104 protein-coding genes (2 of these 104 running past the window's edge) are annotated in these 115,343 nt (G+C 57.8%); 30 read left to right on the forward strand and 74 right to left on the reverse strand.

Annotated elements, in window-relative coordinates; genetic code table 11:
- Together AK821_RS20920 and AK821_RS20925 are read right to left on the reverse strand one after the other, a co-directional pair.
- On the reverse strand, nt 1-449 hold the start of the coding sequence (locus AK821_RS20920; RefSeq protein ID WP_064391401.1) for a putative 2-dehydropantoate 2-reductase. 523 nt of this gene lie to the left of the window's left edge; the window shows 449 of its 972 coding nt (coding positions 1-449); it begins with the start codon at nt 447-449; the stop codon falls past the left edge of the window.
- The gene (locus tag AK821_RS20925; RefSeq protein WP_064391402.1) at nt 446-832 is read right to left on the reverse strand and encodes a thioredoxin family protein; all 387 of its coding nucleotides are present in this window, start codon (nt 830-832) and stop codon (nt 446-448) included. The genes AK821_RS20920 and AK821_RS20925 overlap by 4 nt, the downstream gene beginning before the upstream one ends.
- On the opposite strand from AK821_RS20925, the gene AK821_RS20930 reads away from it, so the two are divergent.
- Nucleotides 831-1,274 carry a PilZ domain-containing protein gene (locus AK821_RS20930; protein ID WP_007908584.1) on the forward strand — a complete coding sequence of 148 codons (444 nt, stop codon included), beginning with the start codon at nt 831-833 and terminating at the stop codon, nt 1,272-1,274. The two genes, AK821_RS20925 and AK821_RS20930, sit on opposite strands and share 2 nt — an antisense overlap.
- A 130-nt stretch (nt 1,275-1,404) precedes the next feature.
- On the forward strand, nt 1,405-2,481 hold the full coding sequence (locus AK821_RS20935) for a 3-deoxy-7-phosphoheptulonate synthase (RefSeq protein WP_003226802.1): 1,077 nt from the start codon (nt 1,405-1,407) through the stop codon (nt 2,479-2,481).
- Between the two features lie 63 nt (nt 2,482-2,544).
- Here AK821_RS20935 and AK821_RS20940 read toward each other — a convergent pair whose 3' ends face one another.
- Nucleotides 2,545-2,826 (reverse strand): GNAT family N-acetyltransferase, encoded by a 282-nt coding sequence (locus AK821_RS20940; protein ID WP_003226804.1) that lies wholly within the window; start codon nt 2,824-2,826, stop codon nt 2,545-2,547.
- Between the two features lie 640 nt (nt 2,827-3,466).
- Between AK821_RS20940 and oprI the strand changes: the two genes are divergently transcribed.
- Nucleotides 3,467-3,718, forward strand: coding sequence for an outer membrane lipoprotei OprI (oprI, locus tag AK821_RS20945; protein WP_003199355.1), 252 nt, complete (start codon nt 3,467-3,469; stop codon nt 3,716-3,718).
- A 127-nt stretch (nt 3,719-3,845) separates the two neighbouring features.
- On the opposite strand, the gene AK821_RS20950 is transcribed toward oprI, so the two are convergent.
- From AK821_RS20950 to AK821_RS20960, 3 genes are all read right to left on the reverse strand, one after another.
- Nucleotides 3,846-4,817 (reverse strand): L,D-transpeptidase family protein, encoded by a 972-nt coding sequence (locus AK821_RS20950; protein ID WP_064391403.1) that lies wholly within the window; start codon nt 4,815-4,817, stop codon nt 3,846-3,848.
- Nucleotides 4,818-4,998: 181 nt separating this feature from the next.
- Complete coding sequence (locus AK821_RS20955) at nt 4,999-5,292, reverse strand: hypothetical protein (protein ID WP_007908575.1); 294 nt, start codon at nt 5,290-5,292, stop codon at nt 4,999-5,001.
- A gap of 57 nt (nt 5,293-5,349) precedes the next feature.
- Nucleotides 5,350-5,955, reverse strand: a complete 606-nt coding sequence (locus tag AK821_RS20960; protein ID WP_064391404.1) for an arylesterase — start codon at nt 5,953-5,955, stop codon at nt 5,350-5,352.
- 10 nt (nt 5,956-5,965) lie between these two features.
- On the opposite strand from AK821_RS20960, the gene AK821_RS20965 reads away from it, so the two are divergent.
- From AK821_RS20965 to greB, 3 genes are read left to right on the forward strand one after another with little or no spacing between them, the layout of a single operon-like run.
- Entirely contained in the window at nt 5,966-6,649 is a 684-nt protein-coding gene (locus AK821_RS20965) for an ABC transporter ATP-binding protein (protein ID WP_007908572.1), read from the forward strand.
- Complete coding sequence (locus AK821_RS20970; RefSeq protein WP_064391405.1) at nt 6,649-9,153, forward strand: ABC transporter permease; 2,505 nt, start codon at nt 6,649-6,651, stop codon at nt 9,151-9,153. The genes AK821_RS20965 and AK821_RS20970 overlap by 1 nt, the downstream gene beginning before the upstream one ends.
- A gap of 34 nt (nt 9,154-9,187) precedes the next feature.
- The gene (greB, locus tag AK821_RS20975; protein ID WP_003226818.1) at nt 9,188-9,685 is read left to right on the forward strand and encodes a transcription elongation factor GreB; all 498 of its coding nucleotides are present in this window, start codon (nt 9,188-9,190) and stop codon (nt 9,683-9,685) included.
- Between the two features lie 6 nt (nt 9,686-9,691).
- On the opposite strand, the gene AK821_RS20980 is transcribed toward greB, so the two are convergent.
- From AK821_RS20980 to AK821_RS20990, 3 genes are all read right to left on the reverse strand, one after another.
- On the reverse strand, nt 9,692-10,000 hold the full coding sequence (locus AK821_RS20980) for a hypothetical protein (RefSeq protein WP_064391406.1): 309 nt from the start codon (nt 9,998-10,000) through the stop codon (nt 9,692-9,694).
- Nucleotides 10,001-10,248: 248 nt separating this feature from the next.
- A complete protein-coding gene (locus AK821_RS20985; RefSeq protein WP_064391407.1) occupies nt 10,249-10,683 on the reverse strand; it encodes a DoxX family protein in 435 nt (144 codons plus the stop codon).
- A 111-nt stretch (nt 10,684-10,794) separates the two neighbouring features.
- Nucleotides 10,795-12,216, reverse strand: coding sequence for a transglycosylase SLT domain-containing protein (locus AK821_RS20990; RefSeq protein WP_064391408.1), 1,422 nt, complete (start codon nt 12,214-12,216; stop codon nt 10,795-10,797).
- A gap of 236 nt (nt 12,217-12,452) precedes the next feature.
- On the opposite strand from AK821_RS20990, the gene AK821_RS20995 reads away from it, so the two are divergent.
- The 3 genes from AK821_RS20995 to AK821_RS21005 all read left to right on the forward strand — a co-directional run bounded on the left by AK821_RS20995 (nt 12,453) and on the right by AK821_RS21005 (nt 15,469).
- A complete protein-coding gene (locus tag AK821_RS20995; protein WP_064391409.1) occupies nt 12,453-13,259 on the forward strand; it encodes a TatD family hydrolase in 807 nt (268 codons plus the stop codon).
- Between the two features lie 175 nt (nt 13,260-13,434).
- On the forward strand, nt 13,435-14,916 hold the full coding sequence (locus AK821_RS21000) for a methyl-accepting chemotaxis protein (protein WP_064391410.1): 1,482 nt from the start codon (nt 13,435-13,437) through the stop codon (nt 14,914-14,916).
- A gap of 187 nt (nt 14,917-15,103) precedes the next feature.
- Entirely contained in the window at nt 15,104-15,469 is a 366-nt protein-coding gene (locus tag AK821_RS21005; protein WP_064391411.1) for an Mpo1-like protein, read from the forward strand.
- A gap of 1 nt (nt 15,470) precedes the next feature.
- Here the strand turns inward: AK821_RS21005 and AK821_RS21010 are convergent, their stop codons facing one another.
- The 3 genes from AK821_RS21010 to AK821_RS21020 all read right to left on the reverse strand — a co-directional run bounded on the left by AK821_RS21010 (nt 15,471) and on the right by AK821_RS21020 (nt 17,617).
- Nucleotides 15,471-16,265, reverse strand: a complete 795-nt coding sequence (locus tag AK821_RS21010; protein WP_064391412.1) for an acyl-CoA thioesterase — start codon at nt 16,263-16,265, stop codon at nt 15,471-15,473.
- A gap of 226 nt (nt 16,266-16,491) precedes the next feature.
- Nucleotides 16,492-17,259, reverse strand: coding sequence for a CHAD domain-containing protein (locus tag AK821_RS21015; RefSeq protein WP_064391413.1), 768 nt, complete (start codon nt 17,257-17,259; stop codon nt 16,492-16,494).
- A 79-nt stretch (nt 17,260-17,338) separates the two neighbouring features.
- A complete protein-coding gene (locus AK821_RS21020; RefSeq protein WP_007908543.1) occupies nt 17,339-17,617 on the reverse strand; it encodes a hypothetical protein in 279 nt (92 codons plus the stop codon).
- A gap of 217 nt (nt 17,618-17,834) precedes the next feature.
- Between AK821_RS21020 and AK821_RS21025 the strand changes: the two genes are divergently transcribed.
- Entirely contained in the window at nt 17,835-18,875 is a 1,041-nt protein-coding gene (locus AK821_RS21025; RefSeq protein ID WP_064391414.1) for a patatin-like phospholipase family protein, read from the forward strand.
- A gap of 83 nt (nt 18,876-18,958) precedes the next feature.
- Here AK821_RS21025 and AK821_RS21030 read toward each other — a convergent pair whose 3' ends face one another.
- The 6 genes from AK821_RS21030 to kdpF form a co-directional block, all read right to left on the reverse strand.
- Entirely contained in the window at nt 18,959-19,654 is a 696-nt protein-coding gene (locus AK821_RS21030; RefSeq protein ID WP_064391415.1) for a response regulator, read from the reverse strand.
- Nucleotides 19,655-19,702: 48 nt separating this feature from the next.
- Nucleotides 19,703-22,354, reverse strand: coding sequence for a sensor histidine kinase (locus AK821_RS21035; protein ID WP_064391416.1), 2,652 nt, complete (start codon nt 22,352-22,354; stop codon nt 19,703-19,705).
- A 137-nt stretch (nt 22,355-22,491) separates the two neighbouring features.
- Nucleotides 22,492-23,037: a potassium-transporting ATPase subunit KdpC gene (kdpC, locus tag AK821_RS21040; protein ID WP_064391417.1), complete on the reverse strand. Its 546-nt coding sequence runs from the start codon at nt 23,035-23,037 to the stop codon at nt 22,492-22,494.
- A 457-nt stretch (nt 23,038-23,494) separates the two neighbouring features.
- On the reverse strand, nt 23,495-25,552 hold the full coding sequence (gene kdpB, locus AK821_RS21045; protein WP_064391418.1) for a potassium-transporting ATPase subunit KdpB: 2,058 nt from the start codon (nt 25,550-25,552) through the stop codon (nt 23,495-23,497).
- Between the two features lie 10 nt (nt 25,553-25,562).
- On the reverse strand, nt 25,563-27,257 hold the full coding sequence (gene kdpA, locus AK821_RS21050; protein WP_064391419.1) for a potassium-transporting ATPase subunit KdpA: 1,695 nt from the start codon (nt 27,255-27,257) through the stop codon (nt 25,563-25,565).
- 8 nt (nt 27,258-27,265) lie between these two features.
- A complete protein-coding gene (gene kdpF / locus AK821_RS21055; RefSeq protein WP_007899818.1) occupies nt 27,266-27,355 on the reverse strand; it encodes a K(+)-transporting ATPase subunit F in 90 nt (29 codons plus the stop codon).
- A 341-nt stretch (nt 27,356-27,696) separates the two neighbouring features.
- Between kdpF and eat the strand changes: the two genes are divergently transcribed.
- The 3 genes from eat (at nt 27,697) to AK821_RS21065 (ending at nt 30,147) form a co-directional block, all read left to right on the forward strand.
- Nucleotides 27,697-29,061, forward strand: a complete 1,365-nt coding sequence (gene eat, locus AK821_RS21060; RefSeq protein WP_064391420.1) for an ethanolamine permease — start codon at nt 27,697-27,699, stop codon at nt 29,059-29,061.
- A gap of 222 nt (nt 29,062-29,283) precedes the next feature.
- Entirely contained in the window at nt 29,284-29,451 is a 168-nt protein-coding gene (locus tag AK821_RS29620) for a DUF2897 family protein (protein WP_080896048.1), read from the forward strand.
- Between the two features lie 138 nt (nt 29,452-29,589).
- The gene (locus AK821_RS21065; RefSeq protein ID WP_064391421.1) at nt 29,590-30,147 is read left to right on the forward strand and encodes a TetR/AcrR family transcriptional regulator; all 558 of its coding nucleotides are present in this window, start codon (nt 29,590-29,592) and stop codon (nt 30,145-30,147) included.
- On the opposite strand, the gene fabF is transcribed toward AK821_RS21065, so the two are convergent.
- The 13 genes from fabF to AK821_RS21130 form a co-directional block, all read right to left on the reverse strand.
- A complete protein-coding gene (gene fabF / locus AK821_RS21070) occupies nt 30,144-31,418 on the reverse strand; it encodes a beta-ketoacyl-ACP synthase II (protein ID WP_064391422.1) in 1,275 nt (424 codons plus the stop codon). The genes AK821_RS21065 and fabF overlap by 4 nt on opposite strands.
- A gap of 22 nt (nt 31,419-31,440) precedes the next feature.
- Nucleotides 31,441-32,244 carry an SDR family NAD(P)-dependent oxidoreductase gene (locus tag AK821_RS21075; RefSeq protein WP_064391423.1) on the reverse strand — a complete coding sequence of 268 codons (804 nt, stop codon included), beginning with the start codon at nt 32,242-32,244 and terminating at the stop codon, nt 31,441-31,443.
- Nucleotides 32,245-32,458: 214 nt separating this feature from the next.
- Entirely contained in the window at nt 32,459-32,794 is a 336-nt protein-coding gene (locus AK821_RS21080) for a ComEA family DNA-binding protein (protein WP_064391424.1), read from the reverse strand.
- Between the two features lie 196 nt (nt 32,795-32,990).
- Nucleotides 32,991-35,117 (reverse strand): glycosyltransferase family 61 protein, encoded by a 2,127-nt coding sequence (locus AK821_RS21085; RefSeq protein ID WP_161806666.1) that lies wholly within the window; start codon nt 35,115-35,117, stop codon nt 32,991-32,993.
- Between the two features lie 11 nt (nt 35,118-35,128).
- Nucleotides 35,129-36,985, reverse strand: coding sequence for a glycosyltransferase family 4 protein (locus tag AK821_RS21090; protein ID WP_064391426.1), 1,857 nt, complete (start codon nt 36,983-36,985; stop codon nt 35,129-35,131).
- Between the two features lie 175 nt (nt 36,986-37,160).
- Nucleotides 37,161-37,904 (reverse strand): ABC transporter ATP-binding protein, encoded by a 744-nt coding sequence (locus AK821_RS21095; protein WP_064391427.1) that lies wholly within the window; start codon nt 37,902-37,904, stop codon nt 37,161-37,163.
- Nucleotides 37,905-37,915: 11 nt separating this feature from the next.
- A complete protein-coding gene (locus AK821_RS21100; RefSeq protein ID WP_064391428.1) occupies nt 37,916-38,716 on the reverse strand; it encodes an ABC transporter permease in 801 nt (266 codons plus the stop codon).
- Between the two features lie 108 nt (nt 38,717-38,824).
- On the reverse strand, nt 38,825-39,898 hold the full coding sequence (locus tag AK821_RS21105) for a glycosyltransferase (protein ID WP_064391429.1): 1,074 nt from the start codon (nt 39,896-39,898) through the stop codon (nt 38,825-38,827).
- Entirely contained in the window at nt 39,895-40,854 is a 960-nt protein-coding gene (locus AK821_RS21110) for a glycosyltransferase family 2 protein (RefSeq protein ID WP_064391430.1), read from the reverse strand. The genes AK821_RS21105 and AK821_RS21110 overlap by 4 nt, the downstream gene beginning before the upstream one ends.
- Nucleotides 40,847-41,314, reverse strand: coding sequence for a MaoC family dehydratase (locus AK821_RS21115; protein WP_064391431.1), 468 nt, complete (start codon nt 41,312-41,314; stop codon nt 40,847-40,849). Before AK821_RS21115 ends, AK821_RS21110 begins: the two co-directional genes overlap by 8 nt.
- Complete coding sequence (locus tag AK821_RS21120) at nt 41,311-41,982, reverse strand: acetyltransferase (RefSeq protein ID WP_064391432.1); 672 nt, start codon at nt 41,980-41,982, stop codon at nt 41,311-41,313. Before AK821_RS21120 ends, AK821_RS21115 begins: the two co-directional genes overlap by 4 nt.
- 25 nt (nt 41,983-42,007) lie before the next feature.
- A complete protein-coding gene (locus AK821_RS21125) occupies nt 42,008-43,090 on the reverse strand; it encodes a DegT/DnrJ/EryC1/StrS family aminotransferase (RefSeq protein WP_064391674.1) in 1,083 nt (360 codons plus the stop codon).
- A gap of 224 nt (nt 43,091-43,314) precedes the next feature.
- Nucleotides 43,315-45,309, reverse strand: a complete 1,995-nt coding sequence (locus AK821_RS21130; RefSeq protein ID WP_064391433.1) for a polysaccharide biosynthesis protein — start codon at nt 45,307-45,309, stop codon at nt 43,315-43,317.
- Nucleotides 45,310-45,566: 257 nt separating this feature from the next.
- Between AK821_RS21130 and AK821_RS21135 the strand changes: the two genes are divergently transcribed.
- Nucleotides 45,567-46,595 carry a glycosyltransferase family 2 protein gene (locus tag AK821_RS21135; RefSeq protein WP_236708331.1) on the forward strand — a complete coding sequence of 343 codons (1,029 nt, stop codon included), beginning with the start codon at nt 45,567-45,569 and terminating at the stop codon, nt 46,593-46,595.
- Between the two features lie 65 nt (nt 46,596-46,660).
- Here AK821_RS21135 and AK821_RS21140 read toward each other — a convergent pair whose 3' ends face one another.
- From AK821_RS21140 to mtnA, 17 genes are all read right to left on the reverse strand, one after another.
- Nucleotides 46,661-47,671 (reverse strand): MraY family glycosyltransferase, encoded by a 1,011-nt coding sequence (locus AK821_RS21140; protein ID WP_064391434.1) that lies wholly within the window; start codon nt 47,669-47,671, stop codon nt 46,661-46,663.
- Entirely contained in the window at nt 47,668-48,630 is a 963-nt protein-coding gene (locus tag AK821_RS21145) for a UDP-glucose 4-epimerase family protein (RefSeq protein WP_064391435.1), read from the reverse strand. The genes AK821_RS21140 and AK821_RS21145 overlap by 4 nt, the downstream gene beginning before the upstream one ends.
- Nucleotides 48,627-49,550 carry a glycosyltransferase gene (locus tag AK821_RS21150; RefSeq protein ID WP_064391436.1) on the reverse strand — a complete coding sequence of 308 codons (924 nt, stop codon included), beginning with the start codon at nt 49,548-49,550 and terminating at the stop codon, nt 48,627-48,629. Before AK821_RS21150 ends, AK821_RS21145 begins: the two co-directional genes overlap by 4 nt.
- 50 nt (nt 49,551-49,600) lie before the next feature.
- Nucleotides 49,601-50,491 (reverse strand): glucose-1-phosphate thymidylyltransferase RfbA, encoded by an 891-nt coding sequence (gene rfbA, locus AK821_RS21155; protein ID WP_064391437.1) that lies wholly within the window; start codon nt 50,489-50,491, stop codon nt 49,601-49,603.
- A complete protein-coding gene (rfbD, locus tag AK821_RS21160) occupies nt 50,488-51,381 on the reverse strand; it encodes a dTDP-4-dehydrorhamnose reductase (protein ID WP_064391438.1) in 894 nt (297 codons plus the stop codon). Before rfbD ends, rfbA begins: the two co-directional genes overlap by 4 nt.
- Nucleotides 51,378-52,454: a dTDP-glucose 4,6-dehydratase gene (gene rfbB / locus AK821_RS21165; RefSeq protein WP_177330969.1), complete on the reverse strand. Its 1,077-nt coding sequence runs from the start codon at nt 52,452-52,454 to the stop codon at nt 51,378-51,380. The genes rfbD and rfbB overlap by 4 nt, the downstream gene beginning before the upstream one ends.
- 225 nt (nt 52,455-52,679) lie before the next feature.
- Nucleotides 52,680-52,919: a lipopolysaccharide assembly protein LapA domain-containing protein gene (locus AK821_RS21170; RefSeq protein ID WP_064391440.1), complete on the reverse strand. Its 240-nt coding sequence runs from the start codon at nt 52,917-52,919 to the stop codon at nt 52,680-52,682.
- Nucleotides 52,920-52,949: 30 nt separating this feature from the next.
- Nucleotides 52,950-53,246 (reverse strand): integration host factor subunit beta, encoded by a 297-nt coding sequence (gene ihfB, locus AK821_RS21175; protein ID WP_003189779.1) that lies wholly within the window; start codon nt 53,244-53,246, stop codon nt 52,950-52,952.
- Nucleotides 53,247-53,396: 150 nt separating this feature from the next.
- Nucleotides 53,397-53,675 (reverse strand): hypothetical protein, encoded by a 279-nt coding sequence (locus tag AK821_RS21180; protein ID WP_064391441.1) that lies wholly within the window; start codon nt 53,673-53,675, stop codon nt 53,397-53,399.
- Nucleotides 53,676-53,890: 215 nt separating this feature from the next.
- Nucleotides 53,891-55,576 (reverse strand): 30S ribosomal protein S1, encoded by a 1,686-nt coding sequence (gene rpsA / locus AK821_RS21185; RefSeq protein WP_007963626.1) that lies wholly within the window; start codon nt 55,574-55,576, stop codon nt 53,891-53,893.
- 119 nt (nt 55,577-55,695) lie between these two features.
- Complete coding sequence (gene cmk, locus AK821_RS21190; protein WP_064391442.1) at nt 55,696-56,385, reverse strand: (d)CMP kinase; 690 nt, start codon at nt 56,383-56,385, stop codon at nt 55,696-55,698.
- Complete coding sequence (locus AK821_RS21195; protein WP_064391679.1) at nt 56,382-58,589, reverse strand: bifunctional prephenate dehydrogenase/3-phosphoshikimate 1-carboxyvinyltransferase; 2,208 nt, start codon at nt 58,587-58,589, stop codon at nt 56,382-56,384. The genes cmk and AK821_RS21195 overlap by 4 nt, the downstream gene beginning before the upstream one ends.
- A 28-nt stretch (nt 58,590-58,617) precedes the next feature.
- A complete protein-coding gene (gene hisC / locus AK821_RS21200; protein ID WP_064391443.1) occupies nt 58,618-59,730 on the reverse strand; it encodes a histidinol-phosphate transaminase in 1,113 nt (370 codons plus the stop codon).
- Between the two features lie 13 nt (nt 59,731-59,743).
- On the reverse strand, nt 59,744-60,838 hold the full coding sequence (gene pheA / locus AK821_RS21205; RefSeq protein ID WP_016770924.1) for a prephenate dehydratase: 1,095 nt from the start codon (nt 60,836-60,838) through the stop codon (nt 59,744-59,746).
- Nucleotides 60,838-61,923 carry a 3-phosphoserine/phosphohydroxythreonine transaminase gene (gene serC / locus AK821_RS21210; RefSeq protein ID WP_064391444.1) on the reverse strand — a complete coding sequence of 362 codons (1,086 nt, stop codon included), beginning with the start codon at nt 61,921-61,923 and terminating at the stop codon, nt 60,838-60,840. The genes pheA and serC overlap by 1 nt, the downstream gene beginning before the upstream one ends.
- 251 nt (nt 61,924-62,174) lie before the next feature.
- On the reverse strand, nt 62,175-64,949 hold the full coding sequence (gene gyrA, locus AK821_RS21215; RefSeq protein ID WP_064391445.1) for a DNA gyrase subunit A: 2,775 nt from the start codon (nt 64,947-64,949) through the stop codon (nt 62,175-62,177).
- Nucleotides 64,950-65,383: 434 nt separating this feature from the next.
- The gene (gene mtnA, locus AK821_RS21220) at nt 65,384-66,460 is read right to left on the reverse strand and encodes an S-methyl-5-thioribose-1-phosphate isomerase (RefSeq protein WP_064391446.1); all 1,077 of its coding nucleotides are present in this window, start codon (nt 66,458-66,460) and stop codon (nt 65,384-65,386) included.
- Nucleotides 66,461-66,568: 108 nt separating this feature from the next.
- Between mtnA and AK821_RS21225 the strand changes: the two genes are divergently transcribed.
- The 5 genes from AK821_RS21225 to AK821_RS21245 all read left to right on the forward strand — a co-directional run bounded on the left by AK821_RS21225 (nt 66,569) and on the right by AK821_RS21245 (nt 71,438).
- The gene (locus AK821_RS21225; protein WP_064391447.1) at nt 66,569-67,903 is read left to right on the forward strand and encodes a TRZ/ATZ family hydrolase; all 1,335 of its coding nucleotides are present in this window, start codon (nt 66,569-66,571) and stop codon (nt 67,901-67,903) included.
- A 57-nt stretch (nt 67,904-67,960) separates the two neighbouring features.
- Nucleotides 67,961-68,659 (forward strand): bifunctional 2-polyprenyl-6-hydroxyphenol methylase/3-demethylubiquinol 3-O-methyltransferase UbiG, encoded by a 699-nt coding sequence (ubiG, locus tag AK821_RS21230; RefSeq protein WP_007908399.1) that lies wholly within the window; start codon nt 67,961-67,963, stop codon nt 68,657-68,659.
- A gap of 4 nt (nt 68,660-68,663) precedes the next feature.
- Nucleotides 68,664-69,335 carry an N-acetylmuramic acid 6-phosphate phosphatase MupP gene (gene mupP, locus AK821_RS21235; protein WP_038364376.1) on the forward strand — a complete coding sequence of 224 codons (672 nt, stop codon included), beginning with the start codon at nt 68,664-68,666 and terminating at the stop codon, nt 69,333-69,335.
- Between the two features lie 74 nt (nt 69,336-69,409).
- Nucleotides 69,410-70,150 (forward strand): YciK family oxidoreductase, encoded by a 741-nt coding sequence (locus AK821_RS21240; protein ID WP_025113079.1) that lies wholly within the window; start codon nt 69,410-69,412, stop codon nt 70,148-70,150.
- 361 nt (nt 70,151-70,511) lie between these two features.
- On the forward strand, nt 70,512-71,438 hold the full coding sequence (locus tag AK821_RS21245; RefSeq protein WP_064391448.1) for a GGDEF domain-containing protein: 927 nt from the start codon (nt 70,512-70,514) through the stop codon (nt 71,436-71,438).
- A gap of 128 nt (nt 71,439-71,566) precedes the next feature.
- Here AK821_RS21245 and AK821_RS21250 read toward each other — a convergent pair whose 3' ends face one another.
- Both AK821_RS21250 and AK821_RS21255 read right to left on the reverse strand, forming a co-directional pair.
- Nucleotides 71,567-72,328 carry a TenA family transcriptional regulator gene (locus AK821_RS21250; protein WP_371920174.1) on the reverse strand — a complete coding sequence of 254 codons (762 nt, stop codon included), beginning with the start codon at nt 72,326-72,328 and terminating at the stop codon, nt 71,567-71,569.
- A gap of 79 nt (nt 72,329-72,407) precedes the next feature.
- Nucleotides 72,408-74,867 carry an EAL domain-containing protein gene (locus AK821_RS21255; RefSeq protein ID WP_064391450.1) on the reverse strand — a complete coding sequence of 820 codons (2,460 nt, stop codon included), beginning with the start codon at nt 74,865-74,867 and terminating at the stop codon, nt 72,408-72,410.
- Between the two features lie 173 nt (nt 74,868-75,040).
- Between AK821_RS21255 and AK821_RS21260 the strand changes: the two genes are divergently transcribed.
- On the forward strand, nt 75,041-79,672 hold the full coding sequence (locus AK821_RS21260) for a deaminase domain-containing protein (RefSeq protein WP_064391451.1): 4,632 nt from the start codon (nt 75,041-75,043) through the stop codon (nt 79,670-79,672).
- Here the strand turns inward: AK821_RS21260 and AK821_RS21265 are convergent, their stop codons facing one another.
- From AK821_RS21265 to AK821_RS21285, 5 genes are all read right to left on the reverse strand, one after another.
- A complete protein-coding gene (locus AK821_RS21265; RefSeq protein WP_064391452.1) occupies nt 79,673-81,490 on the reverse strand; it encodes an ABC transporter ATP-binding protein in 1,818 nt (605 codons plus the stop codon).
- Nucleotides 81,483-82,085: a DsbA family protein gene (locus AK821_RS21270; protein WP_177330972.1), complete on the reverse strand. Its 603-nt coding sequence runs from the start codon at nt 82,083-82,085 to the stop codon at nt 81,483-81,485. The genes AK821_RS21265 and AK821_RS21270 overlap by 8 nt, the downstream gene beginning before the upstream one ends.
- 35 nt (nt 82,086-82,120) lie before the next feature.
- Entirely contained in the window at nt 82,121-83,062 is a 942-nt protein-coding gene (trhO, locus tag AK821_RS21275) for an oxygen-dependent tRNA uridine(34) hydroxylase TrhO (protein WP_064391454.1), read from the reverse strand.
- Nucleotides 83,063-83,164: 102 nt separating this feature from the next.
- Complete coding sequence (locus tag AK821_RS21280; protein ID WP_064391455.1) at nt 83,165-83,464, reverse strand: BolA family protein; 300 nt, start codon at nt 83,462-83,464, stop codon at nt 83,165-83,167.
- Nucleotides 83,465-83,476: 12 nt separating this feature from the next.
- The gene (locus tag AK821_RS21285) at nt 83,477-83,992 is read right to left on the reverse strand and encodes a DUF2059 domain-containing protein (RefSeq protein WP_064391456.1); all 516 of its coding nucleotides are present in this window, start codon (nt 83,990-83,992) and stop codon (nt 83,477-83,479) included.
- A 193-nt stretch (nt 83,993-84,185) separates the two neighbouring features.
- Here AK821_RS21285 and AK821_RS21290 point away from each other — a divergent pair, with 193 nt between their 5' ends.
- A complete protein-coding gene (locus AK821_RS21290) occupies nt 84,186-85,580 on the forward strand; it encodes a class II fumarate hydratase (RefSeq protein ID WP_064391457.1) in 1,395 nt (464 codons plus the stop codon).
- A gap of 79 nt (nt 85,581-85,659) precedes the next feature.
- On the opposite strand, the gene AK821_RS21295 is transcribed toward AK821_RS21290, so the two are convergent.
- Nucleotides 85,660-86,613 (reverse strand): DMT family transporter, encoded by a 954-nt coding sequence (locus tag AK821_RS21295; protein ID WP_064391458.1) that lies wholly within the window; start codon nt 86,611-86,613, stop codon nt 85,660-85,662.
- 211 nt (nt 86,614-86,824) lie between these two features.
- Here AK821_RS21295 and AK821_RS21300 point away from each other — a divergent pair, with 211 nt between their 5' ends.
- Nucleotides 86,825-87,028: a DUF6316 family protein gene (locus AK821_RS21300; protein ID WP_064391459.1), complete on the forward strand. Its 204-nt coding sequence runs from the start codon at nt 86,825-86,827 to the stop codon at nt 87,026-87,028.
- Between the two features lie 102 nt (nt 87,029-87,130).
- Here AK821_RS21300 and AK821_RS21305 read toward each other — a convergent pair whose 3' ends face one another.
- On the reverse strand, nt 87,131-88,315 hold the full coding sequence (locus tag AK821_RS21305; protein WP_064391460.1) for a thiolase family protein: 1,185 nt from the start codon (nt 88,313-88,315) through the stop codon (nt 87,131-87,133).
- A 102-nt stretch (nt 88,316-88,417) separates the two neighbouring features.
- A complete protein-coding gene (gene pap / locus AK821_RS21310; RefSeq protein WP_064391461.1) occupies nt 88,418-89,932 on the reverse strand; it encodes a polyphosphate:AMP phosphotransferase in 1,515 nt (504 codons plus the stop codon).
- A gap of 228 nt (nt 89,933-90,160) precedes the next feature.
- Between pap and mnmC the strand changes: the two genes are divergently transcribed.
- From mnmC to AK821_RS21340, 5 genes are all read left to right on the forward strand, one after another.
- Nucleotides 90,161-92,140 carry a bifunctional tRNA (5-methylaminomethyl-2-thiouridine)(34)-methyltransferase MnmD/FAD-dependent 5-carboxymethylaminomethyl-2-thiouridine(34) oxidoreductase MnmC gene (gene mnmC, locus AK821_RS21315; protein WP_064391462.1) on the forward strand — a complete coding sequence of 660 codons (1,980 nt, stop codon included), beginning with the start codon at nt 90,161-90,163 and terminating at the stop codon, nt 92,138-92,140.
- 163 nt (nt 92,141-92,303) lie between these two features.
- Nucleotides 92,304-94,076: an N-acetylglutaminylglutamine amidotransferase gene (locus AK821_RS21320; RefSeq protein WP_064391463.1), complete on the forward strand. Its 1,773-nt coding sequence runs from the start codon at nt 92,304-92,306 to the stop codon at nt 94,074-94,076.
- 3 nt (nt 94,077-94,079) lie between these two features.
- Complete coding sequence (gene ngg, locus AK821_RS21325) at nt 94,080-95,825, forward strand: N-acetylglutaminylglutamine synthetase (protein ID WP_064391464.1); 1,746 nt, start codon at nt 94,080-94,082, stop codon at nt 95,823-95,825.
- Between the two features lie 138 nt (nt 95,826-95,963).
- Nucleotides 95,964-97,154 carry an osmoprotectant NAGGN system M42 family peptidase gene (locus AK821_RS21330; protein ID WP_008088578.1) on the forward strand — a complete coding sequence of 397 codons (1,191 nt, stop codon included), beginning with the start codon at nt 95,964-95,966 and terminating at the stop codon, nt 97,152-97,154.
- Between the two features lie 201 nt (nt 97,155-97,355).
- Nucleotides 97,356-97,583 carry a YheU family protein gene (locus AK821_RS21340; RefSeq protein ID WP_003192759.1) on the forward strand — a complete coding sequence of 76 codons (228 nt, stop codon included), beginning with the start codon at nt 97,356-97,358 and terminating at the stop codon, nt 97,581-97,583.
- Between the two features lie 6 nt (nt 97,584-97,589).
- On the opposite strand, the gene csrA is transcribed toward AK821_RS21340, so the two are convergent.
- The 3 genes from csrA to AK821_RS21355 all read right to left on the reverse strand — a co-directional run bounded on the left by csrA (nt 97,590) and on the right by AK821_RS21355 (nt 99,134).
- Nucleotides 97,590-97,775 (reverse strand): carbon storage regulator CsrA, encoded by a 186-nt coding sequence (gene csrA / locus AK821_RS21345; protein ID WP_064391466.1) that lies wholly within the window; start codon nt 97,773-97,775, stop codon nt 97,590-97,592.
- A 147-nt stretch (nt 97,776-97,922) separates the two neighbouring features.
- Nucleotides 97,923-98,255, reverse strand: coding sequence for a YnfA family protein (locus AK821_RS21350; protein WP_064391467.1), 333 nt, complete (start codon nt 98,253-98,255; stop codon nt 97,923-97,925).
- Between the two features lie 63 nt (nt 98,256-98,318).
- Nucleotides 98,319-99,134: an SDR family oxidoreductase gene (locus tag AK821_RS21355; protein WP_064391468.1), complete on the reverse strand. Its 816-nt coding sequence runs from the start codon at nt 99,132-99,134 to the stop codon at nt 98,319-98,321.
- A gap of 324 nt (nt 99,135-99,458) precedes the next feature.
- Between AK821_RS21355 and AK821_RS29625 the strand changes: the two genes are divergently transcribed.
- Nucleotides 99,459-99,617 carry a DUF3309 family protein gene (locus AK821_RS29625; protein WP_169432680.1) on the forward strand — a complete coding sequence of 53 codons (159 nt, stop codon included), beginning with the start codon at nt 99,459-99,461 and terminating at the stop codon, nt 99,615-99,617.
- Nucleotides 99,618-99,692: 75 nt separating this feature from the next.
- Here the strand turns inward: AK821_RS29625 and AK821_RS21360 are convergent, their stop codons facing one another.
- The 10 genes from AK821_RS21360 to AK821_RS21405 form a co-directional block, all read right to left on the reverse strand.
- Nucleotides 99,693-101,786 (reverse strand): LTA synthase family protein, encoded by a 2,094-nt coding sequence (locus AK821_RS21360; RefSeq protein WP_064391469.1) that lies wholly within the window; start codon nt 101,784-101,786, stop codon nt 99,693-99,695.
- 305 nt (nt 101,787-102,091) lie between these two features.
- Nucleotides 102,092-102,697, reverse strand: a complete 606-nt coding sequence (locus AK821_RS21365) for an START domain-containing protein (RefSeq protein ID WP_038364418.1) — start codon at nt 102,695-102,697, stop codon at nt 102,092-102,094.
- 41 nt (nt 102,698-102,738) lie between these two features.
- Nucleotides 102,739-102,993, reverse strand: coding sequence for a YkgJ family cysteine cluster protein (locus AK821_RS21370; RefSeq protein ID WP_064391470.1), 255 nt, complete (start codon nt 102,991-102,993; stop codon nt 102,739-102,741).
- A gap of 166 nt (nt 102,994-103,159) precedes the next feature.
- Nucleotides 103,160-103,636 carry a hypothetical protein gene (locus AK821_RS21375; protein WP_064391471.1) on the reverse strand — a complete coding sequence of 159 codons (477 nt, stop codon included), beginning with the start codon at nt 103,634-103,636 and terminating at the stop codon, nt 103,160-103,162.
- A 78-nt stretch (nt 103,637-103,714) separates the two neighbouring features.
- Entirely contained in the window at nt 103,715-105,154 is a 1,440-nt protein-coding gene (locus AK821_RS21380; protein WP_064391472.1) for an aminotransferase-like domain-containing protein, read from the reverse strand.
- Nucleotides 105,155-105,369: 215 nt separating this feature from the next.
- Nucleotides 105,370-106,182 carry an OmpA family protein gene (locus tag AK821_RS21385; RefSeq protein WP_064391473.1) on the reverse strand — a complete coding sequence of 271 codons (813 nt, stop codon included), beginning with the start codon at nt 106,180-106,182 and terminating at the stop codon, nt 105,370-105,372.
- Nucleotides 106,179-106,535, reverse strand: coding sequence for a DUF4398 domain-containing protein (locus AK821_RS21390; RefSeq protein ID WP_082355479.1), 357 nt, complete (start codon nt 106,533-106,535; stop codon nt 106,179-106,181). The genes AK821_RS21385 and AK821_RS21390 overlap by 4 nt, the downstream gene beginning before the upstream one ends.
- 9 nt (nt 106,536-106,544) lie before the next feature.
- The gene (locus AK821_RS21395) at nt 106,545-107,366 is read right to left on the reverse strand and encodes a substrate-binding periplasmic protein (protein WP_064391475.1); all 822 of its coding nucleotides are present in this window, start codon (nt 107,364-107,366) and stop codon (nt 106,545-106,547) included.
- Nucleotides 107,367-107,446: 80 nt separating this feature from the next.
- Nucleotides 107,447-108,376: an electron transfer flavoprotein subunit alpha/FixB family protein gene (locus tag AK821_RS21400; RefSeq protein WP_034155324.1), complete on the reverse strand. Its 930-nt coding sequence runs from the start codon at nt 108,374-108,376 to the stop codon at nt 107,447-107,449.
- The gene (locus AK821_RS21405) at nt 108,377-109,126 is read right to left on the reverse strand and encodes an electron transfer flavoprotein subunit beta/FixA family protein (protein WP_007908338.1); all 750 of its coding nucleotides are present in this window, start codon (nt 109,124-109,126) and stop codon (nt 108,377-108,379) included. It lies immediately after the preceding gene.
- Nucleotides 109,127-109,678: 552 nt separating this feature from the next.
- Here AK821_RS21405 and AK821_RS21410 point away from each other — a divergent pair.
- A complete protein-coding gene (locus AK821_RS21410) occupies nt 109,679-111,343 on the forward strand; it encodes an electron transfer flavoprotein-ubiquinone oxidoreductase (protein WP_064391476.1) in 1,665 nt (554 codons plus the stop codon).
- 183 nt (nt 111,344-111,526) lie between these two features.
- Here AK821_RS21410 and AK821_RS21415 read toward each other — a convergent pair whose 3' ends face one another.
- Nucleotides 111,527-112,417, reverse strand: a complete 891-nt coding sequence (locus AK821_RS21415; protein ID WP_008085522.1) for an AraC family transcriptional regulator — start codon at nt 112,415-112,417, stop codon at nt 111,527-111,529.
- Between the two features lie 191 nt (nt 112,418-112,608).
- Here AK821_RS21415 and AK821_RS21420 point away from each other — a divergent pair, with 191 nt between their 5' ends.
- Nucleotides 112,609-113,661 (forward strand): NAD(P)-dependent alcohol dehydrogenase, encoded by a 1,053-nt coding sequence (locus AK821_RS21420; protein ID WP_064391477.1) that lies wholly within the window; start codon nt 112,609-112,611, stop codon nt 113,659-113,661.
- On the opposite strand, the gene AK821_RS21425 is transcribed toward AK821_RS21420, so the two are convergent.
- Together AK821_RS21425 and AK821_RS21430 are read right to left on the reverse strand one after the other, a co-directional pair.
- On the reverse strand, nt 113,658-114,461 hold the full coding sequence (locus AK821_RS21425) for an IclR family transcriptional regulator (RefSeq protein WP_007908330.1): 804 nt from the start codon (nt 114,459-114,461) through the stop codon (nt 113,658-113,660). The genes AK821_RS21420 and AK821_RS21425 overlap by 4 nt on opposite strands.
- Before the next feature lie 61 nt (nt 114,462-114,522).
- Nucleotides 114,523-115,343, reverse strand: the 3' portion of a protein-coding gene (locus AK821_RS21430; RefSeq protein ID WP_064391478.1) for an MFS transporter. It continues 490 nt past the right edge of the window; 821 of the gene's 1,311 nt are visible here — the last part of the coding sequence; its start codon lies beyond the right edge, outside the window; its stop codon occupies nt 114,523-114,525.

Below are 115,343 nucleotides of genomic sequence, written 5' to 3' on the forward strand. Positions count from 1 at the left end.
ACTTGCCCTGGCCCTTCGCGATGCACGCAGATCAGGCACAGGCCGCCCAGCAGATGCAGGGAATCGGGAAGCAATTCACGCAAGCTGTCTTCGACGTCGAGGCCGTTTTGCAGCACCAGCACTTTCGCATCGGGTTTGGCCGCTTGAATGATAGAAGGCGCGAGACCGGCATTGCTGGTGGTTTTCGCCCCGACCAACAGCCAGTCGCACTTGGGCATATCCTCGGCCGCCGAATAGGCCTGCACCGGATTCAATGTCAGCGGGCCATGCACCGCGCTGTTCACCTGCAAACCGCGTTCAGCCACCGCCGAAAACTCGCTGCGCAACAGAAAGTGCACATCGAAACCGGCACGCGCCAGCATCACACCGTAGAAACCACCAATCGCGCCGGTGCCAATGATCCCCACTTTCGGTTTATCAAAGCCCGGTTTATTCACTGCCCCCATCATGGCAACTCCTCTGCAATTCGACCCAGTGCCTGCGCCAATGCCTCGTTGAGTGCATCGGCCGTCAGGCGTGTGTGCAATGCCCCAAAGAATTCGCCGTCGCGCACGACAAACAGCGCCGGCAAATGAAAGACCTGATAACGCTCGACCAACCCGCCGTTGTCGCCGGCATCGATCCAGCACAACTGATTGATGGCCAGATGGAGTCCCGGCAACACCTCGCGGGCATAACGGCAACTGGCGCAGCCGACACTGGTGAAAATCACCAGGGAAACGCCGCTCATCGCCAATAGCCGTTGATCGGCGTCGAAATCGGTCAGTTCGGATTCGACCACTATACTGGGGGAAACAATGTCAAATGACCGACACAGGGAGTCTGTGCTCATGGGACGTTTCATACCTCATCCGGACGAGGTGCCGGTTGAATTAACCTTGCTCAAGCCTGAGTGTATTTCCAGGCAACAGCTGCACACTATCAGCCTCGGCGGCATCGCTTGCAATTACCACCGTGCATGGCGCCATGGCACGGCGCTGCAAGTGCGTATGCCGACGCTGAATGCCGACATCTGTTATCCGGGCTATGTCGCGTGGTGCCTGCGCCGCAAAAAAGGCTATCTGGTGGGCATCGCGTTTACCGATGAGCAGACGCTGTTCAGCGCGCGAATGGGTGAGCAGGTGTGTCAGATCGAGCGCTACTGCCGCATGCACGACACCCATGATGACCTGCAAGAAATTCAGGCGGTGGCCCTGCAATGGGTCGAGCAACACGCCGACGAGTTCTCCCACGACAGCGTGCGCAAGGCTTTTGCGCAGCCAGCGCTGGACTAAAGCACCTTTTGCCCATTGTCGAGCAGGCGCTTTACGCGCTAAGGTTCCGCTCCCCGACGCGCTTAAATCTGCTGTGCTCCGCCGCGCGGGGATCGCTGGCGGCCGGCACCCGTGACCTGACGAGTAAACGATGGCTGATTTACCGATCAACGACCTAAACGTCGCCTCTAACGAGACCCTGATCACTCCCGATCAGCTCAAGCGTGATATCCCTCTGAGCGACGCTGCCCTGCGCACCGTCACCAAGGGCCGCGAAGTCATTCGCAACATTCTTGATGGCACCGACCACCGTCTGTTCGTAGTGATCGGCCCGTGCTCGATCCACGACATCAAGGCTGCCCACGAATACGCCGACCGCCTCAAGGTGCTGGCGGAGGAAGTCTCCGACACCCTGTATCTGGTCATGCGCGTGTATTTCGAGAAGCCACGGACCACCGTTGGCTGGAAAGGCCTGATCAACGATCCGTACCTGGACGACTCGTTCAAGATCCAGGACGGTCTGCACATCGGTCGTCAGTTGCTGCTGGATCTGGCCGAAAAAGGCCTGCCAACCGCCACCGAAGCCCTCGACCCGATCTCCCCGCAGTATCTGCAGGACCTGATCAGCTGGTCGGCGATCGGCGCGCGCACCACGGAATCGCAGACTCACCGTGAAATGGCTTCCGGCCTGTCCTCGGCCGTCGGCTTCAAGAACGGCACCGACGGCGGCCTGACCGTGGCGATCAACGCCTTGCAGTCAGTGTCCAGCCCACACCGCTTCCTCGGTATCAACCAGGAAGGTGGCGTGTCGATCGTCACCACCAAAGGCAACGCCTACGGTCACGTGGTGTTGCGCGGTGGTAACGGCAAGCCGAACTACGACTCGGTCAGCGTTGCCCTGTGTGAGCAGGCGCTGAACAAGGCGAAGATCAAGCCGAACATCATGGTCGATTGCAGCCACGCCAACTCCAACAAGGACCCGGCCCTGCAACCGCTGGTGATGGAGAACGTCGCCAACCAGATCCTCGAAGGCAACCAGTCGATCATCGGCCTGATGGTCGAGAGTCATCTGAACTGGGGTTGCCAGGCAATTCCGAAAGACCTCGCCGACCTGCAATACGGCGTGTCGATCACCGATGCCTGCATCGACTGGTCCGCCACCGAGAACACCCTGCGCAGCATGCACGCCAAGCTCAAGGATGTTCTGCCGAAACGCCAGCGCAGCTGATACGCGTTCTACAGGCATAAAAAAACGCCGGGCATTGCCCGGCGTTTTTTTTGTGTCTGCGGTTCAGATCTTGGCGGCGCGGCGCTGGTGACGCTCCATGTAGCGCTCGACGTAGGAGCACGACGGAATCACCGTGTAGCCCATTTCTTCGGCGTATTGCAGCGCGCTTTCGGTCAGCGCAGCAGCAATGCCACGGCCACGCAGGGCGTTGGGCACAAACGTGCGATAGATATCCAGGGTCTGTTTTCCCAGATCCATATAGGTCAGGTAGGCACGATGACCGTCCACATTGGTCTCGAACTGATGACCAGCCTGGTCATGGTGGATGGACAACGCCTCGCTCATCACTACTCCTCGCGGGTCTTGAATTCTGACCCCTACCTTACCGATGTTTTTCCGGCGAAGGAACAACTACGCCACCCCGTGCCTGATGGACACCGAGAAGAGCCACACCGATCTCGCGCAACCGAGCACCTGATAAATAGTAGGCATCATTGGCAAAAATGCTCAAGGTGCGCTCGTCATCAAGCCGGTTGACGGGGGTTGCTCCGATGGACGCAGGGGTGGCGTGGGAGAAGATCTTCCCGGGCCGCTCACCTGAACATTGCCGGATGTTGAGACTTAAGACGTGCGGCCTTTTTTAAAGTCACCTCAACATGGACAAAAGATAAGCGAAGCAGCACGCAAAATCGGAACAAAAGTATGGACGAATTCATTTAGACAGACTTTAGCCAAGACTGCAAAAACAGCACATGACAACGGGAACTTTTTCTCATTAGCTCGCTCTGCGCGGGACTTGTAGCTGGGTGTTTTTTAAACAACCAGGTTAAAAGTTGCTCGAAAAAGAATCAGCAACTACAATTTTTTTTGCTTCTTGCGCTACGTCAGTTTACTTACTACAAGTAATGGGTAGTATGTACGCCGGCTATTTCCTCAATCGTGAGGAGACAGCCACTTAATTTGAAAGTCCTTGAAGGGGAACACGATGAACAACGTTCTGAAATTCTCTGCTCTGGCTCTGGCCGCAGTTCTGGCTACCGGTTGCAGCAGCGCATCGAAAGAAACCGAAGCACGTCTGACCGCTACTGAAGACGCAGCTGCTCGCTCCCAGGCTCGTGCAGACGAAGCTTACCGTAAAGCTGATGAAGCTCTGGCTGCTGCTCAAAAAGCACAACAGACTGCTGACGAAGCTAACGAGCGTGCTCTGCGCATGCTGGACAAAGCTAGCCGCAAGTAATAATCCCTCGGGATTGTTATCGAGCCGACCCGATTTATCGGGTCGGCTTTTTTATTGCCCATCGTTTTTGTTCAGGCAATAAAAAACCCGCCGACGCTTCACGCATCGACGGGTTCCGGGGTACGACTTACTGCTGCAGGTCGATCGGTGTATTGGCAACAATCGGTGCCGAAGTATTCGGCGTGCCGATTTCCGTTGGCAGGCCATCTTCGGCCGCGACCACATCACGCACCACGTCCCAGTTCACACGCAGGTTGCTGGTGACGTCTTCACGCTTGAGCATCGCGTTGATCACCGCTGTGTGTTTGTCGACCACCGAGGGGTTGCCCTTGTCGTCGATCGGCGTGTGCGCTTCCAGATAAACCTTGCCGCCACTGCTGCCGAACTTGTAAGCATCGTTGAGGATGCGCACCGACGTACCGACCGGGACCATGCCGGCCATTTCCAGCACGTTGTTATTGAACATGCGGAAGCAGCCGTGACTGGTACGCATGCCGATACCGAATTTCTTGTTCGAACCGTGGATCAGGTAGCCTGGCGTGCCAAGGGTGAACTTGAACGGCCCCAGTGGGTTGTCAGGGCCGGCCGGCACCACGTTTGGCAGCGGATCACCGTCAGCGGCGTGTTCAGCCTTGATCGACGCAGGAGGCGTCCAGGTCGGGTTTGGCGTCTTGGCGGTGATCGAGGTATGCGCAATCGGCGAACCCCAGCCCTCACGTCCGATACCCAGCGGGAACGTGTAAACCACGTTCTTGCCCTTCGGGAAATAGTAGAGGCGGTACTCGGCGAGGTTGATGACGATGCCTTCGCGCGGGCCCGGCGGCAGAATGAAACGGGTCGGCAAGACGATTTCTGTACCCGCGCCCGGCAACCAGGCAGCGACGCCCGGGGTGGCCGCGACCATTTCCGAGTAACCCAGATCGTACTTCGTGCCCAGATCGGCAAAGGTGTCTTCGTACTTGGCTTTGATCACCTGCACCTGGCCGATGATGTCCTCACCAGGTGGTGGCAGGGGAAACTCCAATGCAGCAACGGGACCGGCCACACACAGGGCGGCAAGTGACAGGCAGCGGGTGACGGCAGGAAAGCGCGGCAACATCCGGAAAATCCTTCGCATGATCAACAAGGGTATAAGAGCGCGATTGTACACCGCGCTTTGAATATTGGGGGAGACAGCCCGATGGACCGCATCAGGCCTTGAAAAGATCGCAGCCTGCGGCAGCTCCTACAGGTGTACGCCCTTCCTTGCAGGAGCTGCCGCAGGCTGCGATCTTTTGACCTTAAAGCTCGAAACGCAGCTCAGGCCAGATCGGCGATGTGCCGCGCTTCTGCGATTCCAGAATCGCCCGGCACAGCGAGCACAGTCGCTGATCCTGAAACACCCGGCGATCCACGCTCGACCAGCGCGGTTGCGCTGGCAGCAGACTGCCGCACAGGGTGCGATCGGCCGAGCCACCGAGTTCGAGTTGCCGGGTCACCAGATGCACCCGCACTTCCTGGCAGGCGAACAGATCCAGCTGCTCGTCAGGCTCGATCAGTTGGTAGGCAAACAGGGACCAGGCAGAACGCGACATCGGGGGCTCCAAATAAGGGGGCGCCACATTAGCCGAAAGCCTGCCCTTAGAAAAGCCTCATAACAGCGGTTTTAGCGTCGGCCAGACATTTTCCAGCAACTTGCCCTGAGCCCCGGCTGCCGGGTGCAGACCATCGGCCTGCATCAAGTCCGGATGACCGCCGACGCCGTCGAGGAAAAACGGTACCAGCGGGATCTTTTTATCGTCCGCGAGTTTGCCGTAGACCTCGGCGAAAGCGTCGGTGTAGCGCTTGCCGTAATTGGGCGGCAACTGCATGCCGAGCAACAGCACCTTGGCACCGCTCTGGCGGGAGCTGTCGATCATCGAGGCAAGATTTTGTTGCAATTGAATTGGCGGCATTCCGCGCAGGCCATCGTTGCCGCCAAGTTCGAGGATCACCAGTTCCGGCTTATGCTCTGCAAGCAGCGCCGGCAGGCGCGCCTGGCCTCCGGCACTGGTGTCGCCGCTGATGGAGGCATTGACCACTTTATCGTCGAAACCCTCCTGTTTGAGCCGTTGCTCGAGCAACGACACCCACCCCAAACGGGTATCCAGTCCGAAACCGGCGCTGATACTATCGCCAACGATCAGGACAGTACCCGCCGCTGCGTTCTGGGCCATGCACATCAAGGCCAGGCCAGCACTCAAAAACCACACACGCATCGGATTCTCCATGGGCGCAAGCATTCTCACCGCGAAGAACCTCAGCAAAGTGGTTCCCAGCGCGGAAGGTGAACTGACTATCCTGCACGAACTCAGCCTGGAACTGAACAAGGGCGACAGCCTGGCCATCGTCGGCGCGTCCGGTTCCGGCAAATCCACCCTCCTCGGCTTGCTCGCCGGCCTCGACTTGCCGAGCAGTGGCGAAGTCATCCTCGCCGGCCAGGGCCTGAGCAATCTCGATGAAGACCAGCGTGCCCGCATCCGCGCCGAACACGTCGGTTTTGTCTTTCAGTCGTTCCAGTTGCTCGACAGTCTCAATGCGCTGGAAAACGTCATGCTGCCGCTGGAACTCGATGGCCGCAAAGACGCCCGTGAACGGGCGACCGAATTACTCCAGCGCGTTGGCCTCGGCCAGCGCCTGACACATTCGCCGCGCCAGCTCTCGGGTGGTGAACAGCAGCGCGTGGCGATAGCGCGCGCGTTTGCCGCCGAGCCTGACGTGCTGTTCGCTGACGAGCCGACCGGCAACCTCGACAGCCATACCGGTGAGCGCATCAGCGATTTGCTCTTCGAATTGAACAAGGAACGCGGCACCACCCTGGTGCTGGTGACCCACGACGAACGCCTGGCCCATCGCTGCCGGCGCCTGATCCGCCTTGAAGCCGGGCTGTTGGTCGCCCCTCTGGAGCCTTGATGGCACGTTTGCCGCTGTTGCGTCTGTTCAGTCTCGCCATACGCCAACTCATGCGCGATGCCCGCGCCGGTGAATTGCGCGTGTTGTTCTTCGCGTTGGTGGTGGCGGTGGCGGCGAGTACCGCCATCGGTTATTTCGGTGCTCGCCTCAACGGCGCCATGACCCTGCGCGCCACCGAGTTTCTCGGTGCCGATCTGGTGCTCGAAGGCAGTTCACCGGCGCGCGAGGAACAAATCAAGAGCGGCACCGAATTACACCTCAACCATGCGCAAGTGGTGGAGTTCTCCAGTGTTATCGCCACCGACAACGGCATTCAGCTGTCGAGCATCAAGGCCGTCGACCGCGCGTATCCTTTGCGTGGCGAACTGAAAAGTGCTCCAGCGCCCTTCGCAACCGAAGATATTGGCGGCGAACCGCAATCGGGCGAAGCCTGGGTCGAGGCGCGTCTGTTGACGGCGCTGGACCTGAAGATCGGCGACAGTATCGACGTTGGCATGAAGACGCTGAAGCTGACCCGCGTGCTGACCTACGAACCGGATCGCGCCGGCAACTTCTATAGCCTGACGCCTCGGGTCATGATCAACCTCGACGACCTCGCCGCGACCGGCGTCGTGCAACCCGGCAGCCGAGTAAGTTACCGCGAACTGTGGCGCGGCGAACCGCAGGCGCTGGAAACCTATCGGCAACTGATCAAACCGGGGCTTGCGGCCAACCAGCGGATTCAGGATGCCCGCGACGGCAACCGGCAGATTGGCGGTGCGCTGGGCAAAGCCGAGCGTTATCTGAACATGGCCAGTCTGGTCGCCGTGCTGCTGGCCGGCGTGGCCGTGGCGTTGTCAGCGAACCGTTTCGCCAGCCGGCGTTTCGATGCCAGTGCCTTGTTGCGCTGCCTCGGGTTGTCACGCCGGGAAACCATGCTGCTGTTCAGTATTCAACTGACGGTGCTCGGCCTGTTCGCCGCCCTCAGCGGCGCGTTGCTTGGCTGGCTGGCGCAATTGGGCCTGTTCGCCCTGCTGCATGATCTGCTGCCAAGTGACGTTCCTCCGGGCGGCCTGTTTCCGGCTATCGCCGGTATTGGCACCGGACTGGTGGCATTGGCCGGTTTCGCCTTGCCGCCGCTGGCTGCGCTGGGCCGCGTGCCGCCGTTGCGTGTGCTGCGCCGGGACATGTTGCCCATCCCGTCGAGTACCTGGATGGTTTACGGCGCAGCTTTGGGTGCGCTTGGCCTGATCATGTGGCGCCTGAGCCTGGATCTACTGCTGACCTTTGCCCTGCTCGGTGGTGGCGTGGTGGCTGCGTTGGTCTTGGGCGGATTGCTGTTGTTGTTGCTGCAAAGCCTGCGGCGGATGCTCGCCCGCGCTTCTCTGCCGTGGCGCCTGGGCTTGGGCCAGTTGCTACGCCATCCCTTGGCAGCGGCCGGTCAGTCGTTGGCATTCGGTTTGATTCTGCTGTCGATGGCCCTGATCGCTTTGCTGCGCGGTGAACTGCTCGACACCTGGCAAAACCAGTTGCCGAAAAATGCACCGAACTACTTCGCCCTGAACATCCTGCCGGCAGACAAACAGGCCTTTGCCGATCATCTGGTCAATGTCTCTGCGCAAGCGGCGCCGCTCTATCCGGTCGTGCCCGGGCGGCTGATCAGCATCAATGGCGATCCGGTGCAGCAAATCGTCAGCAAGGACTCGGCCGGAGACCGGGCGATTCAACGTGACCTGAGCCTGACCTGGGCGGCGGACTTGCCGGCGGGCAACAAGCTCACCGCAGGTGAATGGTGGAAGGATCAACCGACCGACGATGTTCCCGGTGTCTCGGTGGAAGGTAAGGTCGCCGAAAGCCTCAAGCTCAAACTCGGCGATCACATGGTGTTCAGCGTCGGTGGGGTCAATCGCGAAGCGAAGGTCAGCAGCCTGCGCGAGATCAACTGGGACAACTTCCAGCCGAACTTCTTCATGATCTTCCAGCCAGGCACATTGAAGGATCTGCCGGCGACGTACCTGACCAGTTTCTATCTGGCACCGGGTCATGATCAGCAGATCGTCGAGCTGTCGCGAACCTTCCCGGCCGTCACCATCCTGCAGGTCGAAGCATTGCTGGAACAACTGCGCAGCATCCTCGCTCAGGTCACCCTGGCCGTGGAATATGTTTTGTTGTTCGTGTTGGCGGCGGGAATGGCCGTGCTGTTCTCAGGCTTGCAAGCGACGCTGGATGAACGCATTCGCCAGGGTGCCTTGCTGCGTGCACTGGGCGCGGAACGACAGTTGCTGATCAAGGCAAGGCGCATCGAGTTCGGCCTGCTCGGCGCGGTCAGCGGTCTGCTCGCGGCAATCGGTTCGGAAGTGGTGAGTCTGGTGCTGTATCGCTACGCCTTCGACCTGCCGTGGCATCCCCATCCGTGGTTGCTGGTGCTGCCTTTGATTGGCGCAGTGCTGATTGGCGGTGCCGGCGTGTTCGGCACACGTCGGGCGCTGAATGCGAGCCCACTGACAGTGTTGCGCGAGGGTTGATAGACTCAACCGCTCTTAACCACAAGAAGTAGCCATGAGCCGTTATCGCCCTCCTCGCACCGCCGGCACCGCGCTGATCACCCCTGAAGGTGAAGCGCGGATGCGTGCCGAATTTCATGAGCTGTGGCATGTGCGCCGTCCGCAGGTGACGCAATCGGTCAGCGAAGCGGCGGCTCAGGGTGATCGCTCGGAAAACGCCGAATACACCTACGGCAAGAAGATGCTGCGCGAGATCGACAGTCGCGTGCGCTTTCTCACCAAACGCCTGGAAGCACTCAAGGTCGTCAGCGAAAAGCCCAGCGATCCGAACAAGGTCTACTTCGGCGCCTGGGTAACCATCGAAGACGAAGACGGCAAGCAATCGCGCTACCGCATCGTCGGCCCGGATGAACTGGATCTGAAACTGGGTCTGATCAGCATCGACTCGCCACTGGCCCGTGCCTTGATCGGCAAGGCGCTGGACGCCGAAGTTCGAGTGCAGACGCCGACTGGCGAGCAATTCGTTTACATCGTCGCTATCGACTATCCGTAAAGCGTATCAGCGACGAGTGATCAGGCCCTGCCGCGCAACGCGGACCAGTTGTTTGATCATCTCTGGCGCATCTTCGGAAGCCGGGGCCTGAATCACTGCCAGATCAAAACTGTCAGTGGCGAAACGCGCCAGCGACTCGCCGTCTTCAACGAACTGGATCAGGAACGCGGCAGGACCGCCGCTGCGACGTGGCCAGCCATCGAGATAACGCAACAGCGTCGGCTGATGTTTGCCGCCAAGAAGAATTTTCGGGTTGCGCTGGGTGATATGTGCCGTGATCGGCGCGGGACGTGCTGGAGGGCGTAGTGCATTCATCGTGTCGTGTCTCTGCCTCAAAAGTCTGCATGGCAGGTGAGAGGCAACACCGAACCAGCGCTTTAGCGGTATTTCGAAGCCCTGTTCCGGCTTCTGACGGCAACTGTTGAAGTCACCTGGCGCCCCGCAAGTAGCTGTTTAAATCGGCGCATGGGCAACATCCTAGAGAACGTGACCGATGAGTGTCAAGAATCAGCCGCAACAAAAAAGGCCCGCACAATGCGGGCCTTTTCCTTGAGCCAGAGCCTTCAACCGGCGATGGCGCGATCCACCGAAAGCTTGCCGGCGCCTTCGATCAGTACCGCGAGGCTGCCACCCAGCAGGGCCAGAGCGAACTCATAACCGTTGTTGGCCATGAACAAACCGTTGCTGATGTGTACGGTGAAGATCGCCACCAGCGACAGGAAGGTCAGGCCCAACGCCGCAGGACGCACCAGCAAGCCGATGATCAAGGCCAGGCCGGCGAAGAACTCGGTACCGCCGGCCAGCGTGGCCATCACGTAACCCGGGTGCAGGCCGATGCTGTCCATGTACTGCGCCGTGCCTGCCAGACCATAACCACCGAACAGACCGAAGAGTTTTTGCGAGCCGTGAGCTGCGAAGATCACGCCGACAGCGATGCGCAGGATGGTCAGACCGTAGCCGGCGCGGGTGAACAGGACTTTGTTGATCAGAGAGTTCATGGGGCATTCCTTGTTTTGCGAAAAGTGTTGTGTGTTGGTTGGCCGCTATATTAATCAGTAAATCTCATGTTAAAAGCGCAAATATTCCGCCATAACAATCAAATTATTAGATCATTTACGTGAGACGACTTTCTGCGCCCCGGGCTCCAACGACTCCCGCTCCCGGTCGAACGCCAAGTAGTACTTGTTCACGCTATTAACATAGCTGACCGGCCCCATTCCCACCTGCTCCATGGCGATTCGCTCGACCTGAAAGAACCACTGATTGGGATTCAGCCCCCGGCGTCGGGCCTCAGCGCGCATACCCTGCACGCGCTCGGGGCCGATGTTGTAGGCCGCCAGAGTGAAGGCCATGCGTTCGCGCTCATTGAGCTTGGGGCTGTTGAAGAATTTGCGGCGGATCATCGCCAGATATTTGGCCCCAGCCTGCACATTCGCATCGAGATTCTGAATGTTGTTCACGCCGACTCGCTGAGCGGCGGAAGGCGTGATCTGCATCAGCCCGGTCGGGCCACTGCCGCTGCGGGCATTGGGTTGCAGGCGTGATTCCTTGAACGCCAGTGCGGCCAGATTGAGCCAGTCCATGTTCTGCGCCTGGGCGTGCTTTTGCAGGGTCGGACGCAGTTTTTCCAGGCGCTGGCGATCAGCCTTGGCCAATGGATAGTGGACTTGATAGAGACGGCGGTAGATGCGCAGAAACGCTACGTCCTCGTTGGAGGGCTTCTTGTAACCACCGAGAAAGCGATCGATGCTCGCACGCAGCATCGAAGCATCACGACGTACGAACCAGTACTCCTCGCCCGGCTCACTGATCATCACTTGCCGGTCGAAACGCAACTTCGGCAAAATCTTGCCCCAGCGTTCGGCGATCGGTTGCTCGACAATCGTCAGATGAAAAATTCCGCCCTGAACCATCTCCAGCACGTCTTCGACGGCCAGTGTCGGATCAACCCATTCAATCTTGATCGGCGCCAGTTTGTGCAACGCCAGTTTCTGATTGAGCTGACTGACCGCCTCCCCCGCCGCACTGCCGGTGGGCAACGCCAGGGTTTTGCCGGAGAGTTGCTCGACCTTGGTGTAACGCCGCTCGCCTCTGATGCCGACCAGCACCAGCGGCACGTTGCTGGAGATCGGCTCGCTACTGGCGACCGCATAGCCTGGCTGCAAATCGAGCAATTCACCCGGCGCGACCAGATCACCTTCACCACGCTGCAGCGCGCCGAGCAGTTGATCCTTGGCTTTGGGAATGATCTTGAGGGTGATTTCCTGGCCATCACGGGCGTGGCCATTGAGGTATTGCTCGAAGGCGCGCAGGCGATGGTATTCGACGCCGATGGCCTGGCCCTGGACTTCACCGGAGCTGTTGCGGCTCTGGTTGACCAATACGCGCAACACTCGACTGCTGCGAATCTCGGACAAGTCACGCACTTTGGCGGCCGGCACGGCTTGCAGCGGCCCGGGCAGGCGCGCGACCGCCGTGATCGGCAGTAGCAACGAGGCACACAACAGCAGCAAAACCGAGGGACGAACCATCCACTCTCCGGAAAGAATACGGGGCAATTTCACCACTGAACGGTCGAAATCACCGACGGAAACAGAGCGCCTTGAGCGCTGGCAAAGTGCAAGAGACTGGCACAGTGATGGCATCTTTGCCAAACCGGGCTGCCTCGCGGCCTCAAGAGACAGCTATAACTCGTTGTAGTTCTTGGCTTTTCTTATGAATCTACAGCTCTGGTATGCTTTCCGGCCTTCGGCCCGAGGTAGCAACCATGCAACTCATCGATATCGGCGTCAACCTGACCAACCCAAGTTTCGCCGACAAACACCAGGCCGTGCTCGACCGCGCCTATGCCGCCGGGGTCTGCCAACTGGTGCTGACCGGCACCAGCGTCGAGGGCAGCGAGCAGGCACTGGAGCTGTGCCAGCAACTCGATGAGGGTGGCCAGCGACTGTTCGCTACCGCCGGTATTCATCCACATTCGGCCAGTGACTGGAACGCAGACAGCGCGCGACGTCTGCGCAGTTTGTTGTCGGAAACCAACGTCGTCGCCGTGGGTGAATGCGGGCTGGATTTCAACCGCGATTTCTCGCCGCGCCCGCAGCAGGAGAAAGTCCTCGAAGAACACTTGGCCATGGCCGTTGAATTGCAGTTGCCGGTGTTTCTGCACGAACGCGATGCCAGCCAGCGTTTGCTGGAAATCCTCAAAGACTTCCGCGATCAACTGCCCGCCGCTGTCGTGCACTGCTTCACCGGCGAGCAAAAAGCTTTGTTCAGCTATCTCGATCTGGACCTGCACATCGGCATTACCGGCTGGATCTGCGACGAGCGCCGTGGCACGCATCTGCATCCGCTGGTGAAAGAGATCAAACGCGGACGCTTGATGCTGGAAAGTGACGCGCCGTACTTGCTGCCACGCACCTTGCGACCGAAACCGAAGAACGGCCGCAATGAGCCGGCGTATCTGACCGAAGTACTGCGCGAAGTGGCGCTGCATCGTGGCGAAACCGAGGAAGATCTGGCGGCACACACCACCGCGTGTGCCCGTGCGTTCTACAACCTGCCGGCATTGGCGTAAGCCGCAAAAGATCGCAGCCTTCGGCAGCTCCTACAGGGCGTACGCCATCCCAATGTAGGAGCTGCCGAAGGCTGCGATCTTTTGATCTCTTGACCCACATCAAATCGAGTCCTCTGCATAGCGGCACAATAATGGCACCTTGCCAAAACTGTTTCCGCTATCAGAGAAGACCTCCATGGGTGCCTGGCTTAGCAATATCTCGCTGAAATACAAATTCTGGGCGGTCAATGCAGTCGCCTTCGTCACCACCCTGCTGCTGGTGTTGTACGCCGTGCAACTCGAACAACAGGCGCGCAGTCACGCGTCACGTGCCTCGGCACAAACCCAGGCGCAATTGCTCAAGGCCTGGCCAGCCAGCCTGGCCCTGCCCAAAGCTGATCAGGTGCTGACCTTCAAACGTGGGGAAGCGCCGCGCCTCAATGATCAACCGCTGCTGGAGATCACTGACAACAACGGCTGGATCGACATCAATCACATGCCGCTGTTTGGCGATAACCTGCTGATGGGTGCCGAAGTGTTCAGCCGCACCGATGGCCAACAGGTCGCAGTGATTGCTCATGGCCCGAGCCTGAGCCAAGTGTTCAGCGAGCGTTTCGCCAACTACGCGGTGGCGGTGTTCATCCTGATGCTGGCGATGCTCGGCGCTTCACAACTGCTGATCCGTTTCCTGCTCAGCCAGCTCAACACCTTGAAAGACGTCATGCTCCACGTCGAAAAAAGCGGCGATCTTTCAGCCCGAGTGCCGCTGGCCGGTAAAGACGAAGTCGGACAGATGGCCAATGCGTTCAACGCGATGCAGGCTGGTTACCAGCGCGTCGTGACCACCGTTGCCAACACCGCGCGGCAACTGGACATCGGCGCAGCGCGGCTGGCGTTGAGCATGAACGAAGTGCGCCATGGCATGCTCGGCCAGCAAAGCGAAACCGATCAGGCCGCCACTGCGATCAACGAAATGACCGCCACGGTTTATCACATCGCCCAGCACGCCGGCGCCACCCGTGATCTTTCGCAGACTGCCGATGGCCTCGCCGGCAGCGGTCAGCAAGTGGTCGCCCGGGTGCAGCATTCGATTGCCGGTTTGTCCAACGGCGTACAACAGACAGCCGAAATGATCCAGCGTCTGGCCGAAGACAGTCAGAAGATCAACGGCGTGGTCAGCGTGATTCACAGTATCGCCGAGCAGACCAACCTGCTGGCGTTGAACGCCGCCATCGAAGCAGCCCGCGCCGGTGAGATGGGCCGAGGTTTTGCGGTAGTGGCCGATGAGGTGCGTAACCTCGCCAAACGTGTGCAAACCTCCACCGACGAGATCACCACCATGGTGTCGGCCTTGCAGGCGGGCACTCGCGATGCGGTGGATTTCATGCAGGAGAGTTCGTACAAGGCCGACGATTGCGTGCAGCAAGCGCAAGAGGCCGGCGCGGCGCTGGCGGAAATCACGGGAGCGGTGGCGCAGATGCGTGAAAGCAATACGCAGATTGCCGTCGCGGCGGAGCAGCAAAGTCAGGTTGCCGAAGAGATGAACCGGGCGGTGGTGAGTATTCGTGATGTGACCGAGAACACCGTGCAGCAGACCGTGGATTCGGCGACGACCAGTAATGAGTTGGCGACGTTGGCTGGGGAACTGAGCAAGGCCATAGGTCAATTGAAACTTTGAAGATCAAAAGATCGCAGCCTTCGGCAGCTCCTGCAGGTGTACGCATTTCAATGTAGGAGCTGCCGAAGGCTGCGATCTTTTTTGTCCATCATTACTATGATGCCAATAGCCAACCTTGATTCGCCGCCCTCCGCGCCCGGGCCTATTCTTCAACCATGAGTTCAACATGGATCGAGGAGTAGAAAACATGGGCAAACGTCACCCCAACCTTCCCGCGTGGCAATGGCGCGCGTACCCGGGTAACCATCAACACCCGACTAATCTGGTGTTGCACCTGATTGCCGTGCCGCTGTTCATCGTCGCGTTTCTGCTGATTGTGTCCGGGGTTTTCAGCCTGAGCCTGGCCAGTGTGGCCATCGGCGTAATCGGCATCGTTGCGGCGCTGGGTTTGCAGCGTCACGGCCACCGCCTGGAGGCGCAAGCCTCCGAGCCGTTCAGTGATCGAAAAGATGCGGTGTCGCGGTTACTGGTCGAGCAGTTTCTGACTTTTCCGCGCTTCTTTCTCAGTGGCGGCTGGTGGCGTGCCTGGCGTGAGCGCCACCGTCGGCATTGAGTCAGGCGAAGATCGTGACGGTCTGGCGACTCATCGCAATCAACTCGCCTTCTGAGCTCCACAGCTTGGCGGCCACATGGCCGTAGCCGTCAGCGGCGTATTCGATGTCGGCTAGATATTGGCACCAGTCCAGTGTGCTCAAGTCACGTAGCGGCTGAACGAATTCGATGGTCCAGGTCAGCGTGCTGCCCGGTGCAGGCTTCTTCAGATACGGCAACAACGCGGGTGGCCACGCATCCACCAAGGCCAGCAGATGCGCCTCTTTGACCGGCTCTTCTTTGACATCCCCACGCAAGCGCACCCAGCCTCCCATCAAACGCGATTGATTGCCGGTGAACGGCATGCCGCCGACGCTCCAACGCATCGCCAGATGACGCATGAATTCCGGGGTCACGCCTTTGATGTAAGGCAGCTCCTGGCATTCGTCCCAGTGTTTCATTGACGGCGCCGGATACGCTTCGACGGCAACCTCCGATGGCCGCGAAGCGCCAAAACTGCCTTGGACGATGGTCACCACCTGGCCATTCTGCATCGCCCGGCCCATGACCTGGCTGACCGCTTTGCCTTCGCGCAGCACGTCCACTTCGAAACGCACCGGGACTTCGGGTTCGACAGGGCCGACAAAGGTGATCGCCAGCGAACGCACCGGGCGATCCGCCGGCACTTGCGCACGCATGGCTTCGTATTGCAGCGCCGCTACCAGGCCACCGAAACTGGCGCGACCTTGGCCCCATTCGGCAGGAATGGTCAGTTCCGGTTGACGGCGGACCGCATCGAGCAGATCGCAAAAGCGCATGGCAACCTCAGAAAACGAGAAAGGAATGCAGGGATCTTAACCAGACCTGCACCGCGCCGCAGCGTCTATTCCGGTCAAATGGGCTGACAGAAAGGCCTTCATTAAATATCAGCCACATTGGAGATCCCCTGTAGGAGTGAGCCTGCTCGCGATAGCGGCCTGACATTTGTTGAGTGTCAGGCCGCTATCGCGAGCAGGCTCACTCCTACAGGGGATTGTGGTGATTTCAGGATTTGAAACAGGCTGAACTGAGTTTTTCCAGCACACGATCAGCCTTGATTTCAGCCTGGATCATGGTCGCCTGCCAGGTTGCAACGCAGGGCTGAAGGTCTGCTTCCAGCTCGGCTTTCGCCAGCCATTGCCAGCAATCATGCCAGTCGCCCAGCGCGCCTTGCGCAGACTTCAGTCGCTTGAGTGCCGCTTGCGGCAAGCGATCCAGTTCGGGATAGGCTTCGATGCCGTAGCGCACTCGCTTGATCAACAGACGCAGACGATGACGGTCGTGAGCGGGATCATGCAACGCCTCGTCAAGTTTCTGCCATTGCTTGCCGAGGCGTTTTTCGATGCGTTTGCCCAAGCCCTTGAGCAAACCCTGACGCTGAGAGGCGCGCAGGAATCGCGGGAAAGCGTCGAGAATCATCAGCAGCGAAGCCACCTCGGCACTCGCCGCCAGCGCCGGATAAGCCTCCGCCATCTGCGCCATGCGCCGTTGCGCAGCTTGCGGCTGATCATGCTTGAGCAGATACGCCGCCAACACCTCGCGATCACGCCAGGGTGTGGTCAACTGGCCAACAGCAGACGCCGCGTCTTCGAGTTGCTCGACACCGGGCAAACCGCGCAATGGCCGCAGCAGACTGCGCAACCGCCGCACCGTAGTGCGCAGATCATGCAGCGCCTCGGGATCGGTGCGCGCGCTCAACCGCGCCTGACAAGCCAGCAAGCGCACCTCAAGGCTCAGGACATGAGCCACCAAGCGGTCAACCAACGCAGACATCTCTTGCTCCCGTTTCAAATGGCCTCGGGGATGAGTCTGGCGCTTTGCCAACCCTGCATCCTTGCTTCACGTCAGCAGCTTAGCGCCCGGCGCGGGATTCGCGAATGTAGAAGCGCGCCTTCTCGGCTTTCTTGCTGCAACCTTCAAAGCCCTCGAATTGCTGCTGGGTCTTGGCCGCGGTCAGCAGCGACAGCGCCTTGGAATAACTGACGGTGCCGGCAAAACCTTCGGCCTTGGCCAGATCCAATTCATGCCAAGCGGCGTCGAGCTGGCTGCCACAGCTGTCGCGGTAAGCGGTTTTACCGGCGCAACCGGCCAATGCCAGAGCCATCAACGGCACACAGATCCAGGCTTTCATCACTCACACCTCAAAATAGGTCAACAGTCGTGCAGGTAAGACGGTAAGGCTGCGAAAAAGTGCCTTGCCGGCGGGTGAAACCGCGCAACTGAGAAGGATAGCGCTGAAGGGTCATGCAATATCGAAAAAACGACGTCACCGGCGCACTCAACGACCATGGCGATTGAGCCCGCCCAGCGATGGGTGCATTGTGGAACCTTGTCGGGGAGGAAGCTGGATGAAAAAGCGTGTCGCATTGGTGCTGGGCTCCGGTGGCGCCCGGGGCTACGCCCATATCGGGGTCATTGAAGAGATTGAACGACGCGGTTATGACATCGCCTGCATTGCCGGATGTTCGATGGGCGCGGTGGTCGGCGGGATCTACGCCGCCGGCAAACTCGATGTATACAAGAACTGGATCGAGAGTCTCGACTATCTGGATGTGCTGCGGCTGGTCGACGTGAGTTTTCGTCTCGGCGCGATTCGTGGCGAGAAGGTCTTCGGGCAGATCCGCAAGATCGTCGGCGAGATCAACATCGAAGACTTGCGCATCCCCTACACCGCCGTCGCCGCCGACCTCACCAATCAACAGGAAATCTGGTTTCAGGAAGGTTGTCTGCATCAGGCAATGCGCGCCTCGGCAGCGATTCCAAGCCTGTTCACGCCAGTCATGCAAGGCAATCGCATGCTGGTCGACGGCGGCATTCTCAATCCATTGCCGATCGTGCCAGTGGTCTCCAGTCACTGTGATCTGATCATTGCGGTCAATCTCAATTCGACCAACCAGCGCCATTACAAATTGCCGGTGATCCAGCGCCCGCCGGCGTTCCGCTCGCGATTCGACAGCCTGATCAATTCGTTGGGGTCGAAGATGCCGTTCCGCCGCAAACAGGCTGAGCAGTTGTTGAAGCTGGAACAGGAAGCACTGCGCGCCGAGGCGGCAGATATCAACCCATGGCTCGAAGGCGCCGAGCCGGAGAGCCAGCAACCGGCCGCCGCGCCCGAACGTGAAGGTGCACCGAAATCCGCGACCGGTTCGTTCATCATCGATAACGTCGGGCCGGCGTCGCTGCTGGACTTGATCAACCAGAGTTTCGAGGTGATGCAGACCTCGCTGGCACAGTACAAGATCGCCGGGTATCCGCCGGATATCCTGATCAACGTGCCGAAGCGGGTGTGCCGGTTTTTCGAGTTTTACAAGGCACCGGAGTTGATCGCGTTGGGGCGAGAGATTGCGCGGGATACGCTGGATCGGTATGAGAGTGAGCAGCAGCAATAAAGATCAAAAGATCGCAGCCTTCGGCAGCTCCTACAGGGGAACGCATTCCAATGTAGGAGCTGCCGAAGGCTGCGATCTTTTAGCTATCCCGCAGATTCCAACAGCCGATAGCCAACCCCGGCTTCAGTGACAATAAACCGCGGCCGCGTCGGATCATCCGCCAGCTTCTGGCGCAAATGCCCCACCACAATCCGCAGATAATGGCTGTCCTCGGTGTGCGTCGGTCCCCAGATATCCTTGAGCAGTTGTTGCTGGGTAATCACCCGCCCCGGATGCCGCGCCAGTTGCGCCAGCACCGCGTATTCCTTGCGGGTCAGCGCCACTTCGACGCCGTCGAGCAGCACCCGCCGGTACGCCAGATCGACTGTCAGCGGGCCGAAATTCAGCGCCGCTTGCTGCGCCTCGCCTGCCGGGGCCTGGCGCAACAATGCCCGCACCCGCGCCAGAAACTCCTGAATCCCGAACGGCTTGGTCACGTAGTCATTGGCGCCGCCATCCAGCGCCTGGACTTTCTGCCCTTCGCTGGCGCGCACCGACAGCACCAGCACTGGCGCCGTGGCCCATTCGCGAAACTCGCGCAGCACTTGCTGGCCGTCCATGTCCGGCAGGCCGAGATCGAGCACCAGCAGGTCCGGTTTGTTCAGCGCAGCTTGCGCGAGACCTTCGGCACCGGTGCCGGCCTCAAGCACTTTGTAGCCCTGTGAGGCGAGGCTGATGCGCAGGAACTTGCGGATCTGCGGTTCGTCGTCGATGACCAGAATGGTCGCGGTCTGGCTCATGGATTCACATCAACAGAAAAGAGTGGCAAGAGAGTAGCGCAAGCGAAGTCAGGCTTCATCATCCATCCCCGGCTGGGTCTGCAAGGGCAGGTGCAAGGTGATGCAGGTGCCGCGCCCTTCGATGCCATCGGCAACGCTGATCCGCCCGCCGTGCGCGCCGACCATGCCCTGACAGATCGCGAGGCCAAGACCGGTGCCCTGGCCGCCGCGATCACCGCGCGCGGCGGTGTAGAACATGTCGAAAATCTTCGCCCGCTCGTCTTCCGGAATCCCTGGTCCTTCGTCGCTGACCGAGAAGAAAATCTCTTGGTCAGCGGCGCCGGCACGCAATTCCAGACGACCGTTGGCCGGCGAGAACCGTGCAGCGTTTTCCAGCACATTGACCAGCGCCTGTTCGATCAGCGCGGCATGTACGAACAGCAACGGCAGCTCGCCAGGCACATCGGTACTGACCTGCAACGGCGCCAGCACCGCGCGCAGCCGATTGAGCGAACTGCCGACGATGTCCGCCGGCGACACCCAGTCCCGCGCGAGCTTCAAGGCGCCATGCCCGAGGCGGGTCATGTCGAGCAGGTTCTGAATGTAGCGATCGAGGCGTTCGGCTTCATCACGAGTGCCTTCGAGCAGTTCGCGGCGATCCTCCAGCGGAATCGCTTCGCCCAGCGCCAGCAGGCTGTCGATGCTGCCGCGCATAGCGGTCAGTGGCGTGCGCAAGTCGTGGGACACCGAGGCCAGCAACGCGCTGCGCAATTGCTCGGTTTCGCCATGCAGGCGTGCGGCTTCGAGATCATCCGCCAGTTGCGCACGGGCCAGCGCTTGCGCCAGTGGCTGACTCAATGCGGTGAGCAAGCGCCGACGCTGACCGCTCAAGGTCTGGCCCTCTTTGGCGCAGACACCGAGCAACGCCAGCGGCCCGGCTTCAACGGAAAGCGGCCCCCACCACCAGCGCCCGAGCGGTGGCGGGCCGGGGCCCATGCCCGCCGGTTGATCGTGTTGCCAGGCCCAGTCAGCGGCGGCGCGTTCGGACTCGGTAAATTGCAGCGGGCCACCGGTCTCGACTTTCCAGCCGTTCTGGCCATCGCGATTGAGCAGGCACAGTTGCAGATCGCTCCAGCCGTTGAGGTGTTGCGCGGCAGCACTGACCACGGCCTGACGGTCGGTGGCGGCAGTGAGTTTGCGCGACAGGTCGAGCAGTTCGGTGGTCTCTTCCTGCGTGTCGCGCAATGCCTGCAATTGCCGCCGCTGGCGCGCCGCAAGGTTGCCGGTGAGCGCCGCCATCAGCAGGAAAAACAGCAGGGTCAGCACGTCTTCTTCGCGCTGGATGCTGAAGGAAAAATTCGGTGGAATGAACAGAAAATCGTAGGTCAGAAACGACAACGCCGCGCACGCCAACGCCGGACCGAGGCTGCTGCGCACCGCCACCAGCAACACCGCAGCAAGGAACACCAGCGAGATGTTCGGCAACGGCAGCACACTCGACACCGCCCATGCCAAGGCGCTGGCCAAAACCGTCGCGACCAGCGCCAGCGCATAGTCGAACCACACCAGCGTCAGTGGGTTGCGCGGGCGTGGTTGATGCTGTTGTTGATCGCTGTCGAGGACGTTGATTTCCAGACCGTGCGCCTGCCGCAGTAATCGCGCAGCGAGACCGCCACCGAACAGGCGCCGACGCAAACGTGGTCGCGACTGGCCGACCAGCACCAGGCTCGCACGGCGTTCAGCGGCATGCTGGATCAGGGTTTTCGCCACTTCGCCGGCACGCAGTAAAACCACTTCACCGCCGAGGCGTTCGGCCAACTGCTGGGCACTTTGCAAGCGCAGCCGCGACTGCTCGTCACGCACGCTGCCGTTGTCGACATGCACCAGACTCCACGGCAAATGCCGACGCTGAGCGACGCGACTGGCATGCCGCACCAGACGTTCGGCCTGAGCATCGCCATCGACCCCCACCAGCAGACGTCCGCGCACCGCTGGCGCCGCCTGACCGAGTTGACGATAGCCTTGCGCAAGATCGTTATCGACCTGCGCGGCAGCGGTTTGCATCGCCAATTCGCGCAGCGCGGTAAGGTTGGTCTGAGTGAAAAAAGCGTCGATGGCCGCGCGGGCCTGCTCCGGCACGTAGACCTTGCCTTCGCGCAGACGCTCGAGCAATTCGCGCGGCGGCAGGTCGATCAGCAACAGTTCGTAGGCTTCTTGCAGGACCCAGTCCGGCAGGGTTTCGCGAACCTGCACACCCGTGATGCCGCGCACCTGATCGTTGAGACTTTCCAGGTGCTGGACGTTGACCGTGGTGAACACGTCGATGCCGGCGGCGAGCAGTTCCTGAATGTCTTGCCAGCGTTTCGCGTGACGGCTGCCGGGGGCGTTGCTGTGGGCCAGTTCATCGACCAGCACCAGTTTCGGCCTGGCGGCGAGGATGCCGTCGAGGTCCATTTCTTCGAGCATCACGCCACGGTATTCCGAGCGCACCAACGGTTGCTGCGGCAGGCCGCCAAGCAGCGCTTCGGTTTCGGCGCGGCCGTGGGTTTCGACCACGCCGGCGAGGACTTTCACGCCTTGGCGAAGCTGCGTGTGGGCGGCCTGGAGCATGGCGTAGGTTTTGCCGACACCAGGGGCGGCGCCGAGGAAAACCTTCAGGCGGCCACGGCCGTCACGGGGCAGATCTGCTAACAGTGCGTCGGCGCGGCCGGAGTCGCTCATGCTTGATGTTCTCTCTTCCTGATGATCGTTCTCACGCTCTGCGTGGGAATGCAGCCCGGGACGCTCTGCGTCCCACCAAAGCGGACGCGGAGCGTCCATTGATGCATTCCCACGCAGAGCGTAGGAACGATCATCTTCTACAGTTTTTCCAGTGCCATGTTCAGCTCAAGCACATTCACCACCGGCGGCCCCACCAACGGCTGTTCGATGTGCGCATCAAGCAGTTGCTGCAAGGTCGATACCGGCAGGTCTCGCGCGGCCGCGACTCGCGCCAGTTGATAGGCAATCGCTGCCGGAGGCAAGTGCGGATCGAGACCACTGCCGGAGGTGGTCAGCAAGGCCAATGGCACCGGCCCCTGGCCGGGAACCTGCAACTTGTTGGCGTCATCGATCACCCGCGTGGCGAGTGCCGGATTGCTCGGTGCCAGGTTGCTGGCGCTGCTGGAAACGGTAGCAAACGCACCGGCGGAGGGACGTGGGTGAAACCACGCATCGCCGACGAAATCCTGGGCGATCAGCGACGAGCCACGGACTTTGCCATCGGCGTCATGCACCAGGCTGCCGTTGGCTTGAGCGGGGAATGCGACTTGCGCGACACCGGTTACCACCAGTGGATAGGCGACGCCGGTGACCAGGGTCATCAGCACCAGCAGGCTGAGGGCGGGACGTATCATTGTGGACATTGCAAGATCCTCGAATTCGTTGGGCAAACTTTGGTGGGGTGTCAGGGAGCTCTTTTCCCCCTCACCCCAGCCCTCTCCCCCAAGGGGGCGAGGGGGAAAGGGAGCCGATTTATGTGCTTTTCAAAATCTGAGTTCGGCTCGGTATCTCAAGTCTGTGAAACTCTGAAAAACCACTCGGTCAGTCCCCTCTCCCCCCATGTCGCTGAGGAGAAAGGGAGCCGATTTATGTGCTTTTCAAAATCTGAGTTCGGCTCGGTATCTCAAGTCTGTGAAACTCTGAAAAACCACTCGGTCAGTCCCCTCTCCCCTCATGTCGCTGAGGAGAAATGGAGCCGATCCTTGTGCTTTTCAAAACCTGAGTTCGGCTCGGTAATTCAGGTCGATGTACCTCTGTTTAACCACTCGGTCAGTCCCCTCTCCCTCTGGGAGAGGGTTAGGGTGAGGGGCTCTTCAAAACTCAAACCAGATGCATCGCCGTGAGCAGCATGTCGATCGCCTTGATCCCCACGAACGGCACCAGAATCCCGCCCAGCCCATAGATCAGCAGATTGCGTCGCAACAACGCCGCCGCACTCGCTGCCTGCACGCGCACACCGCGCAACGCCAGCGGGATCAGCACGACGATGATCAACGCGTTGAAAACAATCGCCGAAAGAATCGCGCTCTGCGGACTGGTCAACTGCATGATGTTCAACACGCCAAGCTGCGGGTAAATCGAGGCGAACAGCGCCGGCAGGATCGCGAAGTATTTGGCGACGTCGTTGGCGATGGAAAAAGTCGTCAAGGCACCGCGCGTCACCAGCAATTCCTTGCCGATCTGCACCACGTCGAGCAGCTTGGTCGGGTCGCTGTCGAGATCGACCATGTTCGCTGCTTCGCGGGCAGCCTGGGTGCCGTCGTTCATCGCCATGCCGACGTCAGCCTGGGCCAGCGCCGGGGCATCGTTGGCACCGTCGCCGCACATCGCCACCAAACGCCCGTCGTTCTGCTCGTGACGAATGCGCGCGAGTTTCTTCTCCGGGGTGGCTTCGGCGAGGACGTCATCGACGCCCGCTTCAGCGGCGATCGCAGCAGCGGTCAGCGGGTTGTCGCCGGTGACCATTACCGTGCGAATCCCCAGTTTGCGCAGTTCGGCGAAGCGCTCGCGAATGCCCGGTTTGACCACGTCTTTGAGATGGATCGCGCCGAGCAGTTTGCCGTCGGCGCAAACCAGCAACGGCGTGCCACCACTCTGGGCAATCTTGTCGATTTCCCGCGACAGGGCCGGAGCCAGATCGGAGCGTTTCTGGCCGAGGAAACTCAGTAGCGAATCCACCGCGCCTTTGCGGTAGACGCGACTTTGATAGTCGACGCCGGACAACCGGGTTTCTGCGCTGAATGGCACAGCGGTCAGGGTTTCCGGCGCTGGCTCAGGTTGCGGGTGCAGGCCACGCAGGTACTCGACGATGGATTTACCTTCAGCGGTTTCGTCGGCCAGCGAGGCGAACAGCGCACCTTCGGCCAGCTCGCGACCTGTCACACCGGGCGCGGCATACACCGCACTGCAGCGACGGTTACCGAAGGTGATGGTGCCGGTCTTGTCGAGCAACAGCACATGCACGTCACCCGCCGCTTCCACCGCACGGCCGGACTTGGCGATCACGTTGAGGCGCACCAGACGATCCATCCCGGCAATACCAATCGCCGAAAGCAGACCGCCAATGGTGGTCGGAATCAGCGTGACCAGCAGTGCCACCAGAAACACCAGCGGCAGGCTGCCGTTGGCGAAATGGGCGAACGGTTGCAGGGTCACGACCACCAACAGGAAGATCAACGTCAGGCCGATCAACAGAATATCCAGCGCGACTTCGTTCGGCGTCTTCTGGCGTTTGGCGCCTTCGACCAGCGCGATCATGCGGTCGAGCGTCGACTCGCCGGGATTGACGGTGATTTTCACCAGCAACCAGTCGGACACCAGTCGGGTATTACCGGTGACGGCCGAGCGGTCACCGCCGGACTCGCGGATCACCGGCGCCGATTCACCGGTGATCGCCGCTTCGTTGACCGCCGCGATGCCTTCGATGACTTCGCCGTCACCGGGGATCATCTCCCCGGCTTCGACGCGCACCACATCGCCTTTGCGCAAACTCGCCGCGGGCACCACCTGAAAGCTGCCATTGGCTTGTTTGCGCCGGGCGCTGAGGCCTTCGCTGCCAGCCTTGAGGCTGTCGGCGCGGGCCTTGCCACGGCCTTCGGCCAAGGCTTCGGCGAAGTTGGCGAACAGCACGGTGAACCACAGCCACAATGCAATTTGCGCGGCGACGAAGGTCGGCACATCGGCATCGGGAATGAAGCACAGCACAGTGGTGAAAATTGCCGTCAGTTCGACCACCAGCATCACCGGCGAACGCTTCAGTTGCCGAGGGTCGAGCTTGACGAACGCTTGCACCAGCGCCGGCCGCCACAGGGCCGAGATCGCGGTTTTCGCTTGTTCCGGCGCCTTGACGGCGGCGGGTTTGATTGCGGGCATATTCATCGATAAGTCCTCAGAAGCCCAAGCTCAGATGTTCGGCGATTGGGCCCAAAGCCAGAGTCGGCAGGAAGGTCAGGCCGCCCACAAGCAGAATGGTCACGGTCAGCAGGGTCACGAACAGCGGGCCATGGGTCGGGAAGCTGTTCTGGCCGATCGGTGCGGTTTTCTTCATCGCCAGGCTGCCGGCCAAAGCCAGAACCGGGAGGATGTAACCGAAACGACCAATCAACATGCCCAGGCCCAGCATCAGGTTGTGGAACGGCGTATTCGCGCTGAGGCCACCGAATGCCGAACCATTGTTGGCGCTCGCTGAGGTGTAGGCATAAAGCAACTGGCTGAAACCGTGCGGGCCGGGGTTGCTGATAGTTGCTGCAGCACTGGGAACCGCAGCGGCAATCGCACCGAGCACCAGCACGCCCACCGGCATCACCAGCAAGGTCACCACCAGCAATTGCACCTCACGCGCCTGGAGTTTCTTGCCGAGGTATTCCGGGGTTCGCCCGATCATCAGACCGGCGAGGAACACTGCGATCAGCACGTTGAGCAACATGCCGTAGAGCCCGGCACCGACGCCGCCGAAGATCACTTCGCCAACCATCATGTTGACCAGCGCGACCATGCCGCTGAGCGGGTTGAGGCTGTCGTGCATGCCGTTGACCGAGCCGTTCGAGGCCGCCGTCGTCGTCACCGACCACAGCACGGTGGCGGTGGTGCCGAAGCGCGCTTCCTTACCTTCCAGCGGCGCGGTCTGTTCGACGGCAGCGTTGTTCAGGGTCGGATTCGGTTGGTATTCAGCCCATAGCGAAGTCGCTCCGCCGATCAGGAACAGCGCGAGCATGCAGGCGATGATCGCGCGGCTCTGACGCAGGTCTTTGACGTAATGGCCGAAAGTGAAGACCAGCGCCACCGGGATCAGAATGATCGAAGCGACTTCGAACAAGTTGCTCCACGCGGTCGGGTTCTCGAACGGATGCGCCGAGTTGACGCCGAAGAAGCCACCACCGTTGGTGCCCAGTTGCTTGATCGCAATCTGACTGGCCGCCGGACCCAGCGGAATCACTTGATCAACGCCCTGCATCGTCACTGCGTTCACATACTGTGCGAAGGTTTGCGGCACGCCCTGCCAGACCAGATACAGCGCCAGCAACAGGCACAGCGGCAACAGGCCGTAGAGGGTGGCGCGGGTCATGTCGACCCAGAAGTTGCCGAGGGTTTGCGTCGACTTGCGACCGATACCACGGCACAACGCGACCAGCACGGCGAGGCCGGTGGCGGCGCTGACGAAGTTCTGCACGGTGAGGCCGACCATCTGGCTGAGGTAGCTGAGGGTCGCTTCACCGCTGTAGGACTGCCAGTTGGTGTTGGTCATGAAACTGACCGCGGTGTTAAACGCCTGCGTCCATTCCTGGCCCGGCAGGTTCTGCGGGTTCAGTGGCAAGTGATCCTGAAACAACAGGATCGCGAACAGCAGCAGGAAACCGGCGAGGTTGAAGGCGAGCAGCGCCAGCGTGTACTTCTGCCAGCTCTGCTCAGCTTCGGGATCAACACCCGCAATGCGATAGCAACCGCGCTCGACCGGGCCGAGAACCGGCGTCAGCCAGGTGCGCTGACCTTCCATCACCTTGTAGTAAAAGCGCCCGAGCAGCGGCGCCGGCAGCAAGACCAGCGCAAAAAACGCGAGGATCAGCCAATAGTCATAACTGTGCATAGCCGCTCCTAGTTCCGATCCGCGCGCAACAGCGCAACCAACAGATAAATGAACAGCCCCACTGCCAATAGCAGTGACACCCCGTCCAGAACGCTCATGGAAGATCTCCGTGTTACGGCGTATTGCCGCGTGTGCAGTGATTGTCGGAAAGGAGGCTGTAAAGGAACGAGAGCGAGGGTGTTGGCTGTGCATAAAGAAAGCGTAAAGAGTGGGTTTATGCGGGCGTTACGGGGAGGTTTTCTGGCGTTTGTGCAGGCCTGCTCGCGATAGCGTCAAAATAGGCACCACTGCACCCAACTGGCGCATAAATACGGGCCATCCATCTGCGAACATCCCCGATACGACAGCTTTCAACTCATTACGACTTGTTTCAGCGCACTGGCACGCCCACTGCAAACGCCCTCCCCCGAGCTTTCCAAACCGTTCAGGGAGCAAGCGCATGAACACACAACTCAAACCCACGCTGGGCACGTTGCACCTGTGGGGCATTGCCGTCGGGCTGGTGATTTCCGGGGAGTATTTCGGCTGGAGCTACGGCTGGGGCGTTGCCGGAACACTGGGCTTTCTGGTGACTTCGTTCATGGTCGCGACCATGTACACCTGCTTCATTTTCAGCTTCACCGAACTCACTACCGCCATTCCCCACGCAGGCGGGCCATTTGCCTACAGCCGTCGCGCTTTCGGCGAAAAAGGCGGATTGATTGCCGGGCTGGCAACGCTGATCGAATTCGTCTTCGCGCCCCCGGCGATTGCCTTGGCGATTGGCGCCTACCTTAATGTGCAGTTTCCGGCGCTCGATCCGAAACACGCGGCGGTCGGCGCGTACATCGTGTTCATGGGGTTGAACATTCTCGGCGTGAAGCTGGCGGCGACTTTTGAACTGATCGTCTGCGTGCTGGCAGTGGCTGAACTGCTGGTGTTCATGGGCGTGGTCGCGCCGGCGTTCAGCTTCAGCAATTTCGCGCTCAATGGTTGGGCGGGTTCGGACGTGTTTGGCGCACCGGCGATTGCCGGGATGTTCGCTGCCATTCCATTTGCGATCTGGTTTTTCCTCGCCATCGAAGGTGCGGCAATGGCCGCCGAAGAAGCCAAGGATCCGAAGCGCACGATTCCCAAAGCCTACATCAGCGGCATCCTGACGCTGGTGTTGCTGGCGATGGGGGTGATGTTCTTCGCGGGCGGTGTCGGCGACTGGCGTACCCTGGCCAACATCAACGATCCACTGCCGCAAGCGATGAAAACCGTGGTCGGCGACAACTCCGGATGGCTGCACATGCTGGTGTGGATTGGCCTGTTCGGGCTGGTGGCGAGTTTCCACGGGATCATTCTTGGCTATTCGCGACAATTCTTCGCCCTTGCCCGCGCCGGTTACCTGCCCGCTTCATTGGCGAAACTGTCGCGTTTCCAGACGCCGCACCGCGCGATCATCGCCGGCGGCGTCATTGGCATCGCGGCAATCTACAGCGACGGTCTGATCAACCTCGGCGGCATGACCCTCACCGCCGCGATGATCACCATGGCGGTGTTCGGCGCGATCGTGATGTACATCATGAGCATGCTCAGCCTGTTCAAACTGCGTAAGTCGGAGCCGAACCTGGAGCGCACTTTCCGCGCGCCGTGCTATCCGTTGATTCCGATGATTGCCTTGGTGCTGGCGGTGGTTTGTCTGGTGGCAATGGCGTGGTTCAACACGTTGATCGGGCTGATCTTCCTCGGCTTCATGGCCGTAGGCTTCGGCTACTTCATGCTCACCGGCCAGTTGCGTGCCAATGCACCGGCCGACGCCATGCTTACGGGCCAGTAGACCCTCATGTAGGAGCTGCCGAAGGCTGCGATCTGTTGACTTTGTTTTTTTAGAAACAAGATCAAAAGATCGCAGCCTGCGGCAGCTCCTACAGGGAATTAAGGTGCAGCAGGGATATCGGGCCTAGAATGGAACCACTGCGAAGTAACTTCGCTCAAAAGTGGTACGCAGTGTTGCACGGCGAAATTCTCGTCCGTCACGCTGACATTAAGGAGAGCCGTTATGCCCTGGTATGCCTGGTTGATTCTGGTCGTTGCAATCGGCTCGATCGTCGGCGGTTTGATGATGTTGCGTGACACCGCCAACAAGGTCGAACTGACCGATGAAGAACGCAAACGCGTCGCGGCCCGCAATGCCGAAGCGGACGCCAAAGAGGCGCAAGACCGCTGACAAAAAACCCCGCCTGACTGGCGGGGTTTGTTTTTCAAAGACCTGTCGGACTTATCTGCATGCTTTTTAGAAGTAGAAGTACAGTCACCATTTAATTTTCCTTGGTTAAGATGGGGGCATTGTTGCGGAGAGCTCCACATGCGTTACTCGCAGGATCATAAAGCCCAGACCCATCAGCGCATCATCAAGGAAGCCTCGGCGCGATTCCGCAAGGACGGCATCGGCGCGACAGGCCTGCAGCCGTTGATGAAAGCACTGGGGCTGACCCATGGCGGCTTCTATTCACACTTCAAGTCCAAGGACGAGTTGGTAGAGAAGGCCTTGCAGGAGGCTGGCGATCAGGTCGATGGTCTATGCGCTGAATTGTTTTCTCAGGAACACCCTCGCCAGGCATTCATCGAAACCTACCTGTCTGAATGGCATCTGACTTCGCCCCATGAGGGATGCCCGCTGCTGACCATTTCTTCCGAACTTGGCTTGCGTGGCCAGGCAAGTCCCACCAGCGACAAGATTCTCAATGCGCGGCTGGAGCAGATAGAGGAAACCCTGACTGGCGAAAACAGCGCTGACCGGGCCATTGTCATCATGTCGACACTGGTCGGGGCGCTGTTGCTGTCACGCAGTGTCGCGGACGCCGAGTTTGCGCAACGCATTCTCGATGTTGCCCGCGACCACCTCAAACAGTCCGACGATTAAGCCTGCCAACGCTTGAACAACACGCTGGCATTGACCCCGCCAAAACCGAAGCCGTTGGACAACGCATATTCGATCGGCATCGGCCGCGCTTGCCCATGGACGATGTCCACGCCTTCGCTCGCGGGATCAGGATTGTCGAAGTTGAGCGTCGGTGGCACCACCTGATCGCGGATCGCCAACAACGTGAAGATCGCCTCGAGACCACCCGCCGCCCCCAGCAAGTGGCCTGTGGACGACTTGGTGGAGGTCACGGCGATTTTCCTCTCTGTGCCAAAGAGCGACTTGATCGCTGCCAACTCACCAAGATCGCCCACCGGTGTGGACGTGGCATGAGCATTAAGATGCTGTATCTGATCCGGGGCTACCCCGGCCTGTGCCAGCGCCAACGCCATCGCCCTGCGCGCCCCGCTTCCGTCTTCCGGCCCGGCGGTCAGATGATAAGCATCGGCACTGGTGCCATAGCCAACCAGCTCGGCCAGAGGCTGAGCGCCCCGAGCCAATGCGTGTTCCAGCGACTCGATCACCAACAGGCCGGCGCCCTCGCCCATTACGAAGCCGTCACGACCGCTATCGAAGGGGCGTGATGCACGCTCGGGAGTGTCGTTGTAGCCGCTCGATAGCGCCCGTGCTGCCGCGAAACCAGCAAGACTGACGCGGTCGATACAGGCTTCCGCGCCGCCACACACCGCGATGTCCGCTTCACCGGAGCGTATCAAGCGCGCAGCATCGCCAATCGCCTGAACCCCGGCGGCACAGGCAGTCACCGGTGCGCCGAGCGGGCCCTTCAGACCATGCTGAATGGAAACGTGACCTGCGGCGAGATTGACCAGAAACGACGGAATGGTGAATGGCGACAAACGTCGCGGGCCTCGGCTATCGGTTGTGCGCACGGCGTCGGCAATCGCGCCGAAGCCGCCGACACCGGAGCCGATGATGGTTGCCGTTCGCGCCTGATCGTTTGCGTCAGTGGGGTGCCACCCCGCCTGCTGCAATGCCTGTCGGGCCGCTTCCATGGCAAACAGAATGAAGCGGTCCATTTTCTTCTGTTCTTTCGGTGGGGTAGCGCGGTCCGGGTCAAAACCGGCCTCGGCATCCTCCTCCAGTGTCGGCACCCGTCCGCCGACACTTGTCGGCAGATCCGCGACCACCGCTTCCGGCAGATTGCGTATACCGGAGCGACCGGCCAGCAAGCGCTGCCAAACCGCTTCGACACCGCTGCCCAACGGTGAAACCAGGCCCATACCCGTGACCACTACTCGACGCTGATCCATACCGTGGTTACCTCTGATCAATTCAATTGCCTGACTTGTAGCGTTGGGCTGCCGAGCTACGCGAAAGGTTCGGTGCCATGACGTGCCGCGCGGCTACGAAGGCCTTCCACTCGTCCGCATCGGGCAACGACGGAATGGTGATCAACTCGCCCTGATCCAGTCCTGCCAACGCCGCATCGACCATTTCACCGGCCTCCATGACCATCTCAGCTGGAATGCCACTGGCATCGATCCCGGAACGTTCCCAGATTTCAGTGCGGGTTACACCCGGCAACACGGCCTGGACTTGCACGCCAGTACCTTCAAGCTCCGCGTTCAGCGACTGGGTCAGGCTCAGCACATAGGCCTTGCTAGCGCTGTAGGCCGCATTGAAGCGCTCGGGAAACAACGCCACTACCGAGGCGATATTGATGATCGTGCCCCGTCCGGCCTTGGCAAAACCCGCTGCGGCCGCCGATGCCAGACGCGTCACTGCGGTGATGTTCAACTGGATCAAGCGCTCCAACTGATCGAGGTCTGCATTGGCCAGCAGACCGTCAGCGGCAACCCCGGCATTGTTGACCAGCAGGCTGATGCTCGAATCGCCGCGCAAGCGCTGCTCAAGTTTTAGCACATCATCTTTTTGCGTCAGATCCGCTTTGAGCACCTCAACCTGAACGCCATGCGCATCGCGCAATTTATCTGCGGCGATCTCCAGACGTTCCTGATCACGGGCAACCAACAGCAAATCAAAACCGCGTGCGGCCAGCCGCTCGGCGTAAATCGCACCGATGCCGGAAGAAGCGCCAGTGACGAGAGCGACACCTGGGTTTTTTGCGGAATTCATGCCGGTACTCCTGAAAATGCTCGAAATGGAAAGGCCGCTGGAGGAACAGGCAGTCAGCGGCGGCAATTTATTATAGGCATAATCCAAAGCTCATATGATAGCCGTAATTTTTCATTGTCCAACTAAACGTGTTTATAACCTTGCGGTCCGTCTGTGTAGTGACAAAAGAAAAAAGGCCGGTCAATGACCGGCCTCATGGCTTGGAAAATTTAGTTTAGTTCACTTCCAGCTTTTCACGATTGCGATCCAGAATCGCCTTGCCGATTCCTTTCACTTCCAGCAACTCATCCACTGACGCAAATGGCCCGTTTGTTTCTCGATATGCAACAATTGCCTTGGCCTTGGCTTCACCTACGCCGGACAGCTCCTTCTGCAAGGTCGGCGCGTCTGCGTTGTTGAGATCGATTTTCGCACTCTGGGCAGGTGTTGTTGCGTCCACGGCCATTTGCGATTGAGGAATGTCTAATATTGCCACAGGCGCCGCAAATACGGCGAGCGAGGCGCTAGTGAGCAGGGCGAAAATCAGAGAGTTGAAGCAACCGGTACGCATGAGTGACACTCCTTTACATCGATTTGAGGAAACAGCTTTTCCTAAGCTGCACCTGAAATCTAGGTGACCCTTGGCGGATGTCAAAACCGAGCTTGTTACCAAACATTGAATAATCCACATGAGGGATTATCCAATGCTCGCATCGCCAGCAGATTCCCAGTGCCCCCCCCCGCACACCATCACGTCAGACAGGCTGTCATTGATGAAGCGCCCATTGCAATGCCTTGGAAAACGCGTCAGTCGAAATCACATAACTACGATGATAGCGATGCACTGAGGCTTGATCCGGACATGATACCCCGCGCACAAACATGATTTCGGCACCACCTGACTCGATAAAACTCGCGTAACCGCGAAAGTTGAAATCCAGGCAATCGTTTATCATTGCAACGATGCGCGCCCCTGCATTACAGAAAATTGCATTAGTAAGCGCCGAACTACACGATCCAACCACAATCTCGGCGGATTGAAATGCATCTACTTGCTCGGAGAAACTCATGGTTTCTGGGTATATCGTCGTGAACCCAAAGTCCTGAAGCACTTTCTCCAACTCGAGTTCATTCACCAACTGACGACTGCTAAACCCACGTCTGGAGAGAAACAAGCGTGTCGGTTTTTCCGAGAATACAAATTTTTCCCTTTCCAGCCCTTGAATGATTTTGGATTTGAGTTGGGAAAAAATATCACGTGGCCACACTGTGTCATAAGCCACTCCGTCTTCCACATCCAAAGGAAAAAAGGCGGGAACCGGAGCAACAGCAAGCCTGGAAAAGTTGACGGCTGTATTAGCCGGCAAGACGACAATGGGTCTGTTTTTTGAATTCAGCAGGGAGAGCGAATCCAGATGTGACTGGGGCATGCTCGCGTCGACCACAATTGAAAATCCGTCATCGCAGAAATCAGTGTCAAACGCTAGCATTCTAGGTAGAAACTCTAGAAACCAATGCCCATAATTCCCACTTTGGACACCAAACATTTTTAATCCATGATCGATCACCATGGGTTGCGTATTTGGCCATTGCACCAAAGCGTGTTCTCCCCTTCGTGAGAGAACAATATTTTCTTTATCGTATATATCACCCAATCCCGAACGTTGAAAAACGGGATGGTTAATACCATCCAATACGAGCTGATGATTACTGATGACGACATTGCATCGTGTGATAGCAGCGATATTCTCCATGATTGCTATATAGAATGGAGGAGCTAAAAGATCTCCAGCTTCAGAAGTAAGCTGTGGAGCTTCCTCAAGAAAACTCAATGACGAGAAAACAATCGGGCGTGCAGGCAAAATCTCGTCATACGAAAAACCAAACTCGTTGCAATGGGTTTTGATTGAACGCATGCTCAGGACGTTTGTGCCAAAATCTCCTTTCTTGAAATTGCTTTCACCAATTAAACGTAACGCTTCAGCAGGCTTGCCTTGATTGAAATATTCCCGAGCCAATCTTATCAAGGCACGCCCAGCCGATTCATATCCACGCCGATTGGCCAAGAAAAAATTTCTATAAGCCAGATCTTTGTCACCTCGCCCTTCCGCAATTTCCCCTGCCTTTGTCAACACATATGAATACAGGTTTTCAGAGTCCAAAATTCCAGGATTTTGCGATAACCCTTTGAAGATGCGTTCAGCATAGAAAAAACGCCCGGCCAAACAAAAACACATACCGGCAACTTTTAAATAAAGCGCCGCGGGGATATAACGTTTGGCAAATCGCAAGTGCTTTATGGTTTGATGAAAATCTTTTAGCGAAGCGCTATGTAAGGCCTGATAGGCCATGGCGTATTCGTTTTCAACCGTGTCAGACAAGCCATCGTAGAAATAAGGACCTGAAACCAGCTTTGCAATCGCCAGCGGCTCACGGCCTTCATGAATACCAGAGTGTATATAGTGCAACAGAGGGTTTATATTCGCCGCTTCGATATCGGGGTAAGAATCATAATAATAACGTGTCGAAAAGAACGGCGAAGGATCAAGGCCCGCCGCGGCACCTTCCAGAACATAATGTTCCAAAAGAGTAATATCAAGCCATTGCACACCCGGCAACTGTGCCAGGTAATAACCATTGTCGAACAATGGATGAGGGCTACCGTCTATGCTAAATCCGCTCTTGACAAAATCAACCACCGGTTCACTTGAGCCAACGGCGCCTTGTTGATGGTTGCGCAACCAGTAATCCATATCAAAATACGGCCGAACAAGCGCCAGGCGAGCATCCAGATTATCAGTAACTTCTTTTGTTTCAGCAGCCAAACGTTTTGCAAGTACACGACGTAGCAGCGGGATTCTTATTAAAAGACGTTTAACGAATGAAAACTTCATCGCCAGCAACCTCAACAAGTAGTGGAAAGACATTTGTTGAGCAGTTCAATCCTGGGGCGCATCTGCACCTCATAACCAAACTCTCTCAAAATCGCACGTCTTCCGTTTTGCCCGAGTTCCATCAATGCTTGTCGATCTGACAGATAACCGTCAATCACTTGACTGATCAAATCAGGATTTCGGTCAATGATTTTCATCTCATTGTCTTTGAAAATGCGACTGCCATCGAGATGAAAGTTCATTTTTTTGAAATCGCTAAGAAAAACAGCGACCCCTTTCAAACCCGCCTCCACAACAGCGGTTGTCGGAAACCCATCAAATGAATCCGATTGAGAAGGGTCCAAAGCACTGGCATGAATATTCGGAGACAGAATCAAATCCATTTGTGTGTAAAACCCGTCGAAGAAACTCGCAGGTTGCGTCCCATGGAATGTGATATTACCAACATCACCCAAATCTATGGTTTTTTCATCGAATCCACCCACCACGTGAAAACGGATATCCGCTGAATTTGCAAACTTTCTGACCACATCGACAAATACGTCATATCCCTTTTCCGCACCGGTCGCTGAATATTTTTGAGCGACAAAACATACATCGAGAGGTTTATCCAGATTCTTCACCACCGGAACTTTATCGTCCAGTGTATAAATATTAGGAATAATACCACCATATATATGCAGGATTCGGTCCGGGTCACAAAAACCGCCTTCAACCAGATATCTATAGGAGACGTTTTGCGTTGTAATAATCTTTGTCAGCTTCGGATTGTCGCATAGCTTACGAAGTTTCTTGTCCGAAACCTCGTCATTCAAATTGAACCCACCACCCGGATACAGGGTAAACAAGAGGTGTTCTGCACTCGGCAGGCCTATCTGACTATAAAAATAATCTGCCAGGTTCAAGAAAACGCAATACGCAACTTTTGGACTGCCAATGAAGTCCGCATCGAAATACCGAATCCGATCTGCTGGCAGCCCACTTATCTTTCTAAATTGCTCTACCTGAGTGTGAAATGGCAATGGCTCGCCATACTTGGACAAATCATCCGGTCGCACCTGTATTGAGCATTCGTCAATTTCTGCGAGATAACTTTTAAACTCACCATACCGGAAAGAAGATACTTTGGACGGAAACGACGAGTCCAACAAAAGGATCCGCGAATCGCTAGGCAACGCTGTATTGACTATTTTTGCTTCAGCGATAGTCTTGGTCGCTTCCAAAACCAAGCCTTCAAATGCCGAAGGTATCTCGGCCAGTTCTGCGAGGGCTTTACCCGCAGCCTCTAGCCGACCAAGCCTGAACACGCACAACGCGAGTGCCACTTTGATCTTGCCTGATTCCGGGAGCAAGTCCTGAAAATCAATTAAAATGCAGTGCAACTCGGAAAATCTATTCGAATAAAGATATTGATTGATGAACAGCGTGACAGCTGAATCTTCAATTAACTGACGATGCAACTCAATCAACTCAGGTGTTGCCACCCCTCCCTTAAACCACTCCAGACCACGCCTGACGGTTTCAGGGTCTGACGCCCCAAGACTCAACATCAGGTTCAACTTTACAGCCATGCTGTTCAAGGGGTCGAATTCAAGAGCCTTTTGAATTCTGCGACCGGCATCAGAATTATCAATTGAAAGCGGCCACCGCCCTTCTGCGAAACCACATTCGATGTAATGTAAAAGTGGGTCGGCATTCGCTTCAGCAATATCTGGATACCTCTCCAGATAGAAGTTTTTGTCAAGTAGCTCTGTGCATGCCATTTTGACTGCATCTAACTTTTCAGGTTGTTTTTTGATAATCTTAAAAACACAATCGCGAGCGACAGACTTGAAATGTTCGATCATATTATTTATTAGTTTTTGCATTCTAACCCCCAAAGTTACATCACACCTGGCGCCTAAACTTTTTAGACAGCTCACTGGCATGACTGCACGGGGCCAGCGCCGCTCTTTTAACTCAGACTCACACAAACTAAAAGCCCACCATAAGAAATGGTGAGCTTTTTCAACAGCAATACTTAAACAGCTTGATTATAAATAATCAAATACCAAAATAAGCGCTCGCGACGACACTTGGATCTCCGTCCATTTTTATTTTTCCGTGTTCAAGCCAGATAACCCTGTTACAGGTTTTCAAGATGAGATCACGTGAATGAGTCGCCACGACCAATATCTTCGTAGAGTTGAGAATATCGGTCATGCGCGCTTCGGCTTTATGCTGGAAGTTAGCATCGCCCACAGATAACCACTCATCCATCAAAAGAATTTCTGGAGAGATAATGGTAGAAACAGAAAATGCCAAACGCAGATGCATGCCGGAAGAGTACGTACGCGTTGGCATGTCGATGAAATCACCCAGTTCGGAGAATTCAACGATTTCGTCAAATCTGCTTTCGATCTCGGACTTGCTGACGCCCAGAAGGGCGGCGCGATAGTAGATATTTTCTCGCCCGGTTGCCTCATGATCGATACCAAGTGAGATATCAATTAATGAACCAATATCACCTTTGATACTGGCAACACCAGAGGTAGGTACGAACACCCCGGACAACAGACGTAGCAACGTGCTTTTACCCGCGCCGTTATGCCCTAGCAAGCCGACCCTGTCGCCATCCTTGAAGGAAAAATTGATATCGTCCAAAGCGCGAACAACGACATGTCCTCGTTCGTCTGCAGACAGCTTGCCTCCCGTAGCAACCTGAATAAGACGTTTCTTCAAAGAGCGTCCATTAGCGTTGTAGATTGGAAATTCGGCAGTGACGTTATTAAAATCAATAGAAGCCATACAATGTTCCATTAAAGCCAGTAAGGGATACGGCGCATATACCGATTATATATAACAATTGCGAACAACCAGCCGAACACCGCCATGGCGATTGCAAAAATCCAGCTTTCCGGTGAAGGTGTGGTGCCTAATACCGGCCCACGGGTAATTTCCAGAAGATGGTAAACCGGGTTTGCATTAAGCAGGTAGGCCGCATGCCGAGACGGAAGTAACGACGGCGCCCACATAATCGGTGTCAGGTAAAACACAACCTGGGTAGCGTTTACGATGATCTGAGTGATGTCACGGAATCTGGTGCTCAATACGCCAAGGACCAAGGAAATCCAGAGCAGATTTATAGAGACCAGAATGATACCCGGCACAAATAGCAGCATCGTCAGGGTAAGTGGCTTTCCGACAATCAGGAATACAATCGGAATAATGACGATGTTATGCCCTAACACAATAAAGTTGCGCCAGAAGCATCGAAGCACATGCACAAAAAGCGGAATATTCAGTTGCTTGATAATGGCTTCAGCAGAAGTAAAAGCAACGCAACCTTCCGTCACGTTAGACGAGATGAAGCCCCAAAGGACGATCCCCAACGCGAGAAATGGCAAGTATTCCTGCATAGGGGTATTAAAAATCTGCCCGAATACCAGACCAATAGAAGCAATCATCACCCCCATGCTGACTGTTAGCCAAAACGCTCCTAACGCAGAGCGTCTGTACCGCTGCTTGATGTCAGCCCATCCCAGCATGCCGACAAGTTGATAGCGTTTTGCTGACGAAACAATGTCGACCACTGCGTTGAATATTGAGTTACTTGTCATTAATTACGCCATACTTAGTTAAAATCAACCCTGCTCGAGCACGCCCGAGCGAGGTATTTAATCAATCGACGAGTCTTTAGCAAACGTCAAACATACATCCTCGCTCGGTTAAGAACGAGAGAGCCTGCTTAAAACCCGCTGCAAGACCCTGAGCGCTCTTGATTTTTGTTGACTCATCACCGCAACGACTTTCGGACGAAGCACATCGATCTCGCCCAGTTCCTTCTGGAACCAACGATCATTCAGGCCATAATCATCAACAAGGATTTTGTGATGTTCAGGACTGTTCAACAGCTTGTTCAGTTTTAACATACCAATCATCTGGTAGGGTTTCCCCAACCACTGATTATAAATCCAGTACAAAAATGCTTTTTCTATATCAAGATGAATATCCGACGAGATCGTCTTGATCTTCAACAGATCAGAAAAGCCTTCTTCCAATTGTTTCGCAGTAACCTCATCAAAAAACTCATCTGCTATCAGATAGTGCTCATTGATAGTGCGAATCGAATTGGAAACTGTTTGACTGCTGGCATTCTCACCTGGCATCAATCTAAAGGTAATCAATTCTCTGTCAGATATATGGATCGGATAATGTTTGACCAACCGAATCCACATCTCCAGATCTGGCAGCTGGCGCAGCCTGTTGCTGTACATGCCCAGATGTTCGTAGCAACTCTTGCGAATTAACATCGTTGGATGACAGATGCAGTTTCCCAATTCAAAGAACCGCCTCAGCCAAGCACCTTGGGAACGGTTCTCCTGATCGAAGATATCCGACGCCTTCCCCATTGAGGTGCCGTCTTTATCAACAAAGCGTGCCCTGCCGAAACAGGCACCAAGCTCAGGGTTTTCACGCATGGTATTAACTTGGTAAGCAAGCTTATCAACATCGCACCAATAATCATCTGAATTGATGAGCGCGATAAATTCACCCGAAGAACGTTCGATTAGCTCGTTTGTAACAACACCAGCACCTCGGTTCACTTCGTTCGGGAAAAACTTGATCCGATCATCCTTGATAGCGGCAACCACATCTCGGGTAGAGTCTGCGGAGCCGTCATCAGAGATCAAAAACTCGAAATCCACACCGACCTGTCCGAGCACGCTGTTAATTGCCTGTTCGACAAAACTGGCGTGGTTATAAGTCGCCATGATGACGGACACTGTTGGGTTTTTCATACCGAACGACTCCGCTTTACGACTCTGGCAAGCAGATTCATCGCAGCAACAGGAACAAGCAATTTGATAACCATAATAAAAACGGGGGGCATTAAACTCACAAGTGTCGGAATAATACGAAATACCGGCTTCCCAACCGACTCGGCAACATGCCCTAACTGGGACACATTAATCACATGGCGCAAATGGCTGGAGAGCCGCTCGAAGTCGTCGTGAAACACATTGTCGGTCAACGCATCGTATGCCGGCAGAATGGCTAACTGGGTTTTCAGCTTATCGACATGTGGAGTTTGTGTCCAAACGCCACCACCATGAAGACGGTACACCGACATTGGCTCTTGCAAAAAACCGATCAAGCTGGTTCTCGCTAAAACAATGTTGGTAATCCAGTCATATGATTTTATTTCAAACAAGCCGTCGGGGAGCCGGCTCAAGGCACTGCGTCTATACATGCAAGTTGAGAAGTTGCCAACAATATTATCGGCTATCAACTCTCTGGCCGATATAAACCGATGCCCCGTAGCAGCCGGAACTCTCGGCGAAAGCTGTGCACGGTCCTCTTCATAGACATAATAATTGACAGAGCAAACATCAGATTCCCAATGCGCTGTCAAAAAGTCCACTTGGCGTTGCAACTTCAAGGGACTGACCCAATAGTCGTCCCCTTCAAGCACAGCGACAAATTCCGAGGTACACGCTTCAAAACCGCGCTTATAGTTTTTCGTGATACCTAGATTTTCGCTGTAGTCCAGATATTTGAATGTAAAACGTGAATCAGTACCTTCGTATTCTTTAACAATGGAAAGCGTGCTATCGGAAGACTTATCATCCGCTACAACCAACTCAATCGGCCCATCAAATACCTGCCGAAACAGGGCATTCAACGCCTGGCGAATATGTTTTTCGTGGTTGTATGCAACCAATAGAACCGATATGCCGACCGCCTCTTTAAGCACTGGCCACCCCGTCTTCTATTTTTGGTTTCTTAGGGATAAAAATTTCCGCTTCCCCATCAATCACCAACTGGCCTTTGACAGTGCAATAAGTTCTGAACGTCACTACTCGTTTACGCGTGCTCACTGCCTTTACACAAACAGTAGCTTCGACCGTGTCCTGAAGATAAACGGGCGCTTTAAAAACGAGGTTTTGCGAAATATAAACACACCCCGGACCTGGCAGCCGTGTTCCAAACATCGCAGAAAAGAAACCCGCCGAAAACAGACCGTGTGCAATACGCGCCTTGAATCTCGAGTTTTGCGCGTACTCATCACTCATATGAACAGGGTTATTATCTCCCGATAGTCCCGCATACGCTTTAACATCAGCGTCGGTTACTGTATGAGAATAGGACACTTGCATACCGACTTCAATTTGCTCAATCGTCAACTCGGTCGGAAACAGATTAATCGCTGTCATTTACGCAATGCCTCTCGAGTAAGAGGGCGGGCCGGATTACCTACGACTGTCACGCCTGGAGGAACACTCTTGGTCACGACAGCGCCCATACCGACGATCGCACCTCGGCCAATAGTCAGCGGCCGGGACGGTTTACCCTGAATAATTGAAGCACCGGTACCGATATAGGCGTGATCTTCAATAACAACATTCCCATTACATTTGACACCTGGTGCAAACGTAACAAAATCACCGATTACACAGTCATGGGCAACATAAGAGTAAATATTCGCGTGGAAGTGCTTACCAATTTTCGCATTTGACGTTACCGTCACAAATGGCGAAAGCACCGCGCCTTCAGCAATATCATTATTATCAAGGATTACCGCATTACCAGCGATAACCGAGAATGCTCGCGCGCCCTGACTTTCACAGGCAGCGGATATCCGCTCCCGAGCGTCGGATGCGCCGATTGCAATATTGAACAGTCTCTCGCCCGGCAAGGCTAGAAAATCATCTAGTGAAATGACTGGATAACCGTTAATGGTTTCGTCCCCAACATCTCCTTCGACAACAAAGTACAACTCTGCAGCGTCGCTGGCAGGGAGCTTGTCTACCATTGCCTTGGCGAGTGGGATGACTTCACGACCATAACCACCTGCGCCGATTATCCCAAAATACTTTTTCATACCGCCTCCTGAAAACCAATACTCTTCAATATCTGATCGAACGCTTAATGATCCGGCATATCATGTCGATTTCCTCACGCGACAGCGTATGGTAAAGCGGCAGGCAAATAATGCGCTTGGAAACATCTTCAGAGATCGGGCTACTTTGGTCGTGAACGTAAGGCAACTCGGAAAGCGACGGATAAAAATAACGACGAGGATAAATATTATTCAAATTCAGCTCTGCCATAACATGCAGAAGCGTACTCTCATTTTCGAAGATGACGGGGAAATAAGAGTTATTGTATTCAGTGTCTTCAGTAATTTTCTGAAACCGAATCGGGAGATCCGTAAGTTCAGATTTATAGTGCTCGCAGAGCTCTTTTCTAACTTTTAGAATCTCGTCAACATACTTGAGATTCGTCAAACCCATCGCAGCATGCACTTCGGAGTTCTTGCCATTCACGCCCACGCCACCGAAATCGGTGAGCGACGAATGACCAAAATTTCGCATCATTGCCATATTTTTCAGGATATCAGGATTGGACGTAGTTACAGCCCCCCCTTCAATGGTATGAAAAAGTTTAGTGGCATGAAAGCTACAGGTTGAAACATCACCATAGCTCAATAACGAGCGATTTTTATATTGAGTACCAAACGCATGAGCGGCATCGTAAATAACGCGCAACTGATGTTTTTCGGCAATTTTTTCAATCGCCTCAACATCACATGGATTACCGAAAACGTGCGTTGCCAAAATGGCGGAAGTTCGCGACGTAATCGCCTGCTCGATTTTTTCCGGGTCAATATTAAGAGTATCCGGGCAGATATCAACCATAACAGGATCACAACGTTCCCAGACAATACTGGAAGTAGTCGCCACATAACTGAACGGAGTAGTGATGATTTCGCCCTGCAAATCGAGCGCTCGAATTGCAATTTGAAGCGCGATAGTACCATTACTGAGAAACAGCAAATGGTCGACGTCAAGCTTTTCCTTGAGCTTTAATTCAAGCTCGTTCACCAACGGCCCATTGTTGGTAAACCATTCACGTTCCCAAACCCCTTGCAGGTAAGTCTGAAACTCACCAAAGGGAGGGACAAACGGCTTCGTAACTGTAATATTCATGAACGCCCCGACAAGCAAAACGACTACTTAGTTCTGTTAAAAATGATTGCATTTCAATACTACGAAGAGCTGAACATCTCTCGAACGAACAAATTGCGAGCCCTGACAACTGGAAATTCGACTCTCTTTCCGAGGCTAACAGGGCACCTCAAACGCCGAACGAGGATACCGTAAAATGCCACTGAATCATACCGCCCCCCCCTTGCCAAGCGCGGGCGGGAGCCTCAGGGATCGAGACTGCGCTGCTGATAAATCCAGTCCACAATTTCGCCATCAGGCGAGTAGCCACTAACCGTTTCCCGCAGGAGCTGACGAACGCGTGAGTAGTCGTCCTGCTCAACAGCGACCAGCAATTCTCCCAACCTGGCCTTTAGCACATCCCACGGCACATGATCTTCATCCGCACTCATGATCATGGGATGAGGAGTCGCTGAAACATTGTCGCCTATCAGTAGTTCCTCATAGAGCTTCTCGCCCGGACGAAGACCGGTGAACTCGATAGCGATGTCCCCTTGAGGAGTTTTTTCCGATCGGACGCTCAATCCTGACAGATGGATCATTTTCTCTGCCAGCTCGACAATCTTGACCGGCTCACCCATATCAAGAACGAAAACGTCCCCACCCTGCCCCATTGATCCCGCCTGGATTACCAATTGGGCGGCCTCGGGTATTGTCATGAAGTATCGGGTGATCTTCGGATGAGTAACCGTCAAGGGCCCCCCCGACTTGATCTGGCTGTGAAAGAGCGGAATCACAGAGCCTGACGAGCCGAGCACGTTGCCAAAGCGCACCATCGTAAAGCGGGTTTTGTTCACTCGCGAGATGTTGCCCTTGTCACCAAACAGCACCGGAGCCATTTCACGACTCAGCGCCTGCAAAATCAGTTCCGCGAGCCGCTTTGTACTTCCCATGACATTCGTTGGACGGACCGCTTTGTCTGTAGAAATCAGAACAAAGTTCGACACCCCCGTTTGCAACGCCGCCTGTGCAGTGTTCAAGGTGCCAATGACGTTATTGAGTACGCCTTCGGCGATGTTATGCTCCACCATTGGCACATGTTTATAAGCAGCCGCGTGATAAACCGTGTCGACCTTCCAGGTCTTCATCACATCCTGAAGTTTGTGCGGATGACGGATAGAGCCCAAGATCGGAAGCAGGCGAATCGAGATCGATTCACGGTCTTTTCGACGCTCGAGCTCAGATAGAATGCTGTAAAGGTTGAATTCGCCATGATCAAATAACAAAAGCGCAGTAGGCCCCAATAAAAAAATCTGTCGGCAAAGCTCTGCGCCGATAGAACCGCCGGCACCCGTAACCATCACGACCTTGCCTTTTATACAATGAGCCAGCAAATCCGCTCGTGCCGGTACGGAATCACGCCCCAGAAGATCAGCAATATCCACCTCTTGAATATCATCGACTTTCACTCGACCACTGGCCAGGTCAGTGAAGTTGGGAACACTTCTGATATGCAGCGGAAAGCCTTCGAGGAAGTTAAGAATTTCGCGCCGGCGCGCCCGCGTTGAAGAAGGCAATGCCAGGAGAATCTCCTGAGCTCCCGTCACATCAATCATTTGTTGTATATGCTTTGGCTTATAAACTTGAAGTCCGGAAATCGACCGATCGGCGATACTCGAATCATCATCAATAAAAGCAACAGGCCGCATTACCCGGCCCATACGCAATGCCGCAACAAGTTGGTTGCCAGCAACCCCGGCACCATAAACAGCAACCTTTGTCAAACCATCATCGCGATTTGTGAATGGCACATGCTGGGCAGCCGAAAACCAATCTCCCATGAAATACTGGCGCATGCACAAACGCAATCCACCAATAATCACGAGACTTAACCACCAGTAATTGAAAATGATGGAACGCGGCACTACGCTCGCGTGATTGCTATACCAATAGACGACCACCGCGAGTATCAGCGACGAAAGACTGACAGCCTTGACAATGGCAATAAGCGCGTCATTACCAAAATACCGCATCACCGCACGGTACATCCCGATACGTATGAACAGCGGGATGGCGACAATGGGCGCGCTCACGAAGAGCCATGCATGCACCCTGATCGGGTTGTACATGTCATCAATGCCCAAGCGGACGATGAACGCTAACCAGAGTGCCAGCCAGACCAGCACAACGTCGCTGGCGACCTGTAGCAGGCGCTTCTGCCGACGTGGCAACCCCAGTAGAAATGAACGTAATTTATCCATTGATTCGCTCGATCACCGCTCTGCTCCTTGAACCTTATTAACGGCGGTATTGTATCCCTTTTTTCCGCCGAAATACGACCACTGAACGGAAGACAGCGAGCCTGAAATCGAACAGTACCAAGCCCCCTCCTCGCCCTGCCGCTCGCCACCAAGCCGCCTATGCTGTTAAACTCGCGCAAAGTCCACCTACATTCAATACTGCAACTTACCTGACAGGCTATTTGCAGAACGTACGCGCCTCTTAAATAACAGAGCACATGCGCTACACCACCGAGGCGCGAGAGATTTCAAACATGGCCGAACAACCGAAGGATAACTTCCAATTGGACCCTGCCCCATCAGTGATAACTGAACGCTCAACAAATCGCAAAAAAGTCGCCATACTTGTTTGCACTTACAACGGTCAGCGCTTTCTCAGGGAACAACTGGACTCCTTCATTAACCAAACCCATGAAGACTGGACGATCCATGCATCGGATGATGGTTCGACCGACGCGACACTGGAAATTCTTGAAGAATACAAGAAACAGCTGGGCGCAGATAAAATCGCCATCTGGCATGGCCCTCGTCAAGGCTTTGCAAAAAACTTTCTGTCACTAATTAAAAATCGAGAAATTGTCGCTGATTACTTCGCATTCAGTGACCAGGACGATATCTGGCTTGCAGACAAACTGACTCGAAGTATCGCTCAGATACCTCAAACTCCCACCAACAAACCCCACATGTACTGCTCCAGAACAAAGCTGGTCAACACCAAGCTTGCACCCTTGGGGTTTTCTCCGCTATTCAACAAGCGCCCGTGCTTTGAAAACGCATTGGTGCAAAGCCTCGCCGGTGCCAACACGATGCTGATCAACAATGCAGCTCGTAATCTGATGTGCCGGATCGTCGATGACGCCCCGGTCGTAGCACATGACTGGCTTGCGTATCTGTTGGTAACCGGGTGCGGTGGCCAGGTGGTCTTTGATCAGCAGCCTACGCTGCTCTATCGTCAGCACGAGGACAACCTGATTGGAGCGAATGCAACCTTCAGAAATCAGATCATTCGAATCCTGAAAATGCTAAGTGGGCGTTTCAGCGAGTGGAGCACGCAAAACCTGATCACTCTGAACTCCATTAGAACGGAGCTCACAGAGGACAATAAATGCACCCTTGAACGATTCGAAGCTGCACGCAAAAGCGGCTTGCTCTCAAGACTTTGCCTGATGAAGAAAAGTGGAGTTCATCGGCAGACGCTCAAAGGAAACATCAGCCTGGTGGCCGCCGCGATACTTAATAAAATATAAAGGCGACGGCAACACAACAAACCGACCATCAGAAATAATCTTCGGAGTAGTTCAGCGATCCTCGATCAGCTTGCTACTCCCGCTTCAAACTTCCACGCAAGCACTGCCAGCGGAACAAACGCTATCAGACACCCCAGTTCGCCACTCAACCAACCTGCCCCCACAAGCAAAGCAATCGGCAATAGCCAAGCAAGGTTAATCAGCACCACAATCGAAGAGACCAGCAAATGGCTCTGGTATCGGCGCGATGCGTGTTGATAGGCGTGACTCCTATGAGCCTGATAAACCTTCTCACCACGAAGAAGCCTCCTGATCAGTGTCAAGGTCGCGTCAACGATAAAAACACCAAGCAGTATTATCCAGCACCAAAAGTACTCAGGCCGAACCCAGGCAGACTCCAATGCGAATGCCCCCAGAATAAACCCCAGGAACCCACTGCCTGCGTCCCCCATGAAAATTCGCGCAGGAGGAAAGTTCCAGCAAAAGAAACCTGCTACAGCCCCCATCAGAATCAGCGGCTCCCAGATCAGATCTATCGTGCCAAAGCACCAGTAAATCAGACACATCCCCAAACAGGCGCTGATCGCTTCCGCGCTCGCCAACCCATCGATTCCATCCATAAAGTTGTAGAGATTGAGCATCCAGACCAGATAGAACGCGGCCAATACACCACCTAGCACCGAAAGGTTGACGTTTTCACCAAACAACTGGAGTGGTGCAAGACCGTTAAGCCAGTACAGCGTCCAGCCTGCAGCTATGAAATGCCCGAGGAGCCGCCACTTAGCGTCTATATGGCCGTGATCGTCAGCAAAACCAATGATTGCAATCAGCAACCCACCACCCAACACACCCAGCAACGACGCCCCTTCCAGGTACCCCATCCCCCCCAAGACAGGGAGTGCCAGCGCACAGGCGACAACTATTGCAACTCCCCCGCCCCTCGGGGTCGGCACAGAATGAGAACTGCGCTCATTCGGGATATCCATCAAGCTTTTGGCCAATGCGTAACGACGCAACAACAAGGTCAACCCGCAGGCGACGATAAAAACCACACCCAACAACCACCAGACAGTCATCTGTTTTTTAAGTCCTGGTAATAATCCGCAGTTTGACGGAGCGCCTTCTCAACGGAGACAGGTGGAACCCAGCCGAGTACATCCCTGGTTTTTTTGATATCGACTTGCAAGGAACTACACAGACGCTGGGCAACACCTTGCTTTCCCAAACATGAGGCCACCGACTTCAGGACCCATACTGGCAAGGGTATCAACCGCGCCTTTTTACCAAGAGCACGCGCCATGTTTTCCAGCAATTGAGTAGTGGACATATCAGCATCATCGCTGACAAGAAAGGTTTGTCCGGCCGCCGCGGGATGGTCAATGCAAGTTACCAGCAGATCCACAAGGTTACCGATGGCCACCAGACTTCGCCGATTCCCGATTGCTCCCAAAGGCAGAACCACTCCCCTGTCGAGCCAGCGCATCATACTGAGGAAATTCGCCTTGACGCCCGGGCCGTATACGAGGGGCGGGCGAATAATCACCACTTCAATCCCCGTCTCTCTTGCGACCACCCTTAACGCTATTTCCGCCTCCATCTTGGAAATACCGTAAGGATCCATCGGCTGCGGTTCAATATCCGCTTGAAACGGTTCGCCCGGCTCGGTCGACTCGCCATTGACTTTGATCGAGCTGATAAAAATGAAACGCTTTACACCGGCCGCCGCGGCACTCCGGGCAAGACTGACAGTACCGTCGACATTAATGCGTCGAAACTCCGCAAGCGCATCAACCGCCTTGTCATCCATTACATGAACGCGAGCGGCGGCATGGATTACCACGTCAATTCCCATCATTGGAGTCGTAGTAGCTGCGCCACCCAACTCGAAGGGCACGACCTGACAGAGGCCATCCAATCGCGTCCTGCCACGCGAAGCCGCTATTGGCGTGTATCGCCGATCAAGAAGCAGCTTGTAGACAACGGCCTCCCCGACGAACCCACTCGCCCCTGTCACCAGAACTCGCGAGACACTCATTTGGTTTTACTTCCAATAACCGCGGTCGCCAAACATATAAAAAAGAAAAATATCTTGTCGCGAAACCTGCGCCGACACTTACACGCACTTAAAGACAATGCGAGCAATTCTTTTCGACCCAGCTTGAACCAGCGACTGACAAACGGCGACTTTGATGCACCCACAAGATTCGCTATCAACTTTACCTGCGAGAACCACCAGCCATCATGAATGGTTTTATAACGAGCAATTAACGGATTAATGCCTGTATTCGCCCCGACCTGATTCCGCTCGTGCTGACGGTACTGCATTGAAGAGTAAGTATCGATGATCCATTCATAGCCATGGCTGCGCGAGAAAGCATAGCAATACCAATCATGCAGACTGACGTCCTGAACATCCCGCCAATTTTCAACGATCGATGTCTTTAACACCTCAGCCAAATCCTGACTAAAGACATACGTACAGCCAGGCCCGGCGGCTTCAAACAAATAGTCCCACTCAACTTGAACTTGAGCCTTATCAAGAAGGTGGGTTTTTCCATTCGGCCAGAATGCCGTCACATTACTGGAGTAGGCATCAGCTCCCTGCCCACGCAACATGTCGGTTGCTCGCTTCAGCTTATCCGAATGCCACACATCATCCTGGTCAGCGAAGGCGACGAAGTCGTACGCCCCGAAGTTTACGTCGCGCATCAAGCGAAAGAAATTTCGCGAGGCGCCACCAAAACGTCCGATTGATGGCAGCACACTTACATTAGGGTGCAAGGCCGCGAAAGACTCACACCACGCCTCTGTGCCATCATCGGAAGTGTCGATGCTGATATGGATACTGACGTCCACCGCAGACTGGCAAAGGATCGAAGCCAGTTGCTCTTCGATCCACTGCATACCATTGTACGCAGCCAGTAAAACTGCAACCTTGGGTTGTGTTGATGGCATGCCATTCCTGCTTGCAACAAATAATCACAGAAGGGAGTATCTCCCCCGAATCAGCGTGAAGGCGAATCCAGCAATTTCTGCAGGTACTGGCCGTAGCCAGTCTTTTTCAACGCTTCAGCCTGACTCGCAAGCTGCTCGGCCGTGATCCAGCCATTGTTGAATGCAATTTCTTCCAGGCAGGCAACTTTCAAGCCCTGTCGCTGCTCGATGGTATGCACAAAGTGGCTGGCTTCCAGCAAAGAATCATGGGTACCGGTATCCAGCCAGGCGAAACCACGACCCAGCATTTCCACATTCAGCGACTTCTGCTCGAGGTACGCACGATTGACGTCAGTGATCTCCAGCTCCCCTCGCTCAGAAGGCTTGATGTTCTTGGCAATCTGAACAACCTGATTGTCATAGAAATACAAACCGGTCACGGCGTAGCTGGATTTTGGCTTCAGCGGTTTTTCTTCGATGCTCAGCGCGCGGCCGGAGGCATCGAACTCGACAACACCAAAACGCTCCGGATCGGAAACGTGATAACCGAATACCGTTGCGCCATGCTGCTGACTGGTCGCCGAACGCAGGTTGTCGGAGAAGTGCTGACCGTAAAAGATGTTATCGCCCAGGATCAGGCAGCACGGATCATTACCGATGAATTCTTCGCCAATGATAAAAGCCTGTGCCAGGCCATCAGGACTTGGTTGCTCGGCATAAGTCAGTTTGATGCCATACAGGCTGCCATCGCCCAGCAGCTTGCGGAAACAAGGCAAGTCTTCAGGGGTGGAGATAATCAGGATCTCGCGCATACCGGCAAGCATCAGCACCGACAGCGGATAAAAGATCATCGGCTTGTCGTAGATAGGCAGCATCTGTTTCGACACGCCTAGAGTCAACGGATGCAGGCGCGTGCCCGAGCCACCGGCGAGAATGATGCCTTTACGATTTATCGTGTTCATTTGTTCAGAACTTCCCTAAGCATTCGGGTTACACCACTTTGCCAATCCGGCAAGTGTAGAGAAAAATTGTCGCGTAGCTTCTGAGTATTCAAGCGTGAATTCAGAGGTCGTCGCGCGGGTGTCGGATAAGCAGTCGTGTCGATCGGATTGATTGCTGTCACAGCCAATTGCTCGCCATTGGCTTGAGCGAACGCGATCACGTGACTCGCATACCCGTGCCAGGACACTTCACCACTCGCCGCCAAATGATACAAACCCGACAGCTGTGGCTGTTGCAGCACTTGGCGAATTGCCAGCGCCGTGACGTCAGCAATCAGATCTGCACCCGTCGGGGCTCCGACCTGATCAGCGATAACGCTCAGCGTGTCGCGATCTTTGGCCAGACGCAGCATGGTCTTGGCGAAGTTGTTGCCGCGAGCACCGTAGACCCAACTGGTGCGAAAAATCAGATGCTTGCAGCCAGACGCAACAATTGCCTGCTCGCCAGCAAGCTTGCTCGCACCGTATTGATTCACCGGTGCGACGGCATCAGTTTCCTGCCAGGGCGTCGAGCCTTCACCACTAAAGACGTAATCGGTCGAGTAATGAATGAGCCAGGCCCCCAGGAGCGCAGACTCCTCGGCCATCAGCCGACTGGCATCACCATTCACTCGACGGGCCAACTCGGCTTCGGACTCTGCCTTGTCGACCGCCGTGTAGGCAGCCGCGTTGACGATAACATCGGGCTTGACCTGCCTGATAGTCGTGCGCAAGGCATCCAGATCGGCCAAATCACCGCTCAAACCATCGATTGCATGACGATCAAGCGCGACCAGCTCGCCAAGGGGAGCAAGAGCGCGTTGCAATTCCCAGCCTACCTGGCCGTTCTTACCCAGCAGGAGAATCTTCATGCTTTATTCGAGCGATCTGCGTAGTTCTGGTCAATCCATTGCTGGTAGCTGCCGCTCTTCACGTGCTCTACCCACTCGGTGTTGCTCAGGTACCATTCAACAGTCTTGCGAATACCGGTTTCGAAGGTTTCTTCCGGCGTCCAGCCAAGCTCTCGCTGGATCTTGCTGGCGTCGATTGCATAACGCACGTCGTGACCAGGACGATCCTGAACATAGGTAATCAGGCTGGCATGCGGGCGATGTGCCGAGTCCGGACGCAACTCATCAAGCAGCGCACAAAGAGTGTGCACGACTTCAATATTCTGCTTCTCGTTGTGGCCGCCGATGTTGTAGGTCTCACCAATAACGCCTTCGGTAACGACTTTGTACAGTGCACGGGCGTGGTCTTCGACATACAGCCAGTCGCGAACCTGGTTGCCTTTGCCATAAACCGGCAACGGCTTGCCTTCCAGCGCGTTGAGAATGATCAGCGGGATCAATTTCTCAGGGAAGTGGCAAGGGCCGTAGTTGTTCGAGCAGTTGGTGACCAACGTTGGCAGGCCATAAGTACGAGCCCAGGCGCGAACGAGGTGATCAGAGCTGGCCTTGCTGGCCGAATAAGGCGAGCTTGGCTGATAAGGCGTGGTTTCGGTGAAGAGGTCTTCCGGACCTTCGAGGTCTCCGTAAACTTCGTCGGTCGAAATATGATGGAAGCGGAAGTTGGCCTTACGCGCGTCATCCAGTGCCGCCCAATAATGGCGGGCAGCTTCCAACAAAGTGTAAGTGCCGATGATGTTGGTCTGGATGAACTCTGACGGGCCAGAGATAGAGCGGTCGACGTGAGATTCCGCAGCCAGATGCATGATGGCATCCGGCTGGTGCTCACGCAGGACGCGGTCGACCTGATCACGGTCGCAGATATCGACACGCTCAAACACGTAGCGCGAATCACCGCTAACTTCAGCCAGCGACTCAAGGTTACCGGCATACGTCAGCTTATCGACGTTAACGACAGAATCGCTAGTGTTGGAAATGATGTGACGGATGACTGCCGAGCCGATGAACCCGGCGCCGCCGGTAACTAGAATTTTCACGCGAAACCATACCCTTGAGCTGCGGACAGTGACACCAACGAGCACTGTCTAATCCATGAATGCAGAAGCCATCAAAACTGAAGCTTCTGTCAGAGTCAGTCTGAATCGATGTGGGAATAGGCCACTATCGAACAAGGGACGCATTTTACAGCTTAATGAATCTTTTACTAATGGATATAGACAGGCAGAGGCGCAATTTCGACAGACGCCATGCACTTGTCGTTTTCAGACAAGACGCTTGCGCGCAGCTCTGGACGAGCGTCCCAGGAACAGGCCGAGTATAGGGCCGATAAACATGCCTGCCAGCAATGCCAGCACCACGACCAGAGACACCGGAAGTTCAGGACCTGCCCAGCCCAAAAACAACAACGAAACCGATTGCTGGTTCTCAAGCACAAACGCAAGAATCGCCAACACCAGCAAAAGAACAAAAACGCCAAGAAGTATGCGCTTGAGATTACGCATGAGCATCTCCCTGATAATGAGCAGCGAGGATCAAACGCCCTCCTCCTCTTCCTCGTTCACACGATCACGCAGCTCTTTGCCCGGCTTGAAGTGCGGAACGAATTTCCCGTCAAGGCTGACGGACTGCCCGGTCTTCGGATTACGTCCGACACGCGGGGCGCGATAGTGCAGTGAGAAACTGCCAAACCCACGGATCTCGATACGATCACCGGTGGCCAGGCATTGAGACATTTGTTCGAGCATGGTCTTGATGGCCAGCTCCACATCCTTGGATGAGAGCAGCCCTTGATGGGTGACAATTCGTTCGATCAACTCCGACTTCGTCATATTTTTCCCTTCTTTTTCAAGCAGCTAGATCAGCGCTTGAAAGGTTTTAGCACGCCCGGAAGATTTTGAACAGCCCAGGGATTGACATATCTTCCACAGCATCGCAACGCCCATTTTCAGGGCATCCCGCCAAGCCGGGAGACCGCAGATCTAGCGGCACATCACCAGCATGGTGCGAGTCACGAACCCCGCAGGATTAAAGCCAAAAGGATAATCGTCTTCGTCCTTGGCATCGTCAGATCGCGTGATCACCTTGTAGCCAGAGCCCTTGCACTCCTTTGCCGCGCGCTTCTGACATTTTTCCCAGCCAGACCCCAACCCCGAACAGTCGATCTCGATTCCACTGACTCCGCGTATGGCATGAGTCTTCGCACTGGTAGTACAGCCCACCAGCATCAGCACTGCAACGAGGACAATAAACTTGTTCATCCACTTCCTTATGCCAGGCCAAGCCCGGCGACTACGTACCTGAAATCAAGCTTAGTCGCGAATAGGCGATTGATCCGATTAAAGAAACAGACATCCCGGGAAATGGATTGGTTTCACTTCCCCCTCCCGTTTCAGTAAAACGGAAGGGCCGATCAACAAATCGCAGGCACAAAAAAGGGCGACCGAAGTCGCCCTTTTTAATGATCAAGCAGAACTCAGTTCTGTTTGGCCATTGCTTGACGCAGCAGTGCCGCCATAGTGGTGTCGGCTGCTTCGCCTTCCGGAGCTGCTTTCAGGCTCTGGATAGCTTCTTTCTCTTCAGCATCATCTTTCGATTTGATCGACAGCTGAATGACGCGGCTCTTACGATCAACGCTGATGATCTTGGCTTCTACTTCCTGACCTTCTTTCAGAACGTTGCGCGCGTCTTCAACGCGGTCACGGCTGATTTCGGAGGCTTTCAGAGTCGCTTCGATATCGTCGGCCAGAACGATGATGGCGCCTTTTGCGTCAACTTCTTTCACGGTGCCAGTAACGATTGCGCCTTTGTCGTTAACCGAGACGTACTCGGAGAACGGATCGCTTTCCAGTTGCTTGATACCCAGGGAGATACGCTCGCGCTCTGGGTCAACCGACAGGATAACGGTGTCCAGCTCGTCGCCCTTCTTGAAACGACGAACAGCTTCTTCGCCAACTTCGTTCCAGGAGATGTCGGACAGGTGAACCAGACCGTCGATGCCGCCGTCCAGACCAATGAAGATACCGAAATCGGTGATCGACTTGATGGTACCGGAGATTTTATCGCCCTTGTTGAACTGGCCAGAGAAATCTTCCCACGGGTTAGATTTGCACTGCTTGATGCCCAGGGAGATACGACGACGCTCTTCGTCGATGTCCAGAACCATGACTTCCACTTCGTCGCCGACTTGTACGACTTTCGAAGGGTGGATGTTCTTGTTGGTCCAGTCCATTTCCGAAACGTGTACCAGACCTTCAACGCCTTCTTCCAGCTCAGCGAAGCAGCCGTAGTCGGTCAGGTTGGTTACACGAGCGGTAACGCGAGTGCTTTCTGGGTAACGGGCTTTGATAGCAACCCATGGATCTTCGCCCAGTTGCTTCAGGCCCAGAGAAACACGGTTGCGTTCGCGATCGTATTTCAGAACCTTGACGTCGATTTCGTCACCAACGTTGACGATCTCGGAAGGATGCTTGATGCGCTTCCAGGCCATGTCGGTGATGTGCAGCAGGCCGTCCACGCCACCCAGATCGACGAATGCGCCGTAATCGGTGAGGTTTTTGACGATACCTTTGACTTGCTGGCCTTCCTGCAAGGATTCCAGCAGAGCTTCACGCTCGGCGGAGTTCTCGGCTTCCAGGACGCTGCGACGGGAAACGACAACGTTGTTGCGCTTCTGGTCCAGCTTGATGACCTTGAATTCCAGCTCTTTGCCTTCCAGGTGCGTGGTGTCGCGCACTGGACGGACGTCAACCAGGGAACCTGGCAGGAACGCACGGATGCCGTTAACGTCGACAGTGAAGCCGCCTTTAACCTTACCGTTGATAACGCCCTTGACCACTTCCTCAGCTGCGAAGGCTGCTTCCAGAACGATCCAGCACTCGGCGCGCTTGGCTTTCTCACGGGACAGCTTGGTTTCACCGAAACCGTCTTCAACCGAGTCCAGAGCAACGTGAACTTCGTCACCGACATTGATAGTCAGATCGCCAGCGTCGTTGTAGAACTGCTCAAGCGGGATGAGTGCTTCAGACTTCAGGCCAGCGTGAACGGTTACCCAGCGAGCCTGGTAATCGATATCAACGATAACACCGGTGATGATGGAGCCTGCCTGAAGGTTCAGGGTTTTTAGGCTTTCTTCAAAGAGTTCCGCAAAGCTTTCGCTCATTTTAATTCCTGTAAATGAGGGCGAAGGATACGCCCATCTCCACACCCCAGACGGTGTGGGTTAGTTTCATTAAAAAGAAGCGCTGCAGGACTATGACTGGTCCCCTGCGGCCTTCTTGGTCACCCGGCGATATCGCGAATGGCGATCTCGCTCATGATGCGTTCAAGCACCTGATCGATGGACAACTCCGTGGAATCCAGCTGTATGGCGTCAGCCGCCGGCTTAAGCGGGGCTACCGCTCGCTGGGTGTCACGCTCATCGCGTGCACGGATCTCATCTAGCAGACTCGACAGACTAACACCCTCGACTTTGCCCTTCAACTGCAAATATCGACGGCGCGCCCGCTCCTCGGCACTGGCGGTCAGGAAAATCTTCAGCGGAGCATCGGGAAACACCACCGTCCCCATGTCGCGACCATCGGCGACAAGGCCCGGCGCTTCCTGGAAAGCACGCTGGCGTTGCAGCAGCGCCTCGCGCACGGCGGGCAATGCAGCCACTTGCGAAGCGCCGGAGCCGACGCTTTCAGTGCGAATGACATCACTGACTTCGTCGCCTTCCAGAATGATCCGCTGCAGCTGACCTTCGGTCGCTGCAATGAACTGAACATCCAGATGAGCGGCCAGTTTCTTCAGCAGCTCTTCATTGGTCAGGTCAACGCCATGATTGTGCGCAGCAAACGCCAGCAAACGGTAAAGCGCACCGGAATCCAGCAGGTTCCAGCCCAGACGCTTGGCCAGAATCCCGGCTACGGTGCCTTTGCCCGAGCCACTTGGCCCATCAATGGTGATGACCGGTGCAATGTTCTTCACGACTGAGCCTCTTGTGCCACACGAATGCCGACCTGCCCGCACAATGCGAGGAAGTTGGGGAACGACGTCGCGACGTTGGCGCAATCATGGATACGGATCGGTGCAGTGGCGCGCAACGAAGCGACGCTGAACGCCATCGCGATACGGTGATCACCGTGACCGTGCACTTCGCCGCCGCCGATCTGGCCGCCGTCGATGATGATGCCGTCCGGGGTCGGCTGGCATTTGACGCCCAGTGCCAACAGGCCGTCAGCCATCACCTGAATACGATCCGATTCCTTGACCCGCAGCTCTTCGGCGCCGGTCAGTACGGTGCGCCCTTCAGCACAAGCAGCGGCGACGAACAGCACCGGGAATTCGTCGATGGCCAGCGGAACCAGCTCTTCGGGAATCTCGATACCTTTGAGTTTAGCTGCCTTCACGCGCAGGTCGGCCACCGGCTCACCGCCGACCTCACGCTGATTCTCCAGAGTGATGTCCGCGCCCATCAGACGCAGGATGTCGATCACGCCAGTGCGGGTCGGGTTGATGCCGACGTGTTCGAGCACAAGCTCCGACCCTTCGGCGATAGACGCTGCCACGAGGAAGAACGCCGAGGACGAGATATCGCCTGGCACTTCGATGTGAGTCGCGGTCAGTTTGCCGCCGGACTCAACCGAAGCCGTAGCACCTTCAACGCTCACAGGATGACCAAAGCCACGCAGCATGCGCTCGGTATGGTCGCGAGTCGGAGCCGGCTCAGTCACGGTGGTCTTGCCTTCAGCGTACAGACCGGCGAGCAGCAGGCAGGATTTCACCTGAGCACTGGCCATCGGCATGGTGTAGGTCAGGCCTTTGAGCTTGTGGCCGCCGCGAATGGTCATCGGTGGACGACCTTCTGCAGCGGTTTCGATCACGGCGCCCATTTCCCGCAGTGGATTGGCCACGCGATTCATCGGGCGCTTGGACAGCGACGCATCGCCCGTCAAGACGCTGTCGAAGTTCTGCGCCGCCAGGAGGCCGGACAGCAGGCGCATCGAAGTGCCGGAGTTGCCCAGATAAATCGGGCCCGGCGCCGGCTTCAGGCCATGCAGGCCGACACCGTGGATGGTCACGCGGCCGTGGTGCGGGCCTTCGATGACCACGCCCATGTCGCGGAACGCCTGCAAGGTCGCCAAGGCGTCTTCGCCCTCAAGGAAGCCTTCGACTTCGGTAACGCCTTCAGCCAGCGAGCCGAGCATGATCGAGCGGTGGGAAATGGATTTGTCACCCGGTACGCGAATCCGACCGGACAGGCGGCCACCAGGTTGAGCCAGGAAGATCAGATCGTTGGAATTCATAGCGTCCACATAGGCCCTGCGGGCCAGGATTTTACTGAAATGCTCGCGGGCAACCCGGGCGCGCGTGAAAACGCCCAACAATTGGTGCCCATCCCCTGCATCGACCGCGTCGCGCAAGGCGTCGAGGTCGCTGCGAAATGTATCGAGTGTGCGCAGGACAGCCTCGCGGTTGGCGAGGAAGATGTCGTGCCACATCACCGGGTCGCTTCCGGCGATTCTTGTGAAATCGCGAAAACCACCCGCAGCGTAACGGAAGATCTCAAGGTTTTCATTGCGCTTGGCCAATGAGTCGACCAGACCAAAGGCCAACAGGTGCGGCAGATGACTGGTCGCAGCCAGCACTTCATCGTGACGCTCGACCTGCATGTGCTCGACGTCGGCGCCCAGTTCTCGCCAGAGACGGTCGACCACTGCCAGCGCAGCCGGATCGGTTTGCTCAAGCGGCGTAAGAATCACCTTGTGACGACGGAACAGTTCGGCATTGGAGGCTTCCACCCCGCTCTGCTCGGAACCGGCGATCGGATGGCCCGGCACGAAACGCGCCGGCATACCGCCAAACGCCTCGGTCGCCGCACGCACTACATTGCCTTTGGCGCTGCCGACATCGGTCAGAATCGCCTGCCCCAGATCCATGCTCGCCAGACGCGCGAGCACTTTTTCCATGGCCAGGATCGGCACCGCCAGTTGAATCACGTCAGCGCCCTGGCATGCCGCAGCCAGGTCATCCTCACAGCGATCAACCACACCCAACTCGACCGCCAGTTTGCGCGATTGCGGATCGAGATCGACCCCGACCACTTCGCGGCACACGCCACTTTCACGCAAGCCTTTGGCAAACGAACCACCGATCAACCCCAGACCGACCACCACAAGGCGACCGATCATAGGTGCAGCAGATTGCAGTGCAGTGACATCACCCACGAGCCAGAACCTTGCGCAGCGCTTCGAGGAAGCGGCTGTTTTCCGCCGGCAGACCGATGGTCACCCGCAGGTGGTTCGGCATGCCGTAGTTGGCCACCGGACGCACGATCACGCCTTCACGCAGCAAGCCCTGGAATATCGGGGCCGCAACCTGAGCGAGATCGACGCAGATAAAGTTGCCTTTGGATTCGATCCAGTTCAGGCCCAGCTCACGGAAACCGGCTTGCAGCTGCTGCATACCCGATTCGTTGAGTTGGCGGCTTTGCGCCAGATACTCTTCGTCTTTCAACGCCGCACACGCCGCCGCCAACGCGAGGCTGTTGACGTTGAATGGCTGGCGAACGCGGTTCAGCACGTCCGCAACAACCGGGGTCGACAGGCCATAGCCGACGCGCAACGCCGCCAGACCATAGGCCTTGGAGAAGGTGCGCGAGACCAGGAGATTCGGATACGCGGCGAGGAAATCCAGACCGTCCGGCAGATCGCTGCCTTCGGCGTACTCAATGTAAGCCTCGTCGAGCACCACCAGCACATGCTCAGGAACATCCTGCAGGAACTCGTCCAGCGCTTCAGCGCCGAACCAGGTGCCGGTCGGGTTGTTCGGGTTGGCGATGAACACCACACGGGTGCTGGCATCGATAGCCGCGAGCATTGCTGGCAGGTCGTGCCCCCAATCCTTGGCCGGCACCACTTTGGCCTGCGCGCCGACCGCCTGAGTGGCGATCGGATACACAGCGAACGCGTGCTCACTGAACACCGCATTCAGGCCCGGCGCCAGATAGGCGCGTGCGACCAGCTCAAGAATATCGTTGGAGCCGTTGCCCAGGGTGACCTGACTCAGCTCGACGCGGCATTGCTCGGCCAGCAGTGATTTCAGCGCGAAACCGTTGCCATCCGGATAACGGGTCAGCTCGGCCAGCTCTTCGCGGATCGCCGCCAAGGCTTTCGGACTGGCACCCAGCGGGTTTTCATTGCTCGCCAGCTTGACGATTTTTGCCGGATCCAGATCCAGCTCGCGCGCCAGTTCGTCCACAGGCTTGCCCGGAACGTACGGCGAAAGTTGTTGCACGCCCGGCTGTGCCAGAGCGAGGAAATTGCCACTCATTTGCTACCGCCCCTTAGAGAACTGCTTTCGGGTAAGAACCCAGCACTTTGAGTGCTACCGCTTCCTGACTGATCTTTTCCAATACACCCTTGATCAACGGATCACGGTGGTGGCCGACGAAGTCGATGAAGAATACGTAGGTCCATTTACCGCTGCGCGATGGACGGGTTTCGATACGGGTCAGGTCGATCCCGTTGTCATGGAACGGCACCAGCAGCTCATGGAGCGCGCCGGGCTTGTTGCTCATGGACACGATGATCGAGGTCTTGTCGTCGCCGGTCGGCGGCACTTCCTGGTTACCGATCATCAGGAAGCGCGTCGAGTTGTCCGGACGGTCTTCGATCTTCTCGGCCAGACGGGTCAGGCCATACAGCCCTGCCGCCATGTCGCCGGCAATCGCCGCCGAGTTCCACTCACCTTTAACCCGCTTGGCCGCTTCGGCGTTGCTCGACACCGCGACACGCTCGACATTCGGGTAGTGCGCGTCCAGCCACTTGCGGCACTGGGCCAGCGACTGTGCGTGGGAATAGATGCGGCTGATGCTGTCGGTCTTGGTGTTTTCACCGACCAACAGGTGATGGTGAATGCGCAGCTCGACTTCGCCGCAGATCACCATGTCGTGTTCGAGGAAGCTGTCCAGCGTGTGGTTGACCGCGCCTTCGGTGGAGTTTTCCACCGGAACCACGCCAAAATTCACCGCACCGGCTGCCACTTCACGGAACACTTCGTCGATCGCCGCCATCGGCTTGCTGATCACCGCGTGACCGAAGTGTTTCATGGCCGCGGCTTGGGTGAAGGTGCCTTCAGGGCCCAGATAGGCCACTTTCAGCGGCTGCTCCAGCGCCAGGCACGAGGACATGATTTCGCGGAACAACCGCGCCATCTCTTCGTTGCCCAGCGGCCCCTGATTGCGTTCCATCACCCGCTTTAGCACCTGAGCTTCGCGCTCAGGACGATAGAACACCGGCACTTCGCCTTCGGCCAGCGAGGCCATCTTTACTCGCGCGACTTCCTGGGCGCAACGCGCACGCTCACTGATCAGCTCGAGGACTTTGGTGTCCAGAGCGTCAATGCGAACGCGCAGTGCCTTGAGTTCTTGCTCGGACATCAGCCGTGTTCCTTCTCGAATTCTGCCATGTACGCCACCAACGCATTAACCGCGGTGATGTCGACGGCGTTGTAGATGGAGGCGCGCATGCCGCCCACGGAGCGGTGGCCCTTGAGGTTGAGCAGACCGCGCGCTTCGGCGCCGACGAGGAACGGCTTGTCCAGACGATCGTCAGCCAGACGGAACGGCACGTTCATCCACGAGCGGTCCGACTTGTTGATCGGGTTGCTGTAGAGGCCGCTGGCGTCGATGAAGTCGTACAGCGTGCGCTGCTTGACGTCGTTGAGCTGGGCGATCGCTTCAACGCCACCCTGCTCTTTCAGCCACTGGAACACCAGACCGGACAGGTACCAGGCCAAGGTCGGCGGGGTGTTGTACATCGAGCCGTTATCCGCCGCGACCTTGTAGTCGAGCATGGTCGGGCACAGCGCGCGCGCCTTGCCGAGCAGGTCTTCGCGGATGATGTTGACGACGATACCGCTCGGGCCGATGTTCTTCTGCGCGCCGGCGTAGATCATGCCGAAACGCGAGATGTCGACTGGACGCGACAGAATGTCCGAGGACATGTCGGCTACCAGCGGCACGTCACCGGTTTGCGGAATCCACTGGAATTCCAGACCACCGATGGTTTCATTCGGCGCGTAATGAACGTAAGCGGCGTCTTTCGACAGGTTCCACTCGTTCTGGCCGGGGATGGCAAAATAGTCGTAAGGCTTGGCGGTGGCGGCGACATTGACGCGACCGTAGCGCGAAGCTTCTTCAATGGCTTTCTGCGACCAGATACCGGTGTCGATATAGTCGGCCGAGCCGCCTTCAGGCAGCAGGTTCAGTGGGATCTGCGCGAATTGCTGGCTGGCGCCACCTTGCAGAAACAGCACTTTGTAGTTCGACGGGATATTCAGCAGGTCACGCAGATCCTGCTCGGCCTGGGTGGCGATGGACACGAACTCATCGCTGCGATGGCTCATTTCCATGACCGACAGACCCTTGCCGTGCCAATCAAGGAGTTCACCCTGGGCGCGCTGCAGGACAGCTTCAGGAAGCGCCGCAGGACCGGCGCAGAAGTTATAGGCTCGCTTGCTCACATCCAATCTCGCTCTGATTTGATATCACGCATTAAATCGTGTCGACCGTCGACACTGGAACGGCGATGAAACGCTTTCCAGTGTAGGAGTGAGCCTGCTCGCGATAACGGTGTGTCAGATAAAGATTCGCTGACTGACACACCGTTATCGCGAGCAGGCTCACTCCTACAGGAGATCTCCTTGCCCGACGATATTTCATACCGGACAAATAACAAGGGGGCGAATTCTCATCCGCCCCCTCGTTTGCCCGCTTATTCTTGCGGTTCTTCGTCTGCTGCGGCGTCGAGTTGCTGGTCTTCACCGGCATCGTCGTTTACGACAGTACCTTCGAATTCCTCGCCCTCTTCCCCTTCAAGCTCTTCACCTTCAACTTCCGAAGGCTCCTGAACCCGCTCCAGCCCGACCAGGGTTTCATCCTTGGCCAGCTTGATCAGCGTCACACCTTGAGTGTTACGGCCCAGGCTCGACACTTCGTCGACACGGGTACGCACCAGGGTGCCCTGATCAGAGATCAGCATGATTTCTTCACCGTCCTGCACCTGAACCGCGCCGACCAGACGGCCGTTACGCTCGTTACTGACCATGGCGATTACGCCCTGACCGCCACGCTTGTATTCAGGGAACTCGGTGATCGCCGTGCGCTTGCCGTAGCCGCGCTCGGAAGCGGTGAGAATCTCGCTGCCTTCTTCCGGAATCAGCATGGAGATCAGCTTCTGCCCTTCCGGCAGACGCATGCCACGCACACCGCGGGCGGTACGGCCCATGGCGCGAACTTCGGATTCCTTGAAGCGAGTCACTTTGCCGCCGTCGGAGAACAGCATGATTTCCTGCTCGCCATCGGTGATGGCAGCGGAGATCAGAATGTCGCCTTCGTCCAGCTCCAGCGCGATCAGACCGACGCTGCGCTGACGGCTGAAGGCCACCAGCGGAGTCTTCTTCACGGTACCGTTGGCGGTCGACATGAAGATGAACGGCGCTTTCTTGCGATCGGCAGCCTTGATACGGGCACGACGCTCTTCGTCGGTCTCGTTGCTGTTTTCGATTTCTTCTACATCAGCCTCGGCGCCTTCGGCTTCTTCTTCATCAGCCTGACGCTTCATGGCTTCGAGATCGACCGGCAGCATGGTGGTGATGTATTCACCCTCGCTCAACGGCAACAGGTTGACCAGCGGACGACCACGGGCGGCGCGGGACGCTTCCGGAATCTCGTAGGTCTTGAGCCAGTACACCTTGCCCTTGCTGGAGAACAGCAGGAGCGTGGTGTGGCTGGTGGCAACCAGCAGGTGAGCGATGTAGTCCTCATCCTTGACGCCGGTCGCCGATTTGCCTTTACCGCCACGACGCTGAGCCTGGTACGCAGCCAATGGCTGGGTCTGGGCGTAGCCACCGTGGGAGATGGTCACGACGCGCTCTTCTTCCGGGATCATGTCACCCAGGGTCAGGTCGAGACGGGCATCAAGGATTTCGGTGCGACGCTGGTCGCCGTATTCGGCACGAATCACTTCCAGCTCTTCGCGGATCACTTCCATCAGGCGCACAGCGCTGTTGAGGATGCGGATCAGCTCGCCGATCTGGTTGAGAATCTCTTGATACTCGGCCAGCAGTTTCTCGTGTTCCAGACCGGTCAGACGGTGCAGACGCAGTTCCAGAATGGCTTGCGCCTGTTCTGGCGAGAGGAAGTACTTGCCTTCGCGCAGACCGTATTGCGGATCGAGGTTTTCCGGACGGCACGAATCGGCACCGGCACGTTCAACCATCGCCACTACGGCCGAAGATTCCCACGGCGTGCTGACCAGCGCTTCTTTGGCTTCCGACGGCGTCGGCGAAGCTTTGATCAGGGCGATAACCGGGTCGATGTTCGACAGGGCAACGGCCTGGCCTTCGAGGATGTGACCACGCTCGCGCGCCTTGCGCAGTTCGAACACGGTACGGCGGGTGACGACTTCGCGACGGTGACGAACGAAGGCTTCCAGCAGATCCTTGAGGTTCAGGATGCGTGGACGGCCGTCGATCAGCGCAACGATGTTGATGCCGAAAACCGATTGCAGCTGGGTCTGGGCGTAGAGGTTGTTGAGGATGACCTCAGGCACTTCGCCGCGACGCAGTTCGATCACGACGCGCATACCGTCCTTGTCGGACTCGTCGCGCAGTTCGGTAATGCCTTCCAGCTTCTTCTCTTTGACCAGCTCGGCGATCTTCTCGATCAGACGCGCCTTGTTCAACTGGTAGGGGAGTTCGGTGATGACGATCTGCTGACGGCCACCGACCTTGTCGATGTCTTCAATGATCGAACGCGCACGCATGTAAATGCGCCCGCGACCGGTGCGGTAGGCTTCAATGATGCCGGCGCGACCGTTGATGATCGCCGCGGTCGGGAAGTCCGGACCCGGGATGTACTGCATCAGTTCATCGACGGTCAGCTCAGGGTTGTCGATGAGCGCCAGGCAACCGTCGATGACTTCACCGAGGTTGTGCGGCGGAATATTGGTCGCCATGCCCACGGCGATACCGCTGGAGCCGTTGACCAGCAGGTTCGGGATACGGGTCGGCATGACCGCCGGGATCATTTCGGTGCCGTCGTAGTTCGGCACCCAGTCCACGGTTTCTTTGTGCAGGTCAGCCAGCAGCTCGTGCGCCAGTTTGGTCATGCGCACTTCGGTGTATCGCATGGCCGCAGCGTTGTCGCCGTCGACCGAACCGAAGTTGCCCTGACCGTCTACCAGCAGGTAGCGCAGGGAGAAAGGCTGAGCCATACGAACGATGGTGTCGTACACGGCGGTGTCACCGTGCGGGTGATACTTACCGATCACGTCGCCGACAACACGGGCAGATTTCTTGTACGGCTTGTTGAAGTCGTTGCCCAGCTCGCTCATCGCGAACAGTACGCGACGGTGCACGGGCTTGAGGCCATCGCGCGCATCCGGCAGTGCACGGCCGACGATTACGCTCATCGCGTAGTCGAGGTAGGACTGTTTCAGCTCGTCTTCGATATTGACCGGGAGGATTTCTTTGGCCAGTTCGCCCATGAGAAGCCTGATTCCTTTTTCTGGTGAAACTTCGTCATATCCATGTGGGAGCAACGAAGCTCGTCGGGGCCGGCCGAGTGCCATGCGCCGACTTACGACAAATCAACATTGGATCGCGGATTTGCGCAGTAAAGACAGCTTCGTGAAGCTGCCTCGGAAAACGCCGGATGTTATCACAAAGGCCGCCACGCACCTATCCCCCAGATGCGCATGGAGCATAGTTAGTTGACCGGTGACAGGCTTAACGGGGACGAGAGAGGCTCAGAGCTTGTTTGAATGCAGAATTCAGGCTTGGTTTGGGGATGTTTATTGACATTTAGGGGTACAAACACCTGTAGGAGCTGCCGAAGGCTGCGATCTTTTGATTCTGCCCTCTAAAAAGCAAGATCAAAAGATCGCAGCCTTCGGCAGCTCCTACATTGAGTATCACCGCATTAATGCAGGCGTTTGCGGCACATCAACTGGGCCATTTTCGCGGTATCCGGGCGCTCGACGATGCCCTTTTCGGTGACGATGGCGTCGATCAGGTCTGCCGGCGTCACATCAAACACCGGGTTGAACGCATCAACGTCGGCACCGACACGCTTGCCGCCGACTTCCAGCAACTCGGCACCGTCACGTTCTTCAATCGGGATGTCGTCGCCACTGGCCAGATTCATGTCGATGGTCGAACTCGGCGCCACCACCATGAAGCGCACGCCGTGGTGCATGGCGTTGACCGCCAGTTGATAGGTGCCGATCTTGTTCGCCACATCACCGTTGGCGGTGATGCGGTCAGCGCCGACGATCACCCAGGTCACGCCTTTGGTTTTCATGATGTGCGCGGCGGCGGAGTCGGCATTGAGCGTTACCGGGATACCTTCGTTGGCCAGCTCCCACGCGGTCAGGCGCGAGCCTTGCAGCCACGGACGGGTTTCATCGGCGTAAACGCGCTCGACCATGCCTTCTATAAAGGCTGCGCGAATGACGCCCAGTGCCGTACCGAAACCACCGGTGGCCAACGCGCCAGTATTGCAGTGGGTCAGAATCGCCTGAGCATTGCCCTGATGTTTGCGGATCAGGTCGACGCCGAGCTGCGCCATGGTCAGGTTGGCTTCACGGTCGCTTTCGTGGATGGCGACGGCTTCGGCTTCCAGCGCCGCCAGCGGATCGGCGTTTTCTTTCAGGCGATCGAGGCGATCATGCATACGGCCGAGCGCCCAGAACAGGTTGACTGCGGTCGGGCGAGAATCGGCCAGCAGGGCGAAATCCTCTTCCAGCGCCGCGTACCAGTCGCCACCTTCGGCAATCCGCGCACGTGCTGCCAGCACGATGCCGTAGGCTGCACTGATGCCAATGGCCGGCGCACCGCGCACTACCATCGAGCGAATGGCCTCGGCCACGCCAGCGGCGCTGGTGTAGGCGATCCAGGTTTCCTCGAACGGCAAAATACGCTGATCCAGCAGGTGCAGCGCGCCGTCACGCCAATCGATGGCCTTCACTTTTTCCGCAGCCAACAGTCGATCGCGCATCCCACACCCCGCACTCATGAACAAAAGCCGCCGATTATAGCGATCCCCCCGCGAAGACGCTCGGGTATACTTCGCCATCCTTTACAAAAGCACTGGAACCGACCCTCGATGCCGAAACCTGCCATTGCGCTCGACTTATTATTGCTGCCGACCTGGCTGGTACCCGTCGAACCCGCAGGCGTTGTGCTCAAGGAGCATGGCCTGGGCATCCGCGACGGTCGCATCGTGTTTATCGGCCCGCGTGCCGAAGCATTGAAGTGTAACGCCACCGAAGTCCGCGAACTGCCGGATGTGCTACTCGCCCCCGGCCTGATCAACGCCCACGGCCACGCGGCGATGACGCTGTTCCGTGGCCTGGCCGACGATCTGCCGCTGATGACCTGGCTGGAAAACCACATCTGGCCGGCCGAAGCGAAATGGGTCAGCGAAGATTTTGTCCGTGATGGCACCGATCTGGCCATCGCCGAGCAGATCAAGGGTGGCATCACCTGTTTTTCGGATATGTATTTCTTCCCGAAAGTCGCCAGCGAGCGCGTGCACAACAGCGGCATTCGTGCACAGATCGCCATTCCGATCCTCGACTTTCCGATTCCCGGCGCCGCCAGCGCCGATGAAGCCATTCGTCAGGGCGTCGAGCTGTTCGGCGACCTGAAGCATCACGACCGCATCAAGATCACCTTCGGCCCTCATGCACCGTACACCGTAGGCGACGAGAATCTCGAGAAAATCCGCGTAATTGCCGAGGAGCTGGACGCAGCGATCCACATGCATGTCCACGAAACGGCGTTCGAAGTCCAGCAAGCACTGGAGCAACACGGCGAACGTCCGCTCGCTCGCCTTGGTCGCCTCGGCCTGCTTGGCCCGCGTTTCCAGGCCGTGCACATGACCCAGATCAGCGATGACGACCTGGCGTTGCTGGTAGCAAGCAACACCAGCGTGATCCATTGCCCGGAATCCAACCTCAAACTGGCCAGCGGCTTCTGCCCGGTCGAGCGTTTGTGGCAGGCTGGCGTGAATGTCGCCGTCGGTACCGATGGCGCTGCCAGCAACAATGATCTGGATCTGCTTGGCGAAACCCGCACCGCCGCGCTGCTGGCCAAAGCCGTCGCCGGTTCAGCCACCGCGCTGGACGCCCATCGTGCGCTACGCATGGCGACATTGAATGGCGCGCGGGCACTGGGCATCGAAGCACAGGTCGGCTCGCTGGAAATTGGCAAAGCCGCCGACATCGTCGCCTTCGACCTGTCCGGGCTGGCTCAGCAACCGGTCTATGACCCGGTTTCGCAGCTTATCTATGCCACCGGACGCGACTGCGTGAAACACCTGTGGGTCGCTGGCAAGCAACTGCTCGACGACCGGCGCCTGACGCGCATGGATGAAGAGCAATTGGGCGCCACTGCCCGGGCCTGGGGCCAGCGCATCAGCGGCCACACCGAATCGTAAACACCCCGGAGCGCAAAACCGGGGCTACAGCCTTTTTCAAGTTTCAGAGGATTTAACATGAGCAACGTCGACCACGCCGAAATCGCCAAATTCGAAGCCCTGGCCCATCGCTGGTGGGACCGCGAAAGCGAGTTCAAACCGCTGCACGACATCAACCCGTTGCGGGTCAACTGGATTGATGAGCGGGTCAATCTGGCCGGCAAGAAAGTCCTCGACGTCGGTTGCGGCGGCGGCATTCTCAGCGAAGCCATGGCCCAGCGTGGCGCCACCGTGATGGGCATCGACATGGGCGAAGCGCCGCTGGCGGTCGCGCAACTGCATCAGCTGGAATCCGGCGTCAGCGTCGAATACCGCCAGATCACCGCCGAAGCCCTCGCCGAAGAAATGCCCGAGCAGTTCGACGTGGTGACCTGCCTCGAGATGCTCGAGCACGTGCCCGATCCATCGTCGGTCATCCGCGCTTGCTTCCGCATGGTCAAGCCCGGCGGCCAGGTGTTCTTCTCGACCATCAACCGCAACCCGAAGGCGTACCTGTTCGCCATCATCGGCGCTGAATACATCATGAAGCTGCTGCCGCGCGGCACCCATGACTTCAAGAAATTCATCCGCCCGTCCGAACTCGGTGCCTGGAGCCGCATGGCCGGCCTGACCGTCAAGGACATCATCGGCCTGACCTACAACCCGCTGACCAAACACTACAAGCTGGCCAACGACGTTGACGTCAACTACATGATCCAGACCCTGCGCGAGGAGTAAGCCGATGGCCATCAGAGCAGTTCTCTTCGACATGGACGGCACCCTGCTCGACACGGCGCCGGACTTCATCGCCATCTGCCAGGCAATGCGCGCTGATCGTGGCTTGCCGCCGATCAACGACAAGCACATTCGCGACGAGATTTCCGGCGGCGCCAAAGCCATGGTCGCGGTGACGTTTTCGATGGATCCGGAATCGCCGGGTTTCGAAGAACTGCGCCTGGAGTTCCTCGAGCGCTATCTGGTCGGCTGCGCCGTGCACAGTAAATTGTTCGACGGCATGGGCGAACTGCTCGCCGACATCGAAAAGGCCAACCTGATCTGGGGCGTGGTGACCAACAAGCCGCTGCGCTTTGCCGAACCGATCATGCAGCAGTTGGGGCTGGCCGAGCGTTCGGCACTGCTGATCTGCCCGGATCATGTGAAGAACAGCAAGCCGGATCCTGAGCCGTTGATCCTTGCCTGCAAAATGCTTGATCTGGATCCGTCGACAGTTCTGTTTGTGGGCGATGATCTGCGCGATATCGAATCAGGGCGCGATGCCGGTACGAAAACCGCTGCGGTGACGTTTGGCTACATTCACCCGGACGACAACCCACGCCATTGGGGTGCGGATGTGGTGGTGGATCATCCGTCGGAGTTGCGCAAGGTGCTCGATAGCGCGCTTTGCAGCTGCTGAAACCTGACGCAGAGCGTCATTGGCTGCATTCCCACGCGGAGCGTGGGAACGATCTGACTCTTAATGAGGTTTTTATGTTTGATTACTCCGCTCGTCCCGAATTGCTCAAGGATCGGGTCATTCTGGTCACCGGTGCCGGTCGTGGCATCGGTGCGGCGGCCGCGAAGACCTACGCCGCTCATGGCGCCACCGTTTTGCTGCTGGGCAAGACAGAAGCCAATCTGACCCAGGTTTACGACGAGATCGAAGCCGCTGGCCACCCGCAACCGGCAGTGATTCCGTTCAACCTGGAAACCGCCCTGCCCCATCAGTACGATGAACTGGCGGCAATGATCGAGACCGAGTTCGGCCATCTCGACGGCTTGCTGCACAACGCCTCGATCATCGGTCCACGCACACCGATCGAGCAGTTGTCCGGCGAAAACTTCATGCGCGTCATGCAGGTCAACGTCAACGCCATGTTCATGCTGACCAGCACCCTGCTGCCGCTGCTCAAGCTGTCGCAGGATGCATCGGTGGTGTTCACCTCCAGCAGCGTCGGCCGCAAGGGCCGCGCTTATTGGGGCGCTTATGGCGTGTCGAAGTTTGCCACCGAAGGCTTGATGCAAACCCTGGCCGATGAAGTCGATGGTGTGGCGCCAGTGCGCTCGAACAGCATCAACCCGGGTGGTACACGCACCAGCATGCGTGCTCAGGCCTATCCGGGAGAAAACCCGCTGAACAATCCGACGCCGGAAGAAATCATGCCGGTATACCTGTACCTGATGGGCCCGGACAGCACCGGCATCAATGGTCAGGCATTCAACGCGCAATAACTGCCATACGTCGCATTTGTTGCCGCGGCAGATTCCTGTCGCGGCAGGCATTTGCCGCTTGAGAGCGTCACAATCCAGTCAATTTTCCAGCACCCACCGCCCACCATCTAAGCCAAACTATTGATTTAACAAGGTTTAAATAAAAACGAACCGAATGGCACGACTTTCGCTCTAATTTTCTTCAAAGCAAGCCGCGTGAAGGCAATGGGGCGAGGCCGATTTCGATAGCTTACTAATCGTCATCAGGCAGACTAAACTTACGCCAAACGTCCTACGGGACTGATGGATCAGTATGACGCGCAGCCCATAGCCGCTCTCACCCAGCCTGTAAGACAGACTTACCGCTAAGGGTTCACGCCATATGAAATCACCCTCCCAGACCAATGCAATTGACTTTGACAGTGCCAAATTGCAACGCCTGGGCTTTGGTCAACTGCCTCCCCTCCTGGAGCGACCGGCCAGTCTTGCGCAATTGCGCCAGCAAATGAGCCTGCAACTGCAAACCAGTCTTGAGCCGCAACGTATCCTCGGTCTGTTTTTCCGCGAAGTTCAGCGCCTTGTCCCTCTCGATGCCCTGAGCTATGTGCACCAGGGCAGCGACCTGCGCCTGGAGTTCGGCACTCGCGGTCACCATTCGATCAGCTATAGCCTCAGCCACGAAGGCGAGCACATGGGCGAACTGATATTCCGCCGCAACCAGCGCTTCAACGAACTGGATCAGGGCAACCTTGAATCGCTGTTGTCGTCGCTGCTGTACCCGATGCGCAATGCCCTGCTCTACCGCGCCGCCACGCAGAGTGCCCTGCGTGATCCGTTGACCGGCGCCGGTAACCGCATCGCCATGGAGCAGACCTTGCAGCGCGAGATCGATATGTCGCGTCGGCATGTGCAGCCGCTCTCGGTGCTGATGCTCGACATCGATCACTTCAAACGGGTCAACGACAGCCATGGTCACAGCGCCGGCGATGACGTACTTAAGGCCATCGCCGCGACAATCAAGGCGCAGTTGCGCAACGTCGACATGGTGTTTCGTTACGGTGGCGAAGAGTTTCTGGTGCTGCTGTCCAATACCAGCCGAGATGCGGCCGCAATGGTCGGCGAAAGGCTGCGTTATGCGACGCAGGCAGCGGAATACTATGCGGATGGGCAGTTGATCGAATTGACTGTGAGCCTGGGATGTTCGACGTTGTTGCCGGGCGAATCGGCCGACAGCTTGCTGCGCCGCGCCGACAGCGCGTTGTATGTGGCCAAGCGTGAAGGTCGCAACCGGTTGGCCATGGCGGGCTGACTTTCCAGACACCCCAAAACTACTGTAGGAGTGAGCCTGCTCGCGATGACGATCTGACATTCAACACTGATGTTGACCGACAGTCCGCTATCGCGAGCAGGCTCACTCCTACATTTTTACGCGGTGTATCAGCTCTCGACTACCGCCCTGCGCTCTCGGTTGACCAACAAGCGCTCCGACGTTTCCAGTTGCATGCAACGCTCCAGAAACAGATACATGTAGTCGTAGCTCTTGCACACCGCCTGACGCAGCTCGCTCTGCAAAGCCTTGCTCGGGTTCATACCGGCCAGCGTGCAAATGATTTCCAGCGCTTCCCATGGATGGGCATCGTCGTACTGCGCATGCATCTTCAGCCACTTCATCGCCCGCTTGCGCTCCTCCTCGGGAAACGCTGCAGCATACACTCCAGTGGAACAGACCAGCGCCGACCACTCCCCGGTCGCGCCTTCGATTGCATAGTTGGTGGCAGCGATCGCGACGATCAAAGAGTCAGCGGAACTGGTGTGCCAGCACCAATGACTCAAGGCATGCAGTTCGGGCGGCACGTGCTGGGCCTGAAGGTCTTCCAGGCTGACGCCATGTGCGCGACTCCAATGCACCCAGTAATCGGCATGGTTGAGCTCAACGCGGATATTGCGCATCAGCCAGCGGCGCGCCATGTCCTCACCGGGGTGACGGGCAAACCTGGTTTTGGTCAGGTTCTGCGCCATGTACAAGGCGAACTGCTCGACGACCGGCCAGCCGCCGATCAAGTACTGACGCATGGTTTTGGCACTGAGCTTGTTATCACGCATGCGCATGTACAACTCATGTTCGACAACCCGGCGTTTGCTCTCGCTGCAATCCTGGATCAACTGTTGTGCCCAGGCAGGATAACTTGCAGCTTCCATGAGTGGTCCGGTTCGGTTGAATGTGTCGATCACTGTTCGGCTCCTTTTGATTTGTGATTGTAAGGATCGGCAAGAGACTTCAACGGAACGTGCCAGGCGCCTTGAACAACAGCGGCTGCGGTCTGGCGGGCCGACTTTGCAAACTGTCACAGGTAAACAACTGTGGGCGTTCTATAACATACCCTTGAGCGTAATCCACACCAATTTCAAGCAATGCCTGCTCGATCTGGGTTGTTTCAACAAACTCGGCAATTGTCTGCTTACCCATGACATGCCCGATGTGATTGATCACTTCGACCATTGCGCGGTTAATCGGGTCGTCCAGCATATCCTTTACGAAACTCCCGTCGATCTTCAGGAAGTCTACAGGCAAATGTTTCAGATAAGCGAATGAAGACATTCCGGCGCAAAAATCATCTAACGAAAAGTAGCAACCTAAGCCTTTGAGTTCATTAATAAATCTAATTGCACTCCCAAGATTTGCAATTGCACTGGTTTCTGTAATTTCAAAACAAATCATTTCAGGCGGTATTGCGTAGTTAACAAACTGCTCGCGCAGAAAGTGCAAAAACGCGTCATCTCCTATAGTAATGCCTGACAGATTAATCGCACACATTGCTAAAGGACCTTCATGTTCTTGCGCAATACATTGAGCAATAACCTTGAATACGTTCTGAACTACCCAACGGTCCAGCTGACTCATCAACCCATAACGTTCAGCAGCAGGAATGAAACTGTCAGGCAGAATCATTCGCCCGGCTTCGTCGTGCAGACGCAAGAGAATTTCGATGTGCCCGCCCTTGCTGTCACTCGGCTTGAGTGGCGCGATTTCCTGGGCGTACAGACAAAAGCGGTCTTCTTCCAGCGCCATGTGCAGACGCTGCACCCAAGCCATTTCACCAAAGCGCAGCGACAGCTCGGAATCGTCGGCGTGGTAAACCTGCACGCGGTTACGGCCCTTTTCCTTGGCCATGTAGCAGGCCATGTCGGCAGCGCGCAGTGAGGCCTCAAGGGTCGTCGGGGTCTGCGCAACATGTACCAGACCAATACTCACCGTGGTCAGGAATGGCCGCCCTTTCCAGACAAAATGCAGATTCTGCACAGTCTGGCGCAGCGCTTCGGCGATTTTCTCCGCCGCCTCCGGTGCGCAGTTCTCCAGCAGAATGCCGAACTCATCACCGCCAAGCCGCGCCAGCGTATCGCCCTCACGCAGTCCTGATTGCAGCAGCGTGCAGATGTGCCGCAACAGCTCATCGCCCGCCGCATGGCCGCAGGTGTCGTTGACCAGCTTGAACTGATCGAGATCGAGGAACATCAGCGCATGCCGTCCGGGCTGGCGCGTGAGGTTGTGCAACGCCTGTTCGAGGCGATATTCGAATTCGCGACGGTTGGCCAGCCCGGTCAACGCGTCATGGGTGGCCTGCCACGACAGATTGGCGATGTATTGCCGTTCCTGAGTCATGTCATGCAGCACCAGCACCGTGCCGCTGACCTTGCCGGCGTTGCGGATCGGCGCGCCGACCAGCGTCACCGACAATGTCGTGCCATCCAGACGCTGGATCAGTTTCGAATGTTCGCTGCCGCCACTGAGTTTGCCGCTGAGAATGTGCTCGATCAGCGTCAAGCCCTCAGCCTGGGCATTATCGTCGAGCAGATTGAACAGCGCCGCCAGCGGCAAGCCGGCAGCCTGCTCGGCTTTCCAGTGGGTCATGGCTTCGGCGGCGGGGTTCATGTAATCGATCGCGCCGCTGACATCGGTGGTGATGACGCCGTCGCCAATCGAATGCAGCGTGACGTGTGCGCGATCTTTCTCCAGTTGCAGTGCCTGGGCGAAGGCATGGCGCTGCTTGAGCAATTTATGCGTACGCAGCAACGCCAACACAATCAGGCCCAGCGCCGTGGCCAGATTGGTGAACAACAGCAAGCGCAGGATCATCCGCGAGCCTTCACCCAACGCGTCGCTAAAGGCCATGGCTGCCGGCGTGACGCCGTCATTGATGGCGAAAATCCGTGCCTTCCAGCGCTGGATGTCGGCCGGTGTTGCGCTGTTCTCTCTGATGTACTGGTGCATTTCGCGGGCGACATTGTCCAGTTCGACCAGATACGCATCGCCCAGCGTCCAGCGGTCGATGGCGGTTTCCAGATAGCTGAAATGACGAAAGTTGAGGTACAGCCAGATCAGGCTCGAAACGTCATCCGGGTGATTGCCGCCCTTGAGGATGCCATCGCGCGCGGCCTGCAAATCCGGTGGCTGGTGATCCAGCGCCAGACGCAATTGATGCCCGCCCTGCGGCACGGCAATCGCAGTCTGATACTTGAGGTATATCGCTTCGTCGCGGCTGTCGGCATACAGGTTGAGGTAATAGATCGCGTCTTTCTGGCCCTTGGACCACAGACTTTCGCCAGCGACATAACCGCGAACGGCCGACAGAACGTAAAGACTCACGCCCCCCAACAATGCCTGAAACAGCACGACGGCAATAAATGGCCAGACGATGCCCAACAACCGTGGCGTTCCGAGAGTCCTTTTTTGCTTCATGAGGTCCTTTGCGCACGCACTGCCATCATCAAAGAGGAGATCGCTAACCTAGCCTAGGGGGCGATCCCCCTTCCGGCAAGCAGGACACTTCAACTCGCGATACATATGTACCGCACCGAGAGCACAGAATACTTTGACACTGACGGCCATCGAACACTTCTGAGCCGCTCCCCATGAACTTACCGGTAACCCCGCAGCAACGCCACACCGCTCAACAGGCCGAATACCGCGCAATGATCGCGGCGATGCGTGCTGTGCACAGCGCAGCCACCTCGCTGGAGAGCTTTTACCTGTCGCCGCAAGCCCATTCTCGCCTCGGCCTGGCACACGATCATGCGCAACGCCTGTTTCTTGCGCTGATCGAGGACGCCGGCGACCCGCTGCTGACCCGGCAGCTGCAAGCATCGAAGGGACTCACCTACGTCAGCGCTGCGGCCGATCATTGCCGCTTCACCACTTCCAGGGGTGATGACGGTGATGAGGTTTACACCATCAAGGACGTGACCCAGACGACTGGCAAGATTCGTCAGTTCCAGCGCGCGTTGCTGAGTATAGGTGGACACCTGCGTTCCAACAGGCTGCTGCCATTGGCGCAGCTTGTGAGTTTTTCCGGCTTTACGCTACCCGCCGAAAAGGATGCCTCTGGCTTGGCCCGGCTGATCGACGAGGTCGAGGAACAACGCGCCAGCCATCGATTGAACCTGCCAAACAGCCCGCAGTTGGCGGCATTGATGAGCGGCGACGACATCGCGGTTATTCACGATGTGATCGGGGCGTTTCTCAGCGGTAAAGAGCTATCGCTGATCAACTACCTGGCCAGAGAAGTCACGCCTCCCTACACGCTCAAGCAACTGCAAACCCTGCCTGCAACCTGTCTGGAACGCCTGCTCGACACACCATCGGCCCAACGCCTTGGCCAGCGTCTGCTGCAAACACTGGGTTGGTACGGCGCCCTCCCCGATGAACAGACGATTCCCGACATCGCTGCACATCTGTTTCTGGAAGCATTGCGCCTGTGGTACGACGTACCCCGACAGGGCCATTCGATGCAGGTTGCCGGGTATTCGCTGGAACCACGCCATCACTATGGGAAAAGCTACGCAGACATTCGCGAGGAATTTTTCCAGCATCTGGAAGAATCGCAACAAGCCTCGACACAGGCTGAAAAGGCTTTATTGGGATGGGTGTGCCTGGCGCAGTTTCCCTTCGATTTTCAGGTTCGCGGTATCCCTGATGATCTGCCGTACGGGGCTTCGGCGGTCTGGGTCAATTTCGTGCACGGCGTGCAACTCGCGCATGCCCTCGACCCCGAATCGTTGCAACAAATGACCTTTCAGCAGTTGATCGACTTGCCGATGAAAAAAAGCGCAAACGCCAACGCCGAGCTGATGACCGTGATTACCTTGACCCGAGTTGCGGCCGCACAGACTTGGGCCATGGCAACCGGCGCACGGCCAGCGGCCGAAACTGACGACGATCAACCTTTCGGGCACGACGCCCTGCAGGCGCTGGAGGATCATAAAGCGCAACTGAACGAAGCGATTCTGTGTCTGGATATCGAGCCGCCACAACGGCTGGCACTGGCCAAACAGCAATTGCATCGAGCGCTTGCCAACGACCTGTACGACCACACCAGGATTCACCTCAAGCGCCATCACCATCAACCGCCAAACCGAGCCCGGCGCAGCATCTTTGACACTCCCGACGTGACGTTGCCAATCTGGCCATTGCTGGAGGTCTATGCATCCGGCGGGCTGGAACCCGACACTCGGTGGTATGTCAGCGATAACGGCAAGACCACCAGTGAATGGATCAGCCTGTCGGCAGACCGAACGCTGAGGAGCGGCTTTATCAACGCCAAAGGCCCTGGTCAGCCGCTATCGCGCTTCCCGCACATGAGGACCTTGCCCGATATCAAATCGTTGTTCGACAAGCAGTTCAAGGGTTACCTGCGCAAGCTCATGAATGCCTATGAGTACCTGATAAAAACACAATTGGTCACCCTGCCATGGGCAGACCGCCAGGCGCTGGAGCACGGCGAAGTGAGGGCTTACTGTCTCAGGGATCAGGCCCACAACATCGCTGGTCGTTCGGAATCGCCCGAAAGCATGCAACTGCAGCGGGCGCGCATGGGCTTTATTCTGCGCGCGAGCTATCGGGGTTCTGAGCATTTTTACGAATGTCTGCCGCGCGCCGGTGTGATACGCAAACGCGGGGATGTGTCCGTCTCGCATCTCGACGGACTGCTGTCGCGAAGGCCTCCGCCAAAAGACGGAAAAATCCAGGACGAAGGCCTCGCCAGGGTCCACCTGCACCGCCTGCCATTCGATTTGAACGCCCACAAGAAAGGTTCGGTCCCCAAGCGCGGTGCTTTTTGTCTCGCCGTTCTCGACCCGCTGGGCGACGCTCTTGCCCCTTCGGCTATTCCCGAGGCACACCACAACACCTGGGCAAACCTGACGTTTACCTCGGCGAGAACCGTGCAGATCAGCGCGCTCGTCGCTACCGATCATTTGTATGTCGATGAGAAGGCGTTGTACAGCGAAGCGTGGGGAGAAACCCGCTTCGAACGCGAAGGCCTCAACAAGCACTGGATACATGCACTGAAGGGATTTATCCCGTTCTGGGGCAGCCTCGAAGACCTGCATTCGAACGATCCCGGCAAACGTGCGCTGGGCATCTTTGGATTACTCCTCGACATCGTGTCGTTCGCGATTCCCTTGGGCAAGTTCGTCGCCGGCAGCATCCGTCTCGCCGTCGTAGCCGGCAAAATGGCCATACGCGTCGCGCTGCCAAGCATGGCGCAGTTGTCTAAAAAGCTATTGCTGTCCAGCCTGAACAACCTCAACCCCCTGGATGCCGCGCCGGCCCTGCTCAGCCTTGGTGGCAAGGGGTTGACCAGCACTGTGCGGGCCGTGATTCATCTGGAAAAAAAGGCATTATCGCGACTCAAACGCCTCGCCGGCACAAGCGCTGAATATGACCTGCTGCACAGTCTTCCCCAAGCACTCGACGTCGGTCGCTGGAAACCCTTGAGCCACTCGGACCAATTGGCCGCGGTCAAAGGCATCGATGACGTTCCGGTGCGCAACGTTGCCATCAGCGACTTCAGTTATCACGTGCTGGACCCGCTGTCGGAGCGTCCATTTGGCCCACGGTTGACGCGCCAGGAGCATGATTTTGCTTTGGGGCGCTCCAGCTACAACGGCATGGACAAAACGGCCAATCAGATCACCATCAAGCTACCCGAAAAAACCCGTGTGCAACACTTGCCTGAAGCTGACGGACACCACACCGTGCTGATCGACGACGCGCCGTATCGGCTCGACGGCGAAGAACTGCGGCGGGTCGATCTGATCGATGACAGCCGAAACTGGACGTTACTACCCTGCCGGCCGCGACGCGCACCTGGGCGCCAGGACGACTGCCGCGTCAGCTACACCACGGGCGAACCGGCACCGACTCCAGCCCTTGGCACGGTGGACAAAGACAAAGGCTACGCCCCATGGTTCGGCGACAGGATCTCGGAACCGGCCGCGCTGGCCAGGCAAAACGGTACCTTTCTGGCGGTCGACGCCAAGCTGTACCGAATCCTCGATAACCGCCCGACGCTGTTCAGAGATGATCTCGCCCGCCTTGGATTCAGAAATGGCCGGCTGATACCCAGGCAGCAGATTCAGGCAACATTGCAATTTCGCAAAGGGATTTTCGCCCGCGTAAAGACCGGCGGGAGTTATGACGGGATCAATGACACGCATCAGATCGGAGCGATTCTGGTCCCCGCCATCGACGATTCGGCCTCTTACGTTTTCCTGCGGATCAACAGCCATGAGTACTATCTGGCGAGCATCCGCAAAGGAGAAATCCCGGGCAACCGTTTGACGTTCAATCGCCTGTCGCCTGCCGAACTGGCCAACGACACACTGGGCGCCGAACTACTGACGGTTTACACCGGATCGCTGCACGCCAACAACATCGTGCGCATCCATGGGCTCGAAGCGGTGCAGCGCGCCATGCATACCATGGAGCAGATCGCTATTCCCATCGGCACCAGTGCGCTACCGGCGAACAATATGAAATGGCTGAAAGTCGACACCAGTCCGGGGGAGGCGTTGATGTTCGATCACTCCACTCGAATGATCGTCACCCGATTGCCCGAGGGTGCCGCCACGTGGGCACGCAGCAAAGAAGCGCCAGAAGCCTTTCGATTGAAAACCGCGGAAATATTCGACACGCTGTTTCTGTCACCGACCATCAACCCGGCCAATAGCAGCGCGGCATTGCGCATCGACGGCGCGATGCAGAAGTTGCAAAACCTGCTGCCCATGCGCGAACGCCCGCTCAACCCACGCAACATCGCATTCGCCGAAGTCACCACCGCCAGCGGCCAGCGGGAAATTTACGTCAGCGTCTCCGGCGCACAGGGCAGCACCCAGCGCCTGCCGTTGTTTCGGCACATGGGCGGCGAACATGTGCGGATCGGGCAGACTACCTACATCAATATCGACTACAACTCTGCCTTCCCGCGCACATCTCTGGAAGTGACCGAGCAAGGTCAACTGCTGGCGGTGCCACTGACCATCAAGGAGCTGAAAACCTACCAGCCGACACAGACCAGCCGCCCCACTTCGCTGGACAGTGAAAGCAAGCTGATCAGTGTGATTCGCGAGAAATACCCGGACCCGACGGAAATTCGTGCAATCGACATCGCCACGACCATGCGCCCGTGCGAGTCCTGTTCAGTGGTGATGAAGCAGTTCGGTCATGACGGTGGGGACGCCGCACTGCAAGTGCTCTGGGGTTGATTACAGGCGCTGCAGATGCCCGTAAAGCTTGGCGTACAAGCCACCATCGGCAATCAGTTGCTGATGGTCGCCATCCTCGGCCACCTGGCCGCCATCGAACACCAGCACCCGATCCGCCTGCTTCACCGCCGACAGGCGATGGGCAATGATCAGCGTGGTGCGGCCATTGAGAAAGCGTGCCATGGCCTGATGCAGGTTGTACTCGGTGGCAGCGTCGAGGGCTGAGGTGGCTTCGTCGAGGATCACCACTTTCGGCTCGGCAAGGATCATCCGCGCAATGGCCAGACGCTGACGCTGACCACCGGAAAGGCGCACGCCGGAGCGACCGACGATGCTGTCGAGACCGTCCGGCAAGGCCCGAATGGTCGCTTCCATCTGCGCGACTGCCAATGCCTGCCAGCACGCTTCGTCGCTGCGGGTGCGGCCCATGGTCAGGTTGGCACGTACGGTGTCGTTGAACAGCGCCGGGTGTTGCAACACAACGGCGACGTTCTCCCTGACCAGTTCCAGGCCGATTTCCTGCTGGGTCGAACCACCGAAGCGGATGGTTCCCGCCAGTGGCGTATAAAGCCCCAACAACAATTGCACCAAGGTACTTTTGCCGCCGCCACTGGCACCGACAATCGCCACTTTCTCGCCGGGTGCGATGGACAGGTTCATCTGGTCCAGGACCAGCTCATCGCCGTAGCCAAAACTCAGTCCTTGCACCTCTATCCCCACGGTATCGCGGCCCTTGAACGGATCTACGCCACCAGGATATTGCGGCTCGTCGGCACGCGCGAGCAACTCGTTGATCCGCGTCAGCGCTCCGCCGGCTGCGTAGTAGGCGTACTGCAGATTGAGCAACTGTTCGACCGGGCCGATCATGAACCACAGGTAACTGAACACCGCGAGCATCTGCCCGATCGACAGGTCGGAGAACAGCACGGTGAGCATCGCCGCCGCGCGAAAAATATCGATGCCGAACTGGAACAGCAGACCGCTGGCGCGATTGGAGGCGTCGGTTTTCCATTGGGAGTTGACCGCGTAGTTGCGCACTTCCTGCGCACGCAGACCGAGGCGCCCGAGGAAGTAGCCCTGGCGATTACCGGCGCGCACTTCCTGGATCGCATCGAGGGTTTCGCTCAGCGCCTGAGTGAAGCGCGACGTGCTGTCGTTCTCGAGTTTCTTCAGGTGTTTTACCCGCTTGCCCAACTGCACTGTGGCGTAGATCACCAACGGGTTGAACAGCAGAATCAGCAGTGCCAGCTTCCAGTGCATCCACATCAGGATGCTCGCGGTGCCGACGAGGGTCAGCATCGCCACCAGAAAACGGCTGAGGGTTTCGCCGACGAACTTGTCGAGGGTATCCAGATCAGTGACCAGGTGCGTCGTCACCGTGCCGCTGCCAAGGCTTTCGTATTCACCGAGGGAAATCCGCTTCAGCCGTTCAATCAGACGCACGCGGATGCGATAGACAATGTCCTTGGCCAACCGTGCAAACAGCCGCGCCTGCAACACACCAAAACACAACGCGCTGCAACGCAGAGTCAGCGTGACCACCAGCATCAGGCCGATATAGCCCGCCGCCTGCTGCCACATCGTGGGCAGCACGTGGTTCATCACTTTCAGTGCTGCATCGCCGTGGCCGAGCAGGACTTCGTCGACCAGCAACGGCAACAGCAACGGGATCGGCACGCTGCACAGCGTCGCCAGCACGGCCACGCCGTTGGCGATCCACAGGGATTTTTTGTGATGCAGTGCCAGACGCCGGACTTCTGCCCAGCTCAGCCGGTCGACACGCTTTACGGCTGGAGTGTCATCGGCCAGGTCAGACACAGGCCGCACGTTCCAGCCAGCGACCGAGCAAAGGCGAGAGTTCGCTGAGTGGTTGGTAGCCGTTGGTCAGCAGCGCCAATTGACCATTGCGCTCGGCGAGCAAGGTCGGGAATCCGGCGATCCCCAGATCCTGCACCCAACTGAAATCGGCCTGGGTCGCCTTGTGTTGATCGGCATGATCGAACAGCGCGGCAAATTCGATACGCGGGACGCCGGCCTGCTCTGCCAGCTCCACCAGCACACTGGCCTGGGTGACATCGCGACCTTCAGCGTAAAACGCCTGCTGGATCAGTCCGACCAGGGTCCACGCGCAGTCCGGGGCCAGACTGCGCGCAGTAACGATCGCCCGGCAGGCCGGTTCAGTGTCGTAGACAAAACCGTCGGGCAACGCGCCTTCGAACTTGAACGGCTGGCCAGTGGCCTCGGTGACCGCTTGCCAGTGTTCAAGAATGTAGCGACGCGTGGTCGGCTCCAGCGCCGAACCACTGCCGGTGCGCAAACCGCCAACCACCAGATGCAACTCGACCCCGGCTGCTTGCGCCTGCTCGACCAATGCCTTGGCCACCGGAGCAAAACCCCAGCACCATGAACACATCGGATCCATCACATAGAGCAGACGTGCAGACATGGTTAAGCCTCGGTGGATGCTTGCTTGTAGTTGTAGCCGATCGGGTGCGGCATGTTGCGCGCCTTGGCCAGTTCGATCTGCTTCTGCCGATCAATGGCGCTGCGCCGGGTCTTCTCGCTCAGTTTGTCCCAGCAATGCGGGCAACTGATGCCGGCGACGTAATGCTCGGAGGCGCGATCTTCAACGCTGACCGGTGTGCGGCAGGCATGACATTGATCGTAGTCGCCTTCGCTGAGGTCGTGACGCACGGTCACGCGGTTGTCGAACACGAAGCAGTCGCCCTGCCACTTGGTTTCTTCCTGCGGCACCTCTTCGAGGTACTTCAGAATACCGCCCTTGAGGTGGTAGACCTCTTCGTAGCCTTCGCCGAGCATGTAGCTCGAGGCTTTTTCGCAGCGGATGCCGCCGGTGCAGAACATCGCGACCTTCTTGTGCACGGCCGGGTTGAAATGCTCTTTGATGTAGTCGGGAAATTCGCGAAAGCTGGTGGTTTTCGGATCGATGGCGCCTTCGAAGGTGCCGATCGACACTTCGTAATCGTTGCGCGTGTCGATCAACAGCACTTCCGGGTCGCTGATCAACGCGTTCCAGTCTTGCGGATCAACGTAGGTGCCGACCTTTTTGTTCGGGTCGACGCCTTCGACACCGAGGGTGACGATCTCTTTCTTCAGTTTGACCTTGGTGCGATAGAACGGCTGCTCGTCGCAGTACGACTCTTTGTGATCGATGTCGATCATGCGTGGGTCGTTCTTCAGCCAGGCGAGCAGGCCGTCGATGCCTTCGCGGGTGCCGGACACCGTGCCGTTGATGCCTTCTTCGGCGATCAGCAGGGTGCCTTTGATCTGGTTGTCGACCATCGCTTGCAGCAGGGGCTCGCGCAGGTTGACGTAATCTTCGAGGGTGACGAACTTATACAGTGCCGCCACGACAATCGGTTGTGTCATGGGTATTTCTCCAGGTGGCTACCCTCGCAAAGGGTGAACCGGATTGAAAAAAAAACGCGCCGGGTGAGCGGCGCGTTGCGGATTCTAGCAAAAAACCGAAGCTTAATGCTTGCTGCCGCCGGCACAGGTTGGCGACGCCGGAGCGGCGCCGATCTCTGCCCATTCCTGCGGGGTGTAGGTGTGCAGCGCCAACGCATGGAACTCGCCCATCAGCTCGCCGAGCGTGCCGTAGACTTTCTGGTGGCGCTTGACCCGGTTCAGGCCGTCAAACTGCGCGCTGACCACCACTGCCTTGTAGTGCGTCTGCAACCCGCGACTGTGCATGTGGCTTTCATCCAGCACTTGCAGATGTTCGGGCTGAAGCAGGGCCAGCGTCGATTCGATGCGTTGTTGCATGGTCATCACGAACTCCGCTTACTTCTTCTTGGCCGGTGCAGCTGCAGGAGCCAGCTCTTTGGTCATGTCGTCGAGCAGCTTGTTGACGACCGGTACGGCGCTTTCCAGTTTGGCCTGGGTCATCTGGGCCGATTGCTGCGTCAGCTGCGGCATTTTTTCCAGCACTTTCTTGCCCAGTGGCGACTGGTAGAACGCGACCAGATCCTTCAGCTCCGATTCGCTGAAGTTGGTGGTGTAGAGCTTGACCATGTCCGGCTTCAGCTTGTTCCAGCCAATGGCCTGGTCGAGCGCGGCGTTGGCCTTGGCCTGGTAGGTTTCCAGAACGGCTTTCTTGGCTTCCGGGGCTTTGGTCTGCTCGAAACGCTGAGCGAACATTTGCTGCACTTGCATGTACACCGGAGTGCCCAGCTTGTCAGCGTGCGCCAGGGTCAGAAAAGCTTCAGCACTGGCGTTGTGGCTGGCGGTATCGGCAAGCACCTGGCCGCTGGCGCAAACCAGTGCAACCGCGGTGCAGATGGCACGAAGACGAGTCATCGAGTTTCCTTTTCAGCTAGGCGAGGTCAAACCCCAAGGGCGACCATTCTGCGCCTAAAAAACGCTGCGGCTCAACCCCCGAGCCTTGCCGCGCTTGATTGGCCGGGTTTTACCGGTCAACAATCGGCTCGATGGAACCACCACGGCCGATGCCGGCCTAAACTGCGCAAACAGACCAACAGGAGTGTGCACGATGAGCCGTATCGAAACCGACAGCCTGGGCCAGATCGAAGTCCCGGACGACGCCTACTGGGGTGCTCAGACGCAACGCTCGCTGATCAACTTCGCCATCGGTCAGGAGCGCATGCCGTTGCCGGTGCTGCACGCCCTGGCCCTGATCAAGAAAGCCGCCGCCCGCGTCAATGACCGCAACGGCGACCTGCCCGCCGACATCGCCCGCCTGATCGAACAGGCAGCCGACGAAGTGCTCGACGGTCAGCACGATGACCAGTTCCCGCTCGTCGTCTGGCAGACCGGCAGTGGCACGCAGAGCAACATGAACGTCAACGAGGTGATCGCCGGTCGCGCCAACGAACTGGCCGGCAACCCGCGCGGCGGCAAGACGCCGGTGCACCCCAACGATCACGTCAATCGCTCGCAAAGCTCCAACGACTGCTTCCCGACCGCCATGAGCATCGCCACCGCGCAAGCCGTGCAGGAACAATTGCTGCCGGCGATCGCCGAGCTGTCCGGCGGTTTGGCCGAACTGGCCGCGCGGCACATGAAACTGGTGAAAACCGGGCGCACGCACATGATGGACGCGACGCCGATTACCTTCGGTCAGGAGCTGTCCGGGTTCATAGCGCAACTCGATTACGCCGAACGCGCTATTCGCGCCGCACTGCCAGCGGTGTGTGAACTGGCTCAGGGCGGTACAGCGGTTGGCACCGGGCTGAACTCTCCGCACGGTTTTGGTGAAGCGATTGCCGCTGAGCTGGCGGCGCTGTCTGGTCTGCCATTCGTTACCGCGCCGAACAAGTTCGCGGCGCTGGCCGGCCACGAACCGCTGACCAGCCTCTCCGGCGCACTGAAAACCCTCGCCGTGGCGCTGATGAAAATCGCCAACGACCTGCGTCTGCTTGGCTCCGGGCCCCGCGCAGGTTTTGCCGAGGTGCGGTTACCGGCCAATGAGCCGGGCAGTTCGATCATGCCGGGCAAGGTCAACCCGACGCAGTGCGAAGCGCTGTCGATGCTCGCCTGTCAGGTGCTGGGCAACGACGTGACCATCGGCATTGCCGCCAGTCAGGGTCACTTGCAGTTGAACGTGTACAAACCGGTGATCATCCACAACCTGCTGCAATCGATTCGCTTGCTTGCCGACGGTTGCAGCAACTTCCAGCAGCACTGCATTGCCGGGCTGGAGCCGGATGCCGAGGTCATGGCGCGACATCTTGAGCGTGGGTTGATGCTGGTGACGGCGCTGAACCCGCACATCGGCTATGACAAGTCGGCGGAGATTGCCAAGAAGGCTTACAGCGAAGGACTGACCTTGCGTGAGGCGGCGTTGGCGTTGGGGTATCTGACCGATGAAGAGTTTGATGCGTGGGTGCGGCCGGAAAACATGATCGAGGCTGGCGCCAAGGGTTAAAAAGCAAAAGATCGCAGCCTTCGGCAGCTCCTACATGCGACCTGTGTAGGAGCTGCCGCAGGCTGCGATCTTTTGATCTTCAGGCCATACGCATCCGCCGCGCCCTGAGCCCGGCAATCAACGACGGCCCCAACGCCACCAGCGCCGAGCCCAACACCACCAGCACCGCCCCGCCATACCCGAGCCCGTTGATCTGCTCGGCATGCACGTATTCCGGCCAGATCCGCGCCGCAATCGCCACCGCGCCAAACGTCACCAGCGGCGTGATCGCCAACGTCGCACTGACCCGCGATGCCTCCCAATGGGCCAGCGCTTCAGCAAATGCACCGTAGGCAATCAACGTGTTCATGCAGCACGCCAGCAGCAGCCAGCCCTGCAGCGGGTTCAGACTCAGTGCTTCGAGCGGATGCACCCACGGCGTCAGCAATAACGCGCAGAACAGGTAGATCACCATCATCACCTGCAGCGAATTCCATACCGTCAGCAGTTGTTTCTGGCCCAGCGCATAGAACGTCCAGACCGTCGACGCCAGTAACACCAGCAAAACACCAGCGGTGTAATCCGACAGCGACGTCAGCAACTCCGCTAGCCGTTGATTGAAGAACAGCACAAACCCGATCAACAGCACCACCAGGCCAATGCCCTGGCCGATGCTGAAACGCTCCTTGAACACAAACAGACTGGCGATCAGCAACATGATCGGGCCCATTTGCACCACCAATTGCGCGGTGCCGGGGCTGAGCAGATTGAGGCCCATCAGGTACAACACATAGTTGCCAACCAGGCCGAGCACTGCCATCAGCACCAGCCAGCCGCCCTTGGGCCCGAGCACTTTGCGACTCGGCAGGCGCTTGACCGAAGCCAGATAAATGAACAGGCAACCACCGGACACCAGCAGACGAAACCAGGTCACCGTGACCGGGTCCATCACCATCAGGACTTGCTTGAGTTTGATCGGCAGGATGCCCCACAGAAACGCGGTCAGCAGCGCCAGGAACAGACCGTAGACCCAGCGACCGGATGAAATGTGCATGGAAACCCCAAAAGCCTGCTGACAAGTGCGCTCATTCTAGGCGCGCTACCTGGCCCGACACAGGGACAGTTGCGCTCAGGACGCGAATGAAACTGTGCAGGTCGCAGCATTTAATTGACGCGTTGCCGTTGATCGGCTGAGCGCGCGCGCCAAGTGCTTCACGCATAAGCTCATTGGATCCCTTCCAGCACAGCAGCCAAGGAGACCGATCATGTTAGGAATGCGCGCCCGCGACAGCGCCCCCGAAATGCACTTTCGCAGCGACCGGGTGTGCCGGGTCAATGGCGAACTGTTTTTCAGCACTCGGGAGAATACCCTTGAGGGGCCTTTCGACAGTGCCGAGAAGGCTGAGCAGGAAATAAAGGCTTATATCGCGCGGATGCAGCTTCTGGATTCCAATCGGACAACCGGTTGATGCCATCGCGAGCAGGCTCACTCCTACAGGGGAACGCATTCCAACTGTAGGAGTGAGCCTGCTCGCGATAGCAATCGACAGGTCTGCAAAACTCTTTTTGCCCTAGCGCACTGCCTCAAACAACCCCGTCGCCCCCATCCCGCCACCCACACACATCGTCACAATCCCATAACGCAAATTACGCCGCTGCAACTCACGCACCAGATGCCCGACCTGCCGCGATCCGGTCATGCCGAACGGGTGACCAATGGAAATCGAGCCGCCATTGACGTTGTACTTGTCGTTGTCGATCTCCAGCCGATCCCTGCTGTACAGGCACTGCGAAGCAAACGCCTCGTTCAATTCCCACAGATCGATATCCGCCACCTGCAAGCCCTTGGCCCTGAGCAGTTTCGGCACCGAAAACACCGGACCGATGCCCATCTCGTCCGGCTCGCAACCGGCCACGGTAAAGCCACGGAAAAACGCTTTCGGCTTGAGCCCCAGTTGCAAGGCTTTCTCCAGGCTCATCACCAGTGTCATCGACGCACCGTCGGACAGCTGCGACGAGTTGCCCGCCGTCACCGAACCGTCTTCGGCAAATACCGGTTTCAGCCCGGCGAGGCTTTCGTAGGTGGTGTCCGGACGGTTGCAGTCGTCGCGATCGACCACGCCGTCGAGGATCTGCACCTCGCCGGTGTTCTTGTCCTCGACGCGATATTTCACCGCCATCGGCACGATTTCATCGTTGAACAACCCGGCGGCCTGCGCCTGAGCGGTACGAATCTGACTTTGCAGGGAATAACGATCCTGCGCCTCACGGCTGACGCCATAGCGCCGCGCGACCACTTCGGCGGTCTGCCCCATCGTGTAATAGATGCCCGGCGCCTGCTGTTTGAGCAGCGGATTGATCAGGTGATCGGTGTTGACGCTTTTCATCGTCAGGCTGATTGATTCAACGCCGCCGGCGACGATGATGTCGCTGCAGCCCGAAGCAATCTGGTTGGCAGCAATCGCGATCGCCTGCAGGCCCGACGAGCAGAAACGGTTGAGGGTCATGCCGGCGGTGCCGGTGCCCAGACGCGACAGCACCGCGACGTTGCGGCCGATGTTGTAGCCCTGCGCACCTTCGTTGGAGCCGGCGCCGACGATGCAATCTTCGACGCTGGCCGGGTCGATGTCGTTGCGCTCAAGCAGGGCGTTGACGCAATGAGCCGCCATGTCATCGGGACGGGTCTGGTTGAACTTGCCGCGAAAGGATTTGGCCAGGCCAGTCCGCACGCTGTCGACGATCACCACTTCACGCATGGCATACCTCATTGTTGTTGTCGGTTGAGAGTAGACCGAGCATAAGTCCACCCGATTACCGACCGCGACAATCATTCACCCCGCGTATGCGCGTCTATCGGCTCAGTCCTTGTGTTTCTTCGCGCGCTTGTCGGATTTCTCGAAGGCGTCTTCCAGCGCACGGTTGATCGTGCGCAACACTTTGACCCGCGCCCAGCGCTTGTCATTGGCCTCGACCAGGGTCCAGGGCGAGATTTCGCTGCTGGTGCGATCGACCATATCGCCCACGGCGGCGCGGTAATCGTCCCATTTGTCACGGTTGCGCCAGTCGTCTTCGGTGATCTTGAAGCGCTTGAACGGGATTTCCTCACGCTCCTGGAAACGCTCCATCTGCGTGTCTTTATCAATGGCCAGCCAGAACTTGACCACGATCACTCCGGCGTCAGCCAGTTGCTCTTCGAAGTCGTTGATCTCGCCATAGGCGCGCAGCCAGTCGGCGGGTGTACAAAAACCTTCGATACGCTCCACCAGCACTCGGCCGTACCAGGAGCGGTCGAACACGGTGAACTTGCCGCGCGCCGGAATATGTCGCCAGAAACGCCACAAGTACGGCTGCGCGCGCTCCTCTTCGGTCGGCGCAGCAATCGGCACGATGTTGTATTGACGTGGATCGAGCGCCGCCGCAACTCGACGGATCGCTCCGCCCTTGCCGGCCGCGTCATTGCCTTCGAACACCGCGACCAGTGCGTGGCGACGCATGCGTTTGTCGCGCATCAACCCGGACAACCGCGCCTGCTCGGTGATCAATTGTTCCTCGTAGTCCTTCTTGTCCAGACGCTGGGTCAGGTCGAGGCTGTCGAGCAGGTTGAGGTGATCCACCGGTGTACCCAGCGGTGCGGCGCTGACATCATGCGGATGAACGTCCGGGCGCTTCAGCGCACTTTGCAAACCCTCGAGGAGAATCTTGCCAACGGCCAGGCTGCGGTAGTTGGCATCCATGCCTTCGATGACATGCCATGGCGCGTAGTCGCGACTGGTACGGCGCAGCACACGTTCACCATATTTGACAAACTTGTCGTAGGTTTGCGATTGCTGCCAGTCCAGCGGGCTGATGCGCCAGCTGTGCAGAGGGTCGTCGGCCAGTGCTTTGAGCCGCGCTTTCATCTGTTTCTTGGACAAGTGAAACCAGAACTTGAAGATCAGCGCGCCTTCGTCGCAGAGCATCTTTTCCAGGCGTTCGGCACCAGCGATAGCCTGATCCAGGCGCGGATCCTTGAACAGCCCATGCACCCGCCCCTGGAGCATCTGGCTGTACCAATTGCCGAAGAAAATCCCCATCCGCCCCTTCGCCGGAAGCATCCGCCAATAGCGCCACGCCGGTGGCCGCGACAGTTCTTCATCGGTCTGCTGATCGAAGGTGCGCACCTCGATCAGGCGCGGGTCCATCCATTCGTTGAGCAACTTGACCGTCTCGCCCTTGCCCGCTCCTTCGATGCCGTTGATCAGGATGATCACCGGGAAGCGCTTCTGTTGCTGCAATTCGAACTGCGCCTCCAACAGTGCTTCACGCAGCGCGGGGACGGCGGCCTCGTAGGTGTCTTTGTCGATGGCGTGACCGATTTCTGCGGATTCAAACATGGGACGGCTCCTTCCAGGGTTCAGCAAGACTAGCGGATGATGACAACCTCTGAACAGATCGCAATCTGCGGCAGTCCCTGCATTGGAATACGATCCACCCTGCAGGAGTTGCCGCAGGCTGCGATCTTTTGCCATTTTCCACGACACCCCCGAATCAAGCCTTGCCATGGATCAAGCAGCCCTCGTCCGATCAGCTAGAATGGCCGCCTTGTCGTTGCCGAGCCTGCCATGAAGCCCGTATTGCCCCACGCCCAACTCGACTGGGATGACCAGGGACGCCCGCGTTCGCGCGTGTTCGATGACGTGTATTTTTCCGACAAGTCAGGTCTGGATGAAACCCGTTATGTGTTCCTCGAACAAAACCGTCTGGCCGAACGGTTTGCCGCCTTGTCGGCAAGCGGTCGCCTGGTCATCGGCGAAACCGGCTTCGGCACCGGGCTGAATTTTCTCTGCGCCTGGCAGTTGTTCGAGCAACACGCGGTGGCCGGTGCGCGGCTGCATTTCGTCAGCGTCGAAAAGTACCCGTTGAGCCCGGCCGATCTGCAACGGGCATTGGCACTGTGGCCAGAGCTCAAGCCACTGGCCGATCAGTTGCTCAAACATTACGTGGCGATCCATCAAGGCTTTCAGCGCATCACCCTGGCCAACGGTCGCGTCACCCTGACCCTGCTGATCGGCGATGCGCTGGAACAACTGCCGCAACTCGACGCGCAGATCGACGCATGGTTTCTCGATGGCTTCGCCCCGGCGAAAAACCCGGATATGTGGACGGCTGAACTGTTCGTCGAGCTGGCACGCCTGGCGGCACCCGGCTCGACCATCAGCACGTTTACCAGTACCGGGTGGGTACGGCGCTTGCTCAACGCTGCCGGGTTCAAGATGAAACGCACGCCCGGCATCGGCCACAAGTGGGAAATCCTCCGTGGCGAGTTCCTTGGCTGGCCGCCGGAAGTCGCCCCACCCGTTCCTGAAAAGCCCTGGTTCGCCCGCCCTGCTGCCGTCAACGGTGAGCGTCGGGCGCTGGTGATCGGCGCCGGTCTGGCCGGTTGCGCCACGGCATCCAGCCTGGCCGCACGCGGTTGGCAGGTGAGTCTGCTTGAACGTCACGCTCGCGTGGCGCAAGAAGCCTCGGGCAATCCACAGGGCGTGCTGTATCTGAAGTTGTCTGCGCATGGCACGGCGTTGTCGCAGTTGATCGTCAGCGGTTTCGGCTACACCCGCCGTCTGCTGGAAAGCCTGCAACGCGGCACGGACTGGGACGACTGCGGCGTGCTGCAACTGGCGTTCAATGCAAAGGAAGCCGAGCGTCACGCGCAATTGGCGGCGGCGTTCCCGGAAGATTTGCTGCAATGGCTGGAGCAACCCGAGGCGCAAAACCGCGCCGGGGTCGGCCTGGCCCACGGTGGTTTGTACTACCCCGAAGGCGGCTGGGTGCATCCGCCCGCGTTGTGTCAGGCGCAAGCGGCGCAGGCGAATATCGAACTGCTCAGCCATCAAGAAGCGCTGGAGCTACGCAAGGTCGATGACCAGTGGCAAGCGTTCGACGGCGAGCGCTTGCTCGCCAGCGCTGCGGTGGTGGTGCTGGCCGGCGCTGCCGAGATCAAGCGTTTTGCGCAAAGTGCCGAATTGCCGCTCAAACGCATTCGCGGGCAAATCACCTGCCTCGCCGAAACGCCGCAAAGTCAGGCGTTGACTACGGTGGTTTGCGCCGAAGGCTACGTCGCCCCTGCGCGTTTGGGCGAACATACCCTCGGTGCCAGTTTTGACTTCAACAACGATGATCTGAATCCGACCACCGCTGAACACGTGGGCAATCTGGCGATGCTCGAAGAGATCTCTACCGATCTCGTCACGCGCCTGCACATCGGCGAACAGCTGGTCGAAGATCTTCAGGGCCGCGCAGCCTTCCGTTGCACCAGCCCGGATTATCTGCCGATCGTTGGCCCTCTCGCTGACCGCGAAGCGTTTCTCGAGGCGTACGCGGCACTGAGCAAAGATGCCCGTCTGGTTCCGGACATTGCCTGCCCATGGCTTGATGGTCTGTACGTCAACAGCGGTCACGGCTCGCGCGGCCTGATCACCGCGCCACTGTCGGGTGAATTGCTAGCCGCCTGGCTCGATAACGAACCGTTGCCGCTACCAAGAAGTGTCGCCGAAGCCTGCCATCCGAACCGCTTTGCCTTGCGCCGCCTGATTCGCGGCAAATGACTGGATACCACGGGCGCCGCAACGGTGCCCCGCCGGTCTGACGCCGTCACTTATAACTTATCGTTCTAAAACTCCCACAACCGCACCGGGTCAGTTTCTGAGTAGCGGCCATGTCGGCCGCTGAAGAAACACCCTCCCCAACGGAAAAACCGGTAAGGACTTTATGTGCGGATTAGCTGGCGAGTTACGTTTTGATCAACAACCTGCAGACCTTGCAGCCATCGAGCGAATCACCCATCACCTGGCGCCTCGCGGCCCCGACGCGTGGGGCTTTCATGCCCAAGGGCCGATTGCCCTGGGCCATCGCCGCCTGAAAATCATGGACCTGTCGGACGGCTCGGCGCAGCCGATGATCGACAGCCAACTGGGCCTGTCACTGGCCTTCAACGGCGCGATCTACAACTTCCCGGAATTGCGCGCTGAGCTCGAAGCGCTGGGCTATGCCTTCTACTCCGGTGGCGACACCGAGGTGCTGCTCAAGGGTTACCACGCCTGGGGCGAAGCGCTGCTGCCGAAACTCAACGGCATGTTTGCGTTTGCCATTTGGGAGCGCGACGCCAAGCGTCTGTTCATTGCCCGCGACCGTCTCGGCGTCAAGCCGCTGTACCTGTCGCGCACCGGTCAGCGCTTGCGTTTTGCTTCGGCCCTGCCGGCGCTGCTCAAGGGTGGCGACATCAACCCGATCCTCGATCCGGTGGCGCTTAACCATTACCTGAATTTCCACGCCGTGGTGCCTGCTCCACGCACTTTGTTGGCGGGCATTGAAAAGTTGCCGCCAGCCACCTGGATGCGCGTTGAAGCCGATGGCACCACCGAACAGAAAACCTGGTGGACCCTGCCCTACGGCCCACACGACGATGAGAAAAATCTGACCTTGGAAGACTGGGTCGATCGCGTCCTCGACAGCACCCGCGAGGCGGTGGCGATTCGTCAACGTGCGGCAGTCGATGTTGGCGTGCTGCTGTCCGGCGGTGTCGATTCGAGCATGCTGGTCGGTCTGTTGCGTGAAGTCGGCGTCGAGAACCTCTCGACCTTTTCCATCGGTTTCCAGGATGCCGGCGGTGAGCGCGGCGACGAGTTCCAGTATTCGGATCTGATCGCCAAACACTACGGCACCCAGCACCATCAATTGCGCATCGACGAAAAAGAAATCATCGAGCAATTGCCCGCCGCGTTCCGCGCGATGAGCGAGCCGATGGTCAGCCATGACTGCATCGCCTTCTATCTGCTGTCCCGTGAAGTGGCCAAGCACTGCAAGGTGGTGCAGAGCGGCCAAGGCGCGGATGAGCTGTTCGCCGGTTATCACTGGTACCCGCAAGTCGACGGCGCGGCCGATCCTTACGCGGCCTATCGCAACGCGTTTTTCGACCGCAGTTACGACGACTACGCCGCCACCGTGCAACCGCAATGGCTGACCGAGAATGATGCTGCCGGCGACTTCGTCAAGGAACATTTCGCCCAGCCCGGCGCCGATGCCGCCGTGGACAAAGCGCTGCGTCTGGACAGCACGGTGATGCTGGTCGACGACCCGGTCAAACGCGTCGACAACATGACCATGGCCTGGGGTTTGGAAGCGCGCACGCCGTTTCTCGATTATCGACTGGTCGAACTGTCGGCGCGTGTACCGGGCCAATTCAAGCTGCCCGATGGCGGCAAGCAAGTCTTGAAAGAAGCTGCACGCCGAGTGATTCCGAGCGAAGTGATCGACCGCAAAAAAGGCTATTTCCCGGTGCCCGGCCTCAAGCACTTGCAGGGCGATACGCTGAACTGGGTGCGCGAACTGCTGCTCGATCCGAGTCAGGATCGCGGCCTGTTCAACCCGACCATGCTCGACAAATTGCTGACTGATCCGCAAGGCCAACTGACGCCGTTGCGCGGTTCGAAACTGTGGCAACTGGCGGCCCTGAACCTGTGGCTCAGTGAACAAGGAATCTGATCGATGAAACCCCACGCCACGGCCATTAACCAACGGCTGATACGCGGCCAGACGCCGTCCTACGAGCGCTTGCAGGCGCGCCTGGCCGAAGATGGCAGCACCCTCGCTGCCGACCCGATTGCCGTGCATTGCGGCTGGGGCCGGTTGCTGATCGGCCACACCTTTCCCGATCCGGCCTCGCTGGCGCAGGAGTTGCTCAACGAGCAACCGGGCGAGCGTGATATTGCTTTGTACGTCGCTGCGCCGCAGCAGATTCTAGGGCTGGAACCGACGCAACTGTTCCTTGATCCATCCGATACCTTGCGCCTGTGGTTCAGCGATTACCGCCAGGCCACCCGGGTGTTTCGCGGCTTCCGTATTCGCCGCGCGCAGAGCGAGGCGGACTGGCAGGCGATCAATCAGCTGTATTCGGCACGCGGCATGTTGCCGATCGATGCCACGCTGCTGACCCCGCATCATCAGGGCGGCCCGGTGTATTGGCTGGCCGAGGACGAGGACAGCGGCGCGGTGATTGGCAGCGTCATGGGCCTGAATCATCAAAAAGCATTCAACGATCCGGAGAATGGCAGCAGCCTGTGGTGCCTGGCGGTCGATCCGCAGTGCTCGCGTCCGGGCGTCGGTGAAGTGTTGGTGCGGCACTTGGTCGAACACTTCATGAGTCGCGGTTTGAGCTATCTGGATCTGTCGGTACTGCACGACAACCGTCAGGCCAAAAGCCTCTACGCCAAGCTTGGTTTCCGCAACCTGTCGACCTTCGCGATCAAGCGCAAGAACGGCATCAATCAGCCGCTGTTTCTCGGCCCTGGGCCGGAGGCGCAGTTCAATCCGTATGCGCGGATCATCGTTGAAGAAGCCCATCGGCGTGGCATCGATGTGCAGGTCGATGACGCCGATGCCGGGCTGTTCACCCTCAGCCATGGCGGTCGTCGCGTGCGCTGCCGCGAATCGTTGAGCGACCTGACCAGCGCGATCAGCATGAGCCTGTGTCAGGACAAAAGCCTGACGCACAAGGTGCTGAAAGCGGCCGGTCTGAATCTGCCGTCTCAGCAATTGGCGGGCAATGCCGACGACAATCTGGCCTTTCTCGATGAGCATCAACGCGTGGTGGTCAAGCCGCTCGACGGTGAACAGGGCCAAGGCGTGGCGGTGGATTTGCAGAGCATCGAAGAGGTGCAGCAGGCGATCGAAGCGGCGAAGTCATTCGACAGCCGCGTGCTGTTGGAGAGCTTCCACGAAGGCCTTGATCTGCGGATTCTGGTGATCGGTTTTGAAGTGGTCGCGGCAGCGATTCGCAAACCAGCAGAAGTGGTCGGCGATGGTCAGCATTCGATCGGCGCATTGATCGAAGCCCAGAGTCGGCGACGGCAAGCGGCCACCAGCGGTGAGAGCAAGATTCCGCTGGATCACGAAACCCAGCGCACCTTGCATGCCGCCGGGTATGACTACAGCAGTGTTTTGCCGGCCGGCGAGCATCTGTTCGTGCGGCGTACGGCGAATCTGCACACCGGCGGCACGCTGGAGGATGTCACGGCAATTCTGCATCCGACCCTGGTCGATGCGGCGGTGCGTGCGGCGCGGGCACTGGACATACCGATGGTCGGTCTCGACTTGATGGTGCCGGCGGCGGATCAACCGGAGTACGTATTCATCGAGGCCAACGAACGCGCCGGGCTGGCCAACCATGAGCCGCAGCCAACGGCGGAGCGGTTTGTCGATTTGTTGTTTCCGCACAGTCAGCCGGCTGTCTGACATTTCCTGATCGTTCCCACGCTCTGCGTGGGAACGCCTCACCGGACGCTCCGCGTCCATTTGGGACGCAGAGCGTCCCGGGCTGCATTCCCACGCAGAGCGTGGGAACGATCAGTGCTCAACCCATCAGGAGTTTCCATGACCCCGCAAATCCCCGAACCGGATCTCAACTACCTGCAAAAAGTCCTCCTGGAAATGCTCGCCATTCCCAGCCCTACCGGCTTCACCGACACCATCGTGCGCTACGTTGCCGAACGTCTGGAAGAACTCGGCATCCCGTTCGAAATGACCCGGCGCGGCACCATTCGCGCCACGCTCAAGGGCAAGAAGAACAGCCCTGACCGCGCGGTTTCGGCGCACCTGGATACCATCGGCGCCGCCGTGCGCGCGGTGAAAGACAACGGTCGTCTGACCCTCGCCCCCGTCGGTTGCTGGTCGAGCCGTTTTGCCGAGGGCAGCCGCGTCAGCCTGTTTACCGACAACGGCGTGATTCGCGGCAGTGTGTTGCCACTGATGGCCTCCGGGCATGCCTTCAACACTGCAGTCGATGAAATGCCGATCAGTTGGGATCACGTCGAACTGCGTCTGGACGCCTACTGCGCGACCAAGGCCGATTGTGATTCGCTGGGCATCAGCGTCGGTGACGTGGTGGCCTTCGATCCGCTGCCGGAGTTCACCGAAAGCGGCCATATCAGCGCTCGACACCTCGATGACAAGGCTGGCGTTGCTGCGCTTCTGGCCTCACTGAAAGCCATCGTCGACAGCGGCCAGGAACTGATGATCGATTGCCATCCGCTGTTCACCATCACTGAAGAAACTGGCAGCGGCGCGGCGGCGGCATTGCCGTGGGATGTCAGCGAATTTGTCGGCATCGACATTGCGCCGGTCGCGCCGGGGCAACACTCCAGCGAACACGCGGTGAGTGTGGCGATGCAGGATTCCGGCGGGCCGTATGACTATCACCTGTCGCGGCATTTGCTGCGCCTGGCCAGTGAAAATGAATTGCCGGTGCGCCGCGATCTGTTTCGCTACTACTTCAGCGACGCGCATTCGGCTGTGACCGCCGGGCACGATATTCGTACGGCGCTGCTCGCCTTTGGCTGCGATGCAACCCATGGTTATGAGCGCACGCACATCGACAGTCTGGCAGCGTTGAGCCGGTTGTTGGGCGCTTATATTCTGAGCCCGCCGGTATTCGCCAGCGATGCGGCGCCGGCGAATGCTTCGCTGGATCGCTTCAGTCATCAGATCGAACATGACACGCAGATGGAAAGCGATACGCGGGTGCCGTCGGTGGACAGTCTGGTGGGGCAGCGTTCCGACAGTTAAATCTCCATCATCTGGGCAATCGCCTTCGCGAGCAGGTCGAATCGTCGCACCGTCGCTCCCACATTCGGAATGCGTTCCCATGTGGGAGCGACGGTGCGACGATTCGACCTGCTCGCGAATGGGCCGGCCCATCCAACACAAAACTGGCAGGCAAACAGCAATCGCCGTAGCATCCCGACATTGATTTGACCGAGGTGCCCCATGCTCATCCCCTACGACGCTCTTGAAGTCGACACCCTCACCCGCCTCATCGAAGATTTCGTCACCCGCGACGGCACCGACAACGGCGATGACACGCCGCTGGAAACCCGCGTGCTGCGCGTGCGCCAGGCATTGACCAAGGGGCAGGCGTTGATCGTCTTCGATCCGGAAAGCGAACAGTGCCAACTGATGCTCAAGCACGACGTCCCCAAGCATCTGTTCGACTGAAAATCCTCAGCGGGCCTTCTCGGTGGCCTGCTTGCGCTTGATCCGGTCATAGACTTCTGCGCGATGCACATTGACCTTTTGCGGCGCTTCGACGCCAAAGCGCACGCTGGAACCGTTTACCGACAGCACGCGCAGGGAAATGTCGTCACCGATTGAAATCAACTCACCGACAACACGGCTGAGTACAAGCATGAGGGTCATCCTCCAGGGTTAGCGAACCCTGAAGATGCGCGGCTTGCGGCGGCTGTTCAATGCACGCCGGGCAAATCAGTAATGCCCTACACCGGCCTGCGCAACATCCTTCAGACCTTTCCTGCAAATCGTTAAACAACCTTCGACTCAAGCGGCGGAAAACCGTGGACCGAACAGAATCACGCTGGCGCCGATCACGCACAACGCCATGCCGATCCAGTCTGACCCCAGAGGCCGAACGCGCTCGACCACCGCCAGCCAGCCAACCGAAGCAACAATGTAGATGCCGCCGTAAGCGGCATAGGCGCGACCGGCATAGCCCGCTTCGACACGCGTCAACAACAGCGCAAACAAGGTCAGACTGAGCAGCGCCGGGATCACCCACAATGCACTTTTGCCCTGGCGCAGCCACATGTAAAAAGCGAAACAACCGGCGATTTCAAACAACGCCGCGAGGAAAAACCACAAGTAATTGAGCATTGACGCGTCTCGACAGGGTGACCATTGCGGCCACCCTAACGACGCCGTCTGCAATGGGCAAGGTCAGCCGTTGTTCTGTTTGGCCTTGGCGCGCATTTTCTCCGCCATCGAAGTCATCTCGTTATAGAGCAGTTGCGGGTTCTTCTGCTTGATCGCCCAGGCCATGCGTCCTTGTTCGTGCGGCAGGATCATGAACTCGCCGGCAGCGACTTGCTGGTAGATGTAGTCAGCGATGTCCGCTGCGGAAATCGGCGAGCTTTCCAGCAACTTGCCGACCGCCGCTTTCATTGCCGGAGTAGGGCCACGGAACGAGTCGAGCAAGTTGGTCTGGAAGAACGACGGGCACACCACATGCACGCCGACTTCCTGTTGCGCCAGTTCGATCAACAGACTTTCCGAAAGCGCCACTACGCCAGCCTTGGCCACGTTGTAGTTGCTCATCGCCGGGCCCTGCATCAGCGCCGCCATCGAGGCAATGTTGATGATCTTGCCTTTGCTTTGTTCCAGCAACGGCAGGAAGGCTTTGCAGCCCTTGACCACGCCCATCAGGTTGATCGCGATCTGCCAGTCCCAGTCTTCCAGCGACAGTTCACTGAAGAACCCGCCCGACGCCACACCGGCGTTGTTGACGATGATGTCGATGCCACCGAGTTTCTCTTCGCAGGCCTGAGCGAACGCAGTCAGTTGGCTGTAATCACGCACATCGCAACGCTGGATGAAGCCGTCGCCACCAGCCTCACGAACTGATTTGAGGGTTTCCTGCAGACCGGGCTCGCTGACGTCGGACAGCGCCAGTTGCCAGCCTTCGCGCGCCCAGCGCAGCGCGATTTCGCGACCCAGGCCTGAGCCCGCGCCAGTGATCATCATGCGATTTTGCATAGCAGAGAGCCTTGTTGTTCCGGGGAAGATGCGCGGAGTGTAGCGAAGGTTGTGCGCGCGCCCACGCTCCATCAAGTTGCTGAATGCAAGATCAAAAGATCGCCGCCTTCGGCAGCTCCTACATGGATTCGTGTAGGTGCTGTCGAGTGAAACGAGGCTGTGATCTTTTCGCTACAAAGGAAATAAGCGAGTGATCCAAATACATTAAAAAAACATTGAATTTTCTTTCACTCGCACCAGTCGGAATTTGTAAGCCGTCTGGAATTACTTAGTCTCCAGTCGCCCCTTGAACACCAAGACTTCTCGAACTCTCTCAACAAGGAAATCGACATGGGCACAATTCTAATCATTATCCTGATCCTGTTGCTGATCGGTGGTCTGCCGGTCTTCCCGCACTCCAGAAGTTGGGGTTATGGTCCTTCGGGCATTATCGGCGTGGTATTGGTAGTGCTGCTAGTGCTGCTGTTACTCGGTCGGATATAACGATTCAAGCGCAAAAAAAAGAGGCCCTGTTCAGGGCCTCTTTTTTATTGCGTGGGTTTTACTGTCGCCAGGCGATCAATCCGGCTTGCCGTGGATCACACCAGCGGTGTTATCCATCAGGCTCTTGGTCGCCGTTTGCAGAAACGCTTCAAGCTTGAGTTTCAACTCGGCGGTGCGCGGTGCATTCGGTACCACTTCGGCGTGCGGATTGGCGCCCAACTGGTACTGCCACATCTTCGGCCCCATGTCCTTGTCTCTCGGCAATACCAGAATCTGGTCGGCCGTGACGATGGCGGTGGTCTGCTCGCTGCCCGACGGTTTGATCACACCGAAACCGGTGTCGCCTTCCGGCAGATTGAGCAAATCGCGGCCCCAGCACTGATGACGCACTTCGCCACCCAGGCGGCCCATGATAGTCGGCACGATGTCGATCTGCGTACCGACGGTGTGGTCGCGGGTACCGAACTTCTCCTGGATGCCCGGAGCGATCATCAGCATCGGCACGTTGAAGCGGCCCAGGTCCATTTCGGTGATCTGGCGCTCGTTGCCGAAGCCGTGGTCGCCGACGATGACGAACAGGGTTTCCTTGAAGTACGGCTCTTTGCGTGCCTTCTCGAAGAACTGACCCAGCGCCCAGTCGGAGTAGCGCATGGCGGTCAAGTGTTCGTTGAGGCTGCCACGGTCGGTGACGCGCTCAACCGGCAATGGCGTCGGCAAGGCGTATGGCGTGTGGTTGGACAGGGTTTGCAGCAGCGCGTAGAACGGCTTGCCGTTTTCGCGCGCCTTGAGCTCCTGCAGGCCACGGTCGAACATGTCTTGGTCAGACACGCCCCAGGTCGGATCGGAGAACACCGGGTTGACGAAGTCGTTACGGCCAACAAAGTTGGTCATGCCCTGGTTGCTGAAGAAGCCTGACTGGTTGTCCCAGGCGAAGTCGCCGTTGTAGACGTACACGTCGTCGTAGTCACGGGCGCTGAGCACCTGCGGCAGGCCGGATAGCTTGTGGCTGCCTTCCGGGGTCTGCATCAGGTATTCGAAACCTGGCAGGTTCGGGAAGCAGGCCATGGTCGCGAACATGCCCTGGTGAGTGTGCGTACCGTTGGAGAAGAAGCGGTCGAACAGCAGGCCTTCCTTGGACAGCTTGTCCAGGTATGGCGTGATGTTGCCTGGCGCGCCCAATGCACCGACCGAGTGACCGGCCATGCTTTCCATCAGGATCACCACGACGTTCTTGATCGGCAGGGTCTTGTCGGCCGGCGGCGTGTAATCACGGCGCACGGCGGCAATATCGGCATCCACCAGTTTGTCGTCCGGCATCAGCAACATGTCACGCACGACTTTCTGCGCTTGCTCCTGCGGCAACGTCGCTTTCCAGATATTGTCGCGATCCTCGCCCATGCGCGACTTGGCAGCCTCGATCAGCGACAGCGTAGCGTTGAGGCCGAGCTGGTTGGCGAAGTTGGAATCGGTGGTGTACACGTCACCCCAACGCATTGGCGGGCCCTGACGCAGGGTGCCACGGGCGGCGACCACGCAGATCAGCAGGCAGACCACGAATACCGCCAGGCGGGTGTACCACGGCGCGACTTGGCGGCTGCTGACGCTGCCACCGCTGAAAGGTCCGCGCGGACGTGTGGCGCGGTCGGCACCTTTGAACGCGAGGGTCAGAATGACAGTGCCGATGACCCACGCCAGCAGGTAACGCACCACCGGAAAACCGTACCAGAGCATGCTCATCACGGTTTTCGGGTCTTCCTTCACGTACTGGAACACCAGACCGTTGAGGCGCTGGTGGAACTCGCGGTAGAAGTCCATCTCCATCAGGCCGAGGAACAGCGCGATGCTCGAGGCGATGGTCAGCCACAGGCGAAAGAAACCGCGTGCGGCCATGGCGCGGGCACTGAACAGGGCCAGCACCAGCGGAATGCACACATAGACCACCAGGCGCAGGTCGAAACGCAGGCCGTTGGCGAAGGCTTCGAGGAAGGTCGAGGCCGGGGTGTCGAGGATCATCTCGCGGTTGTAGACCAGCAGCGCGAGGCGCAGCACGGAAAACATCACCATCATGACCAGCGCACAAAGCAGCGTGTAGGCCAGATGCGATTTGACGGTCGGTTGCAGCAGGCGAGCAGAAGATCGCTGCTGATTCAGGGCGTCCGGGTTTGCCATGTCGTTTTAGGACCCATTGGAAGTTGAAGTTGCAAAAATACAGCGGCGCCATGCCCTCTATTGGTCATTCCAGACCCCGGGGCTTGCGCAGTGCGCAAATGTTGCACGATCACCCGCACCATTGCTATTGATTACTGCCGCGCTGCCAGACACTTTCATTTAAAGCGATGACAGCCGGAAAACAGCGCGGGCGAATTGTCTTGAACGCTTTGTGAAAATTTCGTTCAACGCATATCTGGAAACACAATATAGATACAAAACAAAACGCCCCGTATCGGTCGGGGCGTTTCTTAGAGCGCGTTTGATTACTTCTCGGCGCGTTCTTTCAGGGCTTTGAGGGTGTTGAACGGTGCGTCGACCACGAACTTGTTGGCAACCATCGCCGGCACGCTGCCACCGGGCTCGGTGTGCACCTGGTAGGTCACTTCAACCTGGTCGCCCTTGGGTACGAACTTCCAGAAGCCTTTGACCTGCTGCACGCGGACAAAGCCTTTTTCTTCCGGAACGTACGTCGGCAGACCTTTGAGGTTGCGGGTCAGGCTGCCGTCGGCGCCTTCGACGGTGGTGACTTCGATCACCGAGTCACGCGGAGTTACCGGCCAAGGCGTATTGAACTGGCTATAGGTCCAGCTCTTGTCGCCTTCGTGCTTGAGCAGTTTCTGGGTCTTGCACTCGTGAATCCAGGCGCACGCGCCGGAGACGTCTTCCTGCAGTGCGCGCAGTTTGGCGACGGTGGTCTTCATCAGTGCAACGCCCTGATAGGACTTGTAGTCCGAACCCGGTACTTCGCTCAGGGAGACTTTGATGCCGTCCTCGTTCTTGGCAACTTTCCAGTCTTCAGCCTGAGCGACGGACGTGGCCAGCACAGCGGTCAAACCACACAACACAGCGATACGATGCAGCGAACCCATAGTCTTATTCCTTATTGTTGAAGTTCCGTTCGTTTGACACATCACGCCGCCGTCATTTGCTCCCACCAGCCGATCAGCCTGATCGCCTCTTCCGAGCTGCTGCCGCAGGTTTCGACATCCGCGGTAAAACCCGAGCAAACTGTCGGGCGCTCGGGGCGGCCGAAAATGCTGCACAGGTTTTCGACCGAGAGTTGCACGCAACGTTCGCCGGCAGGTTTGCCATCGGGCATGCCGGGAATCGGCGAACTGATGGAAGGGGCAATGCAGCAAGCGCCACAGCCTTCACGGCATTTCATGACGGAAAAATCCTCGCGACGGGCGATGTGTTAAAGAGACGCCGAACAGAGTAACCGCTAAAACGGCTGTTTTAAATTGCCGGTACCGGGGTTTTTAGCGATAAGCGAATGTGACTGACCAGTCTGCGACAAAGCGTCTGCTGTGCGGGTCACAGACCGGCGGAATTTACTGCTTGAATTCGAAATCGAGTGCCGCGCCTTCGACTTCGCGACGCTCTTCGTTGCGCAGTTGCAACTGCATTTCGTTGCTGAGCAAGCGACCGTTGAGTTGGAAACCGCTGTTTTTCTCGCCAAACATCTGCGGCAGGATCGGCTCGCGCTTGGGCAATTCAACAGTGCCCTTGGGTTTCAATTCCTGAACCATATCCTTGGGCAGGCTCAAGTCGAGCCTGGCCGCTGGCAATCTGGTTTTCGCCACTTCGCTGGCGGGTTTTGACTTGGAAGCGATCGGTGCTCGCTTCTTCACCGCAGCGGCTTTTTTCTTCTGGGCCTTGTTGACCGGCGTCTTTTTCTGGCTGGTTGCCTGCTTCTTGGCTGTACTCGTGACGGCGGGCTTTTCCTGCACTGCGGCCGCCACAGCAGGCGCATGGCCGATCATCAGCAGGCACAGCAGAACTCCGGCGGCAGGAAAAATCGCTTTCATGGACCCAACGACACTAACGGCAGAGGGCCATATGCTCGCTTGTTGAGCGTCACAAGACAAGCATCAGCCGCCTCTCGTTCAGAATCCGCCTGCTGTTTCCTGACACAGTTGAGTGGCCAACAGACCCAGGGTCATCAGCGCCCTCTCCGCTTCGCGATTCCACGGAATCCCGCAATTGAGGCGTATACAGTGGTTGAACTGCTCGGTATTACTGAAGATAAGCCCCGGCGCAATGCTGATGCCCTGCTGCAAGGCGCGAACATGCAATTCCTGCGTATTGACCCGCCCAGGCAGACTCACCCAGAGGATGAAACCGCCCGTGGGCCGGGACATTTGCGTGCCTTCGGGGAAGTACTGCTGCACCGCCAATTGAAAGGCACTGAGGTTTTTCCGGTATTCCTGGCGGATGTACCGTAAATGCCGGTCATAACCACCGTTTTCCAGATAGGCGGCAATGGCCATTTGCGTCACGCTGCACGCCGAATGCGTACTGAAGGTCTGCAAGCGCTGGATTTCCTGCTGGTATTTGCCGGCGATCATCCAGCCGATGCGCACCCCTGGCGATAACGTTTTGGAAAAACTCGAGCAGTAGATAACCCGATCCAGTCGGTCATACGCCTTGAGCGCTTTGGTGCGACCCTGCTCGAACATCAACTCGCCATAGATGTCGTCTTCGACGATCTGGATATCGAAGTCCGAGGCCAGGCGCAGCAATTGCTTCTGGCGCTCTTCGGGCATGGTGCCGCCCAAGGGATTGCTCAGGCGCGTGGTCAGCACCAACGCTTTGATTGACCATTGATTGGCCGCCAGTTGCAGCGCCTCCAGGCTCATGCCGGTGGCGGGATCGCTGGGGATTTCGATGACTTTCAGGCCGAGCAGGTCAGCCAGTTGCAACAGACCATAATAAGTCGGTGATTCAGCCGCGATCAGATCGCCGGGCCGGGTCAGTACCCGCAACGACATCTGCAAGGCGTCGACGCAACCGTGGGTGATCACTACCTCCGACGGGTCGACGACTACGCCGGCATCGCGCATGCGGATCGCCACTTGCCGGCGCAGCGGTTCAAAACCGGGGCTGAACATGTAGCTGAAGGCGCGCGGGCTATGGAAACGGGTAACTTTGGCCAGTTGCTGATGCAGCGCCCGAACCGGCAGGTAATCGACGCTCGGCACCGCAGCGCCCAACGGGAATACACCTTCGCGGCGTGATTCGACCAGAACCTGTTGAATGATGCTGCTGCGGGTCACCAGACCGGGACGCTCAACCCGGGCGATGTCGGGCGTCGGCGCAGTCAACGCGGGTGTCTGGTGCACGTAATAACCGGACTGCGGACGCGCGCGAATCAGCCCCTGATCTTCAAGATTGGCGTACGCCTGCAACACCGTCGCATGGCTGACGTTGAGCTGCGAACTCATCTTGCGCACCGAAGGCACGCGCTCCCCCGGTTGATAGACACCACGGCGAATGTCTTCGGCCAGTTGCTGAGCAATACGTTGGTAGAGCAAGAGATTGGTCATGACGCAGCACTCGATTTCACGGGCATTTTATTCTTGTGTGAAACAATACCGGAACAGTTTAGAAGTGTACTGGGACAGTTACCACTTTAGTCGACCATACAGTGCGGTGTCTGCCCCTGACTGTACTGATTTGCGAGCTAATCGACAGACGTAAAAAAGCCCGGCACTGCATGACAGTCCGGGCTTTCCAGGAGCTGTGTAGGGTTTTGCGTTGCTTAGCGGGCGGCGCCGAGCTGGCCTTTTTCGTCGGAGAAGACAATTTCCACCCGACGGTTCTGTGCGCGCCCACGCTCGGAAGCATTGACGTCTACCGGGTATTCATCGCCGTAACCTTCGACCTGAATGCGTTTGTCGTCGATCCCGAGATCCATCAGCACGTCCGCCACGGCTTGTGCGCGGTCGCGGGACAGTTTGAGGTTTTCCTGCTTGCCGCCGGTGCTGTCGGTGTAGCCCTCGATGCGCACCACGCGTTTCGGATTCAGTTGCAGGAACTGAACGATCTTCAGCACGACACGGTTGGCCGAGTTTTTCAGCTCCGCTTCACCGGTGTCGAACAACACGTCGCCGAGGGTCATCACCAGGCCCCGGTCGGTCTGCGTGGTGGCCAGTGCGACGATCTGTTCTTCCAGCCACTTGCCCTGCTGCTGCACGCTGAGCAGCTTGGACTCACGCAAAGCCAATTGCAGACGCTGGCGTTCCAGTTCGAGCTTGGCCGCGCGCTCTTCGTTGAGCACCTGATTGGTGTGTTCGCGGGCGATTTCGCTGTAGCGCTGGCTCAGATAGGCGTAGTGCACTACGTCCGAACCGCTGCCCCAATAGGTCGACAGGCGATCGGCGCGAGCCAGCGATTCTCCTGCACGAATCACGTCTTTCGGCGCGATGCGCAGCACGTTGGAGTCTTCTTTGACTTTCTGGAAGTCGGCGCCGGCTTCTTGCAGAGCGGATTCGCTGTGCTGTCCGGCGCAGCCGTACAGGCTGGCGCAACCGGCGAGAATCAGCGCGCCAACGACTTTGGATTTGAGGCTCATTGGGCATCTCCCAGTTGCTTGCGCAGTCGGACGATGCGGGTGTTGAGCACGTTCACCTGTTCTTCGCTTTTTTGCGTCAGCACTTTGGCTTCAGCCAGACGCGCATCCAGCTCAGCCTGTTCGGCACGCATACGCGCATTGCGGTAGGACTCGTCGGCCATGTTGCCTTTGGCACGGTCGTATTTGGTTTCGGCCAGTTTCATTTCCGGCACTTCATCAGCGGTGGCGCCGACAGCCTTGGCCTGGGTAATGGCCTGCTCGGTCAGGCGCATTTGTTCAACGGGTGCCGGATCGGTCGCGCAACCGGCCAGGGCCAGAACGGCCACAGCCGCGAAAAGAGGTCGAATACTCACTAAGAATCCCTACTGTTTTGGGGCACTGACAGGTTGTTGCGGCTGTTGCTGCTGCGCCTTCCAGCGCTCGATATTGCGTTGCAGCGCGGCTTCCGTCAGTCCGGACGCGGGCAATTCTGTCATCTTTTTGGCTAGCTGTCCGCGCAACCACGGATCGTTGCAGGCCGAGTTGTGAGAAACCGCAAGAAACAGCCCCGGCCGGTCGACGGGTTGTTCGAACGCCAGCAGGTCATTGGCCATACCCAACGCCTGCGCGGCGGCCATGCCCGAATAGCGGCCGGCGAGTACATATTCCACTTCACCAAGGAGCAATTTCTGTAGCGCTTGGGTGAGGTTGGCTGTCTTGGTCAGGGTCAGATTCTGCTCGGCGAACGTGCCAAATGCCTGGGTCATGCGAGACTTTTCCGACAAGGCTCCGGCGTGGCCGTGCAGGTCTTTGGCTTCGCTGTAAACCAGTGTCGAGCCTTTGCGCGCCCACACCAGATAGTCGTTTTCCAGCAACGGTGGATGGATGTAGTCGAGGGTTTCCAACTCGTTGAGGGTCAGCGGTGCGTCAGCCAGCATGTCCATGCGCCCGCTGCGCACTTCATCGAGGGCTTGCGAGCGTTTACCGGCGTAGAGCAACTCGACTTTGATGCCGAGGTCTTTGCCGATTTGTTGCAACAGGTCGGCACTGGCGCCGATCAACTGCTTGGGATTTTGCGGATCCTGCCACAGATACGGTGGCGCATCCGGGCTACCAGTGACGATGAGGCGCTCGCACTTGCCGGCGGCCGCGGCCAAACCTGGCAACAGGGCCAATCCCAACAACCATCCGCAGCGCAAATCCATGGCGAAACGCTCCCACTCAAATCCGAGACAAAAAAAAGCCCGGCCAACAGGCCGGGCTCTTTATAAGTGAAGCCGCTGGATTAGACCAGCTTCTCCAGCTCAGGGACTGCTTCGAACAGATCCGCCACGAGACCGTAATCGGCCACCTGGAAGATCGGCGCTTCTTCGTCCTTGTTGATCGCAACGATCACTTTGGAGTCTTTCATACCGGCCAGGTGCTGGATCGCGCCGGAGATACCAACGGCGATGTACAGCTGTGGCGCAACGATCTTGCCGGTCTGACCGACCTGCATGTCGTTCGGTACGAAGCCTGCGTCAACCGCAGCGCGCGAAGCACCGACGGCTGCGCCCAGCTTGTCGGCCAGGGCGTACAGGTGTTTGAAGTTGTCGCCGTTCTGCATGCCACGGCCGCCGGAAACGACGATCTTGGCAGCGGTCAGCTCTGGACGATCGGACTTGGCCAGCTCTTCGCCAACGAAGCTCGAAGTGCCAGCGTTGTGCGCAGCAGCGACTGCTTCAACGGCAGCCGAACCGCCTTCAGCAGCAACCGGGTCGAAACCGGTGGCACGCACGGTGATCACTTTGATCGCGGCGGTCGATTGCACGGTAGCGATAGCGTTACCGGCGTAGATCGGGCGCTTGAAGGTGTCAGCGCTTTCGACCGAGATGATCTCGGAGATCTGGTCAACGTCGAGCTGCGCAGCAACGCGCGGCAGGATGTTTTTGCCGTTGGAGGTGGCAGCAGCCAGGATGTGGCTGTAGCCAGCGCCAAGCTCTGCGACCAGCGGAGCAACGTTTTCCGGCAGCTGATGCGCGTAAGCCGCGTTATCAGCGTTCAGGACTTTGCTCACGCCAGCGATTTTCGCAGCAGCTTCAGCCACGGCGCCAGCGCCTTGACCAGCAACCAGAACGTGGATGTCGCCGCCGATTTTGGCCGCAGCAGCCACGGTGTTCAGCGTGGCCGGGGCCAGCACTTTGTTGTCGTGTTCAGCAATAACCAAGATAGTCATTTAGATTACCTTCGCTTCGTTCTTGAGTTTTTCAACCAGTTCAGCCACGGACTTGACCTTGATGCCTGCGCTGCGTGCCGCCGGCGCTTCGACTTTCAGGGTCTTGTTGGTGGAGGCGGTGGAAACGCCCAAAGCGTCCGGAGTCAGCACTTCGAGAGGCTTCTTCTTGGCTTTCATGATGTTTGGCAGAGACGCGTAGCGCGGCTCGTTCAAACGCAGGTCGGTGGTGACGATTGCAGGCAGTTTCAGCGAAACGGTCTGCGCGCCGCCGTCGATTTCGCGAGTCACGGCAACGCTGTCACCGGAGACTTCGACTTTCGAAGCGAACGTGCCCTGACCGTAGCCGCTCAGTGCCGCGAGCATCTGGCCGGTCTGGTTGTTGTCGCTGTCGATGGCCTGTTTGCCAAGGATCACCAGCTGCGGCTGTTCCTTGTCGACCACAGCCTTGAGCAGCTTGGCCACGGCGAGCGAGGTCAGATCTTCAGCGGATTCGACGAGGATGGCACGGTCGGCACCCAGAGCCAGTGCGGTACGCAGCTGCTCCTGAGCGGTGGTCGGGCCGATGGAGACGACGACGATTTCAGTCGCAACACCTTTCTCTTTCAGGCGTACGGCTTCTTCCACTGCGATTTCGCAGAACGGGTTCATCGACATCTTGACGTTGGCGAGATCGACGCCGGAATTGTCCGCCTTGACGCGAACCTTGACGTTGTAATCCACAACGCGTTTGACAGCTACAAGAACCTTCATGGATTCCTCGTTACTCTCCGGTGAAAAGAAAGTCGCCTAGGCGAACCTGGCGGTTGATGCTCATCGGGCCTACAAGGGCACCTCTAAAAACGCCGACTCGGCTCTGCAGGTGGATTCCCGATGTGAGGACCTGCGACCGTTCGTCAGTGGTGACCGACAAGTCATTGATCCTGACCCGGTGTAAAATGCGCGCCAGACTGCGCTGCGCATCACCTTTTACTGCCTGTGCCCTGTCTTTAGACGTGCTCTTGAAACCACCAGTCTGCCTACGACGAGCGCAAAACCGCCCGTATCTTGACCGGAACGCCTATTCCGGTCAATACAGCAAAATGACCATTCATAAGCCGCGCTTCTTTGATTTCTCTGGTCTGGAGCCGATTCAAACAAACGTTTGTATTGGACGCTAGGAGTGGTGTAGATATAATGCGCCGCCTAGAGAGAAAGGTGGTTTGCCCATTATTACCCTTGACGTTAACGTAAAGGCAATAACGGATCGACACCGAACCTCCAAATTAGAAAAAAAACTGTTGAGCCTTGAGTAGGAGATAGCCTGTGGAACGCGAATACATGGAATTCGACGTGGTCATCGTCGGTGCCGGCCCCGCTGGCCTGTCCGCCGCCTGCCGTCTGAAGCAGAAGGCCGCCGAAGCCGGTAAGGAAATCAGCGTCTGCGTGGTCGAAAAAGGCTCCGAAGTCGGCGCACACATCCTCTCCGGCGCCGTGTTCGAACCACGCGCTCTGAATGAACTGTTCCCGGACTGGAAAGAACTTGGCGCGCCACTGAACACGCCTGTCACCCGCGACGATATTTTCGTGCTGAAAAACGCCGACAGCGCGCAGAAGATTCCTGACCTCTTTGTGCCCAAAACCATGCACAACGAAGGCAACTACATCATCTCCCTCGGCAACCTGTGCCGCTGGCTGGCCCAGCAAGCCGAAAACCTCGGTGTAGAAATCTACCCGGGCTTCGCCGCTCAGGAAGCGCTGATCGACGAGCAAGGCGTGGTGCGCGGGATCATCACCGGTGATCTGGGCGTCGACCGCGAAGGCAACCCGAAAGAAGGCCTGTACACCCCCGGCATGGAGCTGCGTGGCAAGTACACGCTGTTCGCCGAAGGCTGCCGTGGCCACATCGGCAAGCAACTGATCAAGCGCTACAACCTCGACAGCGATGCCGACGCTCAGCACTACGGCATCGGCCTGAAAGAAATCTGGGAAATCGACCCGGCCAAACACCGGCCAGGCCTGGTGGTGCACACTGCCGGTTGGCCGCTGGACATCATGGGCACCGAGAACACCGGCGGCTCGTTCCTTTATCACCTGGAAAACAACCAGGTGGTGGTCGGTCTGATCGTTGACCTGTCCTACAGCAACACTTACCTGTCGCCGTTCGACGAATTCCAGCGCCTCAAGCACCACCCGGTGCTGGCTCAGTACCTGGAAGGCGGCAAACGCATCAGCTACGGCGCCCGCGCAATCTGCAAAGGTGGCCTGAACTCGCTGCCGAAAATGGTCTTCAAGGGCGGCGCACTGATCGGTTGCGACCTCGGCACCCTGAACTTCGCCAAGATCAAAGGCAGCCACACCGCGATGAAGTCCGGCATGCTCGCCGCTGAATCGGTAGCTGACGCACTGTTCGCTGAAAAGGACGGCACTGAAGAACTGACCACTTATGTGGACGCGTTCAAGAAGAGCTGGCTCTACGACGAACTCTTCGCCAGCCGCAACTTCGGCCCGGCGATCCACAAGTTCGGCGCCATCGTCGGCGGCGGTTTCAACTGGCTGGACCAGAACATCTTCGGCGGCAAACTGCCGTTCACTCTGCACGACACCAAGCCGGATTACGCTTGCCTCAAGCTCGCGGCCGACTGCAAGAAGATCGACTATCCGAAGCCGGACGGCAAACTCAGCTTCGACAAACTCAGCTCGGTTTTCATCTCTGGTACCAACCACGAAGAAGAACAGCCGTGCCACCTGAAGCTGACCGACCCAAGCATCCCGATCAGCAAAAACCTGCCGTTGTACGACGAACCGGCGCAGCGCTACTGCCCGGCCGGCGTGTACGAAGTGATCACCAAGGAAGACGGCGAGAAGCGCTTCCAGATCAACGCCCAGAACTGCGTGCACTGCAAGACCTGTGACATCAAGGACCCTTCGCAGAACATCACCTGGGTCACGCCGGAAGGCGCCGGCGGCCCGACTTATCCGAATATGTAAGTCGAAACGCTGAACACCAAGGCTCCCGAAACGGGGGCCTTTTTGTTGCCCACGATTCCGCTAGCAACACAAATCCCTGTGGGAGCTGGCTTGCCAGCGATGGGGCCGTGTCAAACGACATCACGGCAAACTGAACCACCGCTATCGCTGGCAAGCCAGCTCCCACAGGGAGTGTGTAAATCCTCAGGCGGCGCGCTCGTCACCCGGGCTGCGCTCGAAGTAGCGCTTGTATTCGCGGCTGAACTGCGACGTACTCTGATACCCGACCCGATGCGCCACCTGCGCCACGCCCAAGCCCTCCGCCACCAGCAACGTCTGCGCCTTCAACAACCGCAAACGCTTCAGATACTGCACCGGCGACAACAACGTGCTGCGTTTGAAATGCTCATGAAAGGTCGACACGCTCATGTTCGCGCAACCGGCCAGCGTCTCGACATTCAATGGCTCGGTGTAATGCGCATGCAGATGACTGATCGACGCCGCCACCCGCGCAAACTGCCCCTGCTGCTCGACCAACGCGCGCAACACGTCGGCCTGCGGCCCGCGCAACGCGACAAACAACAATTCCCTTACCCGCGCCGGCCCGAGAATCTGGCATTCCAGCGGATCGTGCAGGCAGCTCAGCAAGCGCTCGACACAACCGCGCATGTCATCGTCGAGCACCACCGAAGTCATCGACTCCGGCGTCTGCGCCGGAATATGCCGCCCCGGCGCCAGGCCCATGGCCAGCACCAACTCACCGAGCAACACCCGATCTATCGCCACCGACACCCCGAGCAACGGCGCATCCGGCAAGGCAAACGTCTCGCACTCGAACGGCACCGGCAGCGCCTGAATCAGGTAATGCCCAGCGCCATACTCCATCGTGCGCGGCCCAAGGAATGCCAGTTTACTGCCCTGGGCGATGATCATCAGGCTCGGTTCATAAATGTGCGGGCCACGGGCAACGTCGCAACTGGCGCGCAACACTTGCACACCGGGCAACCCGGTCGGGGAATAACCATCGCGCAGCGCCAACGGCTCGATCAACGAAACCAGCCGGGCATTGGCATCAAGATGACGGGTTAATTGCATTAAAACTCTTCACTGAAAATATGGCGGAAAAAGGGATAAAAGCATCATCGCAGATCCTTTTGCCAATACGACCGATCAAACCCGCATCCCGGAGGATTAGGCATGAGACCCGGAGGAATCGTCATGGCCGAGCGGTCAGTCGGCGCCCAGAATGCGCCGCCTCACTTGTTCCTGCTTTTGCGAGGTTTCACATGTACACCGCCATCGGCTATGCCGCCCAATCGGCCACCACCCCCCTCGCCCCGATGAAGTTCGAACGTCGCAGCCCGCGCGCCGACGACGTCGCCATCGAAATCCTCTACTGCGGCGTCTGCCACTCCGACATCCACCAGGCCCGTAACGAATGGGGCATCGCTGTTTACCCGCTGATGCCCGGCCACGAGATCGTCGGAAAAGTCACCGCGATCGGTGCGAATGTCACTAAACACAAAGTAGGCGATCTGGTCGGGGTTGGCTGCATGGTCGACTCCTGCCGCACCTGCGAAGCCTGCCAGTCGAACCTTGAGCAATACTGCCTCGAAGGCCCGACCATGACCTACGCCACCCCGGATCGGGTCGATAGCAGCAACACCATGGGCGGTTATTCGGACAGCATCGTGGTCAGCGAACACTTTGTCGTGCGCATCCCGGAAAGACTCGCATTGGCCAGCGCGGCACCGATTCTCTGCGCTGGCATCACCACCTACTCGCCGCTCAAGCACTACGGCGTCAAGGCCGGCGACAAGGTCGGAATCCTCGGCATGGGTGGCCTCGGCCACATGGGCATCAAGTTTGCCAAAGCCATGGGCGCTGAAGTGACGTTGTTTACCCGCTCAGCGAGCAAAGCTGAAGAAGGTCGTCGTCAGGGTGCCGATCACGTGATCGTTTCCACCGACGCCGAGCAGATGAAAGCCGCTGCCGGTTACTTCGACTTCCTGCTCGACACCATTCCAGTGCAGCACGATCTCAACCCGTACCTCGACACCCTGCGCTTCGATGGAGTGCACATTCTGGTTGGCCTGATCGAACCGATCGATCCGCCAGTGCACGCCGGCAAACTGGTGATGAGCCGTCGCGTATTGGCCGGTTCATTGATCGGTGGCGTCGCTGAAACCCAGGAAGTGCTGGACTTCTGCGCCGAGCACAACATCACCTGCGACATCGAAATGCTCGACATCCGCCAGATCAACGAGGCTTATGCGCGCATGATCGCCGGCGACGTGAAGTACCGTTTCGTGATCGACATGGCGACGCTCAAGGTTTAAATCTTCAGACCGAGCTCCGCCGAGAGCCGGGCTGTGACCCCTTTGATCAGGGGAATCAGCTCGGCCATTTTTTCCAGCGGCATGTACGGCACGGTACTGGCGATACTGATCGCCGCCACGATGCCCTTGCTCGCATCGCGAATCGGCGCCGCCACACAGCGGATCGACGGTTCGTTGTCTTCCAGATCGAACGCGTAGCCACCGGCGACGTACTCGGTCATGCGCTGCTCAAGCTGTTCCCACGACTGCTGGGGATGCTGCGGCCAGAACTGACTTTTCCCACCTGCGGGCAGACTGATGTCGTACAGACGCTGCCAATCTTTCGGCGAGTCATCGAGCATCAACGCCTTACCGATCCCGGTGCGCGCCAACGGCATGCGATGGCCGACCCGCGAGCGCATTTCCGGGCCATTGCGCCCCGGGTTCTTCAGCAGATACAGCACTTCATCGCCCTCACGAATCCCTAAGTGCACGGTGTCGCCGGTCAATGCCGACAATTCGTCCAGATACGGCCCGGCCAGGGTCACCAGCGGCAATTCCTCGCGCGCCTGAAACCCTAGTTCTATCAGCTTCGGCCCGAGCAGGTAACCGACTTGCGGCACCACGCGCAGGTAGCGTTCATCGACCAGACAACTGGCCAGACGATGGGTGGTGCTGCGAGTGGTGCCGATCAGCCGGGCAATCTCCTTGAGATCACGGGCGCCACTGGCCACCGCTTGCACCACTCCGAGGCCGCGCAACAGCGTCTGCGTGCCGGTGGGTGCGGCGTCCTTGGTTTTTTCCGGGGCGTCTTCCTGCATATCCAGCCTTTTACCGTTGAGCGAAGGAACGGGCGGCATTATGGTCGCCCGACGCAGACCACTACAACTCGATACGCTCGACCTTGCCGACCAGCAGCACGTAGGACAGTGCACCGATCAAGGCGAGCACCGCGATATAGGTGATCGCCGGCGCGAACGAATCGCCGCTGGCAAGGAAACCGATCACGATCGGCGTGGCAATTGCCGACAGGTTGCCGATGAAGTTGAACACCCCGCCGGTCAGGCCAAGCAAGCGTGCCGGCGCCAACGTCGAGACCAGCGACCAAGTGATCGAAGCCAGACCGTTGCCGAAAAACGCCAGCGCCAGAAAGGCAATCACCAGCGGCGTCGACTCAACGAAGTTGGCGCCGATGATCGAGGTGGAAATCAGCAGCCCGCCAATGATCGGCAACTTGCGCGCAAAACCGACCGTGTAGCCGCGCCGAATCAGGAAGTCTGAAAAGAACCCCGAACACAGCACGCCGACGAACGCGGCGAGGAACGGCAGCGACGCCAGCAGGCCGGACTTGATGAAGTCCATGCCACGATATTTCACCAGATACGTCGGGAACCACGTGAGGAAAAACCACAGCGTCGAGTTCAGGCAGAACTGGCCGAGGTAGATGCCCCACAACTTGCGTTTGGTCAGCACGATGCCCAAGTCGGTCCAGCTGAATTTGGCTTTGACCTTGGCCGTTTCCTGCTGAATATCAACCAGACCACCGCCCTCGCGGATCAGATCGATTTCCGCTTCGTTGGCGCCTTTGAAATCCCGTGGCTCGCGATACACCGCGTACCAGATCGCCGCCCAGATGATGCCTACCGCGCCGGTCGCGACGAACACCATGTGCCAGCCGAATTCGTGTTGCAGCCAAGCCAGAA

Origin of the sequence: Pseudomonas sp. RIT-PI-r (genome assembly GCF_001297015.1) — a bacterium.
Classification (GTDB): Bacteria; Pseudomonadota; Gammaproteobacteria; order Pseudomonadales; family Pseudomonadaceae; genus Aquipseudomonas.

Excerpts from the sequence above, each read along its gene's own strand:
- AK821_RS20930 (WP_007908584.1), top strand. The coding sequence starts at position 831 with ATGGGACGTTTCATACCTCATCCGGACGAGGTGCCGGTTGAATTAACC.
- AK821_RS20925 (WP_064391402.1), bottom strand. The coding sequence starts at position 832 with ATGAGCACAGACTCCCTGTGTCGGTCATTTGACATTGTTTCCCCCAGT.
- AK821_RS20935 (WP_003226802.1), top strand. The coding sequence starts at position 1,405 with ATGGCTGATTTACCGATCAACGACCTAAACGTCGCCTCTAACGAGACC.
- AK821_RS20940 (WP_003226804.1), bottom strand. The coding sequence starts at position 2,826 with ATGAGCGAGGCGTTGTCCATCCACCATGACCAGGCTGGTCATCAGTTC.
- oprI (WP_003199355.1), top strand. The coding sequence starts at position 3,467 with ATGAACAACGTTCTGAAATTCTCTGCTCTGGCTCTGGCCGCAGTTCTG.
- AK821_RS20950 (WP_064391403.1), bottom strand. The coding sequence starts at position 4,817 with ATGTTGCCGCGCTTTCCTGCCGTCACCCGCTGCCTGTCACTTGCCGCC.
- AK821_RS20955 (WP_007908575.1), bottom strand. The coding sequence starts at position 5,292 with ATGTCGCGTTCTGCCTGGTCCCTGTTTGCCTACCAACTGATCGAGCCT.
- AK821_RS20960 (WP_064391404.1), bottom strand. The coding sequence starts at position 5,955 with ATGCGTGTGTGGTTTTTGAGTGCTGGCCTGGCCTTGATGTGCATGGCC.
- AK821_RS20965 (WP_007908572.1), top strand. The coding sequence starts at position 5,966 with ATGGGCGCAAGCATTCTCACCGCGAAGAACCTCAGCAAAGTGGTTCCC.
- AK821_RS20970 (WP_064391405.1), top strand. The coding sequence starts at position 6,649 with ATGGCACGTTTGCCGCTGTTGCGTCTGTTCAGTCTCGCCATACGCCAA.
- greB (WP_003226818.1), top strand. The coding sequence starts at position 9,188 with ATGAGCCGTTATCGCCCTCCTCGCACCGCCGGCACCGCGCTGATCACC.
- AK821_RS20980 (WP_064391406.1), bottom strand. The coding sequence starts at position 10,000 with ATGAATGCACTACGCCCTCCAGCACGTCCCGCGCCGATCACGGCACAT.
- AK821_RS20985 (WP_064391407.1), bottom strand. The coding sequence starts at position 10,683 with ATGAACTCTCTGATCAACAAAGTCCTGTTCACCCGCGCCGGCTACGGT.
- AK821_RS20990 (WP_064391408.1), bottom strand. The coding sequence starts at position 12,216 with ATGGTTCGTCCCTCGGTTTTGCTGCTGTTGTGTGCCTCGTTGCTACTG.
- AK821_RS20995 (WP_064391409.1), top strand. The coding sequence starts at position 12,453 with ATGCAACTCATCGATATCGGCGTCAACCTGACCAACCCAAGTTTCGCC.
- AK821_RS21000 (WP_064391410.1), top strand. The coding sequence starts at position 13,435 with ATGGGTGCCTGGCTTAGCAATATCTCGCTGAAATACAAATTCTGGGCG.
- AK821_RS21005 (WP_064391411.1), top strand. The coding sequence starts at position 15,104 with ATGGGCAAACGTCACCCCAACCTTCCCGCGTGGCAATGGCGCGCGTAC.
- AK821_RS21010 (WP_064391412.1), bottom strand. The coding sequence starts at position 16,265 with ATGCGCTTTTGCGATCTGCTCGATGCGGTCCGCCGTCAACCGGAACTG.
- AK821_RS21015 (WP_064391413.1), bottom strand. The coding sequence starts at position 17,259 with ATGTCTGCGTTGGTTGACCGCTTGGTGGCTCATGTCCTGAGCCTTGAG.
- AK821_RS21020 (WP_007908543.1), bottom strand. The coding sequence starts at position 17,617 with ATGAAAGCCTGGATCTGTGTGCCGTTGATGGCTCTGGCATTGGCCGGT.
- AK821_RS21025 (WP_064391414.1), top strand. The coding sequence starts at position 17,835 with ATGAAAAAGCGTGTCGCATTGGTGCTGGGCTCCGGTGGCGCCCGGGGC.
- AK821_RS21030 (WP_064391415.1), bottom strand. The coding sequence starts at position 19,654 with ATGAGCCAGACCGCGACCATTCTGGTCATCGACGACGAACCGCAGATC.
- AK821_RS21035 (WP_064391416.1), bottom strand. The coding sequence starts at position 22,354 with ATGAGCGACTCCGGCCGCGCCGACGCACTGTTAGCAGATCTGCCCCGT.
- kdpC (WP_064391417.1), bottom strand. The coding sequence starts at position 23,037 with ATGTCCACAATGATACGTCCCGCCCTCAGCCTGCTGGTGCTGATGACC.
- kdpB (WP_064391418.1), bottom strand. The coding sequence starts at position 25,552 with ATGAATATGCCCGCAATCAAACCCGCCGCCGTCAAGGCGCCGGAACAA.
- kdpA (WP_064391419.1), bottom strand. The coding sequence starts at position 27,257 with ATGCACAGTTATGACTATTGGCTGATCCTCGCGTTTTTTGCGCTGGTC.
- kdpF (WP_007899818.1), bottom strand. The coding sequence starts at position 27,355 with ATGAGCGTTCTGGACGGGGTGTCACTGCTATTGGCAGTGGGGCTGTTC.
- eat (WP_064391420.1), top strand. The coding sequence starts at position 27,697 with ATGAACACACAACTCAAACCCACGCTGGGCACGTTGCACCTGTGGGGC.
- AK821_RS29620 (WP_080896048.1), top strand. The coding sequence starts at position 29,284 with ATGCCCTGGTATGCCTGGTTGATTCTGGTCGTTGCAATCGGCTCGATC.
- AK821_RS21065 (WP_064391421.1), top strand. The coding sequence starts at position 29,590 with ATGCGTTACTCGCAGGATCATAAAGCCCAGACCCATCAGCGCATCATC.
- fabF (WP_064391422.1), bottom strand. The coding sequence starts at position 31,418 with ATGGATCAGCGTCGAGTAGTGGTCACGGGTATGGGCCTGGTTTCACCG.
- AK821_RS21075 (WP_064391423.1), bottom strand. The coding sequence starts at position 32,244 with ATGAATTCCGCAAAAAACCCAGGTGTCGCTCTCGTCACTGGCGCTTCT.
- AK821_RS21080 (WP_064391424.1), bottom strand. The coding sequence starts at position 32,794 with ATGCGTACCGGTTGCTTCAACTCTCTGATTTTCGCCCTGCTCACTAGC.
- AK821_RS21085 (WP_161806666.1), bottom strand. The coding sequence starts at position 35,117 with ATGAAGTTTTCATTCGTTAAACGTCTTTTAATAAGAATCCCGCTGCTA.
- AK821_RS21090 (WP_064391426.1), bottom strand. The coding sequence starts at position 36,985 with ATGCAAAAACTAATAAATAATATGATCGAACATTTCAAGTCTGTCGCT.
- AK821_RS21095 (WP_064391427.1), bottom strand. The coding sequence starts at position 37,904 with ATGGCTTCTATTGATTTTAATAACGTCACTGCCGAATTTCCAATCTAC.
- AK821_RS21100 (WP_064391428.1), bottom strand. The coding sequence starts at position 38,716 with ATGACAAGTAACTCAATATTCAACGCAGTGGTCGACATTGTTTCGTCA.
- AK821_RS21105 (WP_064391429.1), bottom strand. The coding sequence starts at position 39,898 with ATGAAAAACCCAACAGTGTCCGTCATCATGGCGACTTATAACCACGCC.
- AK821_RS21115 (WP_064391431.1), bottom strand. The coding sequence starts at position 41,314 with ATGACAGCGATTAATCTGTTTCCGACCGAGTTGACGATTGAGCAAATT.
- AK821_RS21120 (WP_064391432.1), bottom strand. The coding sequence starts at position 41,982 with ATGAAAAAGTATTTTGGGATAATCGGCGCAGGTGGTTATGGTCGTGAA.
- AK821_RS21125 (WP_064391674.1), bottom strand. The coding sequence starts at position 43,090 with ATGAATATTACAGTTACGAAGCCGTTTGTCCCTCCCTTTGGTGAGTTT.
- AK821_RS21130 (WP_064391433.1), bottom strand. The coding sequence starts at position 45,309 with ATGGATAAATTACGTTCATTTCTACTGGGGTTGCCACGTCGGCAGAAG.
- AK821_RS21135 (WP_236708331.1), top strand. The coding sequence starts at position 45,567 with ATGCGCTACACCACCGAGGCGCGAGAGATTTCAAACATGGCCGAACAA.
- AK821_RS21140 (WP_064391434.1), bottom strand. The coding sequence starts at position 47,671 with ATGACTGTCTGGTGGTTGTTGGGTGTGGTTTTTATCGTCGCCTGCGGG.
- AK821_RS21145 (WP_064391435.1), bottom strand. The coding sequence starts at position 48,630 with ATGAGTGTCTCGCGAGTTCTGGTGACAGGGGCGAGTGGGTTCGTCGGG.
- AK821_RS21150 (WP_064391436.1), bottom strand. The coding sequence starts at position 49,550 with ATGCCATCAACACAACCCAAGGTTGCAGTTTTACTGGCTGCGTACAAT.
- rfbA (WP_064391437.1), bottom strand. The coding sequence starts at position 50,491 with ATGAACACGATAAATCGTAAAGGCATCATTCTCGCCGGTGGCTCGGGC.
- rfbD (WP_064391438.1), bottom strand. The coding sequence starts at position 51,381 with ATGAAGATTCTCCTGCTGGGTAAGAACGGCCAGGTAGGCTGGGAATTG.
- AK821_RS21170 (WP_064391440.1), bottom strand. The coding sequence starts at position 52,919 with ATGCGTAATCTCAAGCGCATACTTCTTGGCGTTTTTGTTCTTTTGCTG.
- ihfB (WP_003189779.1), bottom strand. The coding sequence starts at position 53,246 with ATGACGAAGTCGGAGTTGATCGAACGAATTGTCACCCATCAAGGGCTG.
- AK821_RS21180 (WP_064391441.1), bottom strand. The coding sequence starts at position 53,675 with ATGAACAAGTTTATTGTCCTCGTTGCAGTGCTGATGCTGGTGGGCTGT.
- rpsA (WP_007963626.1), bottom strand. The coding sequence starts at position 55,576 with ATGAGCGAAAGCTTTGCGGAACTCTTTGAAGAAAGCCTAAAAACCCTG.
- AK821_RS21195 (WP_064391679.1), bottom strand. The coding sequence starts at position 58,589 with ATGATCGGTCGCCTTGTGGTGGTCGGTCTGGGGTTGATCGGTGGTTCG.
- hisC (WP_064391443.1), bottom strand. The coding sequence starts at position 59,730 with ATGAGTGGCAATTTCCTCGCTCTGGCACAGCCGGGCGTGCAACAACTT.
- pheA (WP_016770924.1), bottom strand. The coding sequence starts at position 60,838 with ATGTCCGAGCAAGAACTCAAGGCACTGCGCGTTCGCATTGACGCTCTG.
- gyrA (WP_064391445.1), bottom strand. The coding sequence starts at position 64,949 with ATGGGCGAACTGGCCAAAGAAATCCTCCCGGTCAATATCGAAGACGAG.
- mtnA (WP_064391446.1), bottom strand. The coding sequence starts at position 66,460 with ATGCGCGATCGACTGTTGGCTGCGGAAAAAGTGAAGGCCATCGATTGG.
- AK821_RS21225 (WP_064391447.1), top strand. The coding sequence starts at position 66,569 with ATGCCGAAACCTGCCATTGCGCTCGACTTATTATTGCTGCCGACCTGG.
- ubiG (WP_007908399.1), top strand. The coding sequence starts at position 67,961 with ATGAGCAACGTCGACCACGCCGAAATCGCCAAATTCGAAGCCCTGGCC.
- mupP (WP_038364376.1), top strand. The coding sequence starts at position 68,664 with ATGGCCATCAGAGCAGTTCTCTTCGACATGGACGGCACCCTGCTCGAC.
- AK821_RS21240 (WP_025113079.1), top strand. The coding sequence starts at position 69,410 with ATGTTTGATTACTCCGCTCGTCCCGAATTGCTCAAGGATCGGGTCATT.
- AK821_RS21245 (WP_064391448.1), top strand. The coding sequence starts at position 70,512 with ATGAAATCACCCTCCCAGACCAATGCAATTGACTTTGACAGTGCCAAA.
- AK821_RS21250 (WP_371920174.1), bottom strand. The coding sequence starts at position 72,328 with ATGGAAGCTGCAAGTTATCCTGCCTGGGCACAACAGTTGATCCAGGAT.
- AK821_RS21255 (WP_064391450.1), bottom strand. The coding sequence starts at position 74,867 with ATGAAGCAAAAAAGGACTCTCGGAACGCCACGGTTGTTGGGCATCGTC.
- AK821_RS21260 (WP_064391451.1), top strand. The coding sequence starts at position 75,041 with ATGAACTTACCGGTAACCCCGCAGCAACGCCACACCGCTCAACAGGCC.
- AK821_RS21270 (WP_177330972.1), bottom strand. The coding sequence starts at position 82,085 with ATGTGTTCATGGTGCTGGGGTTTTGCTCCGGTGGCCAAGGCATTGGTC.
- trhO (WP_064391454.1), bottom strand. The coding sequence starts at position 83,062 with ATGACACAACCGATTGTCGTGGCGGCACTGTATAAGTTCGTCACCCTC.
- AK821_RS21280 (WP_064391455.1), bottom strand. The coding sequence starts at position 83,464 with ATGACCATGCAACAACGCATCGAATCGACGCTGGCCCTGCTTCAGCCC.
- AK821_RS21285 (WP_064391456.1), bottom strand. The coding sequence starts at position 83,992 with ATGACTCGTCTTCGTGCCATCTGCACCGCGGTTGCACTGGTTTGCGCC.
- AK821_RS21290 (WP_064391457.1), top strand. The coding sequence starts at position 84,186 with ATGAGCCGTATCGAAACCGACAGCCTGGGCCAGATCGAAGTCCCGGAC.
- AK821_RS21295 (WP_064391458.1), bottom strand. The coding sequence starts at position 86,613 with ATGCACATTTCATCCGGTCGCTGGGTCTACGGTCTGTTCCTGGCGCTG.
- AK821_RS21300 (WP_064391459.1), top strand. The coding sequence starts at position 86,825 with ATGTTAGGAATGCGCGCCCGCGACAGCGCCCCCGAAATGCACTTTCGC.
- AK821_RS21305 (WP_064391460.1), bottom strand. The coding sequence starts at position 88,315 with ATGCGTGAAGTGGTGATCGTCGACAGCGTGCGGACTGGCCTGGCCAAA.
- pap (WP_064391461.1), bottom strand. The coding sequence starts at position 89,932 with ATGTTTGAATCCGCAGAAATCGGTCACGCCATCGACAAAGACACCTAC.
- mnmC (WP_064391462.1), top strand. The coding sequence starts at position 90,161 with ATGAAGCCCGTATTGCCCCACGCCCAACTCGACTGGGATGACCAGGGA.
- AK821_RS21320 (WP_064391463.1), top strand. The coding sequence starts at position 92,304 with ATGTGCGGATTAGCTGGCGAGTTACGTTTTGATCAACAACCTGCAGAC.
- ngg (WP_064391464.1), top strand. The coding sequence starts at position 94,080 with ATGAAACCCCACGCCACGGCCATTAACCAACGGCTGATACGCGGCCAG.
- AK821_RS21330 (WP_008088578.1), top strand. The coding sequence starts at position 95,964 with ATGACCCCGCAAATCCCCGAACCGGATCTCAACTACCTGCAAAAAGTC.
- AK821_RS21340 (WP_003192759.1), top strand. The coding sequence starts at position 97,356 with ATGCTCATCCCCTACGACGCTCTTGAAGTCGACACCCTCACCCGCCTC.
- csrA (WP_064391466.1), bottom strand. The coding sequence starts at position 97,775 with ATGCTTGTACTCAGCCGTGTTGTCGGTGAGTTGATTTCAATCGGTGAC.
- AK821_RS21350 (WP_064391467.1), bottom strand. The coding sequence starts at position 98,255 with ATGCTCAATTACTTGTGGTTTTTCCTCGCGGCGTTGTTTGAAATCGCC.
- AK821_RS21355 (WP_064391468.1), bottom strand. The coding sequence starts at position 99,134 with ATGCAAAATCGCATGATGATCACTGGCGCGGGCTCAGGCCTGGGTCGC.
- AK821_RS21360 (WP_064391469.1), bottom strand. The coding sequence starts at position 101,786 with ATGGCAAACCCGGACGCCCTGAATCAGCAGCGATCTTCTGCTCGCCTG.
- AK821_RS21365 (WP_038364418.1), bottom strand. The coding sequence starts at position 102,697 with ATGGGTTCGCTGCATCGTATCGCTGTGTTGTGTGGTTTGACCGCTGTG.
- AK821_RS21370 (WP_064391470.1), bottom strand. The coding sequence starts at position 102,993 with ATGAAATGCCGTGAAGGCTGTGGCGCTTGCTGCATTGCCCCTTCCATC.
- AK821_RS21375 (WP_064391471.1), bottom strand. The coding sequence starts at position 103,636 with ATGAAAGCGATTTTTCCTGCCGCCGGAGTTCTGCTGTGCCTGCTGATG.
- AK821_RS21380 (WP_064391472.1), bottom strand. The coding sequence starts at position 105,154 with ATGACCAATCTCTTGCTCTACCAACGTATTGCTCAGCAACTGGCCGAA.
- AK821_RS21385 (WP_064391473.1), bottom strand. The coding sequence starts at position 106,182 with ATGAGCCTCAAATCCAAAGTCGTTGGCGCGCTGATTCTCGCCGGTTGC.
- AK821_RS21395 (WP_064391475.1), bottom strand. The coding sequence starts at position 107,366 with ATGGATTTGCGCTGCGGATGGTTGTTGGGATTGGCCCTGTTGCCAGGT.
- AK821_RS21400 (WP_034155324.1), bottom strand. The coding sequence starts at position 108,376 with ATGACTATCTTGGTTATTGCTGAACACGACAACAAAGTGCTGGCCCCG.
- AK821_RS21405 (WP_007908338.1), bottom strand. The coding sequence starts at position 109,126 with ATGAAGGTTCTTGTAGCTGTCAAACGCGTTGTGGATTACAACGTCAAG.
- AK821_RS21415 (WP_008085522.1), bottom strand. The coding sequence starts at position 112,417 with ATGCAATTAACCCGTCATCTTGATGCCAATGCCCGGCTGGTTTCGTTG.
- AK821_RS21420 (WP_064391477.1), top strand. The coding sequence starts at position 112,609 with ATGTACACCGCCATCGGCTATGCCGCCCAATCGGCCACCACCCCCCTC.
- AK821_RS21425 (WP_007908330.1), bottom strand. The coding sequence starts at position 114,461 with ATGCAGGAAGACGCCCCGGAAAAAACCAAGGACGCCGCACCCACCGGC.